103 protein-coding genes, 2 tRNA genes, 3 rRNA genes and 1 pseudogene (1 of these 109 only partly in view) are annotated in these 115,343 nt (G+C 39.1%); 36 read left to right on the forward strand and 73 right to left on the reverse strand.

What is annotated here, in order from left to right:
* Positions 1-72 precede the first annotated feature (72 nt).
* Entirely contained in the window at positions 73-894 is an 822-nt protein-coding gene (locus K6I41_RS15830) for a Cof-type HAD-IIB family hydrolase (RefSeq protein ID WP_250374766.1), read from the reverse strand.
* A gap of 356 nt (positions 895-1,250) precedes the next feature.
* Positions 1,251-1,937 carry a ribulose-phosphate 3-epimerase gene (rpe, locus tag K6I41_RS15835; RefSeq protein ID WP_004794447.1) on the reverse strand — a complete coding sequence of 229 codons (687 nt, stop codon included), beginning with the start codon at positions 1,935-1,937 and terminating at the stop codon, positions 1,251-1,253.
* A 184-nt stretch (positions 1,938-2,121) separates the two neighbouring features.
* On the opposite strand from rpe, the gene K6I41_RS15840 reads away from it, so the two are divergent.
* The gene (locus K6I41_RS15840) at positions 2,122-2,394 is read left to right on the forward strand and encodes a DUF2218 domain-containing protein (protein WP_250374767.1); all 273 of its coding nucleotides are present in this window, start codon (positions 2,122-2,124) and stop codon (positions 2,392-2,394) included.
* Here K6I41_RS15840 and fghA read toward each other — a convergent pair whose 3' ends face one another.
* From fghA to K6I41_RS15870, 6 genes are all read right to left on the reverse strand, one after another.
* Positions 2,395-3,240: an S-formylglutathione hydrolase gene (gene fghA / locus K6I41_RS15845; protein ID WP_250374768.1), complete on the reverse strand. Its 846-nt coding sequence runs from the start codon at positions 3,238-3,240 to the stop codon at positions 2,395-2,397.
* A complete protein-coding gene (locus tag K6I41_RS15850; RefSeq protein WP_250374769.1) occupies positions 3,209-4,660 on the reverse strand; it encodes a C13 family peptidase in 1,452 nt (483 codons plus the stop codon). Before K6I41_RS15850 ends, fghA begins: the two co-directional genes overlap by 32 nt.
* Positions 4,661-4,796: 136 nt before the next feature.
* The gene (locus K6I41_RS15855) at positions 4,797-5,588 is read right to left on the reverse strand and encodes a class I SAM-dependent methyltransferase (protein WP_198307527.1); all 792 of its coding nucleotides are present in this window, start codon (positions 5,586-5,588) and stop codon (positions 4,797-4,799) included.
* A gap of 9 nt (positions 5,589-5,597) precedes the next feature.
* Complete coding sequence (gene tsaB, locus K6I41_RS15860; protein ID WP_192455590.1) at positions 5,598-6,263, reverse strand: tRNA (adenosine(37)-N6)-threonylcarbamoyltransferase complex dimerization subunit type 1 TsaB; 666 nt, start codon at positions 6,261-6,263, stop codon at positions 5,598-5,600.
* 135 nt (positions 6,264-6,398) lie between these two features.
* A complete protein-coding gene (locus K6I41_RS15865) occupies positions 6,399-6,926 on the reverse strand; it encodes a gamma carbonic anhydrase family protein (RefSeq protein ID WP_151989121.1) in 528 nt (175 codons plus the stop codon).
* A gap of 19 nt (positions 6,927-6,945) precedes the next feature.
* Complete coding sequence (locus tag K6I41_RS15870; RefSeq protein ID WP_085942204.1) at positions 6,946-7,575, reverse strand: CoA pyrophosphatase; 630 nt, start codon at positions 7,573-7,575, stop codon at positions 6,946-6,948.
* Positions 7,576-7,689: 114 nt separating this feature from the next.
* Here K6I41_RS15870 and K6I41_RS15875 point away from each other — a divergent pair, with 114 nt between their 5' ends.
* Positions 7,690-8,238, forward strand: a complete 549-nt coding sequence (locus tag K6I41_RS15875) for an NUDIX hydrolase (RefSeq protein WP_002115876.1) — start codon at positions 7,690-7,692, stop codon at positions 8,236-8,238.
* 52 nt (positions 8,239-8,290) lie between these two features.
* Here the strand turns inward: K6I41_RS15875 and filF are convergent, their stop codons facing one another.
* The 6 genes from filF to filA form a co-directional block, all read right to left on the reverse strand.
* Positions 8,291-10,243 (reverse strand): putative pilus system protein FilF, encoded by a 1,953-nt coding sequence (filF, locus tag K6I41_RS15880; RefSeq protein WP_250374770.1) that lies wholly within the window; start codon positions 10,241-10,243, stop codon positions 8,291-8,293.
* Between the two features lie 18 nt (positions 10,244-10,261).
* Positions 10,262-11,626, reverse strand: a complete 1,365-nt coding sequence (gene filE / locus K6I41_RS15885; protein ID WP_250374771.1) for a putative pilus assembly protein FilE — start codon at positions 11,624-11,626, stop codon at positions 10,262-10,264.
* A complete protein-coding gene (filD, locus tag K6I41_RS15890; protein WP_151989500.1) occupies positions 11,620-13,284 on the reverse strand; it encodes a putative pilus system OmpP1/FadL family transporter FilD in 1,665 nt (554 codons plus the stop codon). The genes filE and filD overlap by 7 nt, the downstream gene beginning before the upstream one ends.
* A 12-nt stretch (positions 13,285-13,296) precedes the next feature.
* The gene (gene filC, locus K6I41_RS15895) at positions 13,297-14,487 is read right to left on the reverse strand and encodes a putative pilus system protein FilC (RefSeq protein ID WP_250374772.1); all 1,191 of its coding nucleotides are present in this window, start codon (positions 14,485-14,487) and stop codon (positions 13,297-13,299) included.
* Between the two features lie 45 nt (positions 14,488-14,532).
* The gene (filB, locus tag K6I41_RS15900; protein ID WP_045437505.1) at positions 14,533-15,366 is read right to left on the reverse strand and encodes a putative pilus system C39 family peptidase FilB; all 834 of its coding nucleotides are present in this window, start codon (positions 15,364-15,366) and stop codon (positions 14,533-14,535) included.
* Positions 15,367-15,671: 305 nt separating this feature from the next.
* Complete coding sequence (filA, locus tag K6I41_RS15905; protein ID WP_049838347.1) at positions 15,672-16,520, reverse strand: putative pilus system protein FilA; 849 nt, start codon at positions 16,518-16,520, stop codon at positions 15,672-15,674.
* Positions 16,521-16,875: 355 nt separating this feature from the next.
* Here filA and K6I41_RS15910 point away from each other — a divergent pair, with 355 nt between their 5' ends.
* Positions 16,876-18,234: a chorismate-binding protein gene (locus K6I41_RS15910; protein WP_250374773.1), complete on the forward strand. Its 1,359-nt coding sequence runs from the start codon at positions 16,876-16,878 to the stop codon at positions 18,232-18,234.
* Positions 18,235-18,237: 3 nt separating this feature from the next.
* Here the strand turns inward: K6I41_RS15910 and hisC are convergent, their stop codons facing one another.
* The 12 genes from hisC to K6I41_RS15970 form a co-directional block, all read right to left on the reverse strand.
* Positions 18,238-19,323: a histidinol-phosphate transaminase gene (gene hisC, locus K6I41_RS15915; protein WP_151828064.1), complete on the reverse strand. Its 1,086-nt coding sequence runs from the start codon at positions 19,321-19,323 to the stop codon at positions 18,238-18,240.
* A gap of 69 nt (positions 19,324-19,392) precedes the next feature.
* The gene (gene hisD, locus K6I41_RS15920; protein ID WP_005302839.1) at positions 19,393-20,682 is read right to left on the reverse strand and encodes a histidinol dehydrogenase; all 1,290 of its coding nucleotides are present in this window, start codon (positions 20,680-20,682) and stop codon (positions 19,393-19,395) included.
* A 106-nt stretch (positions 20,683-20,788) separates the two neighbouring features.
* Positions 20,789-21,472: an ATP phosphoribosyltransferase gene (gene hisG / locus K6I41_RS15925; RefSeq protein ID WP_003655841.1), complete on the reverse strand. Its 684-nt coding sequence runs from the start codon at positions 21,470-21,472 to the stop codon at positions 20,789-20,791.
* Positions 21,472-22,728: a UDP-N-acetylglucosamine 1-carboxyvinyltransferase gene (murA, locus tag K6I41_RS15930; protein WP_013198909.1), complete on the reverse strand. Its 1,257-nt coding sequence runs from the start codon at positions 22,726-22,728 to the stop codon at positions 21,472-21,474. Before murA ends, hisG begins: the two co-directional genes overlap by 1 nt.
* A gap of 6 nt (positions 22,729-22,734) precedes the next feature.
* Positions 22,735-22,986: a BolA family iron metabolism protein IbaG gene (gene ibaG / locus K6I41_RS15935; protein ID WP_004794487.1), complete on the reverse strand. Its 252-nt coding sequence runs from the start codon at positions 22,984-22,986 to the stop codon at positions 22,735-22,737.
* A gap of 138 nt (positions 22,987-23,124) precedes the next feature.
* Positions 23,125-23,463, reverse strand: a complete 339-nt coding sequence (gene hpf, locus K6I41_RS15940) for a ribosome hibernation-promoting factor, HPF/YfiA family (RefSeq protein WP_004641296.1) — start codon at positions 23,461-23,463, stop codon at positions 23,125-23,127.
* 165 nt (positions 23,464-23,628) lie between these two features.
* A complete protein-coding gene (locus K6I41_RS15945) occupies positions 23,629-25,077 on the reverse strand; it encodes an RNA polymerase factor sigma-54 (RefSeq protein WP_192836425.1) in 1,449 nt (482 codons plus the stop codon).
* Between the two features lie 324 nt (positions 25,078-25,401).
* Positions 25,402-25,516: ribosomal RNA gene (rrf, locus tag K6I41_RS15950) — 5S ribosomal RNA — on the reverse strand.
* 179 nt (positions 25,517-25,695) lie between these two features.
* Positions 25,696-28,588: ribosomal RNA gene (locus K6I41_RS15955) — 23S ribosomal RNA — on the reverse strand.
* Positions 28,589-28,940: 352 nt separating this feature from the next.
* A tRNA-Ala gene (locus K6I41_RS15960) sits at positions 28,941-29,016 on the reverse strand.
* A 55-nt stretch (positions 29,017-29,071) separates the two neighbouring features.
* Positions 29,072-29,148 (reverse strand) — tRNA-Ile (locus K6I41_RS15965).
* Positions 29,149-29,207: 59 nt separating this feature from the next.
* Positions 29,208-30,745: ribosomal RNA gene (locus tag K6I41_RS15970) — 16S ribosomal RNA — on the reverse strand.
* Together the 16S, 23S and 5S rRNA genes with 2 tRNA genes alongside form the textbook arrangement of a ribosomal RNA operon.
* 572 nt (positions 30,746-31,317) lie before the next feature.
* Here K6I41_RS15970 and K6I41_RS15975 point away from each other — a divergent pair.
* From K6I41_RS15975 to K6I41_RS16005, 7 genes are all read left to right on the forward strand, one after another.
* Positions 31,318-32,196 carry an MlaA family lipoprotein gene (locus K6I41_RS15975; RefSeq protein ID WP_225995796.1) on the forward strand — a complete coding sequence of 293 codons (879 nt, stop codon included), beginning with the start codon at positions 31,318-31,320 and terminating at the stop codon, positions 32,194-32,196.
* Positions 32,197-32,305: 109 nt separating this feature from the next.
* Positions 32,306-33,274 carry an RsbU family protein phosphatase GigA gene (gene gigA, locus K6I41_RS15980; protein WP_013198910.1) on the forward strand — a complete coding sequence of 323 codons (969 nt, stop codon included), beginning with the start codon at positions 32,306-32,308 and terminating at the stop codon, positions 33,272-33,274.
* A gap of 102 nt (positions 33,275-33,376) precedes the next feature.
* A complete protein-coding gene (gene gigB / locus K6I41_RS15985) occupies positions 33,377-33,898 on the forward strand; it encodes an anti-anti-sigma factor GigB (protein WP_002117273.1) in 522 nt (173 codons plus the stop codon).
* A 26-nt stretch (positions 33,899-33,924) separates the two neighbouring features.
* Positions 33,925-34,749 carry a carbon-nitrogen hydrolase family protein gene (locus K6I41_RS15990; protein WP_151989396.1) on the forward strand — a complete coding sequence of 275 codons (825 nt, stop codon included), beginning with the start codon at positions 33,925-33,927 and terminating at the stop codon, positions 34,747-34,749.
* Between the two features lie 14 nt (positions 34,750-34,763).
* Entirely contained in the window at positions 34,764-35,138 is a 375-nt protein-coding gene (locus K6I41_RS15995; RefSeq protein WP_004794496.1) for a DUF4951 domain-containing protein, read from the forward strand.
* Positions 35,139-35,303: 165 nt separating this feature from the next.
* Positions 35,304-35,741, forward strand: a complete 438-nt coding sequence (locus K6I41_RS16000; RefSeq protein ID WP_107880782.1) for a MarR family winged helix-turn-helix transcriptional regulator — start codon at positions 35,304-35,306, stop codon at positions 35,739-35,741.
* A gap of 87 nt (positions 35,742-35,828) precedes the next feature.
* On the forward strand, positions 35,829-36,260 hold the full coding sequence (locus K6I41_RS16005) for an organic hydroperoxide resistance protein (protein WP_002117290.1): 432 nt from the start codon (positions 35,829-35,831) through the stop codon (positions 36,258-36,260).
* Between the two features lie 56 nt (positions 36,261-36,316).
* Here the strand turns inward: K6I41_RS16005 and gspE are convergent, their stop codons facing one another.
* Complete coding sequence (gspE, locus tag K6I41_RS16010) at positions 36,317-37,807, reverse strand: type II secretion system ATPase GspE (RefSeq protein ID WP_151989395.1); 1,491 nt, start codon at positions 37,805-37,807, stop codon at positions 36,317-36,319.
* 96 nt (positions 37,808-37,903) lie between these two features.
* Between gspE and K6I41_RS16015 the strand changes: the two genes are divergently transcribed.
* Together K6I41_RS16015 and K6I41_RS16020 are read left to right on the forward strand one after the other, a co-directional pair.
* Positions 37,904-38,725 (forward strand): DUF432 domain-containing protein, encoded by an 822-nt coding sequence (locus K6I41_RS16015; RefSeq protein WP_004794502.1) that lies wholly within the window; start codon positions 37,904-37,906, stop codon positions 38,723-38,725.
* Positions 38,726-38,734: 9 nt separating this feature from the next.
* On the forward strand, positions 38,735-39,652 hold the full coding sequence (locus K6I41_RS16020) for a mechanosensitive ion channel family protein (RefSeq protein ID WP_049837853.1): 918 nt from the start codon (positions 38,735-38,737) through the stop codon (positions 39,650-39,652).
* Here K6I41_RS16020 and K6I41_RS16025 read toward each other — a convergent pair.
* The gene (locus K6I41_RS16025; RefSeq protein WP_250374774.1) at positions 39,642-42,446 is read right to left on the reverse strand and encodes a DUF2339 domain-containing protein; all 2,805 of its coding nucleotides are present in this window, start codon (positions 42,444-42,446) and stop codon (positions 39,642-39,644) included. The genes K6I41_RS16020 and K6I41_RS16025 overlap by 11 nt on opposite strands.
* 154 nt (positions 42,447-42,600) lie before the next feature.
* Here K6I41_RS16025 and polA point away from each other — a divergent pair, with 154 nt between their 5' ends.
* On the forward strand, positions 42,601-45,372 hold the full coding sequence (gene polA, locus K6I41_RS16030) for a DNA polymerase I (protein ID WP_250374775.1): 2,772 nt from the start codon (positions 42,601-42,603) through the stop codon (positions 45,370-45,372).
* Positions 45,373-45,424: 52 nt separating this feature from the next.
* Here polA and K6I41_RS16035 read toward each other — a convergent pair whose 3' ends face one another.
* Genes K6I41_RS16035 through ppx form a run of 5 tightly spaced genes read right to left on the reverse strand, consistent with a single transcriptional unit; the run spans position 45,425 to position 50,524 of the window.
* Positions 45,425-45,994, reverse strand: a complete 570-nt coding sequence (locus K6I41_RS16035) for a YggT family protein (RefSeq protein WP_004794512.1) — start codon at positions 45,992-45,994, stop codon at positions 45,425-45,427.
* Between the two features lie 21 nt (positions 45,995-46,015).
* Positions 46,016-46,852, reverse strand: a complete 837-nt coding sequence (proC, locus tag K6I41_RS16040) for a pyrroline-5-carboxylate reductase (RefSeq protein ID WP_081399200.1) — start codon at positions 46,850-46,852, stop codon at positions 46,016-46,018.
* Positions 46,824-48,107 (reverse strand): tRNA lysidine(34) synthetase TilS, encoded by a 1,284-nt coding sequence (gene tilS, locus K6I41_RS16045; protein WP_250375799.1) that lies wholly within the window; start codon positions 48,105-48,107, stop codon positions 46,824-46,826. The genes proC and tilS overlap by 29 nt, the downstream gene beginning before the upstream one ends.
* Before the next feature lie 56 nt (positions 48,108-48,163).
* On the reverse strand, positions 48,164-48,985 hold the full coding sequence (locus tag K6I41_RS16050) for an acetyl-CoA carboxylase carboxyltransferase subunit alpha (protein ID WP_013198918.1): 822 nt from the start codon (positions 48,983-48,985) through the stop codon (positions 48,164-48,166).
* Between the two features lie 18 nt (positions 48,986-49,003).
* A complete protein-coding gene (ppx, locus tag K6I41_RS16055; RefSeq protein WP_004794521.1) occupies positions 49,004-50,524 on the reverse strand; it encodes an exopolyphosphatase in 1,521 nt (506 codons plus the stop codon).
* Positions 50,525-50,801: 277 nt separating this feature from the next.
* On the opposite strand from ppx, the gene trxA reads away from it, so the two are divergent.
* Both trxA and rho read left to right on the forward strand, forming a co-directional pair.
* The gene (gene trxA, locus K6I41_RS16060) at positions 50,802-51,128 is read left to right on the forward strand and encodes a thioredoxin (protein WP_003655060.1); all 327 of its coding nucleotides are present in this window, start codon (positions 50,802-50,804) and stop codon (positions 51,126-51,128) included.
* 322 nt (positions 51,129-51,450) lie between these two features.
* A complete protein-coding gene (rho, locus tag K6I41_RS16065) occupies positions 51,451-52,719 on the forward strand; it encodes a transcription termination factor Rho (protein WP_004794523.1) in 1,269 nt (422 codons plus the stop codon).
* A 164-nt stretch (positions 52,720-52,883) separates the two neighbouring features.
* On the opposite strand, the gene K6I41_RS16070 is transcribed toward rho, so the two are convergent.
* Positions 52,884-53,036, reverse strand: coding sequence for a hypothetical protein (locus tag K6I41_RS16070; RefSeq protein WP_107880773.1), 153 nt, complete (start codon positions 53,034-53,036; stop codon positions 52,884-52,886).
* Between the two features lie 94 nt (positions 53,037-53,130).
* Here K6I41_RS16070 and K6I41_RS16075 point away from each other — a divergent pair, with 94 nt between their 5' ends.
* Positions 53,131-53,391: a hypothetical protein gene (locus K6I41_RS16075; protein WP_174727301.1), complete on the forward strand. Its 261-nt coding sequence runs from the start codon at positions 53,131-53,133 to the stop codon at positions 53,389-53,391.
* A 154-nt stretch (positions 53,392-53,545) separates the two neighbouring features.
* Here K6I41_RS16075 and K6I41_RS16080 read toward each other — a convergent pair whose 3' ends face one another.
* From K6I41_RS16080 to pheS, 3 genes are read right to left on the reverse strand one after another with little or no spacing between them, the layout of a single operon-like run.
* The gene (locus K6I41_RS16080) at positions 53,546-53,842 is read right to left on the reverse strand and encodes an integration host factor subunit alpha (protein ID WP_000126166.1); all 297 of its coding nucleotides are present in this window, start codon (positions 53,840-53,842) and stop codon (positions 53,546-53,548) included.
* On the reverse strand, positions 53,839-56,220 hold the full coding sequence (gene pheT / locus K6I41_RS16085; RefSeq protein WP_250374776.1) for a phenylalanine--tRNA ligase subunit beta: 2,382 nt from the start codon (positions 56,218-56,220) through the stop codon (positions 53,839-53,841). Before pheT ends, K6I41_RS16080 begins: the two co-directional genes overlap by 4 nt.
* Positions 56,221-56,252: 32 nt before the next feature.
* On the reverse strand, positions 56,253-57,233 hold the full coding sequence (gene pheS, locus K6I41_RS16090; RefSeq protein WP_004794529.1) for a phenylalanine--tRNA ligase subunit alpha: 981 nt from the start codon (positions 57,231-57,233) through the stop codon (positions 56,253-56,255).
* 158 nt (positions 57,234-57,391) lie between these two features.
* Between pheS and K6I41_RS16095 the strand changes: the two genes are divergently transcribed.
* On the forward strand, positions 57,392-58,384 hold the full coding sequence (locus tag K6I41_RS16095) for a hypothetical protein (RefSeq protein WP_250375800.1): 993 nt from the start codon (positions 57,392-57,394) through the stop codon (positions 58,382-58,384).
* 6 nt (positions 58,385-58,390) lie between these two features.
* On the opposite strand, the pseudogene K6I41_RS16100 reads toward K6I41_RS16095, so the two are convergent.
* The 4 genes and pseudogenes from K6I41_RS16100 to rpmI all read right to left on the reverse strand — a co-directional run bounded on the left by K6I41_RS16100 (position 58,391) and on the right by rpmI (position 60,164).
* A pseudogene (locus tag K6I41_RS16100) lies at positions 58,391-58,893 on the reverse strand (GNAT family N-acetyltransferase).
* A gap of 57 nt (positions 58,894-58,950) precedes the next feature.
* Positions 58,951-59,508 (reverse strand): riboflavin biosynthesis intermediates N-glycosidase, encoded by a 558-nt coding sequence (gene ybiA / locus K6I41_RS16105; RefSeq protein ID WP_250375801.1) that lies wholly within the window; start codon positions 59,506-59,508, stop codon positions 58,951-58,953.
* 90 nt (positions 59,509-59,598) lie between these two features.
* Complete coding sequence (gene rplT / locus K6I41_RS16110) at positions 59,599-59,958, reverse strand: 50S ribosomal protein L20 (protein WP_000124858.1); 360 nt, start codon at positions 59,956-59,958, stop codon at positions 59,599-59,601.
* An 11-nt stretch (positions 59,959-59,969) separates the two neighbouring features.
* Entirely contained in the window at positions 59,970-60,164 is a 195-nt protein-coding gene (rpmI, locus tag K6I41_RS16115) for a 50S ribosomal protein L35 (protein ID WP_003655048.1), read from the reverse strand.
* A 236-nt stretch (positions 60,165-60,400) separates the two neighbouring features.
* Here rpmI and nreB point away from each other — a divergent pair, with 236 nt between their 5' ends.
* Entirely contained in the window at positions 60,401-61,654 is a 1,254-nt protein-coding gene (gene nreB, locus K6I41_RS16120) for a nickel resistance MFS transporter NreB (protein ID WP_013198924.1), read from the forward strand.
* A gap of 44 nt (positions 61,655-61,698) precedes the next feature.
* On the opposite strand, the gene K6I41_RS16125 is transcribed toward nreB, so the two are convergent.
* The 4 genes from K6I41_RS16125 to thrS form a co-directional block, all read right to left on the reverse strand.
* Positions 61,699-62,127 (reverse strand): YqaA family protein, encoded by a 429-nt coding sequence (locus tag K6I41_RS16125; protein WP_049837865.1) that lies wholly within the window; start codon positions 62,125-62,127, stop codon positions 61,699-61,701.
* Positions 62,128-62,184: 57 nt separating this feature from the next.
* Positions 62,185-62,805 carry a glutathione S-transferase N-terminal domain-containing protein gene (locus tag K6I41_RS16130; RefSeq protein ID WP_005302422.1) on the reverse strand — a complete coding sequence of 207 codons (621 nt, stop codon included), beginning with the start codon at positions 62,803-62,805 and terminating at the stop codon, positions 62,185-62,187.
* A 228-nt stretch (positions 62,806-63,033) separates the two neighbouring features.
* On the reverse strand, positions 63,034-63,585 hold the full coding sequence (infC, locus tag K6I41_RS16135) for a translation initiation factor IF-3 (RefSeq protein WP_081399203.1): 552 nt from the start codon (positions 63,583-63,585) through the stop codon (positions 63,034-63,036).
* A gap of 5 nt (positions 63,586-63,590) precedes the next feature.
* A complete protein-coding gene (gene thrS / locus K6I41_RS16140) occupies positions 63,591-65,513 on the reverse strand; it encodes a threonine--tRNA ligase (protein ID WP_250374777.1) in 1,923 nt (640 codons plus the stop codon).
* A gap of 393 nt (positions 65,514-65,906) precedes the next feature.
* On the opposite strand from thrS, the gene K6I41_RS16145 reads away from it, so the two are divergent.
* Complete coding sequence (locus K6I41_RS16145) at positions 65,907-67,544, forward strand: acyl-CoA synthetase (protein ID WP_250374778.1); 1,638 nt, start codon at positions 65,907-65,909, stop codon at positions 67,542-67,544.
* A gap of 46 nt (positions 67,545-67,590) precedes the next feature.
* Here the strand turns inward: K6I41_RS16145 and yjgA are convergent, their stop codons facing one another.
* The 9 genes from yjgA to mazG all read right to left on the reverse strand — a co-directional run bounded on the left by yjgA (position 67,591) and on the right by mazG (position 74,227).
* Positions 67,591-68,127, reverse strand: coding sequence for a ribosome biogenesis factor YjgA (gene yjgA / locus K6I41_RS16150; RefSeq protein ID WP_004794549.1), 537 nt, complete (start codon positions 68,125-68,127; stop codon positions 67,591-67,593).
* Between the two features lie 2 nt (positions 68,128-68,129).
* The gene (locus tag K6I41_RS16155) at positions 68,130-68,399 is read right to left on the reverse strand and encodes an HPr family phosphocarrier protein (RefSeq protein WP_013198928.1); all 270 of its coding nucleotides are present in this window, start codon (positions 68,397-68,399) and stop codon (positions 68,130-68,132) included.
* On the reverse strand, positions 68,396-69,247 hold the full coding sequence (rapZ, locus tag K6I41_RS16160) for an RNase adapter RapZ (RefSeq protein WP_004794551.1): 852 nt from the start codon (positions 69,245-69,247) through the stop codon (positions 68,396-68,398). Before rapZ ends, K6I41_RS16155 begins: the two co-directional genes overlap by 4 nt.
* Positions 69,248-69,271: 24 nt before the next feature.
* A complete protein-coding gene (gene panC, locus K6I41_RS16165) occupies positions 69,272-70,120 on the reverse strand; it encodes a pantoate--beta-alanine ligase (protein WP_005302410.1) in 849 nt (282 codons plus the stop codon).
* Between the two features lie 3 nt (positions 70,121-70,123).
* Positions 70,124-70,933 (reverse strand): 3-methyl-2-oxobutanoate hydroxymethyltransferase, encoded by an 810-nt coding sequence (gene panB / locus K6I41_RS16170; RefSeq protein ID WP_004794557.1) that lies wholly within the window; start codon positions 70,931-70,933, stop codon positions 70,124-70,126.
* Between the two features lie 46 nt (positions 70,934-70,979).
* On the reverse strand, positions 70,980-71,462 hold the full coding sequence (gene folK / locus K6I41_RS16175) for a 2-amino-4-hydroxy-6-hydroxymethyldihydropteridine diphosphokinase (RefSeq protein ID WP_005302406.1): 483 nt from the start codon (positions 71,460-71,462) through the stop codon (positions 70,980-70,982).
* A complete protein-coding gene (gene pcnB / locus K6I41_RS16180; RefSeq protein WP_250374779.1) occupies positions 71,459-72,922 on the reverse strand; it encodes a polynucleotide adenylyltransferase PcnB in 1,464 nt (487 codons plus the stop codon). Before pcnB ends, folK begins: the two co-directional genes overlap by 4 nt.
* Before the next feature lie 125 nt (positions 72,923-73,047).
* Positions 73,048-73,452 carry a ComEA family DNA-binding protein gene (locus K6I41_RS16185; RefSeq protein WP_250374780.1) on the reverse strand — a complete coding sequence of 135 codons (405 nt, stop codon included), beginning with the start codon at positions 73,450-73,452 and terminating at the stop codon, positions 73,048-73,050.
* Complete coding sequence (gene mazG / locus K6I41_RS16190; RefSeq protein ID WP_192835852.1) at positions 73,421-74,227, reverse strand: nucleoside triphosphate pyrophosphohydrolase; 807 nt, start codon at positions 74,225-74,227, stop codon at positions 73,421-73,423. The genes K6I41_RS16185 and mazG overlap by 32 nt, the downstream gene beginning before the upstream one ends.
* Before the next feature lie 112 nt (positions 74,228-74,339).
* On the opposite strand from mazG, the gene K6I41_RS16195 reads away from it, so the two are divergent.
* Positions 74,340-75,113: an SDR family oxidoreductase gene (locus K6I41_RS16195; RefSeq protein ID WP_107880761.1), complete on the forward strand. Its 774-nt coding sequence runs from the start codon at positions 74,340-74,342 to the stop codon at positions 75,111-75,113.
* Positions 75,114-75,161: 48 nt separating this feature from the next.
* Here K6I41_RS16195 and K6I41_RS16200 read toward each other — a convergent pair whose 3' ends face one another.
* Genes K6I41_RS16200 through cysM form a run of 4 tightly spaced genes read right to left on the reverse strand, consistent with a single transcriptional unit; the run spans position 75,162 to position 80,663 of the window.
* The gene (locus tag K6I41_RS16200) at positions 75,162-77,468 is read right to left on the reverse strand and encodes a RelA/SpoT family protein (protein ID WP_005302395.1); all 2,307 of its coding nucleotides are present in this window, start codon (positions 77,466-77,468) and stop codon (positions 75,162-75,164) included.
* A gap of 30 nt (positions 77,469-77,498) precedes the next feature.
* Positions 77,499-78,890 carry a 23S rRNA (uracil(1939)-C(5))-methyltransferase RlmD gene (gene rlmD / locus K6I41_RS16205; RefSeq protein ID WP_199987989.1) on the reverse strand — a complete coding sequence of 464 codons (1,392 nt, stop codon included), beginning with the start codon at positions 78,888-78,890 and terminating at the stop codon, positions 77,499-77,501.
* A 9-nt stretch (positions 78,891-78,899) separates the two neighbouring features.
* Positions 78,900-79,718, reverse strand: coding sequence for a 3'-5' exonuclease (locus K6I41_RS16210; protein WP_005302389.1), 819 nt, complete (start codon positions 79,716-79,718; stop codon positions 78,900-78,902).
* 12 nt (positions 79,719-79,730) lie between these two features.
* Entirely contained in the window at positions 79,731-80,663 is a 933-nt protein-coding gene (cysM, locus tag K6I41_RS16215; protein ID WP_005302386.1) for a cysteine synthase CysM, read from the reverse strand.
* A 172-nt stretch (positions 80,664-80,835) separates the two neighbouring features.
* Here cysM and K6I41_RS16220 point away from each other — a divergent pair, with 172 nt between their 5' ends.
* From K6I41_RS16220 to K6I41_RS16245, 6 genes are all read left to right on the forward strand, one after another.
* Positions 80,836-83,643: a GacS-like sensor histidine kinase gene (locus tag K6I41_RS16220; protein WP_250374781.1), complete on the forward strand. Its 2,808-nt coding sequence runs from the start codon at positions 80,836-80,838 to the stop codon at positions 83,641-83,643.
* Between the two features lie 94 nt (positions 83,644-83,737).
* Positions 83,738-84,526, forward strand: coding sequence for a crotonase/enoyl-CoA hydratase family protein (locus tag K6I41_RS16225; RefSeq protein ID WP_250374782.1), 789 nt, complete (start codon positions 83,738-83,740; stop codon positions 84,524-84,526).
* A gap of 11 nt (positions 84,527-84,537) precedes the next feature.
* On the forward strand, positions 84,538-85,407 hold the full coding sequence (locus K6I41_RS16230) for an NAD(P)-dependent oxidoreductase (RefSeq protein WP_250375802.1): 870 nt from the start codon (positions 84,538-84,540) through the stop codon (positions 85,405-85,407).
* Between the two features lie 13 nt (positions 85,408-85,420).
* Positions 85,421-86,215 (forward strand): hydroxypyruvate isomerase family protein, encoded by a 795-nt coding sequence (locus K6I41_RS16235; protein ID WP_004794584.1) that lies wholly within the window; start codon positions 85,421-85,423, stop codon positions 86,213-86,215.
* A gap of 81 nt (positions 86,216-86,296) precedes the next feature.
* Complete coding sequence (rsfS, locus tag K6I41_RS16240; protein ID WP_004794586.1) at positions 86,297-86,698, forward strand: ribosome silencing factor; 402 nt, start codon at positions 86,297-86,299, stop codon at positions 86,696-86,698.
* 207 nt (positions 86,699-86,905) lie between these two features.
* The gene (locus K6I41_RS16245) at positions 86,906-87,727 is read left to right on the forward strand and encodes an SDR family NAD(P)-dependent oxidoreductase (RefSeq protein ID WP_013198942.1); all 822 of its coding nucleotides are present in this window, start codon (positions 86,906-86,908) and stop codon (positions 87,725-87,727) included.
* Positions 87,728-87,790: 63 nt separating this feature from the next.
* Here the strand turns inward: K6I41_RS16245 and K6I41_RS16250 are convergent, their stop codons facing one another.
* From K6I41_RS16250 to K6I41_RS16260, 3 genes are read right to left on the reverse strand one after another with little or no spacing between them, the layout of a single operon-like run.
* The gene (locus K6I41_RS16250; protein ID WP_004794591.1) at positions 87,791-89,245 is read right to left on the reverse strand and encodes an NAD(P)(+) transhydrogenase (Re/Si-specific) subunit beta; all 1,455 of its coding nucleotides are present in this window, start codon (positions 89,243-89,245) and stop codon (positions 87,791-87,793) included.
* Between the two features lie 12 nt (positions 89,246-89,257).
* Positions 89,258-89,572 (reverse strand): proton-translocating transhydrogenase family protein, encoded by a 315-nt coding sequence (locus K6I41_RS16255; RefSeq protein WP_003654992.1) that lies wholly within the window; start codon positions 89,570-89,572, stop codon positions 89,258-89,260.
* Between the two features lie 11 nt (positions 89,573-89,583).
* Positions 89,584-90,711, reverse strand: a complete 1,128-nt coding sequence (locus K6I41_RS16260; protein ID WP_004794594.1) for a Re/Si-specific NAD(P)(+) transhydrogenase subunit alpha — start codon at positions 90,709-90,711, stop codon at positions 89,584-89,586.
* 238 nt (positions 90,712-90,949) lie between these two features.
* On the opposite strand from K6I41_RS16260, the gene K6I41_RS16265 reads away from it, so the two are divergent.
* The 6 genes from K6I41_RS16265 (at position 90,950) to K6I41_RS16290 (ending at position 96,124) form a co-directional block, all read left to right on the forward strand.
* The gene (locus K6I41_RS16265; protein ID WP_250374783.1) at positions 90,950-91,876 is read left to right on the forward strand and encodes a DMT family transporter; all 927 of its coding nucleotides are present in this window, start codon (positions 90,950-90,952) and stop codon (positions 91,874-91,876) included.
* A 67-nt stretch (positions 91,877-91,943) separates the two neighbouring features.
* Positions 91,944-92,351 carry a RidA family protein gene (locus tag K6I41_RS16270; RefSeq protein WP_250374784.1) on the forward strand — a complete coding sequence of 136 codons (408 nt, stop codon included), beginning with the start codon at positions 91,944-91,946 and terminating at the stop codon, positions 92,349-92,351.
* Between the two features lie 18 nt (positions 92,352-92,369).
* Positions 92,370-93,560 carry an MFS transporter gene (locus tag K6I41_RS16275; protein ID WP_250374785.1) on the forward strand — a complete coding sequence of 397 codons (1,191 nt, stop codon included), beginning with the start codon at positions 92,370-92,372 and terminating at the stop codon, positions 93,558-93,560.
* 141 nt (positions 93,561-93,701) lie between these two features.
* Positions 93,702-94,706 (forward strand): tRNA dihydrouridine(20/20a) synthase DusA, encoded by a 1,005-nt coding sequence (dusA, locus tag K6I41_RS16280; protein WP_250374786.1) that lies wholly within the window; start codon positions 93,702-93,704, stop codon positions 94,704-94,706.
* A 334-nt stretch (positions 94,707-95,040) separates the two neighbouring features.
* Positions 95,041-95,559 (forward strand): hypothetical protein, encoded by a 519-nt coding sequence (locus tag K6I41_RS16285; protein WP_005302354.1) that lies wholly within the window; start codon positions 95,041-95,043, stop codon positions 95,557-95,559.
* A 169-nt stretch (positions 95,560-95,728) separates the two neighbouring features.
* Entirely contained in the window at positions 95,729-96,124 is a 396-nt protein-coding gene (locus K6I41_RS16290) for a hypothetical protein (protein WP_081402096.1), read from the forward strand.
* 31 nt (positions 96,125-96,155) lie between these two features.
* Here K6I41_RS16290 and K6I41_RS16295 read toward each other — a convergent pair whose 3' ends face one another.
* A complete protein-coding gene (locus K6I41_RS16295) occupies positions 96,156-97,055 on the reverse strand; it encodes a LysR family transcriptional regulator (protein ID WP_151989378.1) in 900 nt (299 codons plus the stop codon).
* A gap of 96 nt (positions 97,056-97,151) precedes the next feature.
* Between K6I41_RS16295 and K6I41_RS16300 the strand changes: the two genes are divergently transcribed.
* A complete protein-coding gene (locus K6I41_RS16300; RefSeq protein ID WP_151989377.1) occupies positions 97,152-97,274 on the forward strand; it encodes a hypothetical protein in 123 nt (40 codons plus the stop codon).
* Positions 97,275-97,338: 64 nt separating this feature from the next.
* On the opposite strand, the gene K6I41_RS16305 is transcribed toward K6I41_RS16300, so the two are convergent.
* The 7 genes from K6I41_RS16305 to K6I41_RS16335 all read right to left on the reverse strand — a co-directional run bounded on the left by K6I41_RS16305 (position 97,339) and on the right by K6I41_RS16335 (position 106,723).
* On the reverse strand, positions 97,339-98,100 hold the full coding sequence (locus K6I41_RS16305) for a tRNA threonylcarbamoyladenosine dehydratase (RefSeq protein ID WP_151989376.1): 762 nt from the start codon (positions 98,098-98,100) through the stop codon (positions 97,339-97,341).
* A 299-nt stretch (positions 98,101-98,399) separates the two neighbouring features.
* The gene (acnA, locus tag K6I41_RS16310) at positions 98,400-101,153 is read right to left on the reverse strand and encodes an aconitate hydratase AcnA (protein ID WP_250374787.1); all 2,754 of its coding nucleotides are present in this window, start codon (positions 101,151-101,153) and stop codon (positions 98,400-98,402) included.
* A 124-nt stretch (positions 101,154-101,277) separates the two neighbouring features.
* Complete coding sequence (locus tag K6I41_RS16315) at positions 101,278-102,090, reverse strand: TatD family hydrolase (RefSeq protein WP_151768015.1); 813 nt, start codon at positions 102,088-102,090, stop codon at positions 101,278-101,280.
* Positions 102,090-103,031 carry an RsiV family protein gene (locus tag K6I41_RS16320; RefSeq protein ID WP_151768020.1) on the reverse strand — a complete coding sequence of 314 codons (942 nt, stop codon included), beginning with the start codon at positions 103,029-103,031 and terminating at the stop codon, positions 102,090-102,092. Before K6I41_RS16320 ends, K6I41_RS16315 begins: the two co-directional genes overlap by 1 nt.
* Positions 103,032-103,122: 91 nt before the next feature.
* Positions 103,123-103,965, reverse strand: coding sequence for a hypothetical protein (locus tag K6I41_RS16325; RefSeq protein WP_250374788.1), 843 nt, complete (start codon positions 103,963-103,965; stop codon positions 103,123-103,125).
* Between the two features lie 69 nt (positions 103,966-104,034).
* Complete coding sequence (locus K6I41_RS16330) at positions 104,035-105,627, reverse strand: peptide chain release factor 3 (protein WP_013198953.1); 1,593 nt, start codon at positions 105,625-105,627, stop codon at positions 104,035-104,037.
* Between the two features lie 232 nt (positions 105,628-105,859).
* Positions 105,860-106,723, reverse strand: coding sequence for a hypothetical protein (locus tag K6I41_RS16335; RefSeq protein ID WP_250374789.1), 864 nt, complete (start codon positions 106,721-106,723; stop codon positions 105,860-105,862).
* A 330-nt stretch (positions 106,724-107,053) separates the two neighbouring features.
* Here K6I41_RS16335 and K6I41_RS16340 point away from each other — a divergent pair, with 330 nt between their 5' ends.
* Positions 107,054-107,626: a TetR/AcrR family transcriptional regulator gene (locus K6I41_RS16340; protein WP_250374790.1), complete on the forward strand. Its 573-nt coding sequence runs from the start codon at positions 107,054-107,056 to the stop codon at positions 107,624-107,626.
* A gap of 704 nt (positions 107,627-108,330) precedes the next feature.
* On the opposite strand, the gene K6I41_RS16345 is transcribed toward K6I41_RS16340, so the two are convergent.
* From K6I41_RS16345 to K6I41_RS16360, 4 genes are all read right to left on the reverse strand, one after another.
* Positions 108,331-110,385, reverse strand: a complete 2,055-nt coding sequence (locus K6I41_RS16345; protein WP_013198956.1) for a bifunctional diguanylate cyclase/phosphodiesterase — start codon at positions 110,383-110,385, stop codon at positions 108,331-108,333.
* A gap of 471 nt (positions 110,386-110,856) precedes the next feature.
* Positions 110,857-111,873 carry a ketol-acid reductoisomerase gene (gene ilvC / locus K6I41_RS16350; RefSeq protein ID WP_004794656.1) on the reverse strand — a complete coding sequence of 339 codons (1,017 nt, stop codon included), beginning with the start codon at positions 111,871-111,873 and terminating at the stop codon, positions 110,857-110,859.
* Between the two features lie 31 nt (positions 111,874-111,904).
* Positions 111,905-112,396 (reverse strand): acetolactate synthase small subunit, encoded by a 492-nt coding sequence (gene ilvN / locus K6I41_RS16355; protein ID WP_001215920.1) that lies wholly within the window; start codon positions 112,394-112,396, stop codon positions 111,905-111,907.
* Positions 112,396-114,120, reverse strand: coding sequence for an acetolactate synthase 3 large subunit (locus K6I41_RS16360; protein WP_004794658.1), 1,725 nt, complete (start codon positions 114,118-114,120; stop codon positions 112,396-112,398). The genes ilvN and K6I41_RS16360 overlap by 1 nt, the downstream gene beginning before the upstream one ends.
* Before the next feature lie 505 nt (positions 114,121-114,625).
* Between K6I41_RS16360 and K6I41_RS16365 the strand changes: the two genes are divergently transcribed.
* Both K6I41_RS16365 and leuS read left to right on the forward strand, forming a co-directional pair.
* Positions 114,626-114,973 (forward strand): DUF4124 domain-containing protein, encoded by a 348-nt coding sequence (locus K6I41_RS16365; protein ID WP_250374791.1) that lies wholly within the window; start codon positions 114,626-114,628, stop codon positions 114,971-114,973.
* A gap of 187 nt (positions 114,974-115,160) precedes the next feature.
* Positions 115,161-115,343 carry the beginning of a leucine--tRNA ligase gene (gene leuS, locus K6I41_RS16370; protein WP_250374792.1) on the forward strand. It continues 2,442 nt past the right edge of the window, so the window shows 183 of its 2,625 coding nt (coding positions 1-183); its start codon is at positions 115,161-115,163; its stop codon lies beyond the right edge, outside the window.

Genomic DNA, 115,343 nt, shown 5'->3' on the forward strand with positions numbered 1-115,343 from the left:
CTTAACCCCATTAGCATAACCAAGTTTTCAAACAGATACAATTTTCAATCTTAACTGTTTGTTTTAAAGTAATTAAGCAAATGGTGATTGATGCTGAAGGACTAAATCAATCACTTCTAGTGCACCCTCATGTTCATTACTTACAGTTGTATAAGGAGCTACTGCTTTCAAAGCTTCAACTGCATTTTCAACCGCAAATCCATAGCCGACAGCTTTGATCATCTGGATATCATTATTGTTATCACCAATCGCAACCACTTGATCAGATTCAACCTGCCATTTTTGTAGCAATAGCTTCAAACCATGTGCTTTATGCTGGTCTGGAAGAATCAAATCGATAAAACCAAAACCACTTGAAACAGGAACTAATACTTTATCTGCAACAAAACTTTTTTTCTGAAAATGTTCAAAAATCGCAAAGCTTTCATTTTCCTGAGCAGTAAAAGTAATTTTACACACCAAGTCATCTAGTGCATAAAAATCATCAATAACTGTTAGCTTTTCAAAGTATCGAGCGACTTTGGCATAGTCCTCTGCGTTCATGCTGCTATGCACATAAGCACTCTGTTTCCCGCAGATCACCATGGTTGAAGTATATGAAGAGTCAATCGCTTTTAAAATCTCAATATATTGTTGCTGACTTAAATGAGCAAAAGCTATTTCTTGCCCTGCATCTACAACATGCGCGCCATTTTCTGCAATAAAAGCAATTTCATGACTAATTTCTGGAAAATAGGTAATCAGCTTTGCAAGTTGGTTACCACTGGCAACCACGAAATGAATATTATTTTGTTTAAGTTGTTCGTACTGTTTTAAAAAACGTGCTTTGTTGTACTGCTTCTTAGAATTAAGAAAAGTCCCATCCATATCTACCGCTAAAATTTTTATCGTCATTAATTATCTAAATCTCTTACTAAAATCTTATTAAAGCAAATTTAGCTTTATTTTTCATGACACTTTTACAGTTTTATACTTATCTATCTCTAAAAAATTTCCACACAGAGCCGTATCGTTTTTTGCACAGGTCATTTTTTAGTAAAGCTTAATAAAAAATCAGATAATAAAATATCCAACACGCATAAAAAAAGAACGCCAAAACGTTCTTTTTTCATACATTTCGCTTAGAGAATAAACGGTTGATCTAATTTTGTTTATTTTACCAACATCTTATCCATACGGTTATCAACACAGTTATCCATATAGTTATAAACAAAGTTATCCACAAGCTTATTCTCAGTTCAATATACTTTTTAAGCGTCTACACTGCCCACTTTCGCAAGCTCTGCACGCATTTGATCAATTACAACTTTATAATCTGGTTGACCAAAAATAGCTGAACCAGCAACAAACATATCTGCACCCGCTTCTGCAATTTCACGAATATTTGCAGGACCAACACCACCATCAACTTCTAAACGAATATCACGGCCACTTGCATCGATAATTTTGCGCGCTTCACGCAACTTTTCTAATGTCATTGGAATGAACTTTTGTCCACCAAAACCTGGGTTTACACTCATTATTAAAATTTGATCTACTTTATCAAGCACGTAATCTAAATAGTGCAACGGCGTTGCTGGGTTAAAGACTAAGCCAGCTTTAGCACCACCTGACTTAATAAGCTGTAATGAACGATCGATGTGGTGCGATGCTTCTGGATGGAAAGTAATAATATCTGCACCAGCTTCCAAAAAGTCTCCAATAATTCGGTCAACTGGAGATACCATTAGATGCACGTCAACAGGAGCTGTAATCCCGTAATTTTTTAAAGCCTTACATACACCTGCACCAAAAGTTAAATTTGGAACATAGTGATTATCCATCACATCAAAATGTACTACATCGGCACCTGCGGCTAACACTTTGTCTACATCTTCACCTAAACGAGCAAAATCGGCAGATAAAATAGAAGGAGCAATCAAGTAAGGCTTGGACATAGGTGGATGACCTGGCTAAAAATTTAAGGAGAGGCTGAAAATTATAACAAAAAAGAACCTACTTGGCCTGCCCTTCCTTGCTTAAATGACAACATTTCAAACTTGCAACGTAACGTTGCAACAATAGAATGCTAACGGCGAAACGAATTTGTTAAGGTACATTAAACCAATGTGAGGATTGATAATGAAAAGCACAACTCATCTATTAACAAACGATGGAAAACGCATTGCAAAACGTCTAGTTAATCATTGGAAGCACAAGTTTGAAGTACAAGAAACTGAACAAGATTTCAAAATCTTAATGCCTACAGCAACGATTACGCTTGCACCAGAAACAGAGCAGTTAAACGTTGCTATTGATAGCCAGTTAGATGACCACAACAACTTAGAAAAAGTGGTGCTTGATCATCTAAACCGTATGGCTCAACAAGAATTTCAGGTTGAATGGCAACACTAATTAGCCAGCGACCTTTTCTAATTGGATTGCATGGAACTGTAAATGCTCATCCATAAAGGTTTGAATAAAGTAATAACCATGATCATAGCCAGCATGTTGTCTTAAAGTTAAAGGCTGTCCTGCTTTTAAACATGCTTGCTTAAATTTTTCAGGGTGAAGTTGTTCATAAAATTGGTCATCTAATCCCTGATCAACCAAAATTTCGTCAAATACTGCACCATTTTTTGAGACTAAAGCTGTGGCATCATGAGCCAACCAGCTATTGCGATCTGCACCTAAATAATGACTAAAGGCTTTGTCTCCCCATGCACACTCTGTTGGTGCACAGATCGGAGCAAAAGCAGATACCGACTTAAACTTTTCAGGATATTTAAACGCTAAAGTTAATGCACCGTGGCCACCCATTGAGTGTCCAAAGATACCAACTTGTTGAGAGTTTACAGGAAAGCTTTTTAAAATGAGTGGATATAACTCATCAATTAAATAGTTTTCCATTTGATAATGCTCAGACCACGGTGCTTGTGTAGCATTAATATAAAAGCCCGCACCTTGCCCAATATCCCAATGATCCCCTGCTGCGACTTGTTCTCCACGAGGAGAAGTGTCTGGGGTAATCAATATTAAGCTGAGTTGTGCTGCCATATGTTGCGCATGTGCTTTTATGGCAAAGGTTTCTTCAGTACACGTTAACCCAGCTAAGTAAAACAAAGTTGAGCATGCTTTACCTTCTAAAGCTGCTGGTGGTAAATAAACACCAAACTTCGCTGGTCCTTTTAAATAAGAAGATTCAAATTGGTATATACGCTGCTCGCCCTCAAAGCAGCGGTTTTTTTGCAGGAGTTGCATCGTTTTTAGCCTCTGTTTTTGTTTGAGCAATATCTACACTACCCGTATTTTGCTGAGGAAATAGATACTTTTCCAATTGAGGTAGCATAAGTTCCATATTTTTACCGATCATCCACTGAGGCTCTGAAGGTTCAACACCTTGAGCCACTTCCCATTTGGTTACTGTTTGCTTAGCTGTGTTAAACGAGTCTTTCATCGACGATTGCTCTCGCATAGCCAAATCAAAGAAAGCTCGTCCAAAATAGGTATAGTCAGCTTCGTTATTACATCCAAAAGAAGTTTTATCAGCGGCAGATGCGGTAATAATTAAAGTATCAGGAGACTGTAAAGCAGGAATAAAGCTTCCTGAATAGCAGGCTGAGATAACAATCACACGCCAGCGAATACCAGATTTATCAAGTGTTTCACGCAGCCATTTCGGGTCTACTTGCCCTAAATCTAATGGTGCATTTTCAATTTCAAAGTGATTCTGTTCACCGTGTGAAGTCATATATAGAAATAGAACATCACTATCACGGTTCATTTGCTGCCCCATGCGGCGTAGGGCTAACTCGATACTGGTTTTAGAGGCAATCGGAATTTCTGTGCGGGTGTCTGGATTATTGACCAACATCATCGAACGACCAATCGTTCCGAAACGTGTATCAAACTGTTCTTTAATACGGACCACTTCCGATTTAAAAACATCTTGGTAGCTATCGCCAGCAACACCTAAAAAATACCAATGACTTTTTGCCTGCTCGCCATATTGGACTTGCTCTAAAGAATCGCTCAGCAACTTACTTTGTGCGTAAAAAGCATCTTCAGCAAATGTTGGAGCCAAATCTTTGACCTTCCAAATCGGTTGATCTTTTACAGAAAGTTGCCACACGACCATTGTCGCAATAGTCGCAACCATGACAAGTGCACGTTCCCACCAAGGCCACTTAAGTTCGCGTGAGAAAACCCAAATCACCGCTAAACTTTGCCACACAAACAAAGCCACAAATAAGCTCGGTAAAATTCCGTTATAAATAGCATCGGGAATAAAGTTGAGATAACCGTTAGAACCCAAATACTGAATTAAACATTGAATTAATAAGATATTTGTATCTAGAACCAACCACAGTAAAGCAGGTACTAGCATTAAACGAGGTTGGTTGGTGCGCTGGGATAAGAAAATACCGACAATTAAGGCAATGAATGGCCAAAGTGCATAACCAATTAAACCTTGTGAATTGAAATCACCGATTTGACCAGCGACAAGCCAACTATACAGAGAGTTAGTACATCCCCCTAAAATTCCCCAAACAATCAACTGAAGAATAGATGGATGTACAATTTGTAGAGAACGTCTTGATCCCAAAAACAGCCACATTCCGGCAATTTGGTTGCTTTTAAAATCATGCCAAAAGTTAATGGAGGGTTTAAGATCAATCATAAAAGGTTTTCAAAAATTTCGTTTTTGTCAGGCATCTTAAGTGTATGCCTGCTAAGAATTTTAGCAATCATGCTTTTGAACTATATCACATATATTTGTGCATTATTCAAGCAATAAAACCTAACCTTACAGAAGCCTACTGAAAATACGCATCAAAACGACAAGCATCTCCTTGCCATTGATGAGCTGGCTCTTGATTCGCCAAGAAAATAGCATGGCGCGGTCGTTTAACGACTACACGTTTAGCAACTTTCTGAGCCAAAACAAGCAAATTATCCCCCAGATCCATTTCACCATCTTCGGGTAAAAGTAGGTGTAAAAGCTGCATCTGTTTTTTAACCTGAGCTTGTTTTTTGATGGCTTGGTGATTCTGGTCACGCTGTGGAAACATCGGATCTAGATAAACTACATCAACCATTTGAGCTGTTTGCTGTAACTGTTGTAAATAACTTGCAGAATCAGCAAAGATCAGTTGAATCCGATCCATAAATTGGCTTAAAAAGCTGTCTTGTTCAGCTTGTGCTTTTGCATCTTCAAGTAAGGTAAATAAAATTGGATGGCGTTCAACCAATTGTATTTGTGCGCCTAAATAAGCCATGAGTAAACTATCGTGGCCTAAGCCTGCTGTAGCATCAACCAGTATTGGTTTTTCACCTAACTGACAAGCCCGAGCAATCATTTCTGATTTAAGACTTGCACGTTTTAAACGGGAAATTTCGGCTTTCCAATCGGGCTGCATTTTCATGCCATTTGCAGATAACCATAACCCGTTTTCATCCACACAAAGTGCCAACTCAGGATTTAAACGCAGAAAACGCGCATTCAGTTTTTCAACTAACTGTAAATCTACAGTCACACCTCTAGAACAAAGCACAGCCTGGTAGTGCTGTGCTTGTTCTTGAAAATCTACTTCAAAATATATGTGCATGATTCGCCTTTATTTTGCTTTACCCTGATCTGCTATTTTTTTCCATGCATCATCACGTAAATAAACTGGCAAAGCATGTTCAGCATCAACCCACTGCTTTTCTGCTGCATAAACACGTGCAATAGAAGCAATGTCTTGTGCAGTTGCAGTGATTGTTTGATGATCTGCATCAGCTTGAAGTAACTTTGCGCCCGAACCAATTAAGCAATGTTTTGCGTAAGCAGCAGCTGGTTCGTAGCCCATCAATTTTTCTTCATCAATACATTGCATAATTCCATGTTCATCTAGAACATAACTTGCAATGTAAACTTCGTTCATACGCGCATCGAGAACCGCAGTCACTTGTTTCAAACCTTCAAGTCGGTATGCCGCTTGAGCTAAAGCTTGCAAACTCGAAACAGGAATAACAGGTAAATCTTGTGACCATGCCAACGCCTGAGTCACAGCTGCATTAATGCGAACACCACTAAAAGAACCCGGCCCACGGCTAAAGGCAATCGCATCTAGACCAGCAACCTCAAGACCTGTTTGCTGTAGCCCCTGCTCAATCATGGGCAAAATGGTCTGGGTTTGTGCTTTCGCCCGCGTATCGAGTTGAAAAAACAGTTCTTGGGTTTCATCGACTAATGAAATAGAACACTGCTCATTTGCAGTTTCCAACGCCAGCAATTTCATGCACAACCTTAGTATTAAATCAGATTAAAAACGAGGGTTATGATACCCCACTCGGCTCTGATAGGCGAGTTGTTCTCTTTCTAAATAAAAATGCCAAGCTTGTGCTTGGCATAAAAATATTTTGCTAAAAAAGAGTTAAAAGTGGAATTCTTTTAAATCTGCATAGTTCTTAAAGTGCTCAGCATAATGCAATGCACTCAAACGTATTTTTGCAGCGCCATCTTCATCTAAAGTTTTGACAATTTTGCCAGGTGAACCCATCACCACTGAATTATCTGGAATCACCTTCCCTTCAGGAATTAAGGCATTCGCACCAATAATACAGTTTTTACCAATCACAGCCCGATTTAAAATTACGGCGTTCATACCAATCAAACTATTATCACCAATTGTACAACCATGCAGCATGACTTTATGTCCGACTGTGACATATTCACCAATATTTAGCTCAAGTCCAGCATCGGTATGCAATACAGAATTTTCTTGAATATTAGAGAAATCACCAATTCGAACTATACAGTTATCGGCACGTACTACAGCTCCAAACCAAATGCTGACTTGACGCCCTAACTCTACTTGTCCAATGAGCGTTGCTGTTGGAGCAACCCAACCATCCCATGGCTCATGTAAGGCTTTTGGGTGCTGTCCTTGATAGCTATACATCATAATTTATCAATCCTGGTCATTTATTCTTATGAGAAAACTTTGGCATTCCAAAGGTTGGCGAGTTGAGTAAAAATGGCCAATCTTTTTGATAACCCAATCCATATTTAAACAGAGCAACTAACATACGAGCAGTTAAACCCCAAATGATTTCATTATCAATCTGTAAGCTTGGAAAATATAAAGACTGGTGAGCATATCGAACTTCATAGGGTGTTGGACGCGTCTCGATAAGTTGCTGTAACGGGACAAAGAAAATTCGATCAATTTCCGTAGGCTGAGGTATTAAAGTGACCTCAGGAGGAATAAGCCCAACGATTGGTTTTACAGACAAACCACTTCTTGCACGTTGCATTGGTAAATCACCTAAAAGCTGCACATCGAACGGGTTTAAAGCTGTCTCTTCCTGAGCTTCTCTTAACGCTACAACAATATTACTGGTATCACTAGGATCACGCTTTCCACCCGGAAAAGAAACTTCCCCCGCATGGTTGTTCATATGTATTGAACGGCGTGTGAGTAGTACCTTTGGATCATTTTCATTAGTAATTGCAATCAGTACTGCTGCTTGTGCTTCTTGTATGCGGGTGGAAAAGCGCAATCTTTGCTGTAACTTTTGTGTTAGCAAGTGCTCTTCCATACCATTCACCTATTATTCTATCTCTCTTTGCATCATATCTGAAAATCAAACTTAGGGAATAGAGTTGATGCGTAAGTCTAAAAATTCAGTTATGCTGAGTCATCTCTATACTCGATGATAATTATGAGTTTCTGTGTAGCGTGTGGGCATAAAACCGAACAAAAAATTCCTTTAGGTGATCATAAAGTACGCCGTGTTTGTACTCATTGTGGAAATATTCACTATGAAAACCCCAAAGTAATCTGCGGTGCCTTAGCGTTATGGGAAGACAAAGTATTACTCTGTCGTCGTGCGATTGAACCTCGTTATGGTTTATGGACTTTGCCTGCTGGCTATATGGAATTGTTCGAAACCATGGAGCAAGGTGCAGCACGCGAAACTCGAGAAGAAGCAGAAGCCGAGATAGAAATAGAACAACTGTATTGTATGTACAATATTCCGCGTATTGGTCAAATTTATGTACTATTCAAAGCACAGCTGAAAGATGGAATTTTTGGTGCAGGTGAAGAAAGCATTGAGAGTCGTCTGTTTGAAGAACATGAAATTCCATGGGGTGAACTTGCGTTCCCTAGTGTTGAACATACATTAAGACATTATTTTGAAGACCGTAAAAAACAAGTTTTCCCAACACATCTTGAAACTTTGGGTACGCGTTTAGATCATACGGGTTAATCAATTAGATAATAAAAAGACCGCTAAGCGGTCTTTTTATTTGTTTAATATGTTAAGACTTAGTTTTAATTGCTTTACAAGCTGGAATAGATTGATCCGCTAGTTTGATTGTTACAGTACCAAATTTACGTTGAGCCAAAGCTTTATCCGCAGCGGTTGGAGCAGGCACATCCTTAAGCGTATTATAGCTTTCTTGAGCTGCCGCATGTTGATTAAACCAAGCAGTATTAGTATCGAAATCAATGCTCGTACTATCTACCTTATTTGCTAATAAATTAAATAGATTCAATTTCGCAGGTCCCGGAGAAACGCCTACAAAAGTTACCCCAACCATCGCACCATCAATATTCTCAAATTTCGGATTAGATAAAATCATACGAACGTAAACAGACTGTTGGCTATTTGAAGGATCATCAACTGTCGCCGCTGTAGTACCAATTCGATATTGTTGTACGCCATTACTATCCACTAAACTATTTTCAGACACAGTCGCACATTGGCCTGACATATCATTTGTTGTTGAATTAGGTTTGATATCAGTACGAATATCCCCATGTTCATCAATAACAATACCTAAATTTAAAGGTTGAATCGTCTTATCTGAAAAATTAAATGTCAGAGTCGCATAAAGAGGAAAAATATAATTCTCTCCCACCTTTACGTTACCAGAAGTTTTGAAAACCCTTCTCTCTAGATAACTAATAGGACTACTTTTAACAATACTCAATATCCCATTGTAGCTATCACCATCAACATTTTGACGCCAGAGGCCATAATGTTGCGGATTACCTGTACTGAGTTTTGTTAAGTATTTATAGAATGGTTCTGTTCCTGCCACTCCATAATCATTAAAGAATTTACCTTGATAAATCTGTAAATCTTCATTCGGATTATCAGAAGCGCTTAAACGAAGTGGAGTCGTTGGCTGAATCTCACGGCTAATAGGATTTAACCAAGTATTCTGTGCATTTGCATTTAATCTAGCTGGTTTAACTTTTGAGGTTAACAAATAAGGGTTTTGTACTTGATTGTTTATTACAATAGCATTACCCTTCCACTGCAAACCATATCCTAATGTATAACCTTGTCGGTCTGATAATAAATAAAACTCATCTGCTGAATGTCTTAAGTTAATTGTGTTATTAAAACATTCTTCCTGTGTAGTTCTATTACATCCATAAAAAACTTGATAGTTTTGAAATATGGGACTTGAACTAGTAAATAAATTGAATGACTCAAAAATGCCAGCATTACTTAAGTTGGTCGTTTGTACAACTAACTTATAAGCTTCATCATCAGAAATTTGTCCTACATCTAACCAAGGTTTTAAAATATTTGCATACGCACCATTTTTTAATTCTGTAGCTGTTATGCTCTGAGAAATTTTAGTAAGCTGATCTTTCTTTGTATCTGTAAGTTGGGTGGGTTGTATATCCCCAATCAGGTTATCATCATTTTCCACACCAATACTTTGAAAGATTTTTATTAAAGCAATCGCTACTTTAATTGTTTCATCATTTTTATCTAATGTTGCTGGAGTTTTACCTGTAATACCACTTGCTAAATCCAGCACTCTTAGATATATCGGATTGATCACTTTAGTCCTACCATTCACGGCAGTAAACTTCCCAATCGTATCCAGATTAACGTTTCCTAAGAAAACCTTTTTATTATCTTTACTTTGAATATAAAAACGCGCTGTATCTCCTACTTTGCACGACCCAATTACCGCATTTCCTGAAAGTTTAGTCGCATAATGAAAATTTGTTGCTGAACTACAATCGAAATTAATACCAGCTATCGGATAATCTAAAGCGAATTGCAAACAAGTTGTATCTTCTGCACCAGTGTCGCTCGTTGTTGGCGTACAACTACCTGAAGATAAATTTCCGTTATTAGTACCAGAATTCGGATCTTCACTAATATTGGAACTACCGCCACCACAACCATTTAACATAATCGCTAATGTGGTTAGTGCAAAAGGCCATAAAACTTTTTTATTCATTAGATACCCTACTTATTTTTAACGTAATACGGAAATTTGAATTTGTCCCTGATTTGTTAACTCTTTTTCTGCAACATCCACTGCAGAAGATAAAGGTGTCATCATCATGTAATGTGCTGAAGGTGGTACTTTTAAAACACCTTGAATTGATGAATGTTGTAACATCGTAGAAGGATAAGATTTACTCTTAAACCCACTAACTCCTTCTAAAATGCACCCCTTATTATCTAAAAAGATGACTAAAGGCCAGTAATATAGAGGCTTCTCATTACTAGCAGCAAATGACATAAGTTTTAAATGCTGAACAGAAGGGTTTAACTGTACTACCTCATATTCAAATTTTTCTTTCAATGGCTTACGAGGCCATACACTTACTTCTTTATTTATACTAAGTGTCTTAATTTGTTTGTTATAACCTTTAATAAAACATTTATCTTGTTCAAAAGCTGCTTCTAACTCTTGCGAAGATAAACGCATATATGTTGGAGCCAATACAACAGTAGACTCTTCATCTTTAGCCTGCCGATTAAAAAGCTGATCTAAAGTTGACCGACTCACACCTTTTTTACGCTCTATTGATTCAGTTCGTCCCAAGCCATCAGGCATAAGATAAAAACGCTTTTTACCTTCAAGATTAAATTCCTGATCTTCAAGATACTCATTATTTACATATTCAACATTATCAATCGTTGTAAATTTAGATTTATCCTGTGTAGAGACGGCTGATGGAGCTGCCTGTGATGTGTTTTTTATTGGTGGCGGAACTAAAATAAGCTTTTTCTTCCAATCGTTATTAGCGACTGGTTGAACCTTTTCACCTTCGAAAGATTTAGTTTTCTCGGTAGATGTTTTTAATTCTTTATTAGCAACAATAGCAGTTTGAATTTTTTGGGGTGCAGTCGGTGCAGTCGGTGCAGTCGGTGCAGTCGGTGCAGTCGGTGCAGTCGGTGCAGTCGGTGCAGTCGGTGCAGTCGGTGCAGTCGGTGCAGTCGGTGCAGTCGGTGCAGTCGGTGCAGTCGGTGCAGTCGGTGCAGTCGGTGCAGTCGGTGCAGTCGGTGCAGTCGGTGCAGAATTTAATTTCTTTTGTGGTTGTTGTTCTACTCTTTTTGGTGAATCTGTATTGCGCGCTTCCTCTTTAAACACTTTTTGAGCGGGAACAACTATCGTATTAGTTGTTGAATTTTGGTGTTGTGTTTCTTCTATTTTAGAGGAGGTTTGTTTTTTCTGGTCAACTCTTTTACTAGGCACAATCATAGGACGACCATCGGGACCTATAATCGTATAAAATCCGTCTGCATAAGAAACAGAAACATTCGCTATCGCAACACATAAGGTCAAGATAGCGAAATTAGGGTTAAACATCCGTTTATACTGTTTTACCATTTTGTTCTATAACTCAAACCAAGTACTGTGACTTTTGTATTCGTTTTTACATCTAAACCTGAATAAGGGTTTAATAAAATATTATCGACACCACACTTATTCGATAGAGTACTACTACAAGCTGGAATATTGTCACGACTACGTAAGAAGCCGACAGAAAGATCTAAATCTGTATCAGCATCAAAACGATAACCTACCCCTAAACCGAATAACTGCGCATTATTGATCGGCACCATGGTATTACGCTTATCATTAGGAATAGCACTAGCACGCGGCTCATAACCTGCTCGTAACTTCAAACGATCAGTTGCTGAATACTCTAAACCAATACCCCAGCTCCAAGGTGAAGTAAACTTTAATGGCAATGCTAAAGAGTTATCAGTCACATCATTCGATAGAAGTTTGGCAATCTTTAATAATGTAATCTGTCTATCAAATTCAAATTTAAACTTATCCCAAGCAGAATAATCAGTCCATCCAACATCAAAGTTTAATTGTAAATCTGGAAATATTTTGTATTTAATACCTGCCTGAAAATGTGCAGGATACTCTAAATCCATCGCGACTAAACCAGACTCAGTGTCAGGAACATATCCAGGTAATCCAAGAATGGCAGCTAAAATTTGCCCAGTTGCCGATGAGTTTAATCCCTGAACCAACTGTTGAGGAGCTTTAGCATTATTAATCATGTATTTGCCTTTGAGACGCATCTTGGCAGCACTTTGATATACCATACCAAAGCCAAAATCATCTGTCGGCTCCCAAAGCAATCCCAAGTTATAGCTAGGGCTTAATGATTGTTCTAATGAAACTTGTAATGCCCCCATTTTATTAAATGGATTCATTCCTTCTTTCGTATTACAAATTCCCAATAGCAGCAGATCAGTAATCATATCGTTATTGTCTTTGAAGGGTGCACATACCACTTCATCAACCATACGCAGTACACCAATCATTTCATTAGGAAAACGTAAATCGGTATTTAAAGCAATCGCGTTATACGACATACCAATCGAAGCACCAATTGATAAATGATCATTTACTTGATAACCAAAAGATGGGGATAGATACGTAATACGCTCTACAGCAACCTGTTGTCCCATATAGTTACCCGGATTGCCATTTTCCGCTCCAAAACCTGCTACTAAAGGCGCATACATTGCCGTTGCAAAGGTTACTTTTGAGCCTGGTGGCTTATAAGCTATACCTGCTGTAGGAGCAACAAGTGGGTAACCGGCTCCTAAATCAACCATTTTTTTAAGAATGGGGATATATAAGCTTGCATACTCGACATCACCATGTACAGAATCTTTAAAATCTGTACAAATATTGGCAGAAATTTCTGGTCCATCATTACAAACTAAAGGATCATCTGAATAACCAAAAATGTTGTACCCAGGAGGAGCTGAGAACTCACGCTGGATATCAAAGTTTGCAAGAATACCTTGTACATCTGTTTGTAACCCATCAATCTTCGCTAGTGCTGCTGGGTTAAAATGAACCGCACTAATCCCCGGAGGATCTGCCGTTACAGCATTCCCCATCGATAGTGAACGAATATCAACAGCTAGGTTTTGTCCTAATTGAGCATTGGCAAAGCTAGAAAAACCGGAGATAACAATTGCCGCCGTTAAAGGACATAATTTAGGATATTTCACCTGCATATCTCCTTATTTTTGTTTTTTAGTAAAACCTAAAATATCTAACGGGAACGATAAACCAAGTGAAATATCCGGTGCATCTTCGGTTAAACCAATACCTACCGTACCATTAACAATTGTTTCAGGTGAAACACGCACACCTAAAGCAAAAGATAACATTGCACTACTTTGGTCTGGAGACGTATAAGAGTCACCATTGTCAAACTGGAATTCAGCATTCATATTGAAGCTTTGCTGATATGACATGGTTAGAGATACATCGTAGTTAAATGAGTAAGCAAAACCGAAAGAAAAACCACCACTGATTCCAGGGTCAAATGAGGTTAATGTACGTGTACCACGGGCTTGATTTAACCCAGACTCTTTAAAACCATAGTTAGCAGATGCGGAAGCAAATAAAACAACTGGATCAATATATTTACGAGTACTGGCGCCTACACCAGCTGAGTAGTAACCTTTACCTGTTGATAGCTCATCTAAACCAATTTCATATGGGCTATCCCCTGTCTTAGAAGATAAACTACCAAAAAGTACCAATGGTAATCGGCCTTGTTTTAATGGGAAAGGTTCCCAGCGAGCACCAAGGGAAATATCCCCTAACCCAGCAGTAGTCGTATCACGAATAATTTCAGATTTTGCAACAAAAGGAAGCGTTGCTGATAAAGTTAAGTTGTCCAAAACCCCATACTGGACCGTAAAACTATTTGTCAAAGTATGGTTAGCATCTTCTTCGACACGTAAACGGTTAAGTTGAGATGAATTATCTGATAAAGCTAAGTCAATTCGTGTATCACGATAATAAGTGTAATCAAGGTCATAATAAGAGGAGATGACGCCTTTTTTAATTAACGAATATTGTCGCTCATTTGAAGTAAATACTTCTTGTAAATTCGTCTCTTGACTTGCGTCACCTTCTTTTTTCTGTAATGCAGTTGCAGCTTGATGTGCACCGCCCTCATTCGCGGGTACCGGGCTATTATCCGTTGCAGATGTATCAGACGACCGTACTGTGCTTTCTGCTATAGCTGTATTCGAATTTGTTGTATCTACAGATGTAGAACTTCCTGTGCTACCTGTATTTACATCTTGGCTCGATCCACCTACTTGTCCTTGTTGTACTTGATCCTCAGCATAAATTGTCCCTGTAATAGCACTCATACTTAAGGCCAATACACTCATCTTTATCCATCGATTATTCATGTTTTTTCCCACCCAATTTATTTATTTTACTAAATTAAAATTTGACTATTTACGTTTGTAATAAAGACGCATATAGGTTTCTATTGGTAGTCCATAGGTTGCAGAGTGATTATCGTTATCTAACACACGTCTCATGGTTGAGGCTTTATTTGCTAAACGATCATAATTAAATGTCGGATATTGCACGTCAACAAAAGCATATCTGTTAACGGTTGCATCCTCTACATGACGCATATCTGCATCTTTTAAAGCCAATAGATCTTTACGCTGAGATTCGGGGACTGAAATAACAAATAAAGTATTATTATCCCAAATTTCTTTAAAACGATTTTCATCGAAGCTGATATTGCCTAATGCAGGATCAGCCACATAGACTCGCCCGTCTTTATAAGCTTTATATACAACAAAATGTTTAAACCCAGCATAAGAAATAGGAACAATTGCAGGTTGTCCAAGTTTTACTAAATCAGAGAACTCACCACGATAACCACCGCTCTCTAAACCGATTGCTGTGACAAAACGTTTCATATCGAGTAATGAGAAGCTTCGACGCTCAATAATGCGTTGATATTCGCCATACTGTAATAGGCCACTCATCGTCTGTTGTTCAGTCAAACTGGTTCCAACATACCCATTTAATAAGGTTGTAAGAGCAGCGGAACCACAACTATAGTCATAGGCCTGTCGAACAATTCCACGGAACTGATCTTCTACAGCAGGTTTGATCTTTACGGGTTCAATGTGATTTCGATGAAATGATAAATTACGTGAATCGGCAGTCTCTGTATAATAAACAGTTCCCGGCGGCTTTTTTTCTATTTCGAAGGCTTCTGTCGCAAAGTAATACATCAATGCTGAGCCTAAAACTATCTCTAACATAAGCACTTGGTCTAAATGGTGGCCTAACCGGCCTTATTCATTTTATTCTTAGAGCAATAGCTCTACATCCCTGTGTGTTGAAGATACCTTTTTTTTTTGTAAAAAACAGCTTTTTTTTAATCTTTTTGATGAATGTATAGTTCTACTTTAATTAAAGTGTTAATTAACTCTCATTCTTAAACATCAATACTTTTAATATATTTAGTACACATATAACAATACTATTAATTCTTATGAAAAATTTAATTAAATCCCCAATAAAAAAGCGCGTATAAAACGCGCTTTTTTATTTTAAACTTTCTAAATTAGTGACCAGAAATTGTAATTGTAGAAGTACCTACATTTAAACCTTGAATTTCTAAATCACCAATTGATGCATTACCCGCAGCGCCAAGGTGAACACCTTGCGCATACACATTCATGCCTTGAGTACTATTATTTTGAATTTTCAAGCCTGTTGGCACAACTGAAATATTCGCATTCACGTCTAAATCACCAGTAGTATTACCAGCACCACGTACCATCACTTTATCTAAGACAATTTTACCGCCACCAGCAGCATCATTAATACCAAAGTTAGATAGTGTTAAACCACCTTTTAAACTTGAATTTACTTTGATCATTGCACCTTGTGGGGTAGAACCTAACTGAACATTCGCTGAAATTTGACCTAAAGATAAATCTAAACCAGAGATAATTTCAGTTGGAGCTGTTTCTGTAATACCACGTACAGCAGTTGTTTGGTTTAAAGTACCCGAAGTACCAACACCAATTGAACCAACATGAATATCAACAGCGCCTACTGTCGCAGCCACATTTAAGAAAGCACCGTTTGAGCCCGAAGCACCATTTGTATCAATTGCTAAATCTAAAAGATTACCTGTACCTGTTTGAGTAAGGGTAACACCACTAATTGCGATTGCACCCGCAGTACCTGATGCACCAGTAATACCTGTTGATGATGCCAAACCATCATTATCGTGTAGATATAATTTATCGATAGAAACACCGCCAGAACCTAAAGCGATACCGATATTAATACCATCTTGACCTGTAGCAGCGCTTAGTGCAGCATCGTCCATTGACTGCATCGCCATTGCATTTGCACTGATAGCTAAAGAAGAAACTAAAGCAAGTTTAGTGAACATTTTCATTGAGCACTCTCCCAAGAGCATTTATTTTTTGACTTTAACCACTCTCATTGTCTCAAGTTGCATTTTTCTTTATATAGCAACCGAAACTTCCAATCCTTGAGTAGTTTTGCTTAGCAATTACTAAATTACATCTACGTTACTTTTTGTTCAACTAGTGTTGTGCATTTTTTGCCAACTACCCGACAAACGGTACGCTCAATTTATTTCGCTTTTAACGTCTAATGCCAACGCTAATCCCACTCAAAATTCGACTATTTTATCAACGAAAAGTACCTCTTTTCTAAGTCTTCTCCCTGATGATCCGCAAGTTGTAGTAAACTAATATTTCCCTCATTAACTATTCTCTTATTTAAAAATGTCTCAGTTAAAGAAAAAAATCTCATTACATGGTAAAAGTACTGCCGAGATTTTAAAAAACTTACAAGGATTAACTGGGCTCATTTATTTAAATGACAATAATAATCCTATTATTGGTTTTCTCCCACAACAATATATTCTTATTCAGAATGAAAAGAATATAGTATTTCAACGTCAAAATTTTAATAAATATAAGAAAATATTAAAATCGAATCAATTATTAGACTTTATTCAACTAAAAGAAAATAAATTAAAAGAAATCAAGAATACTAAATCAATAACAAGTTTTAATGGCGGCTATATCGGTTTTATTAGTTATGATTTTGCTGCACATCACTTTATTAATGTTCAGACCCATATACAGCCATCTTTGTTCTTAGGCCAATATCGTTCTTTTTTAAAATATGTAGATAATGTTTGGTATTTTTTTAGTGATGAAGAAAATGCATTAGACCTATTTAAATATATTGAAAAGAAGTTAGAGATTCCTAATTCAAATAAATCTAAAAATATATTTAAATTAAAAACTGCTATTCAGCCAAGATGGTCTAAAGAACAATATTTCGAGGCTTTTAACAAAATACAAGAATACATTAAAGCTGGGGATTGTTATCAAATTAATTTAACTCAAGAATTTAAAGCTGATTTCAAAGGGTCTTTATTAAATAAAGCTGAAGATTTATGGAGCCTTACTAATGCACCATATGCAGGTTATTTAAAATTAGATCAATTTGAATTATTAAGTTGTTCTCCTGAACTCTTCATTGAATTCAATCAAAATAAACAAATTAAGACCCGACCTATTAAGGGAACCATGCCTCGATATGAAGATATCGAAAAAGATTTTATTTCAAAACAAACTTTAAAAAACTCGCAAAAAGATCAGGCCGAGAATGTCATGATTGTTGATTTATTACGTAATGATTTGAGCATTTATGCCAATACAGGGTCCGTAAAAACAACGCAATTATTCGAGATTGAAAGTTTTAATCAAGTTCATCATATGGTCAGTGAGATTGTTGCCACGCTTAAAGATGATATTAATCCAATGCAAATGTTGCTCTCTGCTTTACCGGGGGGATCGATTACAGGAGCCCCAAAAATTCGGGCGATGCAAATTATTGAAGAGCTAGAAGAAGAAGCAAGAGGTGCTTATTGTGGGACATTAGGTTACTTCAATTTTGATGGAACGGGCCGCTGGAATATTCTTATCCGTAGCTTCCAACAATATCAAAATCAGCTCTCTTTGTGGGCCGGTGGTGGTATTACGATTGCCTCAGATGCAGAAGCAGAATATCAAGAAAGCCTTGATAAAATCTCTGCCATGCTGAACTTGATGAACAGCACAGCAGGCTAAAACTTAAAGAATATCTTGTTTCAATGTTTGCACTAAACGCATATTCTGCTCATCAGTACCCACTGTAATACGCAAAAATTGATTAATACGAGGCTTATTGAAATAACGCACAATAATACCTTGTTCACGTAATTGCTGTGCAAGTTTGCCTGCATCATGGACTGAATGTGAAGCAAAAATAAAGTTCGCCTTAGATGGCAAAACTTTAAAGCCCAAAGCAGTTAAGTCATCTACTAGCTTTTCACGACTGGAAATAACTCTCTGAAGTTGTTCTTCAAAATAAGCCTGATCTTCAAAAGAAGCTACCGCGGCTGCAATTGCAAAACGGTCAATAGGATATGAGTTAAAACTATTTTTGACAGCTTCAAGCGCTGCGATTAAATGTGACTGAGCGATTGCAAAACCAACACGCAAACCAGCTAATGACCGAGATTTTGAGGTTGTTTGACAAACAACTAGATTCTCATAGCGATTTACAAGACCAACTGCAGATTCTGCTCCAAAATCAACATAAGCCTCATCGATCACCACTACTCGATCTGGATTTGCTTTTAAGATTTGCTCGATATCTGGCAAACCCATGGCAATACTGGTTGGTGCATTAGGGTTTGTAATAACAATCCCACCATTGGGTTGTATATAGTCATTAGCTTCTATCTCGAAATTCTCATTGAGTGGAATTTCTTTAGTTTTTGTTCCAAAGAACTGACTATAAACTGGATAAAAACTATAAGTAATATCTGGATAAAGAATCGGTTCATCTTGAAGAAAAAATGCTTTAAAAATATGAGCAAGTACTTCATCTGAGCCATTACCAACGAAAACTTGAGACACCTCAATATTCTGTTGTTTAGCAATTGCTTGCTTTAAAGCTGTTGCATCTGGATCTGGATATAAACGCAAAGCATCAGCTTGCTGAGTTAAAACTGCTTGAACTGCGTCAACTACTTTTGGTGATGGCGGATATGGATTTTCATTCGTATTGAGTTTCAATAAATTCTGAATTTTAGGCTGCTCACCCGGAACATAAGGCTCTAATTCACGAACTTCTGGACTCCAAAAGCGCATTTGTGCTGTAGATAAAGTCATGGTCTTATCTCAAAAAAGGGCTGAAAATCAGCCCTGAGTAATAATTAAAAAACTACAAGGTTTATAAGCTTATTGATAACGATAGCGAGCTGAGCGTGCATGGGCATCTAAGTTTTCTTGGACAGCTAATATATCGGCTGTTTTAGCTAACGTTTTAACCCCATCTTTCGAACACATAATCAAGCTCGAACGCTTTTGGAAATCATAAACGCCTAACGGTGAAGAAAAACGAGCAGTTCCAGATGTCGGCAATACATGGTTTGGACCCGCACAATAGTCACCGATTGCTTCAGGAGTATAACGTCCCATGAAAATTGCTCCAGCATGACGAATCTCTTCACTCATTGCTTCGGCATCATCTAGGCACAGTTCCAAATGCTCTGGTGCAACCTGATTAATTAACTCAATTGCTTCTGCGCGGTCTTTAACTAATACCAAAGCACCACGGTTTTCAATTGAAGTTCGCGCAATATCTGCTTTTGGCAATTCATTTAAATGCTTTTCAATTGCCAACTCGACTGCATTAAGTAAAGCTTCATCTGGAGTTATAAAAATAGCTTGAGCCACAGTGTCATGTTCAGCTTGTGATAAAACATCCATAGCCAACCAATCTGCATTATTCTCACCTTCTGCATATACTAAAATTTCAGAAGGTCCAGCAATCATATCAATGCCGACTTGCCCAAATACAGCACGTTTAGCAGCTGCTACAAAACGATTCCCAGGACCTGTAATTTTATCTACAGGTGGAATTGTCTGAGTACCATAAGCCAAAGCTGCTACAGCCTGCGCCCCACCAATGGTAAATACCCGGCTAACTCCCGCAAGATAAGCTGCGGCAAGAACTAATGGATTTAATTCACCATTTGGTGCTGGAACAACCATGATAATTTCAGGTACACCTGCAACATGAGCAGGTACAGCATTCATTAGAACTGAAGATGGATAAGAGGCTAAACCACCTGGCACATAAATACCAACACGGTCTAAAGGCGTTACTTTTTGCCCTAATGTATTGCCCAAGTCATCTATATAAGTCCAGCTATCTTGTTTCTGAGCTTCATGAAATGTACGAATACGCTTTGCTGCCAACTCTAGAGCATCACGAATTTCTGGGCTTAAATTATCAAAAGCAGTTTTAAGTTGTTCTTGAGATAATTCTAAATCTGAAAATTGATGCGCAGGATGTCGATCGAACTGTTGAGTAAGCTTTAAAACATGATCATCACCATGCTGACGAACATCAGCAATAATTTGATCTACTGTTTGCACTAAATTAAGATCATTCACGGTTTCAAATGCCAATAGCTCAGCAAAAACCTGTTTGAAGTTTTGATCTTGAGTCGATAAACGTCGCATCAATTTACCCACAAGGCGAAAAAGAAAAAGTAAGTTTACCCTTTTTCTATGCGCTTGTGGGTATCATCTAGCTTAACTATCGCAAAAGCATGATGGGAAATTGCTTTTAACGCGATTGAACAGCTTGCTCAAGCTGTGAAATGATTGGATTTAACAAAGTTTGTTTACGTTTAAAACTGGCTTTATTTACAATTAATCGAGAAGAAACTTTGCAAATCTCTTCTAATGGCTCAAGACCATTTGCTCTTAAAGTATTACCAGTATCGACCACATCCACAATGTAATCACCCAAACCAACCAAAGGTGCTAACTCCATAGAACCATAGAGCTTAATAACATCAACCTGTTCACCTAAGCTTGCATAATACTGGCGTGTAAGATTGACATATTTCGTGGCAATTTTTAGACGACCCTTTGGATGCTCCATACCTACTTTACCAGCAGTCATTAACTTACATTTAGCAATCTGCAGATCAAGCAACTCATATACATGCTGAGCACCATGCTCCATCAACACATCTTTACCGGCCACACCGATATCTGCTGCACCATTTTCTACATAGGTTGGTACATCAGACGCACGTAAAATTAAAATACGTACTTGTTTATGCGTAGTTGGGAAAATTAGTTTACGAGACTTTTCCGGATCTTCGAGTAAATTAATACCCGCTGTAGCCAATAAAGGTAACGTCTCTTTTAAAATACGCCCTTTACTCAATGCCAAGGTCAAACCATGATCAAAATTACCCATCACATCAAAATTAGGATCATCGTTTCTTACATCATTCATTAACTTACTCGCTTAATTTTGGCACCTAAACCTTGAAGCTTCTCTTCGACATGTTCATAACCACGGTCAATATGGTAGATACGATCAATTAATGTATCTCCCTCTGCAACTAAAGCAGCTAGAACTAAAGAGAATGAAGCACGTAAATCTGTTGCCATAACAGGTGCTGCCTGTAAGGTTTCAACTCCTGTTACGACAGCATCGTGACCTTCAACTTGAATATTAGCGCCCATTCGTGACAATTCAGGAACATGCATAAAACGATTTTCAAAGATCGTTTCAGAGATTGTTGCGAATCCACGACCAATCACATTTACTGCCATCAGCTGTGCTTGCATATCAGTTGGAAATTCTGGATGTGGCAAAGTTCTAAAACTTACAGCTTTAGGGCGTTTACCCATCATATCAAGTTCTATCCAGTCATCACCACGAGTGACTTCAGCACCCATTTCTTCAAACTTATCCAAAACAGACTCAAGTAATGCAGGGTCAGTATGTGTAGTTTTGACACGACCACCCGTAATTGCAGCAGCTGCTAAATATGAACCTGTTTCAATACGATCAGCAACAACAGCATATTCACAGCCATGTAGACTTTCTACACCAGTTACAACAAGAGTATCTGTATCAAGGCCTTCGATCTTAGCGCCCATTTTAATTAACATTTGAGCAAGGTCAGTAATTTCAGGTTCACGAGCTGCATTACGAATAGTCGTAACGCCATCTGCTAATGCCGCTGCCATCAAGATGTTTTCGGTACCACCAACAGTAACCATATCAAAAACAACTTCACCACCTTTTAAGCGACCATCAACTGAAGCATGGACATAACCATTTTCAACTTCAATATGCGCACCCAAAGCTTCTAAAGCTTTTAAATGTTGATCCACAGGTCTTGAACCAATCGCACAACCACCAGGTAAAGAAACTTTAGCATTACCATAACGTGCTAATAATGGTCCTAAAACCAAAATTGAGGCACGCATTGTTTTTACTAGCTCATAAGGTGCAAACTGATTGTCTAAAGTAGAGGTATCTGCTTTTACTGTGTCATTTTCATAGCCAATTGTTACCCCTAATCCACCAATTAGCTTTACCAAAGTATTAACATCTTTAAGATTTGGGACATTGGTTATTGTAATTGGAGAATCTGCAAGAATAGTTGCAGCAAGTAATGGCAAAGCAGCATTTTTAGCACCAGAAATGCGCACTTCGCCCTCGAGCTTAACACCACCCGTAATTAAAAATTTATCCATTAATATTTAAGCTCCGAAAAGGCTTGCTTTACGCCATTCATCTTTGGTCATTGCACGAATTGTTACCGCGTGAACTTCCCCACTTGCAATATAAGTATTTAATGGTGCATAAACTAATTGTTGACGAGCCACTGTACGCTTACCTTCAAATTGATCATCCACAATACGGAGGTCAAATTTTCCGGCCTGTCCGCTCACCGCTACTTCCGCTACAGGGAAAGCTTCTTTTAAAATTTGAGTGAGCTGTTCACTATTCATTGCAAAGACCTCTGACACAACCTAAGGGGTAAAACGGAGTATTTTACTATAACTTTTTCCAAGAATTCAGTACGTGTTTATATTTTATCAATAAAAAAGAGGCTATCTTTCAAGCCTCTCTTAAATTAACAAAACTTATTAAACAGAAACAGTAACTTGCGAATAAGTACATTGCATTTTTCGATATCTTAATAATTGTCTTTTTAATTTTTCTGTCAATTTTTTAATTGAAGTATACATATCATCAGCGGTTGCCTGAGCAAACAACTCAATCCCCGGCAATCTTACTATAGCCTCTGCAACATGATTTGAACTGCCCTTATGAGAGCGCTTATCAATTTGATGATCTTTTGTTAATTTAATCTGCATACTATTCACCTGGTCTAGGTGTTTCGTCAATTGATTAAACTTTGATTTAATATTTTCTTCTATAGCTGGTGTAATTGCTAAATGATGTCCACGAATCGTTATTTGCATAATTCTATCCCTCACCTTTTTTAGGTTATTTAAAGAAGAACTAAAACGATTTAATGCTATCAAAAAAAATTAGGACAATTAAACCATTTTAGCGGCTCCTCTTGGTGAAATTAAAATTTCATTATTTCGTCATAATGAATCTCTAGAATAGCCATACTTCAAAATTCAGATCAAGACTTTTCTTTCAGACGATGAAGGAATATGTAACGATTCACGATATTTTGCGACAGTCCTTCTGGCTACTTCAATCCCTTCATCTTTCAACAATGTGGCAATTACATTATCTGACAAAGGTTTACGCGGGTTTTCACTTGCTACAAGTTTCTTAATCATTGCACGAATTGCAGTGGAAGAAGCCTCTCCACCAGCAGTTGTACCTACATGGCTAGAGAAAAAATATTTCAATTCAAAAAGGCCACGTGGAGTAAGCATATATTTATTTGTGGTTACACGAGAAACTGTAGATTCATGCAATTCTACTTCTTCAGCAACATCTCGAAGAACTAATGGTTTCATTGCTTCTGCACCGATTTCCAAAAAAGCTTTCTGATGCTCCACAATACACGATGCTACTTTTAATAGTGTTTTATGTCTTTCATCAATGCTTTTAATAAAGTTTTTCGCCTCAAGCATTTGATTACGCAAATATAAATTATCTTCACTCTGGTCTGCTCTACGAATCATACTGGAGTAAAAAGAGTTAATTCTTAATTTAGGTAATACATCTGGGTTTAGTTGAACCTGCCAATGTAAATCTTTTTTAGAAACTACTACATCTGGGATTTGATAATCTGACTCTTGTTTATCAAAATCCATACCTGGATATGGTTTCAATGTTTTTAAAAGATTGATTGCAAACTTTAATTGGTCTTTTGTTAAACCCGTTTGTTTGAGTAATTTATTTAAATCATTTGCTATCAAAAGCTCATAATATTGCAATAAGCTTTTTGCTTCGTTTAAATATTCAACATCTTTTGGTAGAAATTCGAGTTGTATTTTTAAACATTCCGCTAAATTACGTGAACCGATCCCTAGTGGATCAAGCCGTTGAATATGCTTTAAGACGACTAGAACCTCATCTTCTTCAATGTCTTCTTCGATATCTATCTCATTTAATAATTGTTGAGCTGCTAAAACTATTTCTTCTATTTCAGCATCTAAGAAACCTTTATCATCTAATGCATCAACAATACAATAAGCAATTAATTGATCTATTTTAGAAAAGTGCAAAAGATTAACTTGTTCTAAAATATGTTCCTTTAGAGATAATTGAACTTGACGATTATCCTCTCGCTCTTCAAATTCTGGAGTAGCCAATGCTGTTGATTGATGAGTATAAATATCATCCCAATCAGTATCGACTGGTAAATCATCAGGCAAATGGTTTGCATTTAATTCAGTTGTTAAGTCATCTGAGTCTTTGCTTTCTAACGCAGATAAGCTTTCTGTTATTGATTCTTCTTCTATTTTTTCAAGTAAAGGATTACTATCTAGTTGAATTTGAATTTCTTGTTCAAGCTCTAAGCTAGAAAGCTGTAACAAACGAATCGCCTGCTGCAATTGAGGCGTTAACGATAAAGAATTCGCAACTTTCAACCCAACAGATAATTTCATATTTTAGATTCCATTAAACAAGCAAAAATCATGCCTACTTAATATTTATAACATATAGCTTCTACTTATCATATATATTGGTGTGAAATTTCCATAAGAAAAAGTAGATCTTTAATGAAAAATTTTGCTGCATAGCTAATTAAAATGTCGGTTTAGCAGCCCATTTCTAACTTTGAATAGGTTCGAGGTTTCCTTCCTATATAAAAAAGGACTCTTATAGAGTCCTTTTTATTGTCTTACTGCATCTAAATTAAACAATCTGATTCAATTCATGCATAAAGAAACACCCCGGGCTCTTTCGAGACCGGGGTGTTTAGAATAATGAGCTGGCGATGACTTACTCTCACATGGGAAACCCCACACTACCATCAGCGCTAAGAGGTTTCACTTCTGAGTTCGGGAAGGGATCAGGTGGTTCACTCTTGCTATGGTCGCCAGCACAACTGGTATGGATACTTGCATTGGTCTTAATATGCCGATGCGTTTTCCAAATCTTTGCAGATGGGCTGATTGAATCTTACTTTATTTGTTCATTTTAGCTAAGCGTATAACTAAATCAAGTTGCTTTGCATATTAATGAATCGATTGATGCTTTATATACAACTGCTTGGGTGTTGTATAGTCAAGCCTCACGAGCAATTAGTATTGGTCAGCTTCACATATCACTATGCTTCCACATCCAACCTATCAACGTCCTAGTCTCGAACGGCTCTTTAGAGGACATAAAGTCCTAGGGAAATCTTATCTTGAGGTAGGCTTCCCGCTTAGATGCTTTCAGCGGTTATCCCTTCCGAACATAGCTACCCGGCGATGCGACTGGCGTCACAACCGGTACACCAGAGGTTCGTCCACTCTGGTCCTCTCGTACTAGGAGCAGATCCTCTCAAATTTCCAGCGCCCACGGTAGATAGGGACCGAACTGTCTCACGACGTTCTAAACCCAGCTCGCGTACCTCTTTAAATGGCGAACAGCCATACCCTTGGGACCTGCTTCAGCCCCAGGATGAGATGAGCCGACATCGAGGTGCCAAACACCGCCGTCGATATGAACTCTTGGGCGGTATCAGCCTGTTATCCCCAGAGTACCTTTTATCCGTTGAGCGATGGCCCTTCCATACAGAACCACCGGATCACTAAGACCTACTTTCGTACCTGCTCGACTTGTGGGTCTCGCAGTTAAGCGCGCTTTTGCCTTTATACTCTACGCGTGATTTCCGACCACGCTGAGCGCACCTTCGTACTCCTCCGTTACTCTTTAGGAGGAGACCGCCCCAGTCAAACTACCCACCAGACATGGTCCTCGCCCCGGATTACGGGGCAGAGTTAGAACCTCAACATTACCAGGGTGGTATTTCAAGGACGGCTCCATTGGAACTAGCGTTCCAACTTCAAAGCCTCCCACCTATCCTACACAAGTAAGGTCAAAGTTCAATGTCAAGCTGCAGTAAAGGTTCACGGGGTCTTTCCGTCTAGCCGCGGGTACACTGCATCTTCACAGCGATTTCGATTTCACTGAGCCTCTGCTGGAGACAGCGCCGCCATCATTATGCCATTCGTGCAGGTCGGAACTTACCCGACAAGGAATTTCGCTACCTTAGGACCGTTATAGTTACGGCCGCCGTTTACTGGGGCTTCGATCAAGAGCTTCGCTTACGCTAACCCCATCAATTAACCTTCCAGCACCGGGCAGGCATCACACCCTATACGTCCACTTTCGTGTTTGCAGAGTGCTATGTTTTTAATAAACAGTTGCAGCGGCCTGGTTTCTGTGGCTGCCAATAGCTCAGACCGCAAGGGTCATCACCGTCAGCAGCGTACCTTCTCCCGAAGTTACGGTACCATTTTGCCTAGTTCCTTCAGCAGAGTTCTCTCAAGCGCCTTGGTCTACTCGACCTGACCACCTGTGTCGGTTTCGGGTACGATTCCTGTGTAACTGAAGCTTAGAGACTTTTCCTGGAAGCATGGTATCAGCCACTTCGCTGTACAAGTACAGCTTGCTATCAGATCTCAGCATAGAGCACCCCGGATTTGCCTAAGATGCATGCCTACTTCCTTCCACCTGGACAACCAACGCCAGGCTGACTTAACCTTCTCCGTCCTCTCATCGCATTACACAGAAGTATTGGAATATTAACCAATTTCCCATCGACTACGCCTTTCGGCCTCGCCTTAGGGGTCGACTCACCCAGCCCCGATTAACGTTGGACTGGAACCCTTGGTCTTTCGGCGAACGGGTTTTTCACCCGTTTTGTCGTTACTCACGTCAGCATTCGCACTTCTGATACCTCCAGCATACTTCTCAATACACCTTCATCGGCTTACAGAACGCTCCCCTACCACTTGACTAAAAGTCAAATCCGCAGCTTCGGCACATAGTTTTAGCCCCGTTACATCTTCCGCGCAGGCCGACTCGACTAGTGAGCTATTACGCTTTCTTTAAAGGGTGGCTGCTTCTAAGCCAACCTCCTAGCTGTCTATGCCTTCCCACATCGTTTCCCACTTAACTATGATTTTGGGGCCTTAGCTGGCGGTCTGGATTGTTTTCCTCTTGACTACGGACGTTAGCACCCGCAGTCTGTCTCCCGGATAGTACTCATAGGTATTCGGAGTTTGCATCGGTTTGGTAAGTCGGGATGACCCCCTAGCCGAAACAGTGCTCTACCCCCTATGGTATTCGTCCGAGGCGCTACCTAAATAGCTTTCGGGGAGAACCAGCTATCACCAGGCTTGATTAGCCTTTCACCCCTATCCACAAGTCATCCCCTGGCTTTTCAACGACAGTGGGTTCGGTCCTCCAGTTAGTGTTACCCAACCTTCAACCTGCTCATGGATAGATCGCCTGGTTTCGGGTCTATACCCAGCAACTAAACGCCCTATTAAGACTCGATTTCTCTACGGCTCCCCTATACGGTTAACCTCGCTACTGAATATAAGTCGCTGACCCATTATACAAAAGGTACGCAGTCACCGAACAAGTCGGCTCCCACTGCTTGTATGCATGCGGTTTCAGGATCTATTTCACTCCCCTCACAGGGGTTCTTTTCGCCTTTCCCTCACGGTACTGGTTCACTATCGGTCAGTCAGGAGTATTTAGCCTTGGAGGATGGTCCCCCCATATTCAGACAAGGTTTCACGTGCCTCGCCCTACTCGTCATCATTATGTGTGCCCTTTCGTGTACGGGAATATCACCCTCTACGTTCGCACTTCCCAGAGCGTTCCACTAAAACACACATAACTTAATGGGCTGATCCCCGTTCGCTCGCCGCTACTAAGGGAATCTCAATTGATTTCTTTTCCTAAGGGTACTGAGATGTTTCACTTCCCCTCGTTCGCCTTGCAACACTATGTATTCATGTTGCAATACCTACCTTAAAGTAGGTGGGTTCCCCCATTCAGAAATCTCCGGATCAAAGGATATTTGCCGCCTCCCCGGAGCTTATCGCAGGCTATTACGTCTTTCATCGCCTCTGACTGCCAAGGCATCCACCACATGCACTTAATTACTTGACTATACAACCCCAAACAGTCGTCAACACTTACAAGTGAGTGTTGTCCGTGCGATTCTTCATCGCTACTATCTGTTGTCCGTGTACTTAAACACTGTACAGCTTCAATCTAAATTCATATACCAAAACGCTTGATTCAGTTAATTTGCTAGTTCTCAATTCATCTAGATTAATTGCTTAATCTAAACTCTTGAGTGAACAATTTATTTCAGACTCAATTTTGCCAATCTGTTAATGAATAAACACGCCTTCGTCAGGTCATGCTTAATACCGTGATACTTAAATCACAGAAGTTAATAAACCAAGATCTAAATCTCTATTTACTAATTTCTGTAATCCGAACTTCTCTTAAGTTCTGGTGGAGACTAGGAGAGTCGAACTCCTGACCTCCTGCGTGCAAAGCAGGCGCTCTACCAACTAAGCTAAGTCCCCAGCTTACATCATCAGTCATGTATCTTTTATCTATAACTTCAACCAGTCAAAGTCATGGTGGGTCTGACAAGACTTGAACTTGTGACCCCACGCTTATCAAGCGTGTGCTCTAACCAACTGAGCTACAGACCCTCAGATACATCTATGAAGAACAACTTGTTGTGGATTCTTACCAATCGTCAATCTTTCGTTAAGGAGGTGATCCAGCCGCAGGTTCCCCTACGGCTACCTTGTTACGACTTCACCCCAGTCATCGGCCACACCGTGGTAACCGCCCTCTTTGCAGTTAGGCTAGCTACTTCTGGTGCAACAAACTCCCATGGTGTGACGGGCGGTGTGTACAAGGCCCGGGAACGTATTCACCGCGGCATTCTGATCCGCGATTACTAGCGATTCCGACTTCATGGAGTCGAGTTGCAGACTCCAATCCGGACTACGATCGGCTTTTTGAGATTAGCATCCTATCGCTAGGTAGCAACCCTTTGTACCGACCATTGTAGCACGTGTGTAGCCCTGGCCGTAAGGGCCATGATGACTTGACGTCGTCCCCGCCTTCCTCCAGTTTGTCACTGGCAGTATCCTTAAAGTTCCCGACATTACTCGCTGGCAAATAAGGAAAAGGGTTGCGCTCGTTGCGGGACTTAACCCAACATCTCACGACACGAGCTGACGACAGCCATGCAGCACCTGTATGTAAGTTCCCGAAGGCACCAATCCATCTCTGGAAAGTTCTTACTATGTCAAGGCCAGGTAAGGTTCTTCGCGTTGCATCGAATTAAACCACATGCTCCACCGCTTGTGCGGGCCCCCGTCAATTCATTTGAGTTTTAGTCTTGCGACCGTACTCCCCAGGCGGTCTACTTATCGCGTTAGCTGCGCCACTAAAGCCTCAAAGGCCCCAACGGCTAGTAGACATCGTTTACGGCATGGACTACCAGGGTATCTAATCCTGTTTGCTCCCCATGCTTTCGCACCTCAGCGTCAGTGTTAGGCCAGATGGCTGCCTTCGCCATCGGTATTCCTCCAGATCTCTACGCATTTCACCGCTACACCTGGAATTCTACCATCCTCTCCCACACTCTAGCTAACCAGTATCGAATGCAATTCCCAAGTTAAGCTCGGGGATTTCACATTTGACTTAATTAGCCGCCTACGCGCGCTTTACGCCCAGTAAATCCGATTAACGCTTGCACCCTCTGTATTACCGCGGCTGCTGGCACAGAGTTAGCCGGTGCTTATTCTGCGAGTAACGTCCACTATCCCTAGGTATTAACTAGAGTAGCCTCCTCCTCGCTTAAAGTGCTTTACAACCATAAGGCCTTCTTCACACACGCGGCATGGCTGGATCAGGCTTCCGCCCATTGTCCAATATTCCCCACTGCTGCCTCCCGTAGGAGTCTGGGCCGTGTCTCAGTCCCAGTGTGGCGGATCATCCTCTCAGACCCGCTACAGATCGTCGCCTTGGTAGGCCTTTACCCCACCAACTAGCTAATCCGACTTAGGCTCATCTATTAGCGCAAGGTCCGAAGATCCCCTGCTTTCTCCCGTAGGACGTATGCGGTATTAGCATTCCTTTCGAAATGTTGTCCCCCACTAATAGGCAGATTCCTAAGCATTACTCACCCGTCCGCCGCTAAGTGATAGTGCAAGCACCATCACCCCGCTCGACTTGCATGTGTTAAGCCTGCCGCCAGCGTTCAATCTGAGCCATGATCAAACTCTTCAGTTAAAAATCATTTTGCACCTTATTAAAGACAAGGTGCCAATTCTGGCTCATCAATTTTCTGACTTAAATTTCGCTCAAATAAACTTCGAGTAATTTAAACCAATCAATCAATGATAATATTTCGATCAATCAATCAGTAAAAATCCACACAAGTTGTTCTTCAATTCTCTTAATGATCTTCTTCCTGGTTCGTCACCAGCAAGCTAGGTCGGCTATATTACTCTTAATCTCTTAAAAGTCAACAGGTAATTTCGATATTTTTAAAACTTAATCTCAAAACCAACTTCTCATCAAATTCATCACTTAAAGTAACCAATCTAATTCCAAGTAACTGTTTTTCAACAAGTTCTTATCTGCATCACCGCCGATGGATGTGCATTATAGACCATTAATAACCTTTGACAACCCTTTTTTTAATTTAACATTACCACATGTTCGTTTTTTAGTCATTTTAGCATTTTATCTATATTATTTGATCAATTTTACCTTGATAATAGGTTATCAACTTTGTATTAAAACATATCTCCACCCAACTGCACATTAAGTATTAGCCTGGCTGGCGGTTAAGGAATTATATGAATTATTCTAATTTAATTTTACTAAGCGTGTTATCTGTAGGTGTTTGTACCTCTATATATGCTCAAGAAAACACGGTAAGTGAATCTACTAATGCGAGTTCATTAGAAGAAACAGGGCCAAACCATCCCCGTTCACAAATTATTAAAGATCTAAAAAATATTAAAGTTAAAGATTTAAAAATTAACGCAAATGCAGCTCAACCAGATCTTGTCAAAGATCCTTTGCAATCATTGAACCGTCCAATTTATTCTTTTAATGATATGTTGGACCGCAATTTTTTGCGTCCAGTTGCCGTTCAATATAGAGAAAAAACCCCAGAAGATGTACGTGGCTCTTATCGCCAATTCCGTAAAAATCTTGGTGAACCATGGAATGCTGTCAATCAGCTTATTCAAGGTCGTCCTGGTCGTGCAGCAAAAACTTTAGGCCGATTTACAATTAACACCTTAACCACTCTTGGTTTGGCTGATCCTGCAAGTCGCTTAGGTTTACCAACTGAAGAAGAGAATTTTGGTGTAACTCTTGGCTACTATGGCGTTCCTTCTGGCCCATTCCTTATGTTGCCTTTTTTTGGTCCAAGCACCTTACGTGATGGTTTTGGTTTAGCAGTAGATGCTCAAGCTCGTCCACAAAAATACGTTATGGATGATCAAGAAGGTCTTTATTGGTCGAGTAATCTATTACAAGCTGTGGATACACGCGCCCAATATCTTGACTTAGATCAAACCTTACAAGGTGATCAATACGCTATGATTCGAGACTTATACCTCCAGCGTAAAGCATTCCAAATTGCAGAGAAAAAGGGCGATTCTGCCGATGTGTCTTTCATTGATGATGACTCAGAAGATACACCAGATGAGAATCAAAACCCTTAACATGAAATTAAGGTATTGCTTGCATTAAGAGTTCGGCAATACCTTGATTTTGATCATACATACTCTATGATGAATAAAGTGATCATATAAAAGGACTACCATATCTTCTATGTATTTTATTAAACCGACACGCTCTATTCCTTATTTAGAGCAAGCTTTGGATAAACTGCCAGGCTTACAAGTCATTAACATAGATGATTTAGATTTATATGATCCAACCATCATTGCAATTGCAGATGTACAAGATTTCCTGACTTATAAATGGAATTTGCCGACGGTTGTAATTGCTTTTGAACACGAAGGTGCTGCTTTAGCGCATGCATGGGAAGCAGGTGCTCTTGCAGGTTGGGTGTGGAATCAGTTACCTAGCGATTTAAATAAAGCTCTATCAAGAATTGATGCTCAATATAAGCGTAACCAAGATAGTCGTGATTTACCTTCGGCTGCTGAACTGCAAAAACGTTTATTGCCGAATCCAATTGATTTATTAAATTATGAAGTCGAAACTTTTTTTCAGCCTTCAGCTTATCTTTCCGGTGATTGGTACGACTATTGGAAATTAAATGACAAAGAAGTTTTATTCTATCTTGCTGATGTTTCAGGCCATGGTGTAACCAGTAGTTTATTAACATCATGGATGGCAGCATTTCATGGTCGCTCTAAGACCCCAAGACAATTAATAAAAAAATTAAATGGGATGTTAGTTCAAGAGAATATCGAAAAGCACATTACGATTGTGGTGGGTATTTTAAACCTTGAAACACATACTCTTCGCTGGTCAAGTGCTGGGCACTACCCTCCTCCTATTATTTTTGAGCCTAATCAGGCACCGAAGATTCTAACAACGAGCAGTTTCCCACTAGGTTTAACTGATGAACTTGAAGTTGAAGAGCATATTTGTACATTAAATCGCCATGCTCGCTTCATTGTTTGCTCGGACGGAGCCCTCGAACCTTTTGATGGTGGTTTAAACGATCAGTTCCAACAATTGGTCCATCATTTGCAAAATCAATCATTTCAAGCACCCGATCATGTGGCCGATGATATTGCCATCTTCAGTCTTTGTCGAATGAATTAATTTACGAATCAATTAATTACATAATATACGACTTAAGGACTCTTGAGTCTGGGATGGCACTATGTGATAATTTTTGTATCCTTCTCTGAAAATGGCATTTATATGTCAACAGGTCATGTTGAATATGCAAGTTTAAATGGAACGCATATTTTCAAACTTATTGGTGAAGTGCGAGCCCATTCTTGTATAAGTCTAGACAAACTTTTAAACAGAATTGAACAGCAAGAGAATGTTGTAGGTGCAATCGTTGATTTAACCCAAACAACATTTATTGATAGTACTGTATTAGGCATCCTAGCTAAGCTGGGTTTAAAGCTTAAACAGACTCATCATATTCAAGCTGTGATGCTATCTACCAATCCAGATATCACAACCTTAGCCAACAGTATGGGGCTAGGGCAAGTTTTTGTCATTTTGAATTATTGTGGTGATCCTAACGTTTGCACATTAACGTTAACAGATGAACAAATCACTCATAATGCAATGCTAAGAACTGTTCTGGATGCACATAAGACATTGATGAAACTCAATGCAAACAATCAGAATATGTTTGAGCCACTTGTTAAGCAGTTACAGAAAGAACAAGATACTCTTGAACAGGTATCGGACAAACAAAATGCCTGATTTTCAACACTAAGCCGGATTAGAATATGACCCTCGTTTCTGTTGCTCAAATGAACTCTCAAGATGATATTGAAAATAATTTTCAAGTCATTGAGTCATTGATTCAACAGAGCAAGGCACAAAATGCCAGTTTGATTGTTTTCCCCGAAAACTTTGTATGTTTTGCGGCTGGAAAACAACGTGAAACTGCTGAGCAATTTGAATCTATTCAACAAAGGCTTGAGAAACTCGCACATCAATATCAAATCTGGATTGTGGCTGGCACTTTACCCTGTCCCTTCCGTCCAGATGGATCCACTATTCAAGATGGTCGCGTCCGAACTGTTAGCCTCTGTATTAGCCCTGAGCGTACAGAAGCGCGTTATGACAAGATCCATTTATTTGATGTACAAGTGGGTGATGCTGTCGGTGGTTATCAGGAGTCTCGTTTCTTTGAACCAGGAACAGACGTAATAGTCACATCTACCCCTTTTGGCAATATTGGCTTAATGGTATGTTATGACTTGCGTTTTCCAGAGCTTGCTCTAACGCTAAGACAACAAGGCGCTCATATTCTTACTGCCCCTGCTGCATTTACCTATACAACTGGACAAATGCACTGGCAGCTTTTGTTACAAGCTCGGGCAATGGATAGCCAATGTTATGTTTTAGGTGCAGCACAACAGGGCTGGCATGGTGAAAAACGACAGACCTGGGGACACTCTGGGGCAACTGATAGTCGTGGCCAAATTTTAAGTATGATTGGATATGAAGGAAATGGTTTAATTACTGTGCCCTTTGATCTAACAGCGCAAGATCTCGTCCGCTCTTCAATGCCTCTAATGACACACCGTAAATTAATTCACTATTAAAAGTTTAATTATTCATGTGGAAATACTTATTTAGCTTTTTTTGCTTGGGGGCAAATATTCATTGTTATGCTGAGTTTGGGACAACGAATCATTTCGTTTCACCAACGGCACAGCTCAAATCAGATATTCTTCCCTCCACTCCTAAAGATATTCCTTTGCCTGCATTTGGCCAGAGAATAATTGGATGGGGAACGGGTGCAGAAGGCGCAAGACAACGTTTAGAAAATATTCAGCCAGCAGATGTTTCTATGATTAAAAAACAAGGAACAACGCTTGAAATGATTACTGCATGGCAAGATTTTTATGAACAAGAGCAACAACGCAATGCAAATAATCCTACCGCCAAATATCGTGCGCGTTTAATGAAAAAAATTGCAGATCTGTGGTAGATAATTTTATCTAAAATATTTTTATGTTATGGAATAATTGGATTAATTATTCCATTTTTTATGTCTCTTAATTTACTTTATTCATAACCTATTCTGATGAACATTTAAGAAACTGAATAGAACGCGATATACTACAAAAGCAATATGAGTTTCTTTGAGGAATATATGGACCAAGACTGTCAAAACTTAAAGCTTGAGAATCAATTGTGCTTCCTCATTTATTCAACAAATTTAGCGCTTAATCAACTCTACAGAAAACTTCTCGCGCCTTTGGGGCTTACCTACCCCCAATATTTAGTGATGTTAGTTTTATGGGAACAGGATGAAGTGACTGTTTCAGAAATTGGAGCTAAACTTTTTTTAGAATCATCCACCCTCACTCCTATCTTGAAAAAGTTAGAAGCCCTGCATTTGCTTCATCGTACACGCTCAACTCAAGATGAGAGACAAGTGATTATTACACTTAGCGATGAAGGAAAAAAATTAAAAGATCAAGCATTGGATATTCCCGCAGGCGTACTAGAAGCAAGTTCATGTGACATGACAACACTATTAGGCTTGAAAGATCAACTTACCAAACTCCGTACAAACCTAGTTAAATAAACAGCAATTTTTCAAAAAATATACTTGTCAAAATAATTAAGTCGTGTACGATATATTTGTATTCAATTTATTTTAGGAATAAAAACGATGTCATTAGAAAAAGTTGTTTATCGTGCAAAAGCTAAAGCAACCGGTGGTCGTGATGGCCGTGCAACTTCATCTGACGGTGTATTAGATGTACAACTTGGTGTACCTAAAGAAATGGGTGGCGCTGGTGGTGCCGTAACAAACCCTGAGCAATTATTTGCAGCTGGCTATTCAGCATGCTTTTTAGGCGCTTTAAAATTTGTTGCAAACCGCGATAAATTTAATATTAGTAAAGATGCTTACGTAGAAGGTGAAGTAGGTATTGGTCCAATTCCTACAGGTTTTAGCATCGAAGTAACTTTAAATGTTTACTTAGTGGGTATGGACCGTGAAGAAGCTGAAAAATTAGTTGCAGCAGCTCATATTGTTTGCCCATATTCAAATGCAACTCGCAACAATATTGATGTAACTTTTAATATTGTGACTGAATAAGTTTCGATATAAAAAATGCCCGAATCATATCGGGCATTTTTATTGCGTGTTACAAATTAGACTTCGCTTGCTTCATTGGTTACTCGAAGCACTTCTTCAAGTGTCGTTTTACCTGCGAGTACTTTACGCAGACCATCATCACGAATAGAACCTGAATACTCACGAGCATGATTTTCTAATTCATATTCAGCCGCATTACCATGAATGAGACGACGCATCGGTTCATCAACTGGTACGATTTCATAAATGGCTGTACGTCCATTAAAGCCTAAATGTGAGCAATGGTCACACCCTTTGGCTTCAGGTAACTGCAACAATGGTTCATTATGAATATGTTGAAAAACCTGTTTTTCAAAAGTATCAGCTTCACGCCATGTCATACAATGTGGACATAAAGTACGAACCAAACGTTGAGCAATCACCCCAATTAAAGAGCTTGATAATAAGAAAGGCTCGATTCCCATATCTTTAAGTCGAGTAACCGCACCAATAGCTGTATTGGTATGTAGTGTCGATAAAACCAAATGTCCAGTTAACGATGCTTGAACTGCAATTTCAGCAGTTTCCAGATCACGAATCTCCCCCACCATCACCACATCAGGATCTTGACGTAACATTGCTTTTAAAGCACGAGCAAATGTCATATCCACTTTGGTATTCACTTGAGTTTGACCAATGCCTTCGAGTTGATATTCGATTGGATCTTCGGCAGTTAAGATGTTACGAGTATTGTCATTTAGATCAGATAGAGCTGCATATAACGTCGTTGTTTTCCCCGAACCTGTAGGCCCTGTGACCAAAATAATGCCATGAGGACGATGTACTAACTGAGTTAAACGTTCATAGTCATTTGCCATCAGTCCCAAATGGATCATATTAAGTCGACCAGCTTGTTTGTCGAGCAAACGCATTACGACCCGTTCACCATGTGAAGATGGTAAAGTCGAAACACGGACATCTACTTCTCGGCCTGCAAGGCGTAAAGAAATACGCCCATCTTGTGGCACACGCTTTTCTGCAATATCGAGTTTTGCCATGACTTTAATACGTGACACTAGCAACGGCGCCAACTCACGGCGCGGCTGTACAACTTCACGTAATTGACCATCTACACGTAATCGTACAGATAATTTCTTTTCGAAAGCTTCAATGTGAATATCAGAAGCTCCTACTCGAATTGCCTCTGAAAGTAGCGCATTGATCAGACGAACAATTGGAGCATCATCTTCCTGATCCATCAAATCTTCTGTCTCAGGAACCTGATCGGCCAAACTTAATAAATCAGGATGATCTTCTAAACCTGCTGCAACTTGTTGTGATTCCCCTGTATCGCCGGCATAGCTTGTACTTAAGAGCGTATTAAATTCTTGTTCACTACATAATTGGAAGTGAGCTGGCTTACCTAGAATTCGTCTTGCTTCCTGCAATGCAATTTTTTCAGTATTTTGACGTCTAATAATAAATACTTGATCACCGTCATAACGAAATAAAACACCATGACGCTTGGCAAAACTATATGGAACTTGTATTTGTTTCAATATTTGCATCACAATTTATAATGATGAGTAAGATGATTTTGAGTGTACTCTAAGCAGATTACAGCGTGAAGTCTGTTTAACAACTCGGTAGAGGAATTTTACGTCTTGTTTGAAAATAATGAATATCAGCCTCGCCCCCAGAATTCCTTAAAATGGTGGGGAGAACAGCGCTTTGAAATTAATCAGTCTAAAGCATGGCAATTTGGTTCAATGCTTTTTCGTCTAACGCGCGGTATAAAAGAATGGCGTATCGAATATTATCGCCCATCTCTTCAAGACGATAATGAGCAAGATTGGCATCCAATTGCCGATCCGAATTTTGCCTTTCCGCATACTGTTCAAGTAGAACGCTACATGTTTCGGAAAACTAATCCAGAATTTTTACTTATGCCCCGTCTGGCAGACCGTTCTGTGGTCATTAAACCCGTTGATCCTATCTACATTCCAGCAGGTCAACGCGGAACTCTTTATATTAGTACACCACTATGGATTGCAGGTTTAGTTGAAAGTCAGCATGAGCCTTTGTTTGAGATTCCTGTGATTCAGCCTAAAGATACATGGTTTGGTCCTAATGCCCAGCAAGGTGAAATTTGTTATGCCACTTCTGTAGATGGGCGTACCGATTTGAACCTGTTAACGCCTCGAGCTTTTCGTGCTGTAACCCCAATTGATTTTCACAACACCAGTAATCATCAATTGCGTTTTGACCGCATGAACGTGCCCGTTACCGCTCTGCCTCTTTTTTATAGTGAAAGTACCGGTCGTTTATGGACTTCTCAAATTAAAGTTTATTATGAAGGCTCTGATCGTCCTGCACGAATTCGTATTGAAAACCGTACGCCCCCTCTTGCTGGTGAAGTGACCTATGTTCATCCACCACGTTCACCTGGTGGAGCATTATTCAATATGTTTGATTCATTCTTTTAAGAGGTTTATATGGCTGATACAAGTATTCCTAAGGATATCGCTGATAGCCTCACAAGCATATTTACCAATATCAATACCGAACGTATTAGTGAAATTTTAGTCGGTGTTGTGCTGTGTTTTATTGGTTTTGTTCTTGCCCGTATTATTTCAAATACATTTATTAGAACCATTGGTTCACGTTTTAATGCTCATCAACGTCTGGTGTGGCGTCGCGGTATTTTTTATTTTATTTTCTTACTCTTCATTATGACGAGTTTAAAAGAAGCTGGTTTTAAACTAAGTGTATTTCTTGGCGCGGCAGGGATTTTAACCGTAGCGCTCGGTTTCGCATCGCAAACTTCTGCCAGTAACTTAATCAGTGGTTTATTTTTGATTGGTGAAGGTTCATTTGAAGTCGGTGATACGATCCAGATTACACTCATTCGTGGAAATACAATTGAAGGCGAAGTGATCTCGATTGATTTGCTTTCGGTTAAGCTACTTACATTAGACAATGTGTATATTCGTTTGCCAAACGAACAACTCATTCGTGCTCCCGTACACAACTTATCTAAATACCCAATACGTCGTATTCCAATTACGCTCGCAATCAACTTCCATGAAGACATCATTAAAGTTCGCGAAGTTCTACTGAATGTAGCAGCTCATTATCCTCTTGTATTAGATGACCCAAAGCCTGCTGTTACAGTGACCGCATTTAGAGAATCATCAATTGAGCTTTTATTTACAATGTGGTGTCGACAAGAGAACTCTTTAAAAGTTCGAGATGAGATGCAAGAACGAATCCGAAATGGATTTTTAGATAACCGAATTGAAATTCCTGTTCCTAAAATGGGTTTGATTGATCGACCATCTAGTGTTTTTGCTGAAGATGATATCGATCAATACAGTAATCAAAAAGAATTAAATCGAGAGCCTAAAGCTTAGGCTCTTCATTTTTCTGTACAGTGGATGATGGTGGTAATGGCGCAAGATAAGCAATAATCAACATTACCCCACCCGCTCCAATAAATGAAATGACTCGAGTTAAAGTCGCACTTTGCGATAGATCAAGCAAAATCAGCTTTAATACCACAATCCCTAAAAGAGCAGCACCTACAAACCATAATTGACGAATCATTTTTCGGCTAGAGAAAGTAGTTAAAATGAATGCCAAGATTACCCAAAGCAATGTCAGACTTAACTGTACGATTCCATTTGTCCAAATTGCAGCACTCCAGAGTGGTGTTGCCCAGTAATAGTGCAACCCTCTGACCACCACACTACTGAATACCAACAACCCCACTAGAATTGTTGTAATTTTAAAAGTCCACTCCAGTGATTTATCTTGATCAAAAGCATGCTGATAAATAATAAAGAGTAGACCAGCAAATACTGAAATTGAAAGGAAGTCAGTTAAGTTAATCAAAGGAACAAAGTAAAGGTACTCAGCAGAATGCCGATCTACGCTCACTACTAGTAACCAAAGTAAGCTAAAACACCACACTGGAATTTGATGTAACAAGGTAGTTTTATGAGCCTTATACACCCAAAGGGAATAAATCACAGGAACGAAAGCCAGAGCAACAAGTGGCATTTGTGGAAATATTGCCAAACCAACCGTTGCTAATGCCAACCAGCTTAAACCAGACCAGACCTTTAAAGATCCAAACTGACCTGATTGCGGTTGAGCCATAATGAATAAAGCACTAAGAAGCGCTGCTGCAATAAGGAAAGTACCCTGCTGTAATATACTCGGCCATTTAAACATGCTGAATACTTGACTGGTAAAGGCCTCACCCAAAATTAACAACAATAACAGGCCAATTAAACTTAACTGTAAGCTCTGCCATTGGACCCTTAGTTTGTAGTGAACCACTACACTAAATATTGATAATAATAGTATCGCAATCATCAAATATGGGCTTAAGCCATGATGTTGCCATGTCAAAATTTCTATACCAGCGATAGCGCCTGCATACATACCTAAGCATAAGAAAATGCCGCTAAACATGCTGGCACTAAAATAGTGTTGCTCTTTACTGTTGTATTGCAATAAATAATAGGCTGAAATGAATTGGGCAATTGCATAAATGCTTGTGCTTAGCGTCGGGAACTCTGCATTCGCCCAAAATTGATAAAACAATGCAACTGAACTGAGTAAAACTAAAATTACACCAATATATCGGCTTAAACGGTAGCGCTCTGTTACTCCCCATACTATAAGGGCCGTACCTTGAGCAACCCAACCAATTGCAGTCCAATGTGCCCCTTTCGCGAGTGGAAAGATTAAGGCAAAAAATGCAACGGCAAGGATGAAAAAGCTTTTAGCAAGAACTGAAAGTTGAGGATGGGTCTTTTTGATCCAGAAAGTTAATACCGCATAAGTACCTGCCAAAACAGCAGCACCAATCGTCAACGCTTGAGTAGACTCATGAACTAAATAGGCATGTAGTGTAAAGCCTAGTACAGGCACACTAAAAATAAGACCCACATCTAAGAGCGGAGGTAAGCGAATACCCTCTTGTTGTTCACGTGCTGAAACTCGAGATATATTTTGGCTATAACGGACACTAAGCCAAATAAACAGAGCTATATGTAGCCATAAAATCCAGTCTAATGTGTCAAATTTTGCTGGTTCTGCATAAAAACCTATCGCGCTACCACCAATAAACATCGTGGCAAAGAAAGCAATCTGATTTAAGATTTTCCATGGTTGAATAAAATTAACCGCAGCAACAGCAAGATTAATGACTAAGTAGTAGCTAAATAGGAAGACTACATCTGGACGATATTGTGGAATAACTAAAGGGGCTGCATAGGCCATGCCGAGTGCTAAAATTGCCAAATAAATAGCTTGTTGTTCTAAACTCAAGAATACCGTAATAGCCAATAAGATCGTAAACAGAATACTGGCTGTAGTTAGATTGGCAATTACACCAAAATGATGCGAGAACACGAGTGTTAGGAATACAACAGCTAGTCCTACCCCCTGCAATGCCACAGCAAAAAGTTGATTTTTCCTTTGCAAGCTATATCCAAATGCCGTTAATACGCCTCCGGCAATTGCAATAAAACCAAGTTTTACACCTAAACTAAGTTGCCAGTGCTCACTTGCGAAACGCAATAGCAACACCACCCCAACCATCAACACAGCGACAGCAACTCTTAAAATTGGATTGCCATGAACCATCCAATCGACTGCTGGTTGCCACCATGTACTATTTACATGAGTTGGTTGTTCTGTTTGATTTAAAATTGCCGTTTCAATAGGGATTAACGTGTCAGTATTATTGGAATCAACTTGCACTACCGCTGGATTTATAACTTCTGTTTGTATAGTCTCATTTACACGAACAGTTTGTTTCACTGACTCGAGGTATAACAGTCGAGTATGAAACGCACTAATCGTTTGGACTAAACATAACAATAAAACCAGTAATGCCCCACCAGCAATCCACATCCAGTGATTCATATAAGCAACTAATGCAACCAAGGCGGCTGCATAAATCACTATTGTTTGCGTATGAATAGAATAAAGTGGTTTTTTCTGCTGAGAAAACTGTTGTTCTAAATGAGTCAGACGCTGATGCAGATTTGATAATAACTGAACCAGTACTACCACGAGTGCAATAGATAAAGCAGCAACAGCACTCTGAAATTTAAAACCAATTGAAATGGCTAAAAACAAAGTCAAAGCGATCAAAACGATGATCATTCCCTGTTTGTCTTTTTTATACATGGGCTTAGCAATATGACACCTTCATTACATGTCATCTTACTTCAAGCCAATACAAGCGTATATTTATACATACAAAATACTGCAAAAATCATAATCCTGCATTCATAGCCGTTTTCACGTAAAATACCCGTAATTCAAATTAAGGAATTGTTCAATGCCACCATTTGTCTTGGTTGATGGGTCCTATTTTTTATTTCGTGCATATCATGCATTACCACCATTGACGACCTCTACAGGGTTACATACCAATGCAATACGTGGAGCAATTTCTGCGATTCAAAAACTTATGCGTCGTATGCAACCGACGCATATGGCCGTGATTTTTGATACGCCTGAGCCAACTTTCCGTCATAAGCTTTCACCTATTTATAAAGGTGACCGCCCAACCATGCCTGAAGAATTATCTCAACAGATTCCATATTTACATGCATTGATTAAAGCTCAAGGTATTCCTTTATATAGTCTTCCAGGCGCTGAAGCTGATGATATTATCGGTACACTTGCTAAACGTGCCGTGCTTGAAGGCCATCATGTACTTATCTCAACTGGAGATAAAGACATGGCTCAGCTCGTCAATGATCATGTCAAACTTGAAGATAGCTTTAAAGATCGCGTAATGGACACCGATGGTGTATTTGAAAAATTTGGCGTTTGGCCAAATCAGATTATCGACTATTTAACGCTAATGGGTGATGCATCCGACGGTATTATGGGTGTTCCAGGCGTAGGTGCAAAAACAGCCGCTAAGTTACTGACCGAATATGGCACTTTAGAGAATATCATTGCCAATGCTGATCAACTTAAAGGCAAGATTAGCCAAAATATTAAAGATAATTTAGACAATATTAAGCTTGATCACCAGTTAGCTAGCATTGTCTGTGATCTTCCTTTAGAACTCGACTGGCATGAATTAAAGCTTACCGATCCAAATGTTGATGCCTTACGCAACTTATATACTGAGCTTGAGTTTAGAAATCAGTTACAGTCGCTTGATCATCCGAATAATCCCAACAGCTCTACTTATAAACAACAAGTTTCACAAGTAGTCGTTCAAGATGAAGTTAAACCAGCTGATTCTATAGAAACCGAAGATCAGGCAAGCTTAACCAGTCAAGATGACCAGCTTGGAACTGCAAATTATCACACTGTGTTAACTCAAGAAGCATGGGATCAACTCTTGCAACGCATGCAAAATGCTGATCATTTTGCCATTGATACAGAAACGACAAGCCTTGATTACCGTATTGCCGAGATGGTTGGTTTTTCAATCGCCTTTGATGCACAAGACGCTTATTATGTGCCTTTAGCGCATAATTATGAAAATGCACCACAGCAACTGGACCGTGAACAAATTCTGGCTCAAATTAAGCCTGTATTAGAAAATGAAGCGGTTAAAAAAATTGGTCATCACCTTAAATATGATGCCCATATCTTTGCTAATCATGGCATAAAACTTAAAGGCTGGTATTTCGATAGCATGCTGGCATCTTATGTACTAAATGCAGCAGCAACTCGTCATGGCATGGATGATGTAGCTCGTGTCTACTTAAGTCACTTGACCACTACCTTTGAACAAATTGCTGGTAAGGGTGCAAAGCAGAAGACTTTTAATCAAATTGAGATTGAAGTTGCTGCTCACTATGCAGCAGAAGATGCACATGTGACCTATCGTTTGTATGAAGTACTTTCAAACAAACTTAAACCATTTCCTGAGTTAGAAAATATTTTATATAACATCGAAATGCCAGTTGCCCGAATTTTGTCAGGCATGGAAGAAGATGGTATTCGTTTAGATCATGCTTTCTTAGATAAATTAAGTGTTGAGTTTGCAAAAACCATGGAAGGCCTTGAAAATCAGGCTATGGAAATTGCAGATGAAACTTTTAATATTGCTTCACCTAAGCAAGTAGGCGAAATCCTATTTGATAAATTAGGAATCAAAGGCGGTAAAAAAACTGCAACTGGACAATACAGCACCAGTGAAAGTGTTTTAGAAAAGATTGAACATCCTTTAGCGGAAATTATTCTAGAACATCGTGGTTTGGCAAAGCTAAAAAGTACCTATACGGACCGTTTAGTAGAACAATCTCATAACGACACGCATCGTGTGCATACGAGCTATCATCAAGCACTTACAGCGACAGGTCGCCTCTCCTCTTCTGATCCTAACTTACAAAATATTCCAATTCGTAGACAAATTGGCCGTCAGATTCGTAAAGCATTCATTGCACCAGAAGGCCGAGTTCTATTGGCTGCCGATTACTCACAAATTGAACTACGTTTAATGGCCCATTTTTCTCAGGATGATGCTTTAGTACATGCATTCCAGCACGGACAAGACGTTCACCGCCGTACCGCTGCAGAAGTATTGGGTATTGCAATTGAAGATGTGACGAATGATCAACGTCGCCAAGCTAAGGCAGTAAACTTTGGTCTACTGTATGGTATGTCTGAGTTTGGTTTGATTCGTCAGTTAGGTTTCACACGTCAAGAATCGCAAAATTATATTAAGCAATATTTCCAGCGCTATCCTGGCATCTATGAATATATGCAACGCACACGTCAAGTTGCATCAGAGCAAGGCTTTGTTGAAACTATTTTAGGCCGTCGTCTTTATACGCCAGATATTGATGCACGAAATGTGATGGTGCGTAAAGCTGCCGAACGTGCTGCAATCAATGCACCTTTACAAGGTAGTGCAGCTGATATTATTAAAATTGCTATGATTGAAGTCGATAAAATCTTGCCAAAAGATCAAGCCAAATTACTACTTCAAGTACACGATGAATTAGTTTTTGAAGCCGATCAAAACATTGCTGAAGAACTTTCCAAACAAATCGCAAAAGTCATGGAATCTGTTGTAGAAATTTCCGTGCCTTTAGTGGTTGAAGTAGGACAAGGACAAAACTGGGATGACGCCCATTAATTAATAGAAATAAAAAAGGGCTGTGAAATACAGCCCTTTTTATTGAGTTAGCTTAAAGACCAGTTAAGAGAACTTTAGCAACTTCATTCATTAAAATTTCGGCAATATAGAGTGCCAAAAATGCCAAAATTGGCGATAAGTCAATCATTCCCATATTAGGCAATAAACGACGGAATGGTGCGAGTAATGGTTCAGCTAAATCTTGAATCACTTCAATATAAGGTGAACGAGATTGAGTGAACATAACCACCCAGCTCAAAATGATTGTCGCGAAAATTAAATAACGGCAGAAACGAATCAAGTCCTGAATCATAGTCACAAATGTCAGAATCACTAAATGAATCGGACTATTTGGCATAGAACCAGACAGATACATCACACCGAAAATTTTCAGTAAATATAAAATAATTAAAAGAGCTAACGCAGCTAAATTAAACCGGCCTTTTGCGACCGTCGGAAAAATTCGGCCAAAAATATCAACAATTTTAGTCGCCTTTACGGTCGATAAAACCACAGGATTATAAGGACTTACTGCCGCCAATTGCATTAAAAAACGGAAAAAGACCAATAAAATCGCGACATTAATTAAAATTCCAAAAATTAGCGCAGAATTTGCACCCATAGTTGTCTTATCCTATTTAAGCTATTTCGCACTGTCACTCAATTCTTGAGCCAATTCTTGGCTACGCTTCTGTGCAGCAGCCAATGCAGATTGAATATTTTGGGAGATTTGTGCACGGTCAAAAACTTCAAGTGCAGCTTGTGTTGTACCATTTGGCGATGTCACATTCTTACGAAGTTCAGATGGAGTATTTGAACTGGTAATTGCCATTTGAGCTGCACCTAACGCCGTTTGAAGAGTTAACGCAGTTGCAACTTTTTCATCCAGTCCTAAATTTTTACCCGCACGGATCATACTTTCCATCAGATAGAAAAAATATGCAGGGCCTGAACCAGAAACTGCTGTTACCGCATCAATTTGAGCTTCGGAGTTTACCCAAATTGTTAAGCCTGTGGCCGCTAAAATCTGACTTGTTAATTCACGATCCGAAGTACCTACTACATCATTTGCATAGATACCGTGCGCGCCAGTTTGAACCAGAGCTGGTGTATTCGGCATAACGCGAACAATTCGATTGCTATCAATTAAGTTTGATATCGTTTGAATTTCAGCACCAGCAATAATTGAAATGACCAATTTATCTGATAAAAGACCTTTCAACGGACGTAAAACAGTCGCCAAAACTTGCGGCTTTACCGCTAGTACGACAACATCAGCATTTTGAATTGCAGCCACGTTATCTTGTGTTACGTGAACTTCTTTCTCTTGTAATAATTGACGGATCTGCTCAACAGGATCTGAAACAGTAATACGTGTCGGTGGTAAACCTCTTGAAATGAGCCCGCCAATTAACGCTTGGGCCATATTACCGCCACCAATAAAACAGATATTACAATTTACTGCACTTGCCATAACCATATTCGCCATTTACCAGATTACAAGAATGAGAAATTAAATCCGGTTGCCATCCTCCTTGCCCACAATACGGAGACTGAGCCAACCAAAATCCTTTCGGTGTAAAAACCCCAAGCATAACATTATCTATGACTAATATTTGAATTGTATGACGAAGCCAAGGCAAAATATGTGCTTCTTGAATTGCTTTTTTTAATGGCCATTGCCCAACACGACCGTATAAATGGACTTTTTCTCCACCTTGGCGTCGAATTATCGTCAACTTTTTATTTAATAAAGATGGAGCCAAACCGATATTTTTTTGTGTAATCTGAAAATACCCTGAAGCGTAATGCACTATTTCCCCCATTTGGAAATGATGCTCTGACTCAGCTTCAACCGGGTTTAATTTTTCAGCAAGAAAAACTTGCTTACTCAATCTATAAAGATGGTGTTGATAACGGACATAGTAAAACTGATTCCAGTGTAATGCTGCTTGTGCATCGGACTTTGAATCAATCACTTCATTTTTTAAACGCTCAACCATTTCAAATGCAGGTCGATATTGTCCATCACCTTTCATCCAAACTGAAAGTAATTGACGTTGACGGGCAACTGATAAATCTAAAAGTTTAGTTAAGTCTAAACACTCAGCAGTACCACAATGTTTTAAATCAGCTTTCAAAACTTCTTCTAAAATTTCAGAAGCATCTTGCATCAAATAGCTGGTTCGGCTCAGTGCTTGTTGCATTTTAGGAAATCTATTTTGTAAAAATGGCCAAAGTTCCTCACGCGACCATGCCCGATCATAATGAATATCGTAATTTGTCGGGTCATTTACATACTCAATTTCAAGTTGAGTAGTCCAATCAGCAATTTGCTCACGAGATAAGTCTAAAAAAGGACGCCAAATCGTCATATCTACACGGTAATCAATAGACTGCATAGCAGCTAATCCATCAACACCTGCACCCGATAATAAACGTAGTATTACCGTTTCAGCCTGATCTTGCTGATGATGAGCAAGTACTAAGATTTCATTCGGTTGCAAATGCTGTCGATAAGCTTGATAACGCGCCTGACGTGCTTCAGCCTCCAAATTACCATCGGCAACCTGAACTTTTTGAATAATAAAAGGAATATCTAAACGAGTAACTTGTTCAGCGACTAGTTTCCCCCACTCTGCACTTTGTGATTGCAGCTGATGATCGATATAGATTGCTCGGATCTTTTGAGGGAAAATTTGAGACATCAAATGTAGCAGCAGCATAGAATCCATGCCACCACTACATCCAATAAGAAAAGAACTATTTTCTGAAAATAGTTGAGCCTGCTTTAAGACATTATGCCTAAATTTGCGCTGCCAAACTTCATTAAACGTTGATAACGTGCTTCGCATCGTTCATTTGCTTCCAGTGGTAGCAATTCATCCAAAGCTTGCTTCAGAACTACTTTTAGGTTTTGCATGACTTGCTCAGGGTCTAAATGTGCCCCCTCACCTTCATCTACTACATATTCAACAATACCTAGAGATTGTAATTTGTCTGCTGTCAAACCTAAAGCTTCGCTCGCTTGAGCCGCTTTTTCAGCGGTTTTCCATAAAATAGATGCGCAGCCTTCTGGTGAAATCACAGAATAAATACTGTGCGATAACATAATGACTCTGTCAGCAACACCAATACCTAAAGCACCACCAGAACCACCTTCACCCAGTACTGTTGCAACAACAGGAACTTTCAAGCTTGAAAGTTGAGCAAGACTCGTTGCAATTGCTTCGGCTTGTCCACGTTCTTCAGCACCAACACCCGGGTAGGCACCCATCGTATCAATAAACGTGAAGACCGGAAGATTAAAACGCTCAGCCATATCTAATAGGCGTTGAGATTTACGGTAACCTTCAGGGTTAGCCATACCGAAGTTATGCTTTAATTTTTCACGGGTACTACGACCACGGTGTTGTCCAATGACCATCACAGGTTGACCGTCAAAACGAGCAAGACCACCTACCATCGCACCATCGTCACCAAACAAACGATCACCATGCAAGGCGTCAAACTCTGTAAAGATTTCACCGACATAATCTAGAAACTGCGGACGTTCAGGATGACGTGCAATTTGAACCGTTGTCCAAGCTTTGGACTGAGTAGATTTTTTCATAGGTCGAATATTATCCCTTTAATCGATAAATTTTTCCGACTGAATATTCAATTCAATGTCCCAATGCTTAAACTGCTCTTGCTCATCGTGCAAGTCGGCAACTAACAATGGCCATTGTTTGGCATCACCAGAAACACTAAGCTGCCATTGTTGATCATTTATGATGGTCAGTTCAATGGCAGGAAGCATCTGATCACTTCGACTATGGTTGAGTAAAACTGCTAGGCGAAGTAATAAACTTAAGTAAAGTAATTTATGACCACCAGCCTTCAAAATTTCGTTTTTTACATCATTTCGCAATTTACGACGATGGTGAGCAACTAAATGTGAAAGATGATTTTGATCAATTTGCGAGAAACCAGGAATATCTGAGTGCTGTAATAAATAAGCACCGTGGCGATGATAACCACCATGACTAATTGCTAAACCAATTTCATGTAAATAAGCGGCTCGACGCAGTAAGTCACTGTCTTCACTGGTTAAATTAAGAGATTTCGCAACACCATCAAATAATTGTTGTGCTGTGTTTACAACTCGTTCTGCTTGCTTTGGATCTGCATTATAACGCCCCATTAAGGCCTGTACACTACGATCACGGATATCTTCATGTTTAAATCGACCTAACAGGTCATACATCACACCTTCGCGTAATGCACCATCAGAATATGCCAAACGATCAATTTCTAAAACTTCAAAAACTGCGTACAAAATTGCCAATCCGGCTGGCAAAACTGCTCGTCGATCTTCTCTTAGGCCTTCAAAATCAATTTCAGAAACATTTTTAAACTTAAGTAATTTATCTTTAAGTTTATATAGTCCTTCTCGAGTGACATTTTCTTGTTCATCACTTAAGCCCATATTGACCATAATTTGGCGACAGGCCTTGATCGTTCCACTCGAACCAACGACTGTATCCCACCCTTCCATTTTATAAGTCGTTGCAATAGCAGAAAGTTCTTTACGAGCAGCAACTACGGCCTTATCAAATGCTTTTTGTGTGATTTCACCATCAGAAAAATAGGCCGTTGTATAAGCCACACAACCCATTTGTAATGACTCGGTGTAAATAGGTTCAAACTCTTCACCGATAATGAATTCGGTAGAACCACCACCAATATCAACAACTAAGCGACGCCCACCATTGGCCATGGTATGCGATACACCTAAATAGATCAGACGGGCTTCTTCTCGTCCTGCAATAATTTCAATAGGTTTAGGTAAAATTTCTGCAGCTTTTTGAATAAATTCATGACCATTTTTTGCCTGACGCAAGGCATTCGTAGCCACGATTCGTAAACGATTAGGTTGAACAGAGCTCAATCTTCCAACAAAACGGGCTAGACATGCTAAACCACGTTGCTGCGCGGCTTCTGTTAAATTTTTATTTTCATCTAAACCAGCTGCAAGCTGTACTTTTTCTGACATCGAAGCAACTTTTTTAACTTCGCCATGATCTACCCGTGCAATTGCAAGGTGAAAGCTGTTCGACCCCATATCTATGGCGGCAAGTAATTCTTCATCAATCAGAAAATCAGACATTATTGAACTAAACCCATAACAATTCACGCCTAGAGTAATTCACAAGAATGCAATTGAAAAGCCATTTTCATCAACAATTAATAGCCATCGATATTTTTCTATTTGTTAAACGATTGTACAAGCCGATGATGAATATCGTGAGCATCCATTAGACAAATTTAGTTAAGCCTTGAATAATAGCATCAAACCCTTACATTGAACTAAGTAGCTATGTAATACTGATAGAGATAATTTCTCCTGTAGTAATAGCACTTTTTCTAAAAATTGGAGCCGTACCATGTCTGCGACTATTGTAAATACAACTGATGATAACTTCCAAGCAGATGTTCTAGACGCTGAAACACCTGTACTTGTTGACTTCTGGGCAGGTTGGTGTGCACCTTGTAAAGCCATCGCACCTGTTCTTGAAGACCTATCAAGTGAATATGCTGGTAAAGTAAAAATTGTTAAAGTTGATGTAACTTCTTGCGAAGATATTGCGGTGAAATACAATATCCGTAATATTCCTGCTTTATTACTTTTCAAAAATGGTGAAGTTGTAGCTCAACAAATTGGTGCTGTACCTCGCTCTAAACTTGTTAGCTTTATTGATGAAAATGTTTAAGTCAAAATGCTAAGAATAAAAATACGCTATACTTTTTTATAGCGTATTTTTTTCGGCTATAAATTGACAAATTAACTAAGCTGGCTTATATTGCATGCTCAAGAGGCACTGAAGGGAATCATCTTCGTCCGGCTTCTTACAAGACACAAACATAAAGATCGCCACTCGGCAACAGAAATTGTTTTTTCACATTTTTCTTCGAAACAATCAATCAGACTTCTGAATTGTTATTGTGTAAATACAATTGCGATAATCTTTTTTGTATGCGAGCGATTTTTCTTCTTTTTAAACCACACTCTACTCTTTCCTAATTCTGACCCTTATGAATTTAACTGAACTCAAGAAAAAACCAATTGGTGAATTAATTAAAATTGCTGAATTTATGGGCCTGGAAGGTATGGCTCGTAATCGAAAGCAAGATATTATCTTTGCCATTTTGAAACGCCATGCAATGAATGGCGAAGAAATTTTTGGTGATGGCGTTCTTGAAATTCTCTCTGATGGTTTTGGTTTTTTGCGCTCTGCCGCAGGTTCGTATTTAGCAGGTCCGGATGATATTTATGTGAGTCCTTCACAAATCCGACGCTTTAACTTGCGTACAGGTGATACCATCACAGGTACTATTCGCCCTCCAAAAGAAGGTGAGCGTTATTTTGCGTTGCTCAAAGTTAACCAGATTAACTATGACACGCCAGAAAATTCTCGAAATAAAATTTTATTTGAAAACTTAACACCTCTTTTCCCAACTGAACAATTGGTTATGGAACTCGGTAATGGTACGACAGAAGATTTAACTGCTCGTGTTGTTGACTTAGTTGCGCCAATTGGTAAAGGACAACGTTCTATTATTGTTGCACCGCCAAAAGCGGGTAAAACAATGTTACTCCAAAATATTGCTCAATCGATTGTTAGAAACAATCCTGAAGTATTCTTAATTGTTCTATTAATTGACGAGCGTCCAGAAGAAGTAACTGAAATGGAACGTACTGTTCGCGGTGAAGTCATTGCTTCAACATTCGACGAAGCTCCTGCTCGCCACGTACAAGTTGCAGAAATGGTAATTGAAAAAGCAAAACGTCTTGTTGAACATAAAAAAGACGTTGTGATTCTTCTTGACTCTATTACCCGTCTTGCTCGTGCTTACAACACGGTTATCCCATCATCAGGTAAAGTATTAACTGGTGGTGTAGATGCTCATGCATTAGAGCGCCCTAAACGTTTCTTCGGTGCTGCACGTAATATTGAAGAAGGCGGATCTCTTACGATCATTTCAACTGCTTTGATTGAAACAGGCAGTAAAATGGATGACGTAATTTATGAGGAATTCAAAGGTACAGGTAACCAAGAGATTACACTTGATCGCCGTATTGCTGAAAAACGTGTCTTCCCTGCTATGAATATTAAGAAATCTGGCACTCGTCGTGAAGAGCGTTTAATGGATGATGATAACTTACGTAAAGTATGGATCCTCCGTAAGCTTCTACATCCTATGGATGAATTGGCGGCAATGGAATTCTTACTTGATCGTATGAAAGAAACCAAAACAAATGATGATTTCTTCGATCAGATGAAGCGTAAAGCTTCAACTTAATCGATTAATCTTCAATAAAAAGCCACTCTTTTGAGTGGCTTTTTATTTGGTTGACAAGCTTTACACAAAAATACATTTTGCAGTTTTTTATGTAAATTTACTTATAAGCTTTTGATAATAATTATTTTTGAATTAAAAAAAATAAGTTTTTTAGTAGTTTACCTCTACCTTTTCCAATACACTCGAGCCGATTGATTGTTTTTTTCTGTTAAAAAACAGACTGTTTTTCTGTTTTTCATACATTTTTTTGACAGACGACAGTAGTATTTCAGCATTTGCAGTGATAGCATAGCGGCAGACCAGTTAGACTGCTCCATGCGTTGTTACCTAGCTACGTTTTAGGAATAATAAAAGCAAAACAGTCCAACTTAGGTTTTTTTAATCTCAAATCTTTTTTGTGAGAGTGATGCCATGTTATTCAAAAAATTTGCTGCCGTTGCTGCTGTAGCTGCTACTTTAGCTTTCGTTGGTTGTTCTAAGAAAGAAGAAGCTCCTGCTGCTGCTTCTGAAGCTTCTGCTGCCGCTTCTACTGCTGCTACCGCTGCTTCTGAAGCTGCTACTGCCGCTTCTCAAGCTGTTGATGCTGCTTCTGCTGCCGCTTCTGCACCTGCTGCTTCTGCAGCTGCTGCTTCTGCGCCTGCTGCTTCTGCACCTGCATCTGCTGCACACTAATCTATATAGATTAGAAAAAAGAGGACATTTTGTCCTCTTTTTTTATGCCTAAATTTTATATTCTAAAAATCATTTCGCTTAAACTATCTAGATAAATTGATATCACACATCGTAGCTGAATAACGCCATCTAAATATAAGTAAAAAAAAGCAGATCAATCGATCTGCTCATTTCCAACGCGTTGTCTAAATTTTTGACCTGCTCTGAAGGTCACTACCCTACGTGCAGAAATTGGAATTTCTTCACCTGTTTTAGGATTACGTCCTGGACGTTCGCGTTTATCTCTTAACTCAAAATTACCAAAACCAGAAAGCTTAACCTGCTCCCCTGCAATAAGTGCTTGGCTAATTTCGTCGAAGAACAACTCGACCATTTGTTTTGCTTCACGGCGATTTAAGCTGGTTAACTCACTTAAATGATCAGCCATGTCTGCTTTAGTTAATGCTGTCATGAGGCCCTCAATGTCGCTTGATAAGTGTTTTCTAACACTTGGATTATATTGTCCATACCAGATTTAATTTCAGCATCTTCAAGCGTACGTGAAGGATGTTGCCACAAAAGTGCAAACGCTAATGAGCGCTTACCATCTTCGACACCCTGCCCCGTATACACATCGAATAACCATGTAGAGTCTAAAAGCTCTCCACCAGTTTGTTCGATTAACTGCTGAATATCTCTAACATTTATATTATCAGAGATTAAAAGCGCAATATCACGTCTAACCGAAGGAAAACGTGATAATTCTGTAAAATTAGATACATAAGATTGCAAAACAGCTGTTTGATCAAGTTCAGCCACCCAAGTCGTGCTTAAATCAAGCTCATTTTCTAGAGATGGATGCAAACGGCCCAAGTAACCAATTGATTTACCTTCTACTAAAATTTCAGCCGATTGTCCTGGATGCAACCACGCACGTTCTGAACGAACATATTCAACACTTACACGTCCAGCAGCTAATATCTCTTCAATTTCACCTTTGAAATCAAAGAAATCCATTGGTTGAGGCTTAACATGCCATGATTCTGGTTCTTGTGAACCCACTGCAACCAGAGCCAACGTAGGAGTCTGTTTTAAATCTTCAATGCTCTTAGCATTTTGATAATCAAAACGCAGTCCGAATTCAAAGAAACGAACACGACTTTGCTGACGGTTGAGATTATATTGTACGCAAGGAATTAAGCTAGAAAGTAAAGTACTACGCATTGCAGCCAAATCACTTGAAATTGGATTTGCTAGCATGAGTGGCTGAACTTCTGGATTTAATTGCTTTTCAAGTTTTGCATCAGCAAAGCTAAAGCTAATTGCTTCTTGATAACCTAAAGTCACGATCGTTTGACGCAACTCAGCGAGTTCAAAACGATCTTGATATTTAGCAAATTTAACATCCATGCTTGGTAAGCTAATTTGGATATTGTCATAGCCATCAATACGCGCTACTTCTTCAATTAAGTCTTGATAAATAGCCATGTCATAGCGATGTGATGGTGGTACTACACTCCATTCACCTTCAGCCTTAACTGTTACCTTACCCCCTAGTCGAGTTAAAGCATCTGCAATGAACTCACCCGCAACTTGATATCCCAATAATTGGTCTACTTGAGCTTGTTTCAGTTCAATTGCTTCACGCTTAGGAAGTAGATCAGTTTTTTCAGCTACAGTAATTGGACCAAACTCGCCGCCTGCTAACTCTTGAATAAGTTGAGAAGCACGATTCATTGCAATTAAAGGTAATTCGAAATCTACACCGCGTTCATAACGCTGCGAAGAGTCTGTATGCAAACCAAAACGACGAGCACGACCAGCAATCGCAAGTGGTGCAAAGAAAGCACTTTCTAGGAAAATATCAGTCGTATCATCAGTTACACTTGATGATAAACCACCCATAATTCCAGCAATTGCTAGAGCTTTTTGATCATCAGCAATCACCATTATATCTTTTTGCAACTCAACTTCTTGATCATTCAGAAGTTGTAATTTTTCTTGTTGTGTTGCTTGACGAACATGTACAGTCCCTTCGATTTTAGACAAATCGAATGCGTGCATTGGTTGACCCAATTCCATTAAGACATAGTTGGTCACATCAACCAAAATACTATGTGTACGAATTCCTGAACGTGATAAAGCCTGTTCCATCCACTCAGGAGTCGCAGCTTTTACATTAACGTTTTTAACTACACGCCCTAGATAACGCGGAGCACCTTCAGTACTGATAACTACTTTTTTCTCATCAGCAATAGTGGCATCAACCGAGTTAATTACAGGCTCATTCATTTGTAGCTTATTAATAACTGCAATTTCACGAGCAATACCACGAATACTAAAACAGTCACCACGGTTTGGCGTAATGCTGATATCAATGACATTATCATCAAGTTTGAGGTATTCACGGATATTTACTCCTACTGGAGCATCAGCTGGCAATTCGAGCAAACCATCGATTTTATCTTCAAGATCGATCTCAGAAGCACCACAAAGCATGCCTTGTGATTCAACTCCACGAAGTTTACCTTTTTTGATTTTAAAATCGCCAGGTAATACTGCGCCAATGGTTGCCACAGGTGCTTTCATTCCAACACGAACGTTCGGTGCGCCACATACAATTTGTAAAGGCTCACCTGAACCAATATTCACCGTTGTAACGCGTAGACGGTCTGCATCAGGGTGCTGCTCAACAGTGAGCACTTCACCTATTACAACACCAGTAAATGGTTTAGCCACAGGTGCCAACTCATCAACTTCAAGACCAAGCATCGTCAACTGATCAGACAATGTATCACTATCAATTGCCGGATTAACCCATGTACGTAGCCAATTTTCGCTAATCTTCATCTTTATAAACCTTTTTTAATCCTGAAAAACTGTTAGGCAAATTGGCGTAAGAAACGCACATCATTTTGATAGAACATACGCAAGTCATTAATGCCATAACGCAACATAGCAAAGCGCTCTACCCCTAGACCAAAAGCAAAGCCTTTGTATTTATCAGGATCAATACCCGCGGCACTTAATACATTTGGATGTACCATGCCACAGCCTAAAACCTCTAACCAACGGCCACGTTCATCCATAATATCTACTTCTGCACTTGGCTCAGTAAACGGGAAATATGATGGACGGAAACGTACCTTTAAATCTTTTTCAAAAAACTCATTCAGCAGGTTAATGAGTAAACCTTTTAGTTCAGCAAAGCTGGTGTTCTCAGCAACGTATAGACCTTCGATCTGATGGAACATTGGCGAATGCGTCTGATCAGAGTCACAACGATAAACACGGCCTGGACATACGATACGAATTGGTGGCTCACTTGTTTCCATGGTACGAATTTGCACACCAGACGTGTGCGTACGCAGTAAATGAGTGGCATCAAAATAGAAAGTATCGTGCATAGCACGCGCTGGATGGTGACCAGGAATATTTAATGCTTCAAAATTGTGATAGTCATCTTCAACTTCTGGACCAGTCGCAACTGTAAAACCAGCTTTAGTGAAGAACTGACAAATTCTTTCTTGTACTTGAGTAACAGGGTGAACTGTACCAACGCGTTGACCGCGGCCCGGCAAAGTAATATCAATCGTTTCGCTTGCTAGCTTTTGCTCAAGTGCTGCCTGTTGTAATGCCGCTTGACGTTCTGTTAAAGCAGTATTAATTGTTTCTCGAACAGCATGAATCGCAGCACCTTGTACTTTGCGTTCTTCAGGGTCCATTTTCCCTAATGCTTTCGATTGTTCTGCAAGCTGGCTTTTTTTCCCTGTAAATTGCACACGCACCTGATCAAGTGCAACAAGGTCTTGAGCTGCTGCAATGGCAGCAAGCGCTTCTGTGGTCAGGGCTTCCAGTGACATATTAACTCTCAAAGCAACAAATTAAAAAAATATAATAAAACACTGCATTCTAACAGTTTTTCATCAGATTGATGAAGTTTATCCATCATGAAAAATGTATTAGGCAACAAAAAGATAAAACGTATAAGATAATAGCATCGTCAATGAGATCAACTATTATGGCGCTCAATCAAATTTGGAAACAACAACTTACGCTTGTGACGTATGGTAATGAATACCTCCGTCAGAATTTAAGCTTTACCCAATGGCGACAACATCATATTTTTGACCACCATAGTTTTCAGTTTCGTGACTTAGCTTCTCAGCATTTACTCGCTCAACACTTTCAAGTTTGGCTAGAAGCGCTAAAAAAACAAGGTACCACTCAGCTCAGTTTACACTTATCAAGCCTTCTAAATGAAGAGCAAAATCCAAACAGCAACGTTGAGCTTTTGCCTTATACTCATTTTATCGTTAGCCATCAAAATGATAAGAAATTTGCATGGATTTTTGGACATGAACTTGCTGAATGGTATAACAATGATAATGAGTTTGAAGCTCCTGCTTCACAAACCTGTGAGCTTCGTTTAGAAACTTTCTGGCGTTTTGAACTCAATGAAAAATTATCAAAAAAAATTGAAACTGATTTAAAAAATCCTCCATGGCAAGAAATAGCTGACTTTATGGAGAGTGAATTATTTCGTAGTAAATATGCAGCAGGGTTTGAAGAACCAGAATTTCAAAAAACTCATTTTGATGGCACAAACATTACGAGCCAAGAACCAAGACTTGCTTTAATTCCAGAGAATTATCCTGCAGATTATGCTCATCAACTTTTATCTCGTACTCAAGCATTGGCTAATTATTTAGAACAAAAGAAACGCCTTGCAAATGATCCATTAGGAGAAGAGCTAGACCAAGAACAACTCATTAATTTAAGAAATTTTACGCAAAAAACTGATGATTTGTTTGCCAAACTTATTGTTAAGGCTGCAAATCACTACCAAACAGCTCAGATTGTACCTGTAGTTAAAGCCTCTCCGTTCGAGCAATCAAATGAAAATCCACAACATTTGAAATCTCACCAACATAAAGGCACTGGTTCAGGCGTTATTAAGCTGATTATTCTAACGATTATTATTTGTGCTCTGGCTTATTATTTTGGGCTTTAACTTAGATTAGAGTTTCCATTGATAAAGTAATTCTGTTATTTCGAAGCCGAACTCGGGTAGTTCGGTTTCGCCAATTATTTTGGCTCCCATTTTTTCATAAAAAACCGGCTAGGATTTTTATTAAAAACTTCTAAACGAATAAAACTGTATCCCTGATTTAAAGCACATTGATAGAAATTTTGGAATAACTCACGGCCTATGCCTTGTTTTTGAACTTCTCTTAAAAGATAAAAAGCAAGAATTTCAGCAATATTATTCTCTGGATTTAAATAACCATCGAGAAAGCCTTTCACTATTCCATTTTCAGTATAGATAAGCAACTTATGATCAAGGCTTTTGGTGATTTCTTTCCATAACTGTTCTCGATCTAGCACGTTAAGCTCATCTAATATTTCCTGCTTAAGCATACCTGTATAGGTTTCTTTCCAACACTGCACATGTACTTCTGCAATAGATAATGCATCCTTAAAAGTAGCTATACGAATTTCTCTTTCGTTTAGTGATTGCAATTCGTTCCCCTCCTTTCACTACTTTTAAAGTGAAGCACCAATTTGTTTCATACAAACTTATTCAGCTAAAAACCGCTCTCGAACATTCATTAAAGCAAAACCCAACAAATTTAAGCCTTGCCATTGAGATGGATCTTGAATATGTGGATGGTCTTGTGCCATACCAATTCCCCAAATTTTATCGACTGGAGATGCTTCAACCAAAATACGATCTTTTGTAGCTAATAAGAATTCTTTCAATTTATGATGCTGAGAGAATTTAGCAAAGTTCGCCTGTACCACTATGTCAAAACGTTTTTCTCGCCATACCTGTTCATCATAATTACGCACTTTACGACCTAGCTGTTTTGCCTCATTCGGATGTTTAACCTGCAAGATCCGTGCAAAAGTTTCTTCATTATTAAATAATTTTGCTTTTTGCGCCATCATATAGTGCTCAGCAGTAAAGTATTCATCACCTTCCACTTTAAATTGCGCAGGAAACCACTGGCTAAAACAGCTTTTATCAACAAGATCAGCGTGTTTAGGAGTATGCCCCCAAAAATATAAGTATTTAAACTGGTGGCCTTGCTGTACTTTTTGAATTAGGTCATCTAGAAATTTTTCGTCTTTCATCATTTATCTCTGATTATTTTCTTTTTTAAAATAGAACCACTAAAAATAAAAAAGACCGCTAAAAAGCGGCCTCTTTTTGAATCTCTAAGCTTATGCAGCTAATGCGCCTTTAGCTTTTTCAGCTAAAGCAGCAAATGCTACTGCATCATGCATAGCGATGTCAGCTAATACGCGACGGTCGATGATCACTTGAGCTTTTTTCAAGCCATCGATCATACGGCTGTAAGACAAACCGTTTTGACGAGCACCAGCATTGATACGCGCAATCCATAGAGCACGGAATTGACGTTTCTTTTGACGGCGGTCACGATAAGCGTATTGACCAGCTTTGATTACCGCTTGGAACGCTACGCGGTAAACGCGTGAACGAGCACCATAGTAACCTTTAGCGCGAGCAAGAATTTTTTTGTGACGACGATGAGCCACTACACCACGTTTTACACGAGCCATTTATAATCTCCTTAGATGTATGGGCACATACGACGAACTGAGTTCACGTCAGAAACATGAACCATTACACAGCCGCGTAATTGACGGATACGTTTAGCAGATTTTTTGGTCAAAATGTGGCGCTTAAATGCTTGTTTGCGCTTGAAACCGTGTGCAGTCGCTTTAAAGCGTTTAGCAGCACCGCGGCGAGTTTTCATCTTAGGCATAACAACCTCTTTTGAACACCTGTTCGGAACGTTTGCACCATTGCAAAAACGACCTGCAGGTAAGGGAGCCAATATTCTAAAGCATCCCAACTTAAAACAAAAGTAAAATGCTCATTTTTTGATAGTAAATTGTCTATTTTATATAAACGATATTTTCTATAATCAATTATCAAATTACGAGAAAATCCACAAAATCATCGCCTATAATAAGTGCAATCTCTTCAATTCAAAAGAATATGAATATACAAAATGATGCTTTCGCTGCATTACGGTATCGAGACTTCTCTATCGTTACGATCAATCAGTTTTGCTTAACGCTCGCAATTTTGATTCAAGAAATTATTGTTGCCTATTCATTATACCAAATCACCAAAGACCCACTGACTTTAGGTTTAATCGGACTTGCAGAAGCCATTCCTTTTATTGCCCTTTCTCTTTGGGGAGGCTATTTTGCAGATAGGTTTAATAAACAGATTATTATGAAAATCTGTTTATTTTTTTCGGTTCCCCTTCCCTTGGTTTTATGGTTACTTTTCCACTTACATGGTTTAGGGCATATCAGTGTTAGCTTCCTTTCTTGGGGCATTTATGCTGTTATTTTTGGCTTAGGAACAATCCGCGGTTTCTACAATCCTTCTGCAACATCTTTAAAACCATTTTTAATTCCACGCGAACTTTATGCAAATGGTGCGACATGGACAACCATCGGCTGGCAAAGTGGTGTAATTATTGGACCAATGCTGGGTGGTTTTATGCTTGCTTATTTAGGTAGAGAAACCAGCCTATTTAGCGTTGCTGTTTTGCTTGGTATTTGCTTTATTTTAATTAACTTATTGCATAAACGTGATTTCCCCAAAATTGAAACGGACAATATTTTAGAAAGCCTAGGAGACGGTTTCCGTTTTATCTGGAAAACCAAAATTGTTCTTTGGGCGATTTCTCTTGATTTAGCTTCTGTTTTATTTGGTGGGGTTATCGCGTTATTACCAATTTTCGCAGAAGATATATTAAAAGTCGGTCCGGAAGGGCTTGGATATTTACGAGCTGCTCCATCTATTGGTGCACTTATTACCATGATTGCTTTGACTCGCTTTCCGCCAACTCAGCATGCATGGCGTAACATGTTACTTGCTGTAGCAGGTTTTGGAATATTTACTATTCTGTTCGCCTTCTCAAACAATATGTGGTTATCTCTTTTTGCTCTTGCTATGACAGGCGCATGTGACAGTATTTCTGTTGTGGTAAGACAAACCATTTTGCAAATTTTCCCACCAGAAAATATGCGAGGCCGCGTTGCTGCCGTAAACGGGATGTTTGTATCTTCGAGTAATGAATTAGGGGCCTTTGAATCAGGTTTAGCTGCTAAATATTTAGGCACGATTACCGCTACAATTTTTGGAGGCTGCATGACGCTGGTTGTTGTGACTTTCTGTTGGATCAAAACGAACGATCTATTTAAAGTTGATATCACCAGAAGCTCAGAAGATTAATTTAAAGATTTATAAATCAAAGCATCTTCGGATGCTTTTTTATTTTAAATAAAACCCATCACCACCCAGTAAATAAACAAATAGCGCCCTGCTTTAGCAATAATAACAATACCAAGGAAGCGCCAAAAATTTTCTTTGAAGAGTCCAGCAACCAAAGTAATTGGATCACCAATAATAGGCGCCCAACTTAAAAGTAAAGAGTAAAAGCCATACTTATGATAAAAGCGCTGGGCTTGTTCTAAACGCTTTTCAGAAACTGGAAACCACTTTCGATGTTTAAACTGCTCTATCTTTAGGCCTAACCACCAATTGACACAAGAACCTAAGACATTACCCAAAGTAGCAGTACCGATTAAAAGCAAAGCTGAATATTGTCCCTTTAATAATAAAGTTACCAACACCGCTTCAGACTGTAGAGGTAATAATGTGGCAGCACCAAAAGCACTGATAAAAAGCAAAAAGTAACTCAGCATAAGCAATTATACCAAATGACTTTTTGCTTTAAGCATTTATTAAATCTAGGCAAGAAATTAAGCTACTTTAATTGATAGTGCTTTCTGAACTGCTGGACGTGCTGTTAAGCGCACAATATATTCTTGTACATATGGATAGTCTTCAAGTTGAATACCTTGCCATTCATAACGCAAGATCCAAGGTAAAATTGCCATGTCAGCAATCGAGTACTCACCAGCAACAAACTTCTGACCAATTAATTGTTTATTAAGTACACCATATAAACGTTTAGTTTCATTTACATAGCGATCTATGGCATAGGGAATTTTTTCTGGGGCGAAACGATTAAAATGATGATTTTGCCCAAGCATAGGTCCTAACCCGCCCATTTGCCACATGAGCCACTGCTCAACCTCAACTCGCTCTTGTTCATCATCTGGATAAAATAATCCAGTTTTTCGACCTAGATATTGCAAGATAGCACCCGATTCAAATATAGATATCGGCTCACCACGAGGTCCATTTTGATCAACAATCGCAGGAATTTTGTTATTTGGGGAAATTCTCAGGAAATCTGGTTGAAATTGATCATTTTCTAAAATATTAATTGGGTAAAGGGTGTAATCCAATCCCATTTCTTCTAAGGCAATTGTGATTTTATGTCCATTGGGAGTGCCCCAATAATATAGATCAATCATTCTATTTTCCTATTCATCGTTATCATGACTGCGTCTTGCGTTATATCATGTTTTAAGAGGAGCGATGAGATTTCCAACACTAAAAAACACATAAAATTCGTGAATTGAATTTCTTAAAAAAATATAGCAATTGTCTTAAATAAAACTGAACAAAGAAAAGTTAAGTGATATTTTTTATTAATATTAGAGTAAAAAAAAGCACTGCTTTTGCAGTGCTTTTTTTGAGTATTACTTTTTCTTTTTCGGTCCAAGTAACATACCCATTTGACGGCCTTCCATTTTTGGTGCTTGTTCCACAACCCCATACTCAGCCACGTCTGCTTCAATTTTTTGCAATTGAGCTAAGCCAAGTTGTTGATGAGCCATTTCACGACCACGGAAACGTAAAGTGATCTTCACTTTGTTTCCTTCTTCAAGGAATTTCAAAATAGCACGAAGCTTAACTTGATAATCACCAACATCAGTTGCAGGGCGCAGTTTGATTTCCTTCACTTGCACTTGATGCTGTTTTTTCTTCGCATCTTTTTGCTTCTGCTTAAGGTCAAACAAGTGCTTGTTGTAATCCATAATTTTACAAACAGGCGGCTCGGCGTTTGCAACGATCTCAACAAGATCAAGTTCAACCTCTTCAGCAGCACGCAGTGCTTCACTTAATGAAACAATTCCTTTTTGCTCACCTTCAGCACCGACGAGGCGTACTTCTTTTGCACGGATCTCATCGTTAATTGCTGGACGGTTGCTTTTTGCACCTTGTTGTTGGTTACGGTCAGGCTGTTTAATCTTTCTTACTCCACAATATACCGGCCGCGTTCGGCGACGGCAGACTTCACTAAGTCAATGAATGCATCTACTGACATAGTACCTAAATTTTTTCCTGAGCGCGTACGTACATTCACTGTACCTTCTTCAACTTCTCGATCACCAAGAACCAACAGGTAAGGAATACGCTCTAAAGTACGCTCACGAATCTTAAATCCGATTTTTTCGTTTCTCAAGTCAGAAATAGCACGAAGACCATTTTCTTTGAGTTTTGCTACGACTTTCTCACAAGCCTCAGCTTGAGAGTCAGTAATATTCATAACACATGCTTGTAACGGCGACAACCAAGGTGGCATGAAACCAGCGTAGTGTTCAATTAGTATACCAATAAAACGTTCAAAACTGCCAAGAATTGCACGATGCAACATAACAGGCTGATCACGATCATTGTCTTCAGTTACGTAAGACGCATCTAAACGCTCTGGTAAGTTGAAGTCACACTGAATAGTACCACATTGCCATACACGTCCGAGACAGTCTTTCAATGAGAATTCAATTTTCGGACCGTAGAACGCACCTTCACCTGGCTGTAGTTCCCACTCAAGACCCGCTGCATCTAAAGCATCTGCTAAAGATTTCTCAGCCATATCCCAAAGCGCGTCATCACCCACACGTTTTTCTGGACGTGTAGACAATTTCATTTGCACTTCTTCAAAGCCAAAATCTTTATAAACATCTAAAGTGAGCTTGATAAAATCTGCAACTTCTTGACCAATTTGTTCTTTAGTACAGAAGATATGAGCATCATCTTGTGTAAAACCGCGTACACGCATAATACCGTGTAAAGAACCAGATGGTTCGTTACGATGGCAAGAACCGAACTCGGCTAAACGAATTGGTAAATCACGGTAAGACTTCAAACCTTGGTTGAAAACTTGCACGTGACATGGGCAGTTCATTGGCTTAACCGCATAATTACGACTTTCAGAATGAGTCGTAAACATGTTGTCAGCGTAGTTTGCCGCATGACCAGATTTTTCCCAAAGCGTAAAGTCTACGATTTGCGGAGTTTTAATCTCGAGGTAACCATTGTCTTGCTGAACTTTACGCATGTATTGTTCAAGAACTTGGTAAATCGTCCAACCATTTGGATGCCAGAACACCATACCCGGTGCTTCTTCTTGCATATGGAACAAGTCTAAGGCTTTACCAATTTTACGGTGGTCACGCTTTTCAGCTTCTTCAATACGCTTAATGTACGCAGCAAGCTGTTTCTTATCAGCCCATGCTGTACCATAAATACGTTGAAGCTGTTCATTCTTCGCATCACCGCGCCAGTAAGCGCCAGAGATTTTTGTCAGCTTGAATGATTTTAAGAATTTGGTGTTTGGTACGTGTGGACCACGGCACATATCCAAATAATCTTGATGGTAGTACAAGCCCATTTGTGTTTCTTCAGGCATGTCTGCAATCAAGCGTAATTTGTATTCTTCGCCACGTGCAGTAAATTCAGCAATTACTTCATCACGTGGTGTCATTTTTTTAACGACATCGTAATCTTGGTCGATGAGCTTTTTCATGCGCTCTTCGATCGCTGCCATATCGTCTAATGTAAACGGACGAGGCATCCAGATGTCGTAGTAAAAACCTTCTTCAATGACTGGACCAATCACCATCTTGGCTTCAGGGAATAGCTGTTTAACAGCATGTCCTACAAGGTGTGCACAAGAATGGCGAATAACTTCAAGACCTTCTTCATCTTTTGGAGTGATAATTTGTAAGGTCGAATCTTCGGTAATTAAGTCACATGCATCAACTAAGCGATCATTTACACGTCCGGCAACAGTATTTTTTGCTAGACCAGGCCCGATACTTTGGGCAACTTCCATAACAGATACAGCGTGATCAAAACTTTTTTGATCGCCATTTGGCAATGTGATAATTGGCATAAAAAAATCCTTAAGGAGTGATGCCCTATACGAAGGAGCATTTCACCGCGAGATTATGATCGAGGCGAACCTCAAAATATAAAAACGGTGTAAATCAAAATTAAAAAACCTGAAAGATTTTACACTTGTTCAAGCAAAGTGAAAACCTTTGAGCCCACAAAATCATAAATACATTTTGCTTATCAGGTAAACAGCAATAAATGACTTAAAAATATATTGGGAAGATTTTTTAAACACACTCAGCGCAAGTGGTTTAAGATGAAGAAAATAGCATTTTTGCTCATTTTCTGACTGAAGGGTATTTCTGTTTAAGACTAAAGCATAGATGCTTTGATGCGTATTAAGTCATATTTTCAAAGAATGAATTAAAAATAGAACACGGAGTTGTTTACCATGGTTAGTGCTTATGATGAGTTACCACGCACACCCGCAAACTTTGTTGCATTGTCACCTCTACGCTACTTAGAGCGTGCAGCTTATATTTATCCAAATCAAGCTTCGATTATTCATGGTAAGCGCCAAATTTCATGGAAAGAAACTTACCAACGTTGTTGCCAGTTTGCTTCTCAGCTCAAACAACTGGGAATTGAAAAAAATGATACGGTGTCGGTCTTATTACCAAATATTCCTGCCATGGTTGAAGCACATTTCGCAGTTCCAATGGCTGGTGCCGTACTTAATACACTCAATACTCGCTTAGATGCAAAAACCATAGCTTTCATGCTTGAACATGCTGAAAGTAAAGTGCTGTTGGTTGACCCTGAATTTGTTAATTTGGCAAGAGAAGCCCTCTCTCTTATTCCTGACCAACACATTATTGTGATTGATGTAGCTGATGATGAATATGAAGGTGAAAATCAATTTATCGGTTCTTTTGAATATGAAGAATGGATAGCCCAAGGCGATATTAACTTTGTATGGCATTTACCAAAAGATGAATGGGATGCAATTAGCTTAAATTATACATCTGGAACTACAGGTAATCCTAAAGGCGTGGTTTATCATCATCGTGGGGCTTATCTGAATGCTGCAAGCAATATCTTAGCCTGTGGCATGAAACCTCGTGCTGTGTATTTATGGACATTACCGCTTTTCCATTGTAATGGCTGGTGTTTTGCATGGAGTATCGCAGCAAGCGGTGGAACGAATATTTGTTTGCGGAAAGTCGACCCAGAATTAATCATGCAACTCATTGCAGAACATAAAGTTGATTATTTCTGTGGTGCACCGATTGTTCTTTCAATGATTATTAACTTACCTAAAGAAAAACAAACCAACTTTGATCACCATGTTGAAGTGATGGTTGCTGGAGCAGCTCCTCCAGTTGCTATCATTGAAGGTATGCGAAACATGGGAATTAACGTCAACCATGTTTATGGCTTAACAGAAACATATGGTCCTTCTGCCTTGTGTGCTTCACAATCAGGATGGAATGAACTTTCAATTGCTGAGCAAGCTCAGCTTCATTCCCGTCAAGGTGTGCCCTACCCACTACAAGACAGTATGCGTGTGCTAGACCCTGAAACAATGCAGCCTGTCCCGAATGATGGACAAACCATGGGGGAAATTATGTTTCGTGGCAATATTGTCATGAAAGGCTATTTAAAGAACCCTCAAGCAACTCAAGAAGCTTTTGCTGGCGGATGGTTCCACACGGGAGACTTAGCCGTTTGCCATCCCGATGGTTATGCAAAAATTACTGACCGATCAAAAGACATTATTATTTCAGGTGGAGAAAATATTTCATCTCTAGAAGTAGAAGATGTGTTGTATAGACACCCTGCTGTTCTAACTGCTGCCGTCGTCGCTAAACCCGATGCCCGTTGGCAAGAAGTACCCTGCGCATTTATTGAATTAAAAATGGGTGCCACAGCAACACCTGAAGAAATTATTGAACATTGCCAAAAAGAGTTAGCACGCTTTAAAGTTCCTAAAGATGTGGTTATTACAGAAATTCCAAAAACATCAACCGGTAAATTACAGAAATTTATTTTGCGAGAATGGGCAAAAGAACGTGCTGAAAATATATAAATAAAAAAAGCGACGCCTCGAGCGTCGCTTTTTTATTTAAGCGCATTTAGCCTTGATCAGACAATAATGCGATTTGCTGCACATAGTTAACAAATTTAACTTTTGATGCCTCAATATCTGCTTCACTCGCCTGTTGAGTTTTATCGCGGTTGATTCTCAACACATGCTGACGCAAAGTGTGACGTTCCGATGCATTATAAATTTTACTAAATTCATTAATTGCAGGATCACCCTGTTCAATCATGCGGTCAACCCAACGCATTAATTGAGCCTGTCTTTTTGCGCCTTGCTGCGGGGTTAAATAAGACAAGATAATCGTCTCATCTTCATTGCGCAATAACTTACCAATACGTTGAAATTGGCGACGACGTGCTTCAAAAGAACTAATGTTCTGCACTTCCATTAAAGCATCAATTAAACGCTCATCAACTGGAAGTTTCTGAATTTGTTTAATAGAAAGTTGTGCGAGTTGCTCACCTAAAGCAGCCATACGTTGCACTGCTTTTTTCTGTTCGGTTTTACTTGCACGCCCTTCTAAAGAACCGAAATCTTCTTCAGTATAACGTTGGGAACCACGTGCCACGATTAATCTGCCTCATAAAATTTTGCTGCGAATAACGCCAGTACTTCATTTAATGCCTGCTCTTCGTCGGTACCATCAATGACCAATCGCAAAGTGGTCCCTTTACCTGCACCTAACATCAGCAAAGACATAATATTTTTTGCATCTACCAAATGATCGCCTTTTCCAATCTGGATCGACGAACGAAACTTTGTAGTGACCTCTATCAGTTTTCCTGATGCACGAGCATGTAAACCGAGTTTATTAATTACATCAACAGTTGTGTCTATCATGACCAGTGCTTCATTTCTCTGTGTAAGACCTGAACAGACCATTCTGCCTCAAGTGCTTGTTTTAGTCTATCTACGATATAAACCGAACGATGTTGCCCCCCAGTGCAACCAATAGAAATCGTCATATAGTGACGATGTCCTTCAGCAAATGCGGGAAGCCATTTTTTTAAGAAGTGAAGAATATCATCAAACATTTCGTTTGCTTGCGGACTTGCTTCTAAAAATAGTCTTACTGGCTCATCCAAACCAGAAAAACGTCTTAATTCTAAATCCCAATGCGGATTTGGTAAATGCCGTACATCAAAAACATAATCGGCATCTAAAGGAATGCCATGTTTATATCCAAATGACTGCAATATGACAATAAGCTTATCTGACTGCCCTAATTTAGACAGTAAAATATGCTTTAAATCATGAACGCTTTTATCCGTTGTATCAATATGAACCGTAGCGCGGAACTGAATTGGAAGCAGTAACTGCTTTTCTTCATGAATACATTGCAACAGACTTTTAAAACGATTAGCTAATGGATGCGGGCGACGCGATGCACTAAAACGCGCAATCAGATCCTGATCTTGTGTCGTCAAGTAAATAACATCAACAGTTCCATGTCTTTGTAATTGCTCAAACACATGATCGAACTCTTGCATATCTGCCCGAGTACTTCTTACATCCACTCCTAAAGCTAATTGCTCCAGATTGTTTTCATGATCTAGCTTTGCCACAATTTCAGGCAGCAATGCCAAAGGCAAATTATCAATACAGTAATAGCCCAAATCTTCTAATACTTGAAGGGCCGAAGATTTTCCTGAACCAGACTGTCCTGTCACGATAAGTATACGCTTCATGGCATGGCTGTCCTTTGATCTCTTTTATTGGGGTGTAAAGGCAACTTCTAAATTGTCAATCAAACGAGTTGCACCAAGTTTTGCCGCGACAAACAACACAATATCACGATCAAATTGAGCAGCAGGTAACAGATTTGTCTGACGAGCTTCGACATAATCAACAACAAAGCCATTATCTGTCAACTGAGTTTTGATATCTTCTACAACTTGTTGCAAATCTTTGCCTTGATGTAACTGTTGCTCAGCCTGCTTCAAACTTTGATAAATAACCGGAGCAATCTGACGGTGCTCAGCGCTTAAATAACCATTTCTTGAGCTAAGCGCCAAACCATCTGCTGCACGAACAATTGGCACGCCAATTACTTCTAAAGGAATATTTAAATCTTGTACAAACTGACGAATAACGGCTAACTGTTGGTAATCTTTTTGTCCAAAGAAAGCGTAATTCGGTTGCACAATATTAAAGAGCTTAGTTACAACCAAAGCGACACCATCAAAGTGCCCTGGACGTGAACTACCACATAAAGCATCTGTAATCTGGCTGACACTGATGTTCGTTAAACGCGGTTGTGTACCGTACATTTGCTCAACTGATGGCGCAAAAATAATGTCACACCCAACATCGGCAAGTAGGCGACTATCTTGCTCTAAAGTACGAGGATAATTGTCAAAATCTTCGCCTGGGCCAAATTGAGTCGGATTTACGAAGATGCTTACAACCACAACATCACATAGCTTTTTCGCTTCACGAACAAGTGTGAGATGCCCTTCATGTAGATTTCCCATTGTTGGGACAAAACCAATAATTTTACGTGCAGCTCTAGCAGGATTTAAAGAAGCTGCAAGACCTTGTATGGTGGTTTCTGTTTTCATGAATTACAGCTCAACGTGAAAAGTATGTTCTTTGGCAGGGAATGACTGATCCTGCACAGCAGCATGAAAAGCTTTGAAAGCGTCTAAAATAGCAGTTTCACCTGATTGCTCTTTCATAAAGTTACGTACAAAACGCGCAACTCGACCAAAAGTTAAACCCAACATATCTTGTACAACCAGTACTTGACCATCGGTTGCATTACCTGCACCAATACCAATTACAGGCGTATTTGGGAATAATTCAGCAATTTCTTGACCCAACTGAGCAGGAACACATTCAAGTAATAATACCGCTGCACCCGCCTCAACCACTGCTGTACAATCAGCAATAAGCTGATCTGCTGCTTCACGTGTTCTAGCTTGTAATTTATAGCCACCGAATACATGTACAGATTGAGGTGTTAAGCCTAAATGTACACAAACAGGTACACCATTACGGGTTAAAACCTGCACGATTTCACTTAACCATGCACCGCCTTCGATTTTCACCATTTGAGCGCCAGCTTGCATGACTGTTCTTGCATTTTGCAAAGCATCATTCAAGGTTGCATAACTCATAAATGGCAAGTCCGTCATAATCAAGGCATGCTGATTACCACGGCGCACCGCTGCCGTATGATAAGCCATATCTTCAACGGTTACTGGCAAAGTTGAATCTCGCCCTTGAATTGCCATTCCAAGAGAATCACCAATTAAGATTGTATCAATTTCAGCAAGTTCCATTGCTTTTGCCATGCTTGCATCGTAACAAGTTAGACAAGAGAACTTACGTCCTTCGGCTTTAAATTTTCTTAAGTCACTTAGACTAATCATGATGATATCCTCTACAGGAGTTTGCAGAACATAATGAATCGAGAGCTTAAGCCCAAGACTCATCCGCAAGTACAGTCAGCGTTGGCTGCTGTATCAGTTCTAAATTTTTAAGTGGCTGATCATTAATCTGTAAATCAGCATCTAAATCTAATAAAGGAATCACAACGAAATCTCGTTGTAGAATGCCTATGTGCGGCACAGTTAAGCGCTCATTGTGAATTTTTTCATTGCCATAAATAAGCAAATCCAGATCTAAGGTTCGCTCACCCCAACGACGAAGCCGTACACGACCAGCTTCTTGCTCAAAACGTTGTAAATGATCCAGTAAATCTAAGGGCGCAAGATCGGTAATTAATTTTGCAACTGCATTTAAATAATTTGGCTGATCTTGAGGTCCCATAGGCGGACTTTGATAAAGTCTAGAGACTTTAACCATTCCTAACGTCTTAAGCTTAGCAATGGCTTCAGATAAAATTTGACGTGAATCGCCTAAATTACTTCCTAAACCAATATAAGTGGTTATTGTCATTGCGTTGGCCCAAAGACGACTTGGCTTAAATCACGTTGTACCCGCTTACGTTTTAAAATTGGATGATCACCCATCACGCCTGCTTCAGAAGTAATCGCTTTTTCAACAAATCGGCCAACTGCCTGATCTTGTCTAGTACGTTCTTTTTTCCCACGGCGAGTGCGTGGTTCCGGAATATCAACCAAAGGTTCAATTTCGGTGTCAACTTTATTATTTTCAATAGGATCAGCAGCAGCTTTACGACGGTTTCTAGCTTTCTGACGATTATATTGGCTAATCGCAGCTTCTTTTTCGTCATTTGACATTTCTTGGTAGGCTTCCCACCAGCTTCCCATTCCTTGTGTTGTGTCATCACCTGACTTTTCACGAAGTAATAAGAAGTCAAAACCTGCACGGAAACGAGCATGTCCAGCCAATGCTTCTATTTGCTGTGGTTTTGGATTGAGCAAACGGGTCTGCATTTCCCAAACTTCACGAATAAAAGTTTCTGCAAAGCGAGGAATAACTGTGCGTGTTGCTTGACGTTTTAAGACATCTAAACCAGCCTGCGCACGGGCTTCAGCCGGCACAATACCTTTAGATAAATAAAACTCACAACGCTCTAAAAATGGTTGCCACAATAACACTGCATAGAAAAATGCTGGGTTAATTGTTTTCCCAACCTGAATACGTTGATCTGTATTTTTTGCTGCTCTTAAAATAAATGGAGTGAGGTTAGGCTGAATATCTGCAAAGAGTTGCTTCCAGACACCAAACTCAATCAACATTGGCAAAACACGCGCCAAATGCCCCATTGTGAACAGCTTCTGAGATTCATCGTATAAACGATGCGGAGAGACATCACGCAGCAATTGCGTCATTTCAGCATCAAAGATATCGAGAATATTTGAATCAATTTTGAAATTTAACTTGGCTGCAAAACGTAGAGTTCGCAGCATACGCACTGGGTCTTCTTCGAAGCGCTGTGCAGGATCGCCCAATAAACGTAGAGTTTTATTTTTTACATCGTCAATTGCTTTGCAGAAATCGAGCACAATACTCTTACGCGGTTGGTAATATAGCGTATTGATTGAAAAGTCACGTCGAGCAAAGTCTTGTTCGATAGTCCCCCAATTATTGTCACGTAAAATCATGCCTGAGGCACTAGTGACTGCTTTTTTAGGAGGGGCACGGAATGTAGCAACTTCAATAAGCTCACGCCCTGAATAGACATGTGCCAATTCAAATCGACGACCAATGATTCGGCAACGTCTGCCAAAAACTTCTTTAATTTGAGAAGGTGTCGCATTGGTCACTGCATCGAAATCTTTAGGATTAAACCCTAGCATTAAATCACGGACACCACCCCCAACAATATAAGCTTCATAGCCAGCTTTAGTCAGGCTATCGATCACATCTAAAATCGAAGAAGGAAGTTGGGCTGTGGACAAACCACATTTTGACGCTCGCAAGGTTTGCAAAAGACGCTGTCTCCTACGTCAGGACGTAAATAACAAGTTGTCGCTAATCATAGCTCTAACGCACACAAAGGGCAATTTGATTCTCTGTAGTTTGCGCATGAAATGACAATTGACAAACAGATGATTTATAAAGTCAAACGTGCTTTATTCTTTTCAAAAATGGCTGGACCAATGCCCTTTACGTTTTTAAATTCATCAATATTTTTAAAGCCACCATTCTTTTGACGGTATTCTACAATCGCTTGAGCCTTTTTCTCACCAATACCTTTTAGCTTTTGAAGCTCATCAATATTGGCTTGATTCAAGTGAACTTGTCCCGAAGAGTCAGTTATAACTGAGCTTTTGGGAACGCTAGAATGCGAGGAGTGTTGCATGCTCAACTTCTGATCATACATCTGCTGTTTAGCCTTCCACTCCTTAAAATTTTGATCAAAAGATTGAGCCTGAACAAAGGTTGAAGAAATCAGGCTCCAAAATAAAACAATAAAAATATAAGACTTACTCTTCCAAAGATTCATGCTGAGATGCATGTGTTTTTTCCCCTAATCTTAACTGCCGCTTTGCCTGATTCCACAATTCATCCATTTCAGACAAGGTCATATCTTCTAATGTTCTTTGCTGTTTTCGTGCTTGATCTTCAATAAAAGCAAAACGACTTCTAAATTTATGTATTGTTGATAAAAGTGATGTTTCACTTGAAATCGCAAGTTTACGTCCTACATTGACTAATGAAAACAGGCAATCTCCAAATTCATCTTGAATTTCATCAATATTTTGATTTTTTAGTGCTTGCTTAAACTCATCTAGCTCTTCTTCTAGTTTTCCATAAGCATCTTCTACGGTTTCAAAGTCAAACCCAACTTTTGCGACATTTTCTTGAATTTCTTGTGCCTGCAATAGAGCTGGTCCATGCTTAATTTCGTCCAACCTTGATTGCGGCTTGCCTTGTTTTTCTTGCTGTTTAATTTGTTTCCAAAGCTCACTTACTTGCTCTGGCGTTAAATTATTAAATTGATCTGCCTGAAAAACATGTGGATGGCGGCGAATTAACTTTTCACTTATTGCCTCAACCACATCTTGAAAGTTAAAAGCAGCTTGCTCACTAAACATTTGTGATTGAAATACGACTTGTAATAACAAATCGCCTAGCTCATTTCTGATTTCATCGATATTACCCTGACGAACAGCAGCCTCAACTTCATATGCTTCTTCAATCGCATATTTAGTCAGTGACATTGGGGTTTGTTGTTGATCCCACGGACATTTTTCTCGTAACTCTTGCATGATTTTAAGCAATTTATCCATGGTAATCCTCAAGTTTAAAAAGTCGGTCAGTAAAACTAAGATTTTAATTTGTTATGATCAAAATCACAGCGATTAAATCAGTCGCACTATTGTACTGACAAAGAGAAAAAAGATGAGATACAGTATTCTGATTAGTGGTGCCGCTCAAGGTATTGGGGCTGAAATTGCACGCGTATTCTACAAACAAGGATATAAAGTAGGCATTTATGATATTAATGAATCGCTTGCTCAAGAATTAGCAAACGACTTAGGGCCAAATGCCCGTGCCGGCTATCTAGATGTAAGTGATTACGACCAATGGCAACACATATTAAAAGAATTTACTGAATGGGCTGGCGAACTCAACATCTTAGTAAATAATGCCGGTATTTTATATTCTGGTGCATTTGAAACAACTGATATTAAAGCTCACCAAAGAACAATAAATATTAATGTAAACGGTGTCATCAATGGCTGTCATGCTGCCCTACCTTATTTAAAGCAAGCGTCTTTTGCACGTGTTATCAATCTATCTTCAGCTTCTGCAATTTATGGGCAAGCTGACCTTATTTCTTACTCAGCCAGTAAATTTGCTGTTCGCGGAATTACTGAAGGTTTAGATGTGGAATGGAAAAAATATGGTATTCGCGTTTTAGATGTGATGCCGCTGTTTGTGCAAACTGCAATGGTTAACAATATGGATGCAGGTACAATTCAAAATATGGGGATAGATTTAACTCCAAATGATATTGCTCAGCAGGTGCTTACACTTGTAGAGAAAAAGGCTCATTTCTGGACGCCTACTCACACTCCAGTTGGCATAAAAACCAAACTGCTTTACCAACTCTCGACTTTAAGCCCTCAGTTTTTAAACCGACTTACTAACATTTATTTATCGAGAAAATAATCCAATATAAAAAAGGCTGTCATTTGACAGCCTTTTTACTCAATTTATTTAAACACCTTGGATCATGCGTCGCGCACTAATAATTCCAGGCTGTTGCTCTAAGCGAGCCAATAAGCGAGAAAGCTGTGCTAAACCCTTAACCTCAATGAGCAACTTCATATTGGCAATACCATCTGCCTCAGAAATTGTATTGACCTGACGAATATTGATTTGGTCAGAGAAAATCACTTGAGTTAAGTCTTTAAGCAGACCACGACGATCATACGCTTCCACCACAATTTGAACGCTTTGACCACGTGTTGGCTGCATTTCCCAATCGGCTTCAACAGCACGCTCTGGTTCTTGCTTAATCATACGTTGGTAGTCTGAACAAATGACTTTGTGGATGCTAACACCACGGTTCAAAGTAATATATCCAGCGATTGACTCACCATGTACGGGCTGACAGCACTGTGCGATGTGCAGCTCTACATTGTCTAAACCATCAATTAAGATTCCATGAGCCGACAATGTATGGCTAGCACGTGGATTTAATGCTGGTTTAAGCACTAGTTCAGGTTCATCCTGATCTAGATGCATTTGACGGTTCACCTGATTAATCAAGGCATGTAAGCTAATATCACCGCTTACTAAACTCACTAAAATGTCATCACCCGTTTTCACGTTAAAATGTGATGAGTAATCATTTAGGTCGATACTTTTTGGGTGAATCGCTAGACGAGCTAACTCTTTATTAAGAAGTTCACGGCCAACTTCAAGATTTTTACTACGATCTTGCTGTCTAAACCAATGACGCAGCTTGTCACGAGCACGAGAGGTTTTAATATAACCTAAAGAATTGACCAACCAATCTCGGTTTGGATCACGATCTTTTTTAGTTAAAATCTCAACCTGCTCACCAGTTTTTAAAGTATAGGTAAGTGGCACATAACGCTGGTTAACTCGCGCTGCATAACACTTGTTGCCTACTTCCGTATGGACATGGTAAGCAAAATCTAAAACTGTTGAACCACGTGGCAATTCCTTAATATCACCATCACGACTAAAAACGTAAATCTTCTCAAAGCCTTCAAAGTCTTGTAACTGTTCAAAGCCTTCTGTTTCATCTTCGTTTTGATGTACCGTCGTTTCATTGCGCTCTTGATAGTGTTCTAAAACAGCACGCAATGAATGCAAACGATGATTAAAGGAATGGTCAGTATTCTTTGAACCTTCTTTATAGTTAAAGTGCGAACATACGCCTAACTCTGCTTCGTCATGCATCTCATGAGTACGAATTTGTACTTCAAGCGATTTATTCTCGGCAATTACAGCAGTATGCAAAGAGCGATAACCATTTGCTTTCGGGTTGGTAATATAGTCATCAAACTGATGCGGAATATGACGCCAGATTTGATGAACAATACCCAAAGAGTGGTAACACTCAGGAACACTATTGACTAATACACGTAAGGCACGAATATCATAAAGCTGATCAAAACTTAGGTTTTTGCTTTTCATTTTTCGATAAATCGAATAAATGTGCTTCGCTCGACCTGTGATTTCTGACTCGATTCCGTAAGACGCTAACTCATTTTTTAAACGATCAATCACGAACTGAATATAATGCTCACGCTCTAAACGTTTTTCATTCAGTAATGACGCAATTTCTTTATAACGATCTGGCGCTAAATAGCGAAAAGCGAGATCTTCAAGTTCCCATTTAAGCTGAGCAATACCGAGTCGATGCGCCAATGGCGAATAAATAGTAAGAATTTCACGTGCTACACGTTCTTGACGTTCACGAGATGAATTTGCTAGTTCTCGTAAAGAATAGGTACGTTCAGCAAGTTTAATTAAAACAACACGAACATCTTCGGTAACCGAAATCAGCATTTTATAAATGCCACTTAAATGTTCTCGTTGATTATTATTAAAATGATCTTCTAACCGTTTATTTTTCTCAATGAGTTCCGAGAGCTTACCCATTGCCAAAGTGCCTTTGACAAGGTTATAGACCTGCTCCCCAAATTTCTGTTTTACTTCTTCTATATCAGTAATGTCTTCACGCACACTACGATAGAGCATTGCTGCCGATAGAGTATCTTCATCTACATGGAGATGCGCCAGAATGTCAGCCATTCCAACGCCTGTAGCGAAAGTATTTGAACGATGATTAACCGTTGAGTCCAACTCTTTTTGCAGGGTTAAATGAGCAACCTGCTCAAGCTGTTCAAGCTTCGCCCCGTCTAATATTTCACGCACCCGATCCAACCATGAGGCTAAACCGATTTGCGTTTCGGCGGCATGCTCTACAGTCGTTTCCTCGGACAACTCAGTTAGTTGTTCAGGTAACTGTTCACGTACTGTGACCATACCATTCTCCTCACTATGTAACTCATGTTTTTAATCGTTTATCTCTTGAATTTTTTCAAATAGTGCAATGGATTCAACATGTTCTGTGTGCGTAAACATGTCCATCACAGCTGCTTTTTTTAACTGGTAACCATATTGGACCAAAACACCCGCATCCCTTGCCAGTGTAGCTGGATTACATGATACATAAACGATTCTTTTTGCTCCAAAATTTGATACATACTGCATAATTTCATATGCACCAGCACGAGGAGGATCAATCAATAATGCATCAAATCCTTGATTTGCCCAAGAATGATGCGAAAAATCTTTTGTTAAATCTTGTGAAAAGAAGGTTGCTTGCACCAAACTATTGCATTTTGCATTAGCTGTTGCCCGTTGCACCATTTCTTCACTCCCTTCCACACCGACAACCTGACCACTCTCACCAACACATCGTGCTAACGGGAGTGAGAAATTGCCTAAACCGCAAAATAGATCAAGTACCTTTTCACCTGGTTGCAATTGAAGCAATTCACATGCCAATTGAACCATTTGTTCATTTACTGTGGCATTGACCTGAGTAAAATCCAATGGCGAAAAAGCAAAATTTACATCAAACCGCTCTAAGGCATAGTGTAAACGTAAAGCACCTTTTTCATCATCAATACGATGAATACTTTCAGGCCCCTTAGGCTGCAAATACAACTGCCACCCTTTGTCTAACGCAAATTGCTTTAATTGGTTGACATCAGAATTGTTTAATTTTTCTACATGACGAACCAACAAAGAAATTTCATGATCACCTTTTGCTAATTCTACATGACCTATATGCGCTTTGCCTTTTAGACTTTGGAGTAAAGTACGCAGCTCAGGCAAGCTATCTGATAGTTTTTTATCCAAAACACTACAAGTGTGGATAGAAGTTAGCCGATTACTATGATGTTCACGAAACCCCATAATTAAGCGATCTGGCTTTGGCAGATAGCGCACCCCTATTCGAGCACGACGACGATAATCTGTTTGTAAAGATCGAATTGGCTCAAGCCACTGTTCAGGCTGAATTCCTGCAAAATGTTGTAAATGCGATTGGAGCACACTTTGCTTTAACCGGATTTGTTCATCAGGATGGATATGCTGCATGCTACAGCCACCGCAAATACCATAATGAGGACAAATTGCATCTATGCGATGAGTTGAAGGCTCTCCTAATAACTGCACCATCTCAGCTTCTTCAAGACGCTTTGCTTGATGGGTAATCTGAGCCTTTACAGTTTCTCCAGGCAATGCATAGCGAATAAAAACTTTCTTGCCATGCTTATCTGCTGGATGATCAGGATGAGAACCATAATGCGCAATTCCTCGCCCCTCATGAGAAAGTGTTTCAACTTGAAAAATATATTCAGGTTGTTGAGGCTTGCGAGATTTGGCTTGTTGTTTCAAAGAATGAACCTAAAAATCTGAAGGATTAAAATAGTGAGAAGTAAATTCAGTATGTTTCGAAGTACGTTCCCATACTTCAAGAAAGTCAGACTGCTGCGGCATAGTCTGTAAATATTCAATACTCGAGCTAATCCAGTGGTTATGTTCATCTACGCTCAACTGGCCTTTTAGTACGAGCCAACGCAAATAAATAAACCATGTATTGAGTACATCCCCTTCACAATAGCTAGTCAATTTTAACCACTGTTGATTACGAACATATTCAGGCACATGATAACCCGATTCACCGCGTTTACCCGGCAAACCTAAAATACAGGCAATATCATCAAGCTTTTGAAAATTACGCCCATTAAACATTGCCATCACGTCCATTAAATCAATGTGGCGATGGTGATAACGGTTTTGGTAATTATTAAAACGCTTCTGGCTATCAATCTCACCTTGATCAAACAAGCCCGGTGCAGAAAGCCCATGATACATCGCGCGAAACAGAATAACGGGTAAATCAAATTGTGAGCCGTTCCAACTCACTAAAGTCGGATGACGCTTATCAAAAATTGACAAGAACTTTTGCAAAATCTCAGCTTCAGAATATTGTTCACGACTAAAAGAAAACAATCTAAAACCAGACTCATCAATCCATAGACCAGAAATACAAACAATTTCATGCAAAGGTAAGCGCTGAAAATCCATGCCTGATTCTTGACGACGGAGTTTCGTCAATGCTTGCTCTACATCAGCCTCTGGTAAATCAAGATGATATAAATGCGCTCCCGCTTTTAAATCAGTTAAAGTTTCAATATCAAAAACTAAGGTAGGGAAACGCATTATTTCTCTCAATTATGAGTTATCGTCCTGTACTGAAAACAATCCTGTAGACAAGTAGCGATCGCCACGGTCACAGATAATGCAAACAATAACAGCATCTGGATTTTCTTCTGCAATCTTAATAGATGCCCATACCGCACCGCCTGAAGATGTACCTGCACTAATGCCTTCCATCCGCGCTAATTTACGCATGGTCTTTTCAGCATCAATTTGTGGAATATCAATGGTACGATCCACACGGCTACTATCAAAAATAGTAGGTAAATATTCTTTCGGCCAACGGCGAATACCAGCAATGCTTGAGCCATCTGCTGGTTGCAAACCAATAATTTGAATATCTGGGTTTTGTTCTTTTAAATATTTAGAAACACCCATGATGGTACCAGTCGTACCCATTGAGCTTACAAAATGGGTGATTTTTCCACCTGTTTGTTTCCAAATTTCAGGACCAGTCGTTAAATAATGAGCTTCAACATTGTCAGGGTTACCAAACTGATTTAAAACGTGCCCCTTACCTTCTTTTTCCATTTGCAAGGCTAAATCACGAGCACCTTCCATACCTTGCTGCGGTGTTACTTCAATCAGCTCTGCGCCATAAGCCAGCATCGCATCTTTACGCTCCTGACTCATGTTGTTCGGCATAATAAGTTTCATTTTATAGCCACGCATTGCAGCAACCATTGCCAAAGCAATACCTGTGTTCCCACTGGTTGCCTCAATCAAGGTATCGCCTGGCTTAATTTGACCACGTTTTTCTGCCTGCATAATCATGTTATATGCAGGACGGTCTTTTACAGAACCTGCCGGATTATTACCTTCTAATTTTGCTAAAACCGTCGCTTGCGTATGAGAAGCTAATCGCTGCAAACGAACTAGAGGCGTCTTACCTACATAGTGATCTAACAAAAATTCGTCGGCTAAAAAGTCAGGTTGTGTATTACTCATGATCAATACCTATATCGAGGTGCGCCTATTGTATGAAAAAATGCTCGCTACTGCACCCATTTCAATATGCTTTTTCATGAAAGCGATTAAAGCTCGGTCATTTATAAAATGCCGTCTGTTTTAAAATAAAGCGTGATAAGATGCCGTACAGAGAGATAAATCTGATGTAGCCATGTCTAATTTCAATAAAACCTTATCGAAACGCTTACGTCTGAATCATGCATATGGGCAATTGATTGCTCTAATTTTTGTGCCGATTATGATTTTAACAGGGGTCGGTGCTTTTCTGGTTTTAACTGAAACGTCACATTCGGTAAAACAACAACAGCTACATCACGCCTCAGCAATTTTAGCTCGCTACAATCAAATTGCGAAAGATTTATATACGCTAGTCGAATTAGAGCCCGATGAATACGATCATGCTCAGCACATTATGCAAAGCATGTTTAGCGAAAAAAATCTTAAACGCGCGGTATTAATTGATAACAATGGACAGACTTATTTAAGCATTGGTTATCGTGATAATCGTTATTGGCCTAGCTTTCCTAGTAATAATAGTTTTTTCGGCCCTATCTCTTATAACCACAACAATATTTATGGACTGCAAATTAGCAATAAAGCAGGAAAAGCCCCAGTTTGGTTAATGATTGAAATGGATAACCAGCCTCTAGAGTTGGCACGTTATCGCATTATGATTGCCCTCGTCATTACTGGATTAATGACCTTATTATTACTTTTACTGTGCTTGAATTTTTACTCTCGTCGTTGGATTGCGCCGATGTATGAAATTCGCATGCAGTTACAACGCCTAAATGCAGATACTTTAGATCAGCACCTAGTTATTAACAGTACTGGGGAGCTACGCTTACTACAGCGTGATATTGCAAATGTTGTTAAGCGATTACACTTTAGCTTTTTAGAATTAAAAGAACACACTGAACAAACAGAAGAAGACTTACGCAGAACACTAGATACCTTAGAAGTCCAAAACATTACTTATCGTCAAGCACGTGACCAAGCGATTTCATCAAACCAAGCGAAGTCAGTTTTCTTGGCAAATATTAGTCATGAGCTTCGAACACCTCTAAACAGTATTGATGGCTTTATTCATTTATTGCTTCGTCAACAAAATTTAAATAATGAGCAAAATCTTTATTTGCAAACCATTCGCAAGTCATCTGCCCATTTATTGGCATTAATTAACGATGTATTAGATTTCTCGAAAATTGATGCAGGTAAATTAGAACTTGAAACAGCACCTTTTGATTTAGAAGAAGCCATCTTTGATGTCATGGATATGCTATCTCCATTGGCTGCTCAAAAACATATCGCCATGGCTTTTTACTATGCGGACAACATTCCACAAGAAGTGATTGGCGATGCTTTACGCTTCAAGCAAATTCTGACCAACTTAATTTCTAATGCGATCAAGTTCACTCCAGATGGCGAAATTATTGTTCGTGTTCGTATGGAACATGATGATATTGGGCAATGTCTGCTTCATTTCAGTGTTCAAGATAGTGGTATTGGTTTAAGTGGCACAGACCGTAAAAAACTATTTGAATCATTCTCGCAAGGTGATGCCTCAGTTACACGTCAATTTGGTGGTACAGGTTTAGGTTTAGCTATTTCTAAACAGCTTGTTCATCTCATGCACGGTCAAATTGGTTTTGAAGATAACCAAGAACGTGCTCCAACAGAAAAAGGCTCGACTTTCTGGTTTACCGCACAATTTGTGGTAGATGAAGATTACGAAATCGAACACCCGCACTTTGAGCATTTACAAGTGGTGTCGTATCTTGCTCATCCTGCTACAGCAAGTGTTTTACGTTACTACCTTGAAAACTACCATGTTCCTCATATCGAAACACAATCGATTCTGGACTTGTTTAGCCGTTTAAAACATCTTGATCAGAAAGATAATACATGGCTCATTGTTGACCATAGCGGCGACACTGAAGCGTTATTAAAAGAAATCCGTAGCCGTTATCAAGGCAATTTAGCCGTCTATGGCTATCAAATGACGCTTGAGCCAAACATGCTCAATGAATACCGTGCTCGCCCTCTCTATCAACCATTAAGTCGAAGCGGACTCATTCAATTATTAAATGATCAACCTATTTTTGAAGAGGAACAACAAGACTTTAATGGTCAGGGTCTACACATTCTGGCAGTGGATGACCATCTTCCTAACTTAATTGTTTTAGAAGCCTTACTCGGTGAACTTAACGTTAAAACAACTAAAGCACTCAGTGGCCAAGAAGCTCTTAACCTGATCCAAGAACGAATTGACCAGAAACTTAAACCATTTGATTTAGTGTTTATGGACATTCAAATGCCTGTCATGTCAGGCATTGATACCACTCGTGCTATTCGTTCTTTAGAGTCGACACTAGACGGAGAAATGCAACTTCCAATTATTGCACTCACCGCCCACGCACTTGCCGATGAAAAGCAAAAACTCCTTAAAGTAGGCATGAATGACTATGTCACCAAGCCAATTCAAATGGAACAAATCATCCAGATCTTAACGCAATGGACTAAAAACAACTTTACAGCAAAAGCCTTAGATAAAGACCATCATTTAGTCGCAGAAGCTTTAGATCCACAAATTTTAAACTGGCAACAAAGTTTGCAGCTTGCAGCAAATAAAGAAGACTTAGCGCAAGATTTACTTAAAATGTTAGTTGATAGTTTTCCAACTGAGCTAGATGAAATGCAGCAGCTCATTGAGCTTGAAGACTTCCCTCAACTTGAACATGTTTTACATCGCCTCTATGGTGCTACTCGCTATGTAGGCACCCCAAAACTACAACAAGTGACTGGTGACTTTGAGCAATTTATTTCAACGCTGCGCAAGGAACGCCGTATAGCAGATGAAGGTTTCATTGAAGAAGTGATGCAGCGCTTTAATGAACTAGGTCTTGTCGTTAAAGAGGTAGAAAGTGCAGCCCATCAAATTTTGGTGATTCCTGACTAACATCTCTATCAAAGAGGCATGACTGGGCTGTCATGTTTCCAAATTACAGCCATGTTATGCTCCGTTCATCTATAAAAAAAGAAGCGGGAATCTCATGGCACTCTTACGTATTGAAAAAAATAATGGCATCGCAACGGTATATTTAAACCGTCCAGACAAACGCAATGCAATGAGTTTTGCCTTATTAAAAGAGTTAGTTTCAACTGCAAGAGCAATTAAAAAGGATAGAGATATTCGCTGTGTTATTTTGACAGGCGAAGGAAATGTGTTTAGTGCTGGAATTGATTTATCCGACCTAAACAATCCGAAAAACTCTGCTTTTGCCATTTGGGAACTTGTAAAACCCGGACAAAGTCTTTTTCAAAAAGCATTTCTGACTTGGCAGAATTTACCTGTCCCAGTTATTGCTGCATTAGAAGGATATTGTTTCGGCGCGGGTATGCAACTTGCGTTGGCTTCCGACATTCGAATTTCTCATCCAGAAACAAAAATGTCAATTATGGAAAGCCGTTGGGGTTTAGTTCCTGATATGGGGCTTACTCGCTCATTAAAAGGTTTAATTAGCGTTGACCTTGCAAAAGAACTCACCTTAACTGCCCGTGTTTTTGACGGGAATTATGCAAAAGAAATCGGTCTTGTGACTCATTTAAGTGACTCACCTCTAGAGAGAGCAAATGAGATTGCAGCTGAAATGTTACAACGCTCACCTGATGCCCTCACAGCAGCAAAACGTGTACTAGATGCAATGGAGCATCAACCAGAAAAATCATTACGTCTAGAAAAAATCTGGCAACTTAAATTATTACTTGGTAAAAATAGCAAACTTGCTCGTAAAAAAGACAAACATCCGGAAGTTAATTTTTTACCACGCCAATATAAATAAGAGCTTAGATGATGAATTTTGATCGTAATACCCCTATTGCTTTTTTAGGTATGGGGCTTATGGGAAGTCGGATGACAACCCGCCTTATTCAAGCCGGCTTTCAAGTTGCGGTTTGGAATCGAACCTTCTCTGCATGTGAAGAACTGATTGATATCGGCGCCCAACCTTTAGAACTTTCAAATATTGGTGATTATCCTATTATTTTAATCTGTCTGGCAGATGATAAAGCCGTAGAGGCAGTATTTGAAAAAATTCAGCCTAACTTAAAAGCTGAACAAGTTATTGTAGATTTCTCAAGCTTATCTGTTGCTGCAACAAAAACGCTTGCTCAAGCAGCTGCCACACATGACGTTATTTGGATTGATTCACCTGTATCAGGCGGAACAGCTGGAGCAGAACAAGGCACACTTGTCATTTTTGCAGGCGGTGATGCTCAAACGATTACGGAACTAACGCCTGTTTATAATATTCTATCTCAACGCGTAACTCGAATGGGCGATACAGGAACTGGCCAAGCTACCAAAATTTGTAATCAACTGATTGTTGCAGCCAACAGTGCCCTGATTGCAGAGGCTGTCGCGCTTGCAGACCGAGCTGGTGTAGATACGACTTTACTCGCTCCAGCTTTAGCAGGCGGATTTGCGGACTCGAAACCCTTTCAAATTCTAACTCCACGTATGGCAACTCATACATTTGAGCCAGTTCAGTGGAAAGTTCAAACATTATCTAAGGATCTTAATAACGCAGTAACATTGGCTAACAATGTTAATTTAGACATCCCAGTTGCACAAAAAGCTCTATTACAGCTACAAACTCACCAAAAAAATGGCTTTGCTGAGAAAGATTTAGCTACTATGATTCAATTAGTAGAGCAAAAATAAACGGAGTTTGAGTATGGGTCGTCTTGCAGTCAATTTATCCATGATTTTTACCGAAGTTCCTTTAATTGAACGCTTCGCTCTGGCCCATGCACAGGGCTTTGAATATGTAGAAATTCAATTCCCTTATGAATTAACTATTGCAGATATTCAAACTCAACTCGAACGCTATAATCTTAGTCTCTGTCTAATTAATGTGCCGGCGGGTGACCTTATGCAAGGCGGAAATGGTTTAGCAGGCATTCCCGGCCAAGAAATAGCTTTCCATGAGGCATTAGAGTTAGCCATTAGCTATGCCACAGCTTTAAAGGTTCCTCGTGTTAATATTCTAGCGGGCAAGCAACCGCTTGATGCTGATTTACTGCCTTGTTTAAAAACCTTAGCAGCTAATTTAAAACTTGCGTGCAACTTACTCAGTGAACACGATATAGAACCCGTTTTTGAAATGATTAACGGTACAGATATGCCCCGCTTTTTAGTACAAAATATTGCGCAGGCACAAGAAATGCTAGAAGCGGTCAACGACCCTACTCTAAAAATGCAATATGACTGCTATCATATGGCAATGATGGGCGAAGACGTTCTTGAGGGTTTACAAGAGAATATTAACTCAATTGGACACATTCAATTTGCGGACTGTCCGGGCCGTCATGAGCCAGATACAGCTGAAATTCCTTATGAACAAATTTTTTCTTGGTTAAAACAAAGTTCTTATCAAAACTATATTGCAGCAGAATATAAGCCTGAAAATACTTCAAATCAGTCATTTACATGGAAGAAAAAGTATTTTTCGGATGATGTAAATATATAAACTGTTACGAGTTTTGTTTGAAATTTAGCGCGAAAACCACTATATTAGATAGTGAGTAATTGTCAGGAAAATATACCCTATATGAATTTAGAACCATCGCCCAGCGTGTCTAATTCTCACGATTTCGCAATGAATACCTCAAATAAAGACGTACAAACTTGTCTCAAAGTCGTCCACGACGCTTTAGTTGATGTAAAAGCAAAAGATATTCTCCAGTTAGATGTTAGCTCAATTAGCAATGTCGCTGATGCTATTGTAATTGCGAGCGGTACTTCTACTCGTCATGTGAAAGCACTTGCAGACAATGTTGCAGAAGAAGCTCGAAAAGCCGGTTTCCGCCCGATTGGCGTTGAAGGTGAACGAGATGCAGAATGGATCTTAATTGATCTCGGCTTTGTTGTAGTACATGTGATGCTACCAACAGCTCGTAAATTTTATGATTTAGAAAGCTTATGGCGTACCGCTCCAGAGTCGGTTGCTTAAAATTTTGCTTTTAAAAAAAGCGGCTCTTTTGAGCCGCTTTTTTATTTACTAAACAAAGATTTTAACCATTTCAAATATCCCATCACCTCCCCCACAAACACCAATCATCACTTACAACCAAATTTGACATGACAAATTGTCAGATTTACAGCACTATATATTTTCTGAAAGTTCTCACCAATAAATAGCATAACCGGAGTACAGAAAGTGAAGATATTAATTACAGGCGCCAATACGGGCATTGGCTTTGCCACAGCAGAACAACTCGTTAAACAAGGGCAACATGTCATTCTAGCGTGCCGAAATCCACAAAAAGCCCAAGATGCGCAGAACAAACTACTTTCACTTAATCAAGGCCAAGTCGATTTAGTTTCCCTCGACTTAAACAGCCTTGAGTTAACCCAAAAAGCAGCAGATGAAATTGCTGATCGCTATGGCAGCCTTGACGTACTCATTAATAATGCAGGCTTATTTGCCAAAACCAAACAATTGACCCATGAAGGCTTTGAACAACAATTTGGGGTTAACTATTTAGGTCATTTTTTACTTACTCAAAAATTACTTCCAGTTTTAAAACAATCTCCAAAAGCTCGTATTATTCATCTTGCATCTATTGCTCACTGGGTGGGCTCAATTAAACCCAACAAGTTTCGTGCAGAAGGTTTTTACAATCCTCTGTTCTATTATGGGCAATCGAAGCTTGCAAATTTATTATTCAGCAATGCATTAGCAGAACAGCTATCTGGAAGTACAATTACTAATAATGCATTACACCCCGGCGGTGTTGCTTCCGATATTTATCGTGACTTACCAAAACCGGTTTATGCAGCAATGAAATTAGGATTAGTGCCAACCTCAGTTCCAGCAAATCTCATTACAGAAATGGCAACTGGAGATGCATGGCAAAATCGTAATGGCGAATATGTCAGCGCACATATGCCAGACTGGAAATCATCACATGCCAAAAATCAGCAACTGGCACGCGACCTCTATCAACAATCTCTAAACCTCGTAGAAAAATTTCTTTAAACAAATAAGCCAAATAAAAAAAGCCACCCGAAGGTGGCTTTTACAATCCTGATTGGGGTCAGATTAGTGACCACCACCATTGATTGCTTTTGTCATATCTTCAACAACTTTTTTAGCATCACCAAAGATCATCATTGTTTTTTCGTTATAGAACAAATCGTTGTCTAGACCAGCATAACCTGTTGCCATGGAACGCTTAATCACCATGATTGTACGCGCTTTATGAGCTTCAAGAATCGGCATACCATAAATCGGCGAGCTTGGATCATCTTTCGCAGCAGGATTTACAACGTCGTTTGCACCAATTACAAGTACTACGTCTGTTGCAGGGAAGTCTGAGTTAATCTCATCCATTTCCAAGATATCTTCATACGCCACGTCTGCTTCTGCAAGCAATACGTTCATGTGACCAGGCATACGACCAGCAACAGGATGGATTGCGAAACGAACGCGAACACCTTGCTCTTTTAGAATTTCACACAATTCTTTTACAGCATTTTGTGCACGACCTTGCGCCATACCATAACCAGGTACAATTACAACACTGTCAGCATTTGACATCAAGAAGCCAGCATCATCAGCAGAACCAGAACGATGGTTACGTTGAACTTGCTCACCTTTGGCAGCAGTAGCAACCGCTGCACCGCCCATTGCACCACCAAACAATACATTGATGATCGAACGGTTCATTGCTTTACACATGATGTACGACAGAATCGCACCAGATGAACCTACGAGAGAACCCGCAACGATCAACATGTTGTTTTCAAGTGTAAAACCAATACCTGCCGCAGCCCAACCAGAGAATGAGTTAAGAAGCGATACTACTACAGGCATATCACCACCACCGACCGGTGCAATCCATACCCAGCCAAATGCAAGCGCAAGAGCTGTCATTGCCCAGAAAGCAGTCATGTTGCCAGTCGTGAAGAAGTAAAATCCACAAGCCAACATCGCAATAAAGATAAGCGCTTGAACAGGTTTAACCCATGCACCAGAAATTGTTTTAGCCCATTTTTTCGCAGCCAATTTACCGTACGCAAACACAGATGCAGTAAAGGTAATCGCACCAACGAAACAACCAACAAACAATTCAAATAAGTGAACTTTGCTCATGTGCACATGTTGCACACCAGCTGCCGTTAAAGCTGCTTCATTTTGTGCAAACAATTCAGTTAATTGGTTGTTATGTAAAATTGCAGCAATTGCAATTAAAACAGCTGCCAAACCAACCAAAGAGTGCATAAGTGCAACAGTTTCCGGCATTTGCGTCATTGGTACAGTACGAGCACGTGCAATACCTACGATTGCACCAAGCACCATTGCACCAACAATCATCCAGATCACTGGGTTATTCGCAACAAAGAAAGTCGTTACAACTGCAATCGCCATCGCGATCATACCGTAACGGTTACCTTGAATTGCTGTTTTAGGGCCAGACAAGCCACGAAGCGTCAAGATAAAGAGAATTGCACCTACAAGGTACAACCAGTTCGCATTTGCTTGAATAAATTCCATGTCAAAGCCCTCTTATTTCTTTTGCTTAGGCTTGAACATTTCCAGCATGCGTGCAGTTACTGCAAAGCCACCGAAAATATTAATGCTTGCCAAAAATACTGCAATCGCACCAAGTACGCTCACCACATTTACACTTTGAAATGCAACGTTAGCATCTACACCCAAAATAGGTAGACCCACAGTTTGCAACATCGCACCCACTACAATAATAGATGACAATGCATTGGTTACAGCCATAAGCGGCGTATGTAAAGCTGGTGTAACACCCCAAACTACGTAATAACCTACGAAGATGGCAAGGACGAAAATTGTAATAGTTTCAACCATGAGAAATCTCCTTAACCACGCTTAAGCAGTACTTGACCGCCATGAGTGACCAATAGGGCTTTTTGGATTTCGTCTTCTTGATTAATCGCAAAGTTTTTCTCTTTGTCGAATAAAGTCTCTACGAAATTAAAAACGTTACGTGCATATAGCGCTGAAGCTTCTGTTGCTACAGTTGCCGGAATATTTGGAATACCCAAAATTTTCACGCCATTTTCTGTAAAAACAGTCTCGCCCACTTTAGAGCCTTCAACGTTACCGCCAGTTTCAACAGCCATATCTAAAATGACAGAACCCGGTTTCATCTTGGCAACAGTTTCAGCCTTAATCAGACGTGGTGCATCACGACCCGGCAAGAGCGCAGTAGTAATCACGATGTCAGCATTAGAAACAGCCTTATCAACAATCGCAGCTTGGTCTTTGATGTATTGCTCACCCGGCATCCATCCATAACCATTTTTAGCGGCATCCGCTGCACGTTGTTGCTCTTCTTCAGACATTGGTACGTCTAACCACTTACCACCCAAAGATTCAACCTGATCTTTTGCTGTAGGACGTAAATCGGTCGCCTCAACAATTGCACCTAAACGCTTTGCGGTTGCAATTGCCTGAAGACCTGCAACGCCCACACCCATAATCACAACACGAGCAGGTTTTACAGTACCAGCAGCAGTCATAAGCATTGGGAACATGCGCTGATATTCAGCAGCAGCAAGCAAAACTGATTTATAACCAGAAAGGTTTGCCTGAGAAGACAATACGTCCATGTTCTGCGCACGAGAAAGCGTACGAGGAAGCAATTCCAGAGCAAAAGCAGAAACTTGCTGATTCGCAAACTGATCTAGCTCGGTATTACGATAAGGATCAAACATTGCTACAACAGCGGTATTTGCTGCAAGTTTTTGAATTTCCCCACCTTGTGGCGCGCGAACTTTCAAAATAATTTGACTACCCGTATAGGCATCATCCGTAATGGTTGCACCGACCTGTTCATAAGCACTGTCAATGTACGCGGCCTTTACACCAGCACCGCGCTCAATCACAACGCTATGACCAGCGCTAATCAACTTCTTTACTGTCTCTGGCGTAGCAGCTACACGATTTTCACCGACGACAGTTTCGGTTGGGATTCCGATCTGCATGAGCGTTCCTCAAGCTAATTTCTCATTGTCAAAAACATTGCAAGCCGCAATGTTTCCCCCATGTGTATTCTTTGTACAGAATTTGGATTCTAATTGAACTTTTTTAAAATACCACCCACTATTTATTTAATAAATACCCATATTTTGAACTGATGATTCACGATATTTGATTTGAGGTGTAGCATAGGAAGATTTTTCTTTTTTTATAGACAATAGTCTCTCTTATACAGTCTTGTATATGAAAATTTCGTTTTCTTCGTTTCAAATCGGGTCTTTTTTTGCTCTTTGCTCCGCTTTTCTATTCAGTACAAAAGCAATCTTTATTAAACAGACTTATGCCCTTTCTCCATTAGTAGATGCTACAGTCCTGATGGCTTTACGCATGTTAAGCGCTTTACCGTTCTTTCTACTTATTTGTTGGTTTAACAGGCATCATAATCAGGGCATAAAAAAGAAGGATTGGCTAATTTTAATTTTTGCCGGTCTATTAGGCTACTACTTTGCCAGTTGGCTCGATTTCATGGGCCTTATGTTTATTAGCGCCTCTCTAGAACGAATTATTCTATTTTTATATCCCACCCTTACAGTCATCGTCTCAAGCTTACTCTACAAACAAAAATTAGATGCAAAAAGTTTATTTGCCATTTTTCTTAGTTATGGTGGAACCGTGCTGGTCATGCTTCAAGAGCACAGCAACGCACCAATTCAGGGCAACTTCTGGCTAGGTACAAGTTTAGTATTTGCAAGTGCGGTAGCTTTTGCAGGCTATTTATTACTAACCCCACCATTAATTAAGAAATTTGGTTCTTGGAATTTCACAGGGTTAGCATTAACTGTAGCTTGTATGGGCACATTAACGCACTATGCACTCAGCACACCTCAACCTATTCAACTTCTATTACAGCTACCCCCTAGTGTAATTTGGTATGGGGTTGGTCTAGGCTTCTTAGTGACCGTCTTACCTACTGTTATGCTCATGCAAAGTATTGAACGATTAGGTGCCTCTCAATCTGCAATGATTGCTTCGATTGGACCGGTTTTAACGATTTTACTTGCCGTTGCCTTTTTAAATGAACATTTAAATATGTGGCAATGGGTCGGTTGCCTTCTCAATATTATTGGTGTGATGATGATTACACTCAGAAAGAAAAGGCTAAAACACTAAATTCTCTTGACCTCAACTTAAGTTGAGGTTGGATACTCATCTAAATTTTAATGAACGGTTGAGTTCCATGAATAAAGCAACTTTTAAAATCATAAATCCATCAACTTTATATGACCCTACCCCAAATGCTTATAGTCATGTGGCTGTAGTAGAAAATTTTAAAAAGATTATTCATATTGCAGGTCAAGGTGGCGAAAACTCAAAAGGTGAATTAAGCCCAAATTTTGAAGAACAAGTTATCCAAGCCATTAATAACATTCAACATGCTTTAAAAGCTGCCAATGCAGAGCTTAGTAACATTGCAGTGTTAAGAGTTTTAGTTGTTGACCATTCGGTCGAAAAACATCAAATTTTGATTAAAATTATGCAAAATTTATGGAAAAATCATCCTTTTCCAGCCTGTACACTCATTCCTGTACCACGCCTTGCACTAGAGCATATGCTCATTGAAGTCGAAGCAACCGCATACACCTAATAAAATCGAGAGAACATCATGTCTACCCCTGAAGATATCAGTCAAAATAAACCTTTGCTTTGGTTGATGGCAGCAGCATGTGGCTTATGTGCAGGTGTGAATTATTATTGTCAGCCGCTGATTCACTCTATTCAGCAAGAGTTTGCTGTAACTCAAGCACAAGCTGCTTTAACAGTGACATTTGCTCAGGTGTCTTATGCCCTCGGTTTACTCTTTATTGTTCCAATGGGTGATATCGTTAATAAAGCCAAGGCCATTCCATTTTTAATGGTGCTTTGTGCAATTGGCCTATTTACTTCTGCTTTTGCTGTGAACTTGCCTATGCTATGGATTGGTACGATTTTAGCGGGCTTGTTTTCTGTTGCCGCTCAAGTGCTTATTCCTCTTGCCACAATGACTGTAAAACCCGAAAAAACTGGCGAAATCATTGGTTTTTTAATGAGTGGTTTATTGGTCGGAATTTTACTCTCTACCAGTCTGGCAGGCTTATTTTCGAACCTTTTCCACTGGAAAGTGGTTTATGTGGTAAGTGGCATATTAATGCTCCTGCTAGCATTTACTTTAAAAAGCCGCTTGCCTTATGTCTTACGTATGAAAATGAACTATGGGCAAATCTTTGTTTCCATGGCTCAACTTTTACAGCAGGAAAAGCGATTATTATTAAGAGCACTTACAGGTGCTTTCGCCTTTGCAGCAGTAAGTATCTTGTATTCTACTATCGCATTACTCCTTACCTCAGCACATCATTTACCTGATCTATTTATCGGACTAGTGCCTTTAGTGGGTATCTTCGGTGCTTTATCAACACGTTACATTGGTAAATATGCGGATCAAGGACATACTGGCTTACTGACATGGATGGGCTGCGGGCTGTTCTTAGTAAGTTGGGTTTGTTTCTACTTCGGACAAACTCTACTTTCTAGTTATGTTCTTGGCTTTGCATTAATTCAGTTAGCACTCGCGCTCGTACACACCAGTAACCAGAGCATTATTTTCCGTTTACGACCAGATGCAAAATCTCGTATTAATGCCATTTATATGACGACTTACTTTATTGGCGGTGCAGGTGGTTCAGCATTAGGAATTTTTGCATGGAACCGTGGTGGATGGACTATGACTTGCCTTGCAGGAATTGGACTAGTTGTTCTTTGTATTTTATTTAGCATGTTCGATACGATCTTACAAAAAAAGAAAATGGTTTCCCAATAAGGTAACTTGTTATAAATCATCTTTCTATATCCACCCCAAGGGCGGTTATAAATTATACGGCCAAAAGCCTCTGTCGATTCAAGCATAAACCTCGTATAATGCTGCCCTTTCATTAATTTAGCGACTTTTGGGCTATTGGTTATGCAATCACTTCAATCGTTACAACCTCGTATTTCTGTCGCACCCATGATGGACTGGACTACAAAGGATTATCGATTCTTTGCACGCTTGTTTAACCCAAATGTTGTGCTCTACACAGAAATGGTAACTACAGGTGCGATTCTTTTTGGCGATGCAAAACGTCATTTGGACTACAGTACACAAGAACACCCTATCGTATTGCAACTTGGTGGCTCAAATCCGCAAGAGCTTGCAACCTGCACAAAAATGGCCGAAGACTGGGGTTACGATGAAGTCAACCTCAATGTAGGCTGCCCAAGTGATCGTGTACAGAACAATAAAATCGGTGCTTGCTTAATGGCAGAGCCAGACTTGGTTGCTGAATGCATTCACACCATGCAAAAAGCAGTAAAGATTCCTGTAACGGTCAAACACCGTATTGGTATCGATGACATGCAATCTTACGAAGAGATGCTTCATTTCGTAGATACTGTTGCGGCAACAGGTTGTACTTACTTCGTTGTACATGCTCGTATCGCTATTTTGAAAGGTTTATCTCCGAAAGAAAACCGTGAAGTTCCACCTTTACGCTATGAAGATGTTTATCGTTTAAAACAAGAGCGCCCACATCTCACCATTGAAATTAACGGCGGGATTAAAACGTTTGCTGAAACTCAAACACATTTACAGCACGTAGATGGCGTTATGATTGGCCGCGAAGCCTATCATAATCCGTACTTACTCGCGGAAATGGGTCAGCTTTGGAATTTAGAAGCACCAGATCGATTCGAGATTATGGAACAAATGTTGCCTTATATTGAACAACGTATGGCTGAGGGTGCTCCGCTTTCAATCATTACTCGTCATATCTTAGGTCTATTCCAAAACTTGCCGGGTGCTCGCAAGTGGCGTCAGGCGCTAAGTGGCGGAAATGCAAAAACTTTAGGTGATGTAGAACAGGCTATTAGCAACATGCAAGCCGCTCTACTTCGTACCGAGGAATATTTAAAAGAGCAGCAAGCTTAAGTCTGTGAGCGCTTCTTAAATTGTAAGAAAATGTGGCATTTTAAATCAGAGACTTAGATTTTGAGTATATTCGCAAATGTTGAAGCAAAATATTCAAATTTAAGCTCTGGTTAATTATTTTTTTATAATGATATCAATAATTTAAATTTCACTATTTTTAATCACTCTTTTGATAAGCATCTTTTCACTCCGAAGCAGGTACCTCTGGAAAAAAGATACGTTATTACATAACATAAACAAAACTTTTAAGGTACGCCGATTAGTATCTCTGAACGCCACAGGTAGGTGGTGATTTTTTTAATATGGATATGAGTAGCACGGTAGAGATTTCACGATGATTATTTATGACGGACAAGTAGCTGATAATTACATGTATCAGGATTCAAATCAGGCAGCCATTGTTGTATCCCACAGCACCCCAAGCCTTCCTTATCCCTTCACCATGAAACCCAATAATCATCAGACAGAAACTTCCAGTACTCCCGCTATAGATATTGATAAATTTGTAGAAAAATTAGAAAGTGTTACCTCTAGACGCAGTAAAGCTCGTTGCGCCCGTAGTATCCGCCTTGCACTAGAATCTGCTGGTGCCAATGTCGAAAATCACCCAATTGCGGCTTCAGATTGGGGAGATACCTTAAAAAAGATTGGCTATAAAGAAATTAATCCAGCCTTTGATGAACCACAAGAAGGCGACATCTATATCATTCACAGAACCCGTAACCATGTTTATGGACATATTGCTGGATATACAGGAAGTGAATGGGTCTCTGACTTCAAACAAAATAGTTATGATGTCTATAAAGATGATAGCGTAACCTATACTTATTACCGATTAGGGCAAGCCACTTAAGAACTAGATGTTCAATCACTTGAACCATTTCAAGCATCTTATCAAACAAATATTTTGAATCCAGCTTGGCTTCTTTTTTGCTTTATTTTCATATTGTACTTGTCAAAAATAATGATGGAACTTTATGAAAAGAATATTGCTGAGCTTTTACTTACTGACGTCATTTAGTATGACGTATGCTGCCCCAGATACAAAAGTTGAAGAGGTTTTAAAAAAAGTACCTGAAAAACGGATTTATCAGCCCCAATATTTATTAAAAGAAACCACTCCTAAAGCTCGGATCCATGTGATACGAAAACAATATTCAAATGGACTACTAGATTGTCCTTCCGTGATTTATCACGACAAGAAGAAAATTCTATCTTTGCACTCATTTGAAGAAGCAACATTTTTTCTAGAACCCGATCGTTACTATATTCGCTATGAGGTTAACAATAGTGGTTGTATCAATTTGGAATTTTACCAGCATAAACGCCCCAAAATGGATATCCTATCTCAGGAGCGTCAGTTAGAAGGTGATACCGAATATACATTTACTATTAGTGAGCACACTGGACCACAATAATTATTTCAGCATAAGTTAAACATATTGCCTCTCACACTTGCAGCAGCTGGTAGATCTGCTCAACATAAGGTTGAATCAGATCACTCTGGTTTGCTCTGTAAGCTAAAACCACTTCAGATAAAAGATTCTTATTTTCTAGAGGAATCAATTTTACATTTTTGGGTAATATTTGCTTAAACTCTTGGGGAACAATACTAATACCCAAATTTGCAGCGACTAACTGTAATTGGCTTAGCTTACGTGATTGGATCACCGCTGCTTTAGGCCAGAAGCCTGCCCCTACACACAAGTTTGAAACCAAATAACTTAAACCGCCTCGTTTAGAATGGGGTGTAGAAACGAAATATTCATCTTTTAAATCTTTAACTTGAATCTCTTGTTTATTTGCAAACTTAGCATGATCAACATGCACAGCCACCATTAAAGGTTCTTCATATAGCTTAACAACATTGATCTCATCTAAAGTGTGCCGAACTGGTGGCCTAATCAAACCAATATCAATTTCCCCGCTCATTAAAGCTAGAATTTGATGCTCAGATGACAAAGTATTTATCTCAAAATTTATATGTTTGGCTAAGCTAATTTCTTTTAATATCTGAACCTTTTTATCATCCATAATGATACTGCTCGAATGAGCAATTTTAATCTGGCGATTTTTTCCTTCTGCAATATTCTTAGAAACTCCAATGATTTCATTTAAATAATGCATATTATCTTTTATTTTTTTATAGAAGATCTCTCCCGCCGTTGTAAGTTTTATTTTCTTATCAGTGCGATCAAATAACTGAAAATCAATTTCTTCTTCTAGTAATTTAATTTGTCGACTTAAAGCAGATTGAGCAATAAAGAGCTTTTCTGAAGCAGCAGTAAAACCTCCTTCTTCTACAATTTTTATGAAATATTGAAATTGTTTTAATGTGAGCATCACCATCTCAAAATTAGATTCTTAGGTCTATTTTCTATATTAGATTAGATAGATTGCCTTCGCTAGAATTTTATCAAGACCACACACTTAATTGAATTGTTCATGAAGTATTTTAAAAGTTTCACCCTCTTCACTGTCGTTGTTCTAATTTTATGGTGCTTTAAATTTTATGATCAGCAGCTTCCAACACAGCCCAAACACGACACTATAGAGTTATATGATTAAATCTTTTTTCTCAAAAACAAAAGGCATGCCCACCAACATAAGAGCATGCCTTTTTATGTTTAAATCAGGCTTTCTTCAAATCGAGTTTCTTTAAAACTTCAGCCACAGCAATCATGGCAAAGCTTGAAGTCACCACTACTGCGGAACCATAGCCACCACAGCGTAGGCCAGCCGATGGACAAACATCTGCACTTGAAAATGGATTATCGATTGAATAAACACAAGTAATGCCAAATTTCTCTTTTGGCTTTTTACAGATGCCCCGAGCACGAAGCTGACTACGTAGCTTCGCTAACATTGGGTCTTGTTCTGTTTTTGATAAATCAGCCACACGGATTTTAAGCGGATCAAGCTTGCCACCAGCTCCACCCGACACAATCAACGGAATTTTATTAAAACGGCAATGGAGCATTAAAGCCAATTTTGCTTTAACGTCATCAATACAGTCCAAGATAATATCTGGTACAGGGTTTAGCAGCGCTGTGACATTCTCAGGCGTTAAAAAGTCATCAATAATATTTACTTTAATACGTGGATTAATTTGGCGACAACGCTCCGCCATAATCTCAACTTTTTCACAACCCAGAGTTGAGGTCATTGCAGGTAACTGACGGTTCACATTTGATGCTGCAACCACATCCATATCGACTAAGGTGATCTCGCCAATACCCGTACGTGCTAAAGCTTCTACCGCCCAACTACCGACACCGCCAATCCCAATCACCATCACATGACTTTTTTCATAGTGTTGGAACGATGAATCACCATAAACTTTGGCTACACCTGCAAAACGGCGGTCATATTCATCTTGTTGGAGATCGGTCATTGCTACTCTTTGAGGGGATATAAAACACGGGAGGTATTTTACTGCTTTTCAGACGAAAGTGTATTTCAGATCAAAGAAAACTTTATAACATCATATATAAGAACATTGAGGATTTAGTCCTTCATTTATTACTGTGACAGGCGGCACGGATGCCGCCCAGTTGGGCTGCGGTATAAGGACATACCGTCAGCCCGACAGAGGATTTTTGTTACTTTTCATCCTCGAAAAGTAAGGATGTATCTATATACCCAACATCAGCCAAAACATATTCATTAAAAGGCCGTGCTAAGTTTATCGATTTATGAAGCAATCAAATTCCGAAGTACATAATGCAAAATACCGCCCGCCTTAAAGTACTCCACCTCATTTAACGTATCAATTCGACATAACACATTAAAGTGACTGGCAACTCCATTTGGCCCTTTTACATCAACCTCAAGAATTTGATGAGGCTGAACGCCATCAGACAAACCTCGAATTGATATCACCTCATGACCAGTTAAGTTGAGAGATTGTCGAGTTTGCCCATCAACAAACTGTAGTGGCAACACGCCCATACCTACCAAGTTTGAACGGTGAATGCGTTCAAAACTTTCAGCAATGACAGCTTTGACACCTAACAAGTTCGTTCCTTTGGCAGCCCAGTCACGTGAAGAACCTGTTCCGTATTCTTTACCAGCAATAATCACAAGTGGGGTGTGTTCTTGTTGATAGCGCATTGCAGCATCATAAATAGCGAGCTTTTCACCACTTGGCACATGAATGGTATTACCACCTTCTTCACCACCAAGCATCTCGTTTTTAATACGAATATTGGCAAAGGTCCCGCGCATCATGACTTCATGATTACCACGTCGAGAACCATAGGAGTTAAAGTCTTTTGGCTCAACGCCTTGCTCTTGTAAATATCGACCTGCCGGACTGTCTTTTTTGATATTACCTGCTGGTGAAATGTGGTCAGTCGTTACTGAGTCACCAAGTACCGCCAAGATATTTGCTTGTTCAATATTTTTAATTGGTTTTGGTGGTTCACCAATGCCTTCAAAGAATGGCGGATGACGGATATAAGTCGAATCATCAACCCATTCATAAGTTTTACTTTTTGGAATCTGAATTGATTGCCAGCTTTCATCACCATCAAACACCGCAGCATATTCTTTATGAAACATGTCTGTATTTACTTTCTGCAAGACAACATCAATTTCTGCCTGACTTGGCCAGATATCTTTTAAATAGACAGGTTGTCCATCTTTACCCTCACCAAGAGGCTCTGTTGTCAGGTCGGTACGAATATTCCCAACCAAACCATAAGCCACTACAAGAGGCGGTGAAGCTAACCAATTGGTTTTAACTAATGGATGTACTCGTCCTTCAAAGTTACGGTTACCAGAAAGTACAGATGCAACATTCAAATCATGGCATTGAATTGCATCTTCGACTGGCTCGGGTAATGGGCCTGAGTTACCAATACAGGTTGTACAACCATATCCCACCAAGTTATAACCCAATTCATCTAAATACGGCGTAAGCCCAGCAGCCAACAAATAATCAGTCACGACCTTAGAACCAGGTGCAAGAGAGCTTTTCACCCATGGTTTTCGTTGCAAGCCTTTTTCAATGGCTTTTTTAGCAAGTAACCCCGCCGCCAACATCACGCTTGGGTTAGAGGTATTGGTACAAGAGGTAATCGCAGAAATAACAACATCACCATGATTTAACGGGTATTCCTGCCCTTCAATCACGCAAGATGGACTTTCATGTTGAATATTTGCTTTTTTTGCCTCTACAGCAGTACCACCACCTTCATTTTCTAGACGTTCTTTTGCTTCTTTTGCTGGTTTTAGCGTTAACTCCATGAGTGCATTAAACGCTTTAGGTACTTCTGATAACAGCACTCGGTCTTGCGGGCGTTTTGGTCCTGCTAGACTTGCCTGAACCGTACTCATATCAAGGCTTAAAGTATCTGTAAAAACAGGTTCATCACCAGCATTTCGCCATAAACCTTGTGCTTTGCTATAAGCTTCAACCAGTTCAATACGATCATTTTGACGACCAGTTAATCTCAAATATCCTAGTGTCACCTCATCAATTGGGAAGAAACCACAAGTCGCCCCATATTCTGGTGCCATGTTGGCAATGGTTGCACGATCAGCAAGAGGTAAATCGGCTAAGCCGTCTCCATAAAACTCTACAAATTTACCCACTACCCCTTTTTGACGAAGCATTTGAGTAATGGTCAGCACCAAATCAGTTGCAGTAATCCCTTCTGGTAGTTTTCCTGTTAATTTAAAACCAATGACCTCAGGAATCAGCATCGAAATCGGTTGGCCCAGCATAGCCGCTTCGGCCTCAATTCCCCCTACACCCCACCCTAAAACACCCAAACCATTAATCATGGTGGTATGTGAATCTGTACCCACTAAAGTATCGGGAAAAGCAAAAGTCTGACCGTTATCTTCACCTAGCCACACCGCTTGAGCCAAATACTCTAAATTGACCTGATGGCAAATACCTGTGCCCGGTGGCACTACACTAAAGTTATTAAATGCTGATTGTCCCCAACGTAAAAATTGATATCGCTCACCATTACGTTGCATCTCGATTTGTACGTTTTCTTCAAAGGCCTGATCATCAGCAAAATGGTCAACCATCACAGAGTGGTCAATAACCAAGTCTACAGGGGATAAAGGATTAATTTTTTCAGGGTCACCACCCGCTTGTGCCATTGCTGCACGCATGGCAGCCAAGTCAACCACAGCTGGAACACCAGTAAAATCCTGCATTAAAACCCGTGCAGGTCGGTACTGAATTTCTTGATCTGAACTACGGGTTTTTAACCACTCTGCTAAAGCATGAATGTGTTCCGTTTTAACGCTATGCTGATCTTCAAACCGTAATAAGTTTTCCAATAATACCTTTAAAGATTTCGGCAGTTTGGCAATATCCCCTAGCGTTTTCTCTGCTTGGGCTAAGCTAAAAATCTGATAATTGCTGGAACCTACTGTTAGCGTCTGTAAAGCATTAAAACTATTGATACTGCTATACTTAGCCATTGGGTTATCCTCCCATGTCTGGCAATGTTATTTTTCACGTTTTTACATGTTGTTTTCTTACTTTAAGCTTCTTTTTTAATCGCTGTGTTTTGTTTTAGTTACTATTTCTAATCTTTGATTTTTATTACGATAATTTCAATGCAGTGAGAGAGTTTTTCCACAGCACCTCAGCCAAATCTGACTCTGGCATATTTAAATTTTCAGCCAAACTTTGTAATACATAAGGCAAATTAACAGGAGTATTACGAGTACGTTGTTCAGTTGAGGTTTGGCAGCAAAGGGGTGTCATATCAGGGCAATCTGTTTCAATCACCAAGTGCTCGGCACCTATAGCCTGCACAACAGTATGAAGTTTTTTTGCGTTCGGATTGGTAATCTGTCCTGTCACACCAATTTTAAAACCAAGCTTAATAAGGCCTTTTGCCTCTTCTACCCCACCACTAAATGCATGAGCAATGCCACCCAATTTAAATTTTTGAGCTTTTAATATAGCAAGCACATCACCATGCGCTTTTCGAATGTGGAGTAATACTGGTTTTTGGTATTGAGTTGCAAGCTCTAACTGATCTGCAAAATATTGTTTTTGCTTAGCATATATATCGGGCTGCTTATGTTCTTTTAAGAAAGTATCTAGGCCAATTTCACCTACCGCCACACAGTCCTGTTGCTGCAAGATATGTTCCAGCTGAGAAAGATGTTCTGGCTGATGTTGCTCAATATAAAACGGGTGTAAGCCTGGTGCTAAATATGAAGTGGGTACATTTTCCCAGCTATTTAACTGATGATGAGTTTGCACCAACTCGTCAAAGCGTGACTGCACAAAACCAATTAAGACTAATGCATCAACCCCAGCTTTCTTGGCATTAAGCGCTAACTGCTGCCGATCTTCATCAAAATCGGCAACATCAAAATGGGTATGGGTATCAAACAAATGCATTAGCCAGCACTTTTTGCAACTGATGCCGAAGCTGGTTTAGCTTTAGGCTGTGGCAAATACTCTTGTTTCAACACTTCCTGTAATTGGTCATATGGAATGACTAATCGAGGGAGCCCAACCACGTATGGTCCAATTTCATATTCACCATATTGAAGAATTAAACCTTGCTCACCCAATAAGAAGTTATCAGATAACTTAAATGGCCAAGCTTGCTCATATTCACCCACATTATCAGCCAGTTTAGAGTCCGTAACCCAAGTCTTAAAGGCTTCATGGGCTAACTTTTCTAATGCAGCTTTTTGCTGTGGGCGTAACAAATCTTCAAGCTTGATCTGCTTTTGTTCTTTTAAATCAAAATTATAATAATGCTGCGCAGCAGAACCATGTGCTCCACCTAAATAGCTACTACTATTCAATACCACAGTTACAACTTTACCTTGAGCCTGCAAGATTTTAGGTTTCACCAAAAGATTAATTTGATGATTACTACTTAAAGCTTTTAACTCATTGTCCAAACCAATAAATGAATTGGCATAACGTTGAACCTGTGCATCAAAACTATTTTTTTGCTCTACACCCGCAACTGCTGAAGCTTCTGTTTTTTGATCGGCTTGCTTCACTTTAGCATCTGGTTCAGCAATCTCTAAAATTTGACCTAGAGTCTTTAAGATTTGCTGATCTAGAATTTTGTCAATAAATGGAAAATTACTCTGCAAACGTTCAACTGTGAATTCGGGACAAGTTTTACCATCACAATCAGGTAAAACCACCTTAGTAGGAACTGTTTCACCCTTCAAAGTCAGCTCTACTGGTTTTTGTTCCTCGACTGCTGGTTTCTGCTGTTCTTGAGAATCCTTAGGATCAGCTTTAGGTTGGCATGCCACCAAAAATATAGCAGAAGCAAGCAAAGTTAATCGCAGTGAAGCTTTAGAAGATAACATCATATTTTGCCTTTTATTCTAAGGAGATTACACAGTGCCTTTTCTAAGAAATTAGCGCATATAAATAGAGGTTGCAAATTCTGCTACCATCTTAAAACATTTGTTCATAAACCTCGGGTTGTAATATTTTTTTAGTTTGTTCTTTAGATAAATAAATATCGAGCTGTGGAGCTTCTTTAGTAATCTGGTTTGCCTGATAATGTAAGCCAACACCTTCACCATCAAAGAACCAATCTGCTTGTCCCCAATATAAAGTTTTTGGTGCTTCTTTCTTTATGTCAGCAGTCTGTTTTTTTAACCAGTCTTGATAGGCCACCTGCACCATTTGATGCACAGTCGTTTGTTGATCTTTTTGTAAAACATCTAACAAAGCTAAGCTTTTATGCAGTTTTCGGTCAGCCACAAAAAAGTAATAACGATCTTTAATCGTGAGCTCTTCTTGCTTGGTATCAAGTCCTAATTGCAATAAAACATATTGGTTACGCTGCGATGCAATACGCGTATGAAGATGTAATTCATAAGCCCGATTCTTTGAATATTTATCTTGCCATTCATCAGACTTTTTAACATAGGCATTTATGGCTTGCTGCAAGCTTAAGTCTTTTTTCAAATCAATTTGGTCTTGGATCACTTTAGCCTGACTTTTGGCGATCCATTCATTTAGCCATGCATCTTGGGTCTTTATCGTTTGAATATCGACATCAATACAATTTTTCTTCTCACAAAATGGTAAAGCATAATCCGCTTTTACTTGTTGTAAGTTAAGAAATGGCAGTACTTCAGCCTTTTCTATATGTTGAGTTTGGGTAGATGCTAGTTTTGTTTGAGAAGATGATGAGGGCTGAGTTCTTTTCCAGACAAAAAGACAAATCGCCAAAATTAATATGATTACTGCAACCACAAGCGCAATAAGTGTCTTTCTATTCAAATTCATTTCATCATCCTTTCTTATTTTTCAAAACAAAACAGCTTCTATTCGAAGCTGTTTGTCACATTAAAATGATCAGTGTTCACGTGTGTTACGGAACTGAATATCAGGCCAACGCTCTTGCATAATCTGCAAATTCACTCGGCTTGGTGCAAGATAGGTTAAGTGTCCGCCACCATCGATAGAAAGTTGATCATGTGCTTTCTTCTTAAACTCATTCAGAGTTTTTTCGTCATCACAGTGAATCCAGCGAACTGTGTTAACACTTACAGGCTCATAAACACAGTCAACCTTATATTCTTCTTTCAAACGATAAGCAACTACATCAAACTGAAGCACACCTACCGCCCCCACAATCAGGTCATTGCTGATTTGTGGCATAAATACCTGAGTCGCCCCTTCTTCCGACAACTCTTTCAAACCTTTTTGCAATTGTTTTGACTTCAATGGATCTTTTAAACGCACACGACGGAACATCTCTGGCGCAAAGTGAGGAATACCTGTGAAATGTAAATTTTCACCACTGGTAAAAGTATCACCAATTTGAATTGTGCCATGGTTATGTAAACCAATAATATCGCCTGGCCATGCTTCTTCTAAATGTTCACGCTCACCCGCAAGGAATGTCAAAGCATCACTAATGCGGACATCTTTACCAAGACGCACGTGGTTCATCTTTAAACCTTTTTCATATTTACCTGAGCAAATACGCATGAAGGCAATACGGTCACGGTGTTTCGGATCCATGTTGGCTTGAATTTTAAATACAAAACCAGAAAAACCTTCTTCTTTCGCTTCAACCACACGCTCTTGTGTAGGATGTGCTTTAGGTTCAGGTGCCCAGTCCATAAATGCGTCTAGAACGTGGTCAACACCAAAGTTACCTAATGCCGTACCAAATAGAACCGGAGTTTGTTTACCTTGTAAAAATAATTCACGGTCTAATGGCTCATTCGCCATTTGCACAAGTTCAAGCGATTCTTCAAAAGATGCCCAAGCCAACTCACCTACTTTTTCACGAATATCTGCATGATCATAACCATCACGGACTTCAATATCAGTAATCGTTGAACCGAAACCTGCTTTGTAGACATACAATTTATTTTCAATAATGTTGTATACACCAGCAAAATCACGTCCCATCCCTAATGGCCATGTAATTGGTACACAGCGGATATTGAGGACATTTTCAATTTCATCAAGTAACTCAAGCGGCTCACGAATCTCACGGTCCATCTTGTTTACAAATGAAATGATGGGAGTATCACGCATACGACAAACTTCCATCAATTTGATGGTACGTTCTTCGACACCTTTTGCACCATCAATTACCATTAACGCAGAGTCAACTGCGGTTAGGGTACGATAAGTATCTTCCGAGAAGTCTTCATGCCCCGGTGTATCGAGTAAGTTAATCGTGTGACCTTTATAAGGGAACTGCATAACAGACGTGGTAATCGAAATACCACGCTCTTTTTCCATTTCCATCCAGTCAGATGTAGCTGCACGGTCAGATTTACGGCTTTTTACCATCCCTGCAACCTGAATTGCTTTACCCCATAACAGTAATTTTTCTGTCATGGTGGTTTTACCGGCATCGGGGTGGGAAATGATGGCAAATGTGCGGCGTTGAGCAACCTGTGCCGCTAACTCATCTTTAAAACTCATGAAATACACCTACTGCGGAGATTGCAGTGCCAAAGACCTAAAGTCGATCAAAATAAAAATTGGCGTAATTGTAGCAGATTTATAGAAGTGTTTAATGATTGTTGATAAGCCATGAGCTACTCATAAGCTTTTTAGATATTTTTTGAGAATGTAGCTTAGCATCTTAGAAATTTTATAATTAAAAAAGCCCATACAATCGTAGATGGGCTTTCTTCGGGCTTAGCAGAATATCTTATGCCAGTTTCTTTTCTTCAATAAACTGAACATCGGCAATTTGTGCATCCCAGAAATCATTCCATAACGCACAATATTCAATACATAGCTTCGTTAAGCCTTCATAATCATCTTTGGTAATTGCTTGTGCTAACGTGAACCAAAGATCATCTTGATGGTCATCATCAGCGGCTTCAGACGTTTCATCAGTAGATACACCATGCACATGGTAATACCCACCACCTTCAACATCGATATTCACAAATTTGGTCGCTTGACGTAATGGAGGACTAAAAAGAATAACCTCTTCCTCTGCAACAGCTAGTAACGCGACTACATTGATATAACTATCATAAGAAGATTCTAAAAATGATCTAACCTGATCTGAAATTTTTGATGGCTTAAAGTTACGACGATCAAGCTCTGTTAAACCATAATCATTAAGTAAATCTTCATATAATGGATAATGAGCATATTCAGGATTCCCTAAATAATAGTTATCTTTACCTAAACCAGGACGAAAACCAAACTCATCAAGTATATTTAAACTTAATAATACTCTTGGAAACATTTTAGCTCCAGAATGGAGTTTAGGTTCCAGTTGTTTTGTCAGAAACTGAGCCTTTAATAAAGCATCTGTAAAAATTTGTACAATTGCATGACGATATTCTAAATGAATATGAGTCAAACGCTTCTTATCGAGATATCCGTTATTTAATACTTCAATTGCAGGATGTCTAGAAACTGGTAATTTTGCAATTTTACTTCTTAACTCTTTAAGAAATTGTAAATTCTCTTCCCACTGTTTTGCAGGAATGCTATTTCTCATCCCTTGCAATGCTTTTTGTCTTGGATTATTAAAGTCTTCAAATTTTTTTGACATAATCATTCTCAGTAAAAAGTTTTTTCTTATAGTTAAGTTATAGGGCCTTATTTTTATTCCAATTTTGCATTCAATTGCTAAAATAAATTCCACAAACCAAAACTTAACAATTTTATATTATGTTTATTAACTCAACAAATCAACGAATTAATTAATAATATTTAAAAAAAGTAAATTACTGCCAATTAGAAGTAATTTTTATTATTTTCAATAACAAATCAACCTATTGAATAAATATAATTTTTTAAATATCATTAAATAAGATTTATTTAAGCTTTCATACTTTACAATAGCAAAGTTAATCAAAAATATTTTATGACGAGAAAACCGATGTCAAAAAGAGAAACAATTATAACAACAGCCACAGCCCTCTTTAACCAAAAAAGCTATACCTCTATTGGGGTTGATCGTATTATTGCTGAAGCAAACGTGGCAAAAATGACTTTTTATAAATATTTTTCCTCTAAAGAAGCCTTAATTGAAGAATGTCTTCATCGAAGAAATTTAGAAGTCCAAACTTCTTTATTTGATCAAGTTAATGATATTGATGATCCATTAATTAAACTTAAAAGTATTTTCAACTGGTATGTCGACTGGATCAATACAGATGATTTTAATGGCTGCTTATTTAAGAAAGCGACGATTGAAGTCATGCAATTGTATCCATCTATTAAATATCAAATTAATAAATATCGAGATTGGATTTACAAATTAGTTTTTTCAACCTTTTCAGAACTTGAAGTTGAGAATAAACAAATCCTTACAGGACTCTTTCTTAATATTGTCGATGGCATCATTATTGATGGCACTATAAATAAATCAAAAATCAACTCAGAAAAAACATGGTCTTATATAAATAAAATCATTAATTTCGAGAAGGTTCGAGAGTGTGCAACTATTTAATATATAAATTAATTAACTTTTTATAATTTAACAAAAATAAACAATAATGTTAATTTTGGTGGAGCATAAACTCCTACTCCACCAAGTTAAAGCCAATTCACTCATTTTCTACAATCCTATAAATTTAATGATCTTATTATTAAAACAAGCACCTCACTTCAACCTTAATCAACACCCTCTATTTTAAGGCTAATTATTTTATAAACTTAATAAAATCAATAAGAAAATTTTATAATCTTTCTTCTAGCTCGAGTTGCTTACTCATTAAAGCAATTTTAAAATAATGATCTATATTTTATTTAAATATACTAATAAATTATTATATCTAAAGTATTTTATTCTCTATTAAAAATAAAAAAGGTTAACATGCCTATTTTAAATGATTCTATATAAGTTGTTAAAATTATTATATAAATTTTACTAACAAACACTTCTAATAGCACACTATAACTTGCTGGGCTTTGGGTGAAAGCTTTTCAATTTCAAAAATTATTAAACATACAATCCCATCTAAATGAGCATGTAACAAGACACTCTCTGTTAAACTATATATTTATGCTTAACCTTTTCTTTGCAACTGAATAGGCACGTATTCTCTTTAAGCGTATCAGTTTTAAAGATTAGACCTAGGTTGATCAGCCGCTTTTTAGTAGGAAAGTTTGAAAATTAACAAAATAAATTAAAGAAAATTAATATATAAAAGGTTAAACGAAATTAGCCCCTTGAGACTCAATGAGTTGATCAACCTGAACAGGCATTCCCAATAGATAACCCTGAAATTGCTGACATCCTAAACGGGTCAAAATCTCAACCTGCTGCTGGGTTTCCACCCCTTCTGCCGTTACCGTTAAACCTAGCTTTTTAGCTAAATGAATAATGCTTTCTAGGATAACTTCTTCTTTTGAACCAGGTTTTAAATCAACAATAAAGCCACGGTCAATTTTCAATTCGTCTACAGGCAAATCTTTTAAATATAAGAAGCTCGAATGTCCTGTCCCAAAATCATCAATAGCAACACGAATTCCCATATCACGCAACCGCTCACACGCTCGGATACTCAAGTCGATATGACGCATTGCCGTAGATTCTGTAATTTCAACAATTAAGTGATGAGGTTGAATTTGATATTTTTTTAACAATGCTTCGAGCGTACTAAATAACTTCTTATTTTCAAACTGCAATGCCGACAGGTTCACTGCAACTGGATAAAACGGTGTATTACTGCGTTCCCATGCTTGAATTTGTAGGCAAGCTTGCTCCAGTGCCCAATACCCCATTGGAATAATTAACCCCGTTTTTTCCGCACCTTCAATGAACATATGCGGAGTAAGTATTCCTAAGGCTGGGTGATTCCAACGAATTAAGGCTTCAACTCCACAGACTTCAAGATTCGTATTAAATTTTGGTTGGTAATATAAGATGAACTGTTTTTCTTCTACGGCTTTATAGAGATCATTGATCAGTTTTGACTGACTTCTTGTTTCTTGCTGGTGGGTTGAGTAACTAAAGATTGTATATGTATTCCGACCTTGTTCTTTAGACATGAGCATGGCGGCATCAGCATTCATGAGTAAGTCCTGAACATTCTGTCCATGCTCAGGAAAGAGTGCCACACCCAAACTTGCAGAAATATTAATTTCCTTGCCAGAAATTTGATAACTTTCCTGAATCAGTTGTAAAACTTTCTCAGCCAAAACTACCGCTTCATCTGCATTAGTATTTTCTGCAATAAGTAAAAACTCATCGCCACCGATTCTAAGCAATTTACATTTTTCATTAAGTTGCCAATGTAAACGGTTTGCCATTTGAATAAGTAATTGATCACCCACATGATGCCCAAATGCATCATTCACCGATTTAAATCGGTCTAAATCAATATATAAAAAAGCAATTTTCTGATCTTTATATCGATGATCTGAAAGTAATACCTCTGCATAATCAACCAAATAAAGGCGGTTGGGTAGTTTGGTTAAATTATCCAGTATAGATAAGTTAGCTAATTCTTTATTTGCCTTACGTAACTCTAAATTCTGTTGTGTGAGCCTTTGCTCTAACATCGCGACAATAAAACTTGCTACGAGTACCAGACACGTGACTAAAATAATCGTAAATAATAATAAGTCATGTTCTGCCTGATATTGGCTAATAAATTTATCAGTGATATTAGTCGCAATGAGTGCCGTATAGTGCATTCCCATGATACTTAAGGTCATCATAACCGAAAATGCGATTTTTAAAGTTAGGCGGTAACGCTCATTGTCTTTCAATTTATAGGCTAATAAAAACGCCAGCCCTGAGCCACTCATCGCAATTAATATAGAAAATAATAGCAAGAAAGAGGTGTAATCTTTTTTATAGATATTAATATTCCAGCCCAGCATACTAATGTAGTATGAAGCTGAAATTCCAATTCCCATAATAATAGAGCTTAAAATGAGTCGGAATAAAGGAAGCGTAAAACGCGAAGTCAACCACATGGCAATGCACGATAGCAAAGCACTAATGGCAAATGAAACAGTAATCAAAGGAATATTCGAGTTAACTGTTTCAGACAGATGATAAGCTTGTATACCAATAATATGAACAATACTAATTGCTGATGCGAGCAATAAGCCATTGATAAAGAGAATTAAGGACTCAAATTTTTTATAAACTTGCTTGAATATTAATTGCTCCATGGAAATCACAAGATAGCAAATGAAGCCAGCTGCAAAAAAAGAGCCGACGATCAATGTGCTATCGTAATCAACATGACCCATAGTGGACTTCCATGATTATTCAATACTTTTTTTTATTTTGTTCAACTCATTGCCCAAAATACAATTAAAAATTAAACATGTTAAAAAAATTTTAGTAAATTTGACGTTTTTAGTCAGTTATAAACAATAACATTATCTATATTTTGGTCAAGTATTTTTTACTTTATAAATCAATAGAGTAACTAAAAATTAAGCAGCCAATTATATGAAAAATATAGAATTTCTTTAATCTGATCAAGTTGACCTAATCGCTCTTTTTCACATTCAAATAAAAACAGTATAAAAAAAGAACCCTGCTTAGTAGCAGGGTTCTTTTGAAGCTTTAGAAAAAGAAAATTAGTTCTTTTCTTTGTCTACGATTTTGTTCGCTTGAATCCAAGGTATGAACGAGGACTAGCAGAGCACCGCTCTGCCCGAGTGCAAGAGCGAAGTTTTACTTCGCTAACGCACGTTTCAAGCTAAAGAAAAAACTTAGTTTTTCTCTTTGTCTACGATTTTGTTCGCTTGAATCCAAGGCATCATCGCACGTAACTTATTACCAGTTACTTCAATACCATGTGCAGCATTTTGACGACGACGAGCAGTCATAGATGGATAGTTTAATGCACCCTCTTGAATGAACATCTTCGCGTATTCGCCAGATTGAATACGTTTCAACGCATTACGCATTGCTTCACGAGATTGTTCGTTAATTACTTCAGTACCAGTTACATATTCACCGTACTCAGCATTGTTAGATACTGAGTAGTTCATGTCAGCGATACCGCCTTCGAACATCAAGTCAACGATCAATTTAAGTTCGTGTAAACATTCGAAGTAAGCCATTTCTGGAGCATATCCAGCTTCAACTAAAGTTTCGAAGCCCATTTTCACGAGTTCAACTGCACCACCACAAAGAACTGCTTGCTCACCGAATAAGTCAGTTTCCGTTTCTTCACGGAATGAAGTTTCGATAATACCAGTACGGCCGCCACCTACGCCTGAAGCATAAGAAAGAGCAACGTTACGTGCATTACCAGAAGCATCTTGGTGAATTGCGATTAGGTCTGGAACACCTGAACCACGTTGGTATTCAGAACGAACTGTGTGACCAGGTGCTTTAGGAGCAACCATGATTACATCTAAATCTTTACGTGGAACAACTTGGTTATAAAGAATTGAGAAACCATGAGCAAATGCAAGAGTTGCACCTTCTTTAATGTTCGGCTCAATCACGTCACGGTAAAGTTGTGATTGGAATTCATCTGGAGTCAAAATCATTACGAGGTCAGCTTGCTTAACAGCAGCAGGCACTTCTGCAACTTTAAGACCAGCGTTTTCAGCTTTCTTCCAAGAAGCTGAACCAGCACGTAAACCTACAGTTACGTCTACGCCTGAGTCTTTAAGGTTAAGTGCATGAGCATGACCTTGAGAACCGTAACCAACAATCGCTACTTTCTTGCCTTGGATGATTGATAAGTCACAGTCTTTATCGTAAAAAATTTGCATTTGTGTTCTCCGCTAAAATACTTTTAAAAAATTAAATGGCTAATACTTTTTCGCCACGGGCGATACCAGATACACCTGAACGAACGACTTCTAGAATAGTGTTTTCTGCAAGCGCATCGATAAAACCATCTAATTTTTCAGTTGTCCCTGCTATTTGAATGGTATAGGTAGTTGGTGTCACGTCGACAATTTGCGCACGGAAAATATCCGCTGTTCGCTTAATTTCAGCACGTGAAGCACCTAACGCTTTTACTTTAATCAACATCAGTTCACGCTCAATGTGTGAACCTTCTGATAAATCTACTACTTTTACAACTTCAACAAGCTTGTTGAGCTGCTTTGTAATCTGTTCAATCTTATGGTCATCACCATACGTGGTTAACGTCAAACGCGATAAAGTTGGGTCTTCGGTCGGGGCTACATTCAACGTCTCAATGTTATAGTTACGTTGACTGAATAAACCTACCAAACGAGAAAGCGCACCAGCTTCGTTTTCAACGAGTACAGAAATAATATGTCTCATTATGTACGCTCCCCTTTCCCTAACCACATATCCTTCATTGACTGACCTGCGATCAGCATTGGATAAACATGTTCTGTACGATCAACCATGACATTAATGAATACACATTTATCATTAATCGCCATTGCTTCAGCAAGCTTTGACTCTAGTTCGTCTGCATGATCAATCTGGATACCTACATGACCATAAGCTTCCATCAATTTGCCAAAATCAGGTAATGATTCAACGTATGAGCTTGAATGACGACCTTCATAGTTCATATCTTGCCATTGTTTAACCATACCTAAAGCACGGTTATTTAAGCACAAGATCTTCACATTCATACCGTATTGCTTACAAGTTGAAAGCTCTTGAATACACATCTGAATTGAAGCTTCACCGGTAATACAAACTACCTGTTGATCTGGGAAAGCTAACTTAGCTGCCATTGCATAAGGTAAACCTACGCCCATGGTGCCTAATCCGCCTGAGTTAATCCATTGACGTGGACGTTTGTACTTGTAATACAACGCACCAAACATTTGGTGTTGACCCACATCCGAAGTAATAATGGCATCGCCATTAGTCGCTTTATATAAAGCTTCAACAACTTGCTGTGGCTTCATCGTGCCATCAGCAGGTGTTTCATACTTCAAACCATGAACTTTACGCCATTCATTAATTTGATCCCACCATGCAGCAATTGCTTCAGGGTTAGGCTTAGACACATTCAATTGTTTCAACTGCGTCAACATTTCCTGAAGTACAGGCTCAACCGCCCCTACAATCGGAATGTGCGCCATGATCGTTTTTGAAATGCTTGCCGGATCAATATCAACATGAATAACTTTTGCATTCACACAGAATTTTGCAGGATTATTGGTTACTCGGTCATCAAAACGCGCACCAATTGCAAGAATGACGTCAGCATTATGCATCGCCATGTTTGCTTCATAAGTACCGTGCATTCCCAACATGCCCACGAACTGCGGATCATTACCTGGGAAGCCACCAAGGCCCATAAGTGTATTTGTCACTGGATAGCCCAACAAATGAGCCAACTCAGTCAATAATGCTGATGCATTACCTTGAACAACACCACCACCCGTATAAATAACAGGGCGTTTTGCACTTAAAAGCTCATCAATCGCTTTGCGAATTTGACCAGAATGACCACGTGAAGGTGGTTGATAAGAACGCATCTTCACTTTTTCAGGATATTCGTACGCAAATTTTTCTGCAGGATTTGTCGCATCTTTAGGAATATCGACTACAACAGGGCCAGGGCGACCACTTGATGCGATATAAAATGCTTTTTTGATAATTGCAGGAATTTCGCTTGCGTGACGAACTTGGAAGCTATGTTTCACGATCGGACGTGAAATACCCACCATGTCAGTTTCTTGGAAAGCGTCTTCACCAATAAGATGTGATGCAACCTGGCCAGACAAAATCACCATTGGGATTGAGTCCATATAAGCTGTTGCAATTGGAGTCACAGTATTAGTTGCGCCAGGTCCAGAAGTGACCAGTACTACGCCAGTCTTACCTGTAGCACGCGAGTAAGCATCTGCCATATGACCAGCAGCTTGTTCATGACGTACGAGGTAATGATTAATTTTGTCTTGTTGAAATAGCGCATCATAAATATGTAATACAGCGCCGCCTGGATAACCAAAAACATGTTCAACGCCTTCGTCCGCAAGAGCACGAACGAGCATTTCACCACCAGATAAAAGTTCCAACGTGATTCACCCTAAAATCTTTATCACTATTTATGGAAGGCACAAATAGTGTTTCATTCATTGAATTGTCTGCACTGTTATAGCACACATATTGTCTAGTTTTCGTTGCAATAGAAAAATTTCTGTTTTTCAGCCGTATAAGCTTTTTTAACATTAATAAAGCATGTCTGGATATACATACTTTAAGTAAAATCAATCTCTCGGCTAGAGAGAATGTCTATTACAAAACATGACGGTTATTCGAAGGGTGATCAAATAATCGCATATAAAACTAAAGGAAGCATTTTTGTTGTTTAATTCACTAAAGTCAAGATTAAAGAAAAGGTTTTTCCATAAAAAATTTTAGCTGCTTCTTTTTTAATCTAAAATTGAATCCTAAATTTGGTAGTTCTACCCTCTATTTATTAAAAATAATTCTTCTTTTTTATATAAAACCATGCATTGTAAATTGCTTATTTATGAACTTTATTTAAATATAGCTAGCTTTCTTTGGGGAATATCTAATATGAATTTATCTTATTTAAAAACAAGCTTATATGCGGCAGTTGCAACAGCGATTTTAGTTTACTCAAGCCAAAGTCAGGCACAGCAATATTACAAATGGATGGATAAAAATGGCTCCACCCATTACACCACGACTCCACCACCTAAGAGTGCAAAACATTTGAACAAAGTTTCTACTTACGGTAGCCAATCATCCGTAAAAAATTCGACACCTTCCCCAGAACAACAATCTCAAGATAAAACAGATAAAGTAGTGCAAGAGGCAACTAACGTCGCACAGGAAAAAAATGCACCAGCAGTAGCTGTTCCTCCTGTAGCATCTGCCCCATCCGCTCCAACACCGCGATAAGTAAAATGAGAGTGGTGAATATTTTCATCACTCCTCTCTTATTTAAAATAAAGAAGAATAGATTGAGAAATGTTTATTGCTCATATTAAAAGATAAAATCCTGATCTAAAAACTGACATTTCCTGTTATTTTGCGCTATGCTGTGCAGCAATCTTTCATTTCAATTTTCGTTGTATAGCTTACGTCTATGACTATTTCTCACATTGACCCCGAATATCAAGCAAACACGATTGAACCATCAGTTCAACAAGATTGGGAAAATCGTAAAGTCTTTAAAGTTGCCGACACTGTCGAAGGTAAACATCGTTACATCCTGTCAATGTTTCCTTACCCAAGTGGCAAGCTGCATATGGGGCATGTGCGTAACTAT

The sequence above is a fragment of the Acinetobacter sp. AS23 genome (assembly GCF_023612055.1).
Taxonomy (GTDB): Bacteria; Pseudomonadota; Gammaproteobacteria; order Pseudomonadales; family Moraxellaceae; genus Acinetobacter; species Acinetobacter oleivorans.

What these genes read in the sequence shown, in the direction of transcription:
- K6I41_RS15840 (WP_250374767.1), top strand. Translation starts at nt 2,122, where the DNA reads ATGAAAAGCACAACTCATCTATTAACAAACGATGGAAAACGCATTGCA.
- hpf (WP_004641296.1), bottom strand. Translation starts at nt 23,463, where the DNA reads ATGCAAATAACGATTCGTGGACATCATTTAGCAATTACACCAGCTATA.
- K6I41_RS16365 (WP_250374791.1), top strand. Translation starts at nt 114,626, where the DNA reads ATGAATTTATCTTATTTAAAAACAAGCTTATATGCGGCAGTTGCAACA.
- K6I41_RS16070 (WP_107880773.1), bottom strand. Translation starts at nt 53,036, where the DNA reads ATGGAGCAGTCTAACTGGTCTGCCGCTATGCTATCACTGCAAATGCTG.
- K6I41_RS16270 (WP_250374784.1), top strand. Translation starts at nt 91,944, where the DNA reads ATGAATAAAGCAACTTTTAAAATCATAAATCCATCAACTTTATATGAC.
- K6I41_RS15875 (WP_002115876.1), top strand. Translation starts at nt 7,690, where the DNA reads ATGAGTTTCTGTGTAGCGTGTGGGCATAAAACCGAACAAAAAATTCCT.
- pheS (WP_004794529.1), bottom strand. Translation starts at nt 57,233, where the DNA reads ATGTCACTGGAAGCCCTGACCACAGAAGCGCTTGCTGCCATTGCAGCA.
- ybiA (WP_250375801.1), bottom strand. Translation starts at nt 59,508, where the DNA reads ATGAAAGACGAAAAATTTCTAGATGACCTAATTCAAAAAGTACAGCAA.
- proC (WP_081399200.1), bottom strand. Translation starts at nt 46,852, where the DNA reads ATGGTTATGGCAAGTGCAGTAAATTGTAATATCTGTTTTATTGGTGGC.
- hisG (WP_003655841.1), bottom strand. Translation starts at nt 21,472, where the DNA reads ATGAATGATGTAAGAAACGATGATCCTAATTTTGATGTGATGGGTAAT.
- hisD (WP_005302839.1), bottom strand. Translation starts at nt 20,682, where the DNA reads ATGCGACGTTTATCGACTCAAGATCAAAACTTCAAACAGGTTTTTGCT.
- K6I41_RS16305 (WP_151989376.1), bottom strand. Translation starts at nt 98,100, where the DNA reads ATGACCGATCTCCAACAAGATGAATATGACCGCCGTTTTGCAGGTGTA.
- K6I41_RS16000 (WP_107880782.1), top strand. Translation starts at nt 35,304, where the DNA reads ATGGACCAAGACTGTCAAAACTTAAAGCTTGAGAATCAATTGTGCTTC.
- K6I41_RS16195 (WP_107880761.1), top strand. Translation starts at nt 74,340, where the DNA reads ATGAGATACAGTATTCTGATTAGTGGTGCCGCTCAAGGTATTGGGGCT.
- K6I41_RS16210 (WP_005302389.1), bottom strand. Translation starts at nt 79,718, where the DNA reads ATGCGTTTCCCTACCTTAGTTTTTGATATTGAAACTTTAACTGATTTA.
- rapZ (WP_004794551.1), bottom strand. Translation starts at nt 69,247, where the DNA reads ATGAAGCGTATACTTATCGTGACAGGACAGTCTGGTTCAGGAAAATCT.
- dusA (WP_250374786.1), top strand. Translation starts at nt 93,702, where the DNA reads ATGCAATCACTTCAATCGTTACAACCTCGTATTTCTGTCGCACCCATG.
- K6I41_RS16155 (WP_013198928.1), bottom strand. Translation starts at nt 68,399, where the DNA reads ATGATAGACACAACTGTTGATGTAATTAATAAACTCGGTTTACATGCT.
- K6I41_RS16345 (WP_013198956.1), bottom strand. Translation starts at nt 110,385, where the DNA reads ATGGGTCATGTTGATTACGATAGCACATTGATCGTCGGCTCTTTTTTT.
- K6I41_RS16295 (WP_151989378.1), bottom strand. Translation starts at nt 97,055, where the DNA reads ATGGTGATGCTCACATTAAAACAATTTCAATATTTCATAAAAATTGTA.
- polA (WP_250374775.1), top strand. Translation starts at nt 42,601, where the DNA reads ATGCCACCATTTGTCTTGGTTGATGGGTCCTATTTTTTATTTCGTGCA.
- K6I41_RS16330 (WP_013198953.1), bottom strand. Translation starts at nt 105,627, where the DNA reads ATGAGTTTTAAAGATGAGTTAGCGGCACAGGTTGCTCAACGCCGCACA.
- gigB (WP_002117273.1), top strand. Translation starts at nt 33,377, where the DNA reads ATGTCAACAGGTCATGTTGAATATGCAAGTTTAAATGGAACGCATATT.
- K6I41_RS16250 (WP_004794591.1), bottom strand. Translation starts at nt 89,245, where the DNA reads ATGGAATTTATTCAAGCAAATGCGAACTGGTTGTACCTTGTAGGTGCA.
- ilvC (WP_004794656.1), bottom strand. Translation starts at nt 111,873, where the DNA reads ATGCAAATTTTTTACGATAAAGACTGTGACTTATCAATCATCCAAGGC.
- murA (WP_013198909.1), bottom strand. Translation starts at nt 22,728, where the DNA reads ATGGATAAATTTTTAATTACGGGTGGTGTTAAGCTCGAGGGCGAAGTG.
- K6I41_RS16315 (WP_151768015.1), bottom strand. Translation starts at nt 102,090, where the DNA reads ATGCATTTGTTTGATACCCATACCCATTTTGATGTTGCCGATTTTGAT.
- K6I41_RS15910 (WP_250374773.1), top strand. Translation starts at nt 16,876, where the DNA reads ATGTCTCAGTTAAAGAAAAAAATCTCATTACATGGTAAAAGTACTGCC.
- gspE (WP_151989395.1), bottom strand. Translation starts at nt 37,807, where the DNA reads ATGCAAATATTGAAACAAATACAAGTTCCATATAGTTTTGCCAAGCGT.
- K6I41_RS16290 (WP_081402096.1), top strand. Translation starts at nt 95,729, where the DNA reads ATGACGTATGCTGCCCCAGATACAAAAGTTGAAGAGGTTTTAAAAAAA.
- K6I41_RS16080 (WP_000126166.1), bottom strand. Translation starts at nt 53,842, where the DNA reads ATGACAGCATTAACTAAAGCAGACATGGCTGATCATTTAAGTGAGTTA.
- K6I41_RS15990 (WP_151989396.1), top strand. Translation starts at nt 33,925, where the DNA reads ATGACCCTCGTTTCTGTTGCTCAAATGAACTCTCAAGATGATATTGAA.
- K6I41_RS16225 (WP_250374782.1), top strand. Translation starts at nt 83,738, where the DNA reads ATGGCACTCTTACGTATTGAAAAAAATAATGGCATCGCAACGGTATAT.
- K6I41_RS16050 (WP_013198918.1), bottom strand. Translation starts at nt 48,985, where the DNA reads ATGAAAAAATCTACTCAGTCCAAAGCTTGGACAACGGTTCAAATTGCA.
- filB (WP_045437505.1), bottom strand. Translation starts at nt 15,366, where the DNA reads ATGTTAGAGATAGTTTTAGGCTCAGCATTGATGTATTACTTTGCGACA.
- ilvN (WP_001215920.1), bottom strand. Translation starts at nt 112,396, where the DNA reads ATGAGACATATTATTTCTGTACTCGTTGAAAACGAAGCTGGTGCGCTT.
- hisC (WP_151828064.1), bottom strand. Translation starts at nt 19,323, where the DNA reads ATGACTTTATCTACAGCACAAATGCGCTTTTGGAGTCCAGAAGTTCGT.
- panC (WP_005302410.1), bottom strand. Translation starts at nt 70,120, where the DNA reads ATGAAAACAGAAACCACCATACAAGGTCTTGCAGCTTCTTTAAATCCT.
- fghA (WP_250374768.1), bottom strand. Translation starts at nt 3,240, where the DNA reads ATGCAACTCCTGCAAAAAAACCGCTGCTTTGAGGGCGAGCAGCGTATA.
- K6I41_RS16325 (WP_250374788.1), bottom strand. Translation starts at nt 103,965, where the DNA reads ATGAATTTGAATAGAAAGACACTTATTGCGCTTGTGGTTGCAGTAATC.
- K6I41_RS16260 (WP_004794594.1), bottom strand. Translation starts at nt 90,711, where the DNA reads ATGCAGATCGGAATCCCAACCGAAACTGTCGTCGGTGAAAATCGTGTA.
- K6I41_RS16035 (WP_004794512.1), bottom strand. Translation starts at nt 45,994, where the DNA reads ATGGGTGCAAATTCTGCGCTAATTTTTGGAATTTTAATTAATGTCGCG.
- filC (WP_250374772.1), bottom strand. Translation starts at nt 14,487, where the DNA reads ATGAATAATCGATGGATAAAGATGAGTGTATTGGCCTTAAGTATGAGT.
- K6I41_RS15865 (WP_151989121.1), bottom strand. Translation starts at nt 6,926, where the DNA reads ATGTATAGCTATCAAGGACAGCACCCAAAAGCCTTACATGAGCCATGG.
- nreB (WP_013198924.1), top strand. Translation starts at nt 60,401, where the DNA reads ATGAATATACAAAATGATGCTTTCGCTGCATTACGGTATCGAGACTTC.
- rplT (WP_000124858.1), bottom strand. Translation starts at nt 59,958, where the DNA reads ATGGCTCGTGTAAAACGTGGTGTAGTGGCTCATCGTCGTCACAAAAAA.
- thrS (WP_250374777.1), bottom strand. Translation starts at nt 65,513, where the DNA reads ATGCCAATTATCACATTGCCAAATGGCGATCAAAAAAGTTTTGATCAC.
- pheT (WP_250374776.1), bottom strand. Translation starts at nt 56,220, where the DNA reads ATGAAGATTAGCGAAAATTGGCTACGTACATGGGTTAATCCGGCAATT.
- panB (WP_004794557.1), bottom strand. Translation starts at nt 70,933, where the DNA reads ATGATTAGTCTAAGTGACTTAAGAAAATTTAAAGCCGAAGGACGTAAG.
- K6I41_RS16265 (WP_250374783.1), top strand. Translation starts at nt 90,950, where the DNA reads ATGAAAATTTCGTTTTCTTCGTTTCAAATCGGGTCTTTTTTTGCTCTT.
- K6I41_RS16255 (WP_003654992.1), bottom strand. Translation starts at nt 89,572, where the DNA reads ATGGTTGAAACTATTACAATTTTCGTCCTTGCCATCTTCGTAGGTTAT.
- K6I41_RS15945 (WP_192836425.1), bottom strand. Translation starts at nt 25,077, where the DNA reads ATGAAATTATCTGTTGGGTTGAAAGTTGCGAATTCTTTATCGTTAACG.
- K6I41_RS16145 (WP_250374778.1), top strand. Translation starts at nt 65,907, where the DNA reads ATGGTTAGTGCTTATGATGAGTTACCACGCACACCCGCAAACTTTGTT.
- rpe (WP_004794447.1), bottom strand. Translation starts at nt 1,937, where the DNA reads ATGTCCAAGCCTTACTTGATTGCTCCTTCTATTTTATCTGCCGATTTT.
- K6I41_RS15850 (WP_250374769.1), bottom strand. Translation starts at nt 4,660, where the DNA reads ATGATTGATCTTAAACCCTCCATTAACTTTTGGCATGATTTTAAAAGC.
- K6I41_RS16130 (WP_005302422.1), bottom strand. Translation starts at nt 62,805, where the DNA reads ATGATTGATCTATATTATTGGGGCACTCCCAATGGACATAAAATCACA.
- K6I41_RS16075 (WP_174727301.1), top strand. Translation starts at nt 53,131, where the DNA reads ATGTTATTCAAAAAATTTGCTGCCGTTGCTGCTGTAGCTGCTACTTTA.
- tilS (WP_250375799.1), bottom strand. Translation starts at nt 48,107, where the DNA reads ATGGATTCTATGCTGCTGCTACATTTGATGTCTCAAATTTTCCCTCAA.
- trxA (WP_003655060.1), top strand. Translation starts at nt 50,802, where the DNA reads ATGTCTGCGACTATTGTAAATACAACTGATGATAACTTCCAAGCAGAT.
- filE (WP_250374771.1), bottom strand. Translation starts at nt 11,626, where the DNA reads ATGGTAAAACAGTATAAACGGATGTTTAACCCTAATTTCGCTATCTTG.
- K6I41_RS15975 (WP_225995796.1), top strand. Translation starts at nt 31,318, where the DNA reads ATGAATTATTCTAATTTAATTTTACTAAGCGTGTTATCTGTAGGTGTT.
- mazG (WP_192835852.1), bottom strand. Translation starts at nt 74,227, where the DNA reads ATGGATAAATTGCTTAAAATCATGCAAGAGTTACGAGAAAAATGTCCG.
- rho (WP_004794523.1), top strand. Translation starts at nt 51,451, where the DNA reads ATGAATTTAACTGAACTCAAGAAAAAACCAATTGGTGAATTAATTAAA.
- K6I41_RS16095 (WP_250375800.1), top strand. Translation starts at nt 57,392, where the DNA reads ATGGCGCTCAATCAAATTTGGAAACAACAACTTACGCTTGTGACGTAT.
- ibaG (WP_004794487.1), bottom strand. Translation starts at nt 22,986, where the DNA reads ATGAATAGTGAACAGCTCACTCAAATTTTAAAAGAAGCTTTCCCTGTA.
- folK (WP_005302406.1), bottom strand. Translation starts at nt 71,462, where the DNA reads ATGACAATAACCACTTATATTGGTTTAGGAAGTAATTTAGGCGATTCA.
- K6I41_RS16125 (WP_049837865.1), bottom strand. Translation starts at nt 62,127, where the DNA reads ATGCTGAGTTACTTTTTGCTTTTTATCAGTGCTTTTGGTGCTGCCACA.
- filA (WP_049838347.1), bottom strand. Translation starts at nt 16,520, where the DNA reads ATGAAAATGTTCACTAAACTTGCTTTAGTTTCTTCTTTAGCTATCAGT.
- rsfS (WP_004794586.1), top strand. Translation starts at nt 86,297, where the DNA reads ATGAATTTAGAACCATCGCCCAGCGTGTCTAATTCTCACGATTTCGCA.
- K6I41_RS15995 (WP_004794496.1), top strand. Translation starts at nt 34,764, where the DNA reads ATGTGGAAATACTTATTTAGCTTTTTTTGCTTGGGGGCAAATATTCAT.
- K6I41_RS16335 (WP_250374789.1), bottom strand. Translation starts at nt 106,723, where the DNA reads ATGTCAAAAAAATTTGAAGACTTTAATAATCCAAGACAAAAAGCATTG.
- K6I41_RS16320 (WP_151768020.1), bottom strand. Translation starts at nt 103,031, where the DNA reads ATGTTATCTTCTAAAGCTTCACTGCGATTAACTTTGCTTGCTTCTGCT.
- K6I41_RS16235 (WP_004794584.1), top strand. Translation starts at nt 85,421, where the DNA reads ATGGGTCGTCTTGCAGTCAATTTATCCATGATTTTTACCGAAGTTCCT.
- K6I41_RS16275 (WP_250374785.1), top strand. Translation starts at nt 92,370, where the DNA reads ATGTCTACCCCTGAAGATATCAGTCAAAATAAACCTTTGCTTTGGTTG.
- K6I41_RS15855 (WP_198307527.1), bottom strand. Translation starts at nt 5,588, where the DNA reads ATGCACATATATTTTGAAGTAGATTTTCAAGAACAAGCACAGCACTAC.
- K6I41_RS16200 (WP_005302395.1), bottom strand. Translation starts at nt 77,468, where the DNA reads ATGGTCACAGTACGTGAACAGTTACCTGAACAACTAACTGAGTTGTCC.
- gigA (WP_013198910.1), top strand. Translation starts at nt 32,306, where the DNA reads ATGTATTTTATTAAACCGACACGCTCTATTCCTTATTTAGAGCAAGCT.
- filF (WP_250374770.1), bottom strand. Translation starts at nt 10,243, where the DNA reads ATGAATAAAAAAGTTTTATGGCCTTTTGCACTAACCACATTAGCGATT.
- acnA (WP_250374787.1), bottom strand. Translation starts at nt 101,153, where the DNA reads ATGGCTAAGTATAGCAGTATCAATAGTTTTAATGCTTTACAGACGCTA.
- K6I41_RS16020 (WP_049837853.1), top strand. Translation starts at nt 38,735, where the DNA reads ATGGCTGATACAAGTATTCCTAAGGATATCGCTGATAGCCTCACAAGC.
- K6I41_RS16220 (WP_250374781.1), top strand. Translation starts at nt 80,836, where the DNA reads ATGTCTAATTTCAATAAAACCTTATCGAAACGCTTACGTCTGAATCAT.
- K6I41_RS16230 (WP_250375802.1), top strand. Translation starts at nt 84,538, where the DNA reads ATGAATTTTGATCGTAATACCCCTATTGCTTTTTTAGGTATGGGGCTT.
- K6I41_RS16340 (WP_250374790.1), top strand. Translation starts at nt 107,054, where the DNA reads ATGTCAAAAAGAGAAACAATTATAACAACAGCCACAGCCCTCTTTAAC.
- K6I41_RS16025 (WP_250374774.1), bottom strand. Translation starts at nt 42,446, where the DNA reads ATGTATAAAAAAGACAAACAGGGAATGATCATCGTTTTGATCGCTTTG.
- K6I41_RS16285 (WP_005302354.1), top strand. Translation starts at nt 95,041, where the DNA reads ATGATTATTTATGACGGACAAGTAGCTGATAATTACATGTATCAGGAT.
- K6I41_RS15830 (WP_250374766.1), bottom strand. Translation starts at nt 894, where the DNA reads ATGACGATAAAAATTTTAGCGGTAGATATGGATGGGACTTTTCTTAAT.
- rpmI (WP_003655048.1), bottom strand. Translation starts at nt 60,164, where the DNA reads ATGCCTAAGATGAAAACTCGCCGCGGTGCTGCTAAACGCTTTAAAGCG.
- ppx (WP_004794521.1), bottom strand. Translation starts at nt 50,524, where the DNA reads ATGTCTGATTTTCTGATTGATGAAGAATTACTTGCCGCCATAGATATG.
- cysM (WP_005302386.1), bottom strand. Translation starts at nt 80,663, where the DNA reads ATGAGTAATACACAACCTGACTTTTTAGCCGACGAATTTTTGTTAGAT.
- K6I41_RS16300 (WP_151989377.1), top strand. Translation starts at nt 97,152, where the DNA reads ATGAAGTATTTTAAAAGTTTCACCCTCTTCACTGTCGTTGTTCTAATT.
- K6I41_RS16005 (WP_002117290.1), top strand. Translation starts at nt 35,829, where the DNA reads ATGTCATTAGAAAAAGTTGTTTATCGTGCAAAAGCTAAAGCAACCGGT.
- K6I41_RS16185 (WP_250374780.1), bottom strand. Translation starts at nt 73,452, where the DNA reads ATGCATCTCAGCATGAATCTTTGGAAGAGTAAGTCTTATATTTTTATT.
- tsaB (WP_192455590.1), bottom strand. Translation starts at nt 6,263, where the DNA reads ATGAAATTGCTGGCGTTGGAAACTGCAAATGAGCAGTGTTCTATTTCA.